Raw genomic sequence first — 115,343 nt, forward strand, 5'->3', positions numbered from 1 at the left:
TTATGACTAGTTAAGATAACCGCATTTTCCTGACGCTACCCCTGCAAGGAGTTAAATAAATTTCAAAAATCCCTTGAGTTGCTTTAATAAAATCATCATGATTGATTGCAATAGACCATTCGCCACCAGATGAAGCCCAGTCATTCCACATTTCAGAATTTATTTTTGTATAACTAATATTCTCTTTCATTTTGAATCTCTCCTTAATTAGAACCAAATTAATTAAAACGACTTCTAAACAGTATTTAATTCATTTTCCTTGTGCATATGCACGCTAGGATATTCTTTCACAATCTACGTTAATATTAACATATCTTTCTTGAAGTAATCCTCCATAATCTGGACCGATCGTTGAAAAAAAGCTAATGAAGGTTGTTCAACTAACCTACCCGTTAGTGAAAAAGCGACTGCTCCTCTTGAACAATCGCTACCATTAATGAAAAAATTATAAATGGAAGATACTAGCAATCATTACAAATGTAATAATGTAAAACACTCCTATAAAAGGTAAAGAAATATAAAACATCCCAGAAAAAAGTAGCATATTTTTTTACTAGGAGTTCATTCCCTCACTTACTGTTTCACTGATATCATCCCATTTATAGCCAACTGTTTCATATATCGTATCTTTTGATGTATAAGGTTCAAAAGAAAATGCTATATCCCATTCAAATGGGGTTATATCGGTTAAATTTACTGTTTCAATAGATTGTTCAATAGATAACACTTCTTCTTTCAGTAACTCTGCATTAACATCCCATAAATCCTAATTTAATAGATTAACTAAAACAAGAATAAACACAATACCAATCACCGCTATTACTAATGTTTTTTTATTTTTTATATCAACTTTCCTCTCACGTTCTTAAACTAATCTGTTTCTTTAACACAATGGGAGCTGCCACATTCGAAAGCCCCTTGTTCAGTTATTGCACCCTTTACTTTAAGTGTAACATTTCACAAAAATACAATTTGAAATTATTTTAAACACTAAAAAAGACTGCTTGACAGACCTCTTTTAAATAGTTATTTAAATAATTCACTTAGATTAACGTCACTTTAGTTTAAATAAAGATTCATTATTCAACATGTCTATACTTTTTTTCAGAATCATCATTTGATCCATATATTCCAATTTGTACAATTTGTCCATTCCTTTTATCGTACCAATAAAGTACATTTGTTTCATCATTAAATTCTACCAACGATGATAATGCTGGTCCTTTTACATTAATAATTTCAATCTTTTTGATTTCAGTATCCTCATAACCCTTATTATATAAGTGTTCATATGTTTCTTTTTTCAAAGCATATACATTGTATTTGTAGTAACCATAAATACATAAAGGTGTTAACACTATCAAAACGCAGAGTACAATCATTACAGTCGCTAATAATTTAGTTTTCTTATTAATAACCTTGTTACTTTCCAATTAATAAAATTCCTCCTTGTTTAATTATACTGCATCTTTAATGGAACATAGGTGCTTTTCCTTATTCAAGATAAGCTACCCGTTTCGTTTAGCGAAAAAAGACAGAATATATTATAAATCCTAATACTATTACAAGAAGAAGAATTCCAGTACCTTTCAATCCTAAACTACCTACCAAATCTACAAGATTTCCATTGTGGCTCTGTTTAAAGAATCATTTAAGTTAGCTGTTGGATTATTTCTAATTTTTTGTTGTCTTAATCTTTCTCTTAGATGCTCTGGAGTTTCTTTGTCTCTCATCAAATCCCTCCTTTAACACAGATTACCATATATAACCAATTGAATGTTGAACTATTCTTCAAATGTGGCATAATATTCAGATTGTTTTACTTTTTCTTTCACCACTTTTGGAAATAATTCCACTAAAATCATATAAATTGGAGGGATTGATTATGCTGTTATCTAAAGCGTGGGACTGTTACGAAGCAGATAAACGAATTGAAGGATTCTCACCACAAACTTTGAGAGCATACAAACTTCAGACCGATCTTTTAATTCGCCATTTTGGTGACGTGAAAATTGACTCACTTAGCACTGAACAAATAAAAGAATACTTGGCTATATTAAGCAAAAACATAAAGCCTTCAAGTCTTGCACATCGCATTCGATATACTATATTCATGATTACCGTGAAATTCCCAATGAACATTTTGCAAAGCTACCACACCTAACATATTTATATTCATTTTTGAAGTCTAAATAGTGAAGGAGCCTATCTACTTCTTCCAGATACGCCCCCATTTGTTGAATAAACTTGAAATAAAAAACGGCAAGTATAGAGGTCCCTCGTTAATACTTGCTGTTAGCTATTTGACTGTATTGTTAATTCATCTATATTTATAACTGCTTTCAATTGTTGTAACAAATCCAATCCAATGATACTATCCAAAGCAAAACCATAATTCATTGCACCAATTTCTAAAGAAAACTCTTCAGTTTGCATATCTCCAATTCTTACTGAATCGACCGTTTTTGAATACACAAACTCTGATCATCCTACGCCACTTATGCGAAATATCATGTCATTTTCTTCTGCTACAATCCCTATTGACTCTGCTAAGTCTGTTGATATAACTGTACTTCCTGAACCAGTATCAACTAAGACACGTTGTAAATGAAGCAATTGTCCGTTAAATGTTAGTTCCATATTCATAAGTAACAAATCATCTTCAATAATTAGTTTCTTCACTATCGCCTAACACCTACCCATTTTTTCTCAATGATATTAGGCTCCTTACGGCTAGTATGAAGAACATATAATTCCCGTGTAGGATCTTCTCGATGAATTTCTTGGTATGCTTTCATAGCATCTGGAGAATTAGAAAACTTTTCTAATTTTATGCTTTGCCCACGAAAAGTTACTGTAGACTCAGTAAATGGTAATTCTGACAATTCTTTTATTAAAATGCGTGAGGAAGGTTCTAGTGCCCAAGAAGCAAGAGAACCTTCCCTGTATTTCCTCAACTAATCACTCATTATTATTTTTATACTTAGGTAAGAAAATACTAGCCTTAAATAAATCTCCGTCAACGTGAATCTTAAATCTACCCTTTTGGATTTCAATTAGGTCTTTCGCAATGGATAGACCTAATCCACTCCCTTGGCTAGTTCTGGATTCATCTCCTCGTTTGAAACGCTCCATTAATTCATCTGCTGAGATATTTAACTCCGTTGCTGAAATGTTTTTGAAGGTGAGAAGTATTTCGTTACCTAAATCCTCGATATCTATATATACCCTGGATCCTTCCGCTGCATATTTAAATATATTGGATAATATGTTCTCTATGGACCTCCACAATAATTTTCCATCTGCTAAAATATAAACCTTATTCTTTGGATAATTCATCTTAAAATCTAGTTCCATCTTCTGAATATCATCATTAACTTCTCCAAGTCCTTGGGTCATTAAAGATGTAATATCAATCTTCTCATAGTTAACAGGAATATTTCCACTTGAAGCTTTTGTCGCTTCAAATAAATCATCTGTTAATATTTTTAGCCTTTTTGATTTTTGCTCAAGTACTTCAATAAATTCTTCAATCTTTGATGAGTCTTTTTCATTTTTTAATAGATCAACATAAGTGATAATAGAAGTTAAAGGAGTTCTAATATCATGTGATACATTGGTGATCAGTTCTGTTTTTAACCGCTCACTTTTGAGTTCACTAGCAACTGATTTTTTCAACCCATCAGTGATGCTGTTAATATTGGATGCAAGTTTTCCAAACTCTCCTTTTCCACTCACTTCGATGTGATGATGAAGATTTCCATCCTTTATTATTTCTACCCCTTCCTGTAATGCTTTAAAGGACTTGACCTTTTTAAAAGCAAACCAGGCTGCTACGCCAATGGTTATTGGGAACATGAAAAACGTTAAAGCAACCAAAATCGGATAGCCGATTACAATTAATACCGTCTTTACACCGACACTTCCACTTCTATAAACATCCCCTACAAATTTAACTAACATATAGATAAAACTGTAGATCAATGTATGCTTGAAAAACGTTTTATTTTTGATATGTTTCACGAGTGACAGTAATAGTACCCCTCCCACGATGGCAATTGGAAACGTTATTGGGACAATCAATTGACCAATATTTTCAAAAAGGACATCTACCAATCCAATCCAAAGCGATATAAGCAATACACATATTACTATATTTATATCATTAAATATTTTATCAACTGCATGTAAGTGTAACTCTTGATCCTTGAAAGACTTTCTTCCTATTACGAGTACGAGATAGAAAAATGAAAGCATCATTCCTGCCAATAATGCTGCTAATTTATAAACGTTTTTTGTAGCAATGGCTTTGTTCTCTTGCCATTCTTTTATGTTAGAATCTAAAAATTCTTCCGTAAAAGCAACATAAACAACCATGTTCCCTGGGTCCAATCTATCGAGGTGTTGTGTTATCCGATATAGATATTCGTTATCTTTCGTTTCTTTTGGAAAAAACTCTTGTTTATAATCATCAAATATCATATAAGAGGGGTAGGTTTCAAACCGCTTTTTGTCTGTCATCGTTGTGTTTGTAAACACATTTGTGCCATCACTGGCATAAAACAACGGCGTTTCATACTCCTCTAGATTTTGCATGAGCAAATGAAACTCTTTTAGCTCATCCTTAATCATCTTATCCTTTGCTTGAGAGATTTCGTTTGCATATTCTTGTTTAAACGTTTCATAATTTTCTACTTCACTTAACTTAGGATTGTAGTTTCTAGATTGGTATAGGTAATCTGAAAATAAGCTCTCTTCTACACTTCTCCATTCATCCTCATCAATGGTTCCGCCACTTAAAATATGTTCTTGATTCTTATATTCCCCTATTAGTCTTGTGAGGTTGCTTATTAGGTTTTCACTTTCCTGTACATATGCCCTGCTTTGATAATAATGGTCTTCAACTACGCTACTAAATTCCCCATCATTTACGATCTCTACCTTTACAAATGCTTGAATGACACCCGTAAAACAGATAATCATAATCAGAAACGCAATTATTTTCGTTATGATTGAATGGCTATATTTTTTCAACTTTATATCCAACTCCCCATACCACTTTCAAATATTTTGGTTCTTTCGGATTTATTTCAATTTTTTCTCTAATTTTCCTTATATGAACGGAAACGGTATTTTCTGGACTATGGGCCGTTTCGTTCCATACTTTCTCATAGATTTCCTCGATGGGGAATACTTTTCCAGCGTTTGCAGTTAGTAGCATTAGTATCTTATATTGCACTGGTGTAAGATGAACTTCTTCATCATCTACTGTGATTGTTTTACTATCATCTTCGATCATAAGTCCTCCTGTTCGATATACATTACTCTTAGTTTCAAGGCTTCCTAATGTTGTATATCTTCTCAGTTGTGACTTCACTCTTGCGATCAATTCCAGTGGATTATACGGCTTAGTTATATAATCATCTGCCCCAAAATTTAATCCTAATATTTTATCCGAATCCTCAGATTTTGCAGAAAGGAAGATCACTGGAATATTATTTTTTTCTCGAATTTTCATAGTTGCTTTGATACCATCCATTTTAGGCATCATAATATCCATGATAATAAGATGAATCTCATGATGATCTTCAATAATTTCAATCGCTTCTATTCCATTAAATGCTTTGGAAATTTTATAGCCTTCATTTTCTAAATAGATTCCTATTGCATCTACAATAGCTTTATCATCATCACATACTAATATGTTCATGGTATTCCCCCTAATTTATGATTTCAGCATGAGATATCACCTCTAAAAGTATGATATCAACAAAATCTTAATAAATACTCTATGCAAATCTTAAGATTTTCTTAGTATCTTAAAAGAATTAATAACAGTAGAACCAGAATGATGTTCTAAATAACAAGGCTTCTTTTACTTGTAGCATGTCACCAATTGAGCTATTAGATAAATAATTAAGATAATCTTAATAATTCTATTAGCTATTTATTAAGTATTTGTATGTATAGTATTTTACAGAAATATTTATTTGATTTGCTCAAGGAGGGGATAATGATGAGCCAAAAAAAGATATATTTACTATTAACAGATACAGGAACATTCTTTACAAGAATGATTAAATCATATACAAAAAAGCCATATAACCATGCGTCAATAGCTCTTGATCCCGAATTATTAGAGGTGTATAGCTTTGGTAGGAAAAAAGCTAGAAACCCATTTATTGGTGGATTTGTAAGAGAGGATATAAATTCAGCATTGTTTGAGCACGCAAAATGTGCAATCTATTCTTTATCGTTAACAGATAATCAAATACAAAAAATAATTCACTTTATACAAGATATTGAAGCACAAAAGGAACATTATCGATATAATCTATTAGGACTGTTTGGTGTTGTATTTAATAAGCCGATAAAAAGGAAGAACACTTTCTTCTGTTCTCAATTTGTGGCTGTTCTAAAGGAATGTAACATTATTCATTTTGAAAAGGACTTAGCCCTTATAGAACCAAGCGACTTATATACTTATGCAAATTTTCAATTCGTTTATGAAGGGAAATTAAAAGATTTTCCTAACAATGTAAGAAACGAGAGTCAAAATGTTCCTTGTCCATTAATTCATATGAAATGTGATTCTAGTTTTTCAAGCTCCCACCACTTAGTTTTTAGCAGTCATCCTAACTTACTCTATAAAGAAAAGTGTATCTGCTAATTAATAGATACGCTATCGGTCTTCAAGACAAATTTCCCTAATGAACAGTAATCTTTATAAGAGTTTTCTTCCACATTCCTTTCAAAGCAACAGTATAGCGATCAGTAAATGAAAACTGATCGCCAGCTCTTTAAATATTCGCCCCCGTTTGTTTAAGTACATGATTTAAAAATTTTCGATACTTAATAAGAATGAAATGTTATAATTTTGAATATAGATTTTGCTCATTCTACTCATCAATTTCTCTTATGAAAATTATTACTCCGCTACCTTCTTTACAAAATTTCCATCCCTGTTTTCCGAGGTCATTCCACTCTTTTTCAGCTTCTTCAACTTTTTTATTATTATCAAAACCTAATTTCATCCCTACCTTAACAAATTTGTATTCATATTTTTTCATTACAGCTACCACCCATTATATGTATATTTCTTAGTTAACATTAAATTATTGCGACTAACTATATTTTCAGTAAAATGCAAATGCCTCTATAACTTTTTATTGAAAAAACCTGCTTCGTTTGTACCACAACGATAGCAACGGCTTTCTATGCTATTGCTTACCGTTACTTGAAGATGATTATTCACCCAATACAAGCGTAGAAAATGCAAAAGTATTGTTATCAATTTCACATCTAATCAATAATCCATGTACCAATTTTCCTTCTATTGTAAAGTCTTGATACATCTCCAAATCTAAACTTTCTTCAAATGTAAATTCCGCTATACCTTCTTTTACCGAACTAATAGATAAGGGGCTTATGTTATATTCAGAAACAATATTCGCATTCTCATCCAAAACATAATCATAAATTTCGATTTCTTCTGTTTCAAAATTTAGAGCTTCGACTTGAATTTTGCCTCCGTAAGCCACAATTGGTAAATCACTAAATCTTTTGCCCACCATAAAATCTTTAAATCTCTTTTCAATATCTTCTTGCTCCTTATTGTATAAATCTCCGTAATATATTGGATTTAATACCTCTGAACCATAGTGGATTTTAATTTCAGGTTCTTCTGTTCCATTCCCACAACCAGATAGCAATGATGTAACTAGTAGAAAAATCATTATAAATAATAACTTATTTGTTTTCTTCAACATAAAACCCCCTTTAAAAATTTGCCGAGTATATACTTACGATTACTCTTAATAAAAGTTTCAGTTATTACATTAACCTGCTCCGTTAGCTTAATAAGAATTCTTTAATTGTTCATAATAAGAGCAACATTAAACGGAGGATTCTTATGAAAAATATCTTTATAATATTGATTGGCTTTGTAACTCTTTTCTCTTGTTCTCACGTTCAAGCCGAAACCGAAACTAAAAATGATGTACAGTTGCGTGATGATATAATCCTAAATTTGCTATTTCTCCCCATCGACAAAGCAATCGAAAAACATTTCGGCAAACCGAAACAGTTTTATTGTCAACGGATTCTCCAAATCAAAAAGATAGAACCGCATGAAACCTACCGTTACTTTAATGTCATTGTGCAGCTAACAACATTTGAAGGTGCTCACGATTTCCCATACGATTTAGTGACTATCACTTTTAGTAACAAATATAGTTTGGAGTGGCGGGCTATTGAAGTTAAAAGTAAAAGGTTAAAACCAAGCGAAGTAACTGAGTGCACACATCCTTTATAAAAGGGTGTGTTTTTGCTATTGAACCTGGGATTTTTGCAAAAAATTAACCAAAGCAACCCGTTAGCTTGCATTAACGGAAACAAACTATCCGCTTATTATACAAGTACTGGAGAAATAAAGTTTGCTACCTACAACTTTCGGAAACAGACTTATACTATCATTAATTACCTAATTTATTATCAATCTCATTTGTATCAACATTCTCACCAAATAAATCTTTAAGTTTATTTTTGGCTTGCATTTTAATTTCATCATCCACATATAAAGCTACTTGAACTAGCGCGAATATGACAACACTTAAGTCATCAGCATATCCTACGCCAACTGCTAAGTCGGGTATAATATCTAGAGGTAAAATAAAGTAACCTAAAGCCCCTAAAATGGTTGCTTTCACTTTTAATGGTACCTCTGGCTTTTGAAGTGTGTAATAAAGTAATAGAGCGGCGTAGACTACGGAAGTTCCAGCTTTTTTAGAAAATTTTTGAACCTTTGTCCAAAACTTTTCCTCTGAAAAATGTTCTTCGTGTTGCTTTATATCTTCAACATTCAGTTTTTCTGCTTCATCTTTTAAATCAGCAGCTAGTTGTTCTTCAATTTCAATTTCGTTGACTTCGTCAATATTGGATGAGGATAGTTCGTCTAAATCTGTTTTCTTCTTAAATAGATTTTTTAACATGAAATCACTCCAATGATTAGTAAATTACAAATACATTTTACACCATTATTATCCATTTATCACTAATGTGAAATGTTGGTATTTTGTATTACCTTTAATATACAACCGTTCTTCCATTTCTTGTTGTTTTAATCTTTCTCTATTTCTTGCTCTTAAGTTTCTTTGTCGTTTATCAAATCCATCCAATAATATACATTATTACATATCCAAAAACGGATTGTAGAGCATTCCGATAATATAGCTAACCATAAGATTATGATTCCTGATTGTGAATGCAGAAGTAAATATGTACTTTGTTAAAAAAACAATTGTTAGCTCATAATAATTTTGTATTTAAAATGAAATGGAGTGATTATATTTTGGAAACGAATTCTAGAAAATCTACTGAAGATTCACTAATAAAATATAAGGAAGGACTTGGTCTTTTTACACAAAAAATGCCTGAATTTGCTAGGCAATATAATGCATTTACGGAAGAGTGCTTTAAAGAAGGTGAATTAACTCAAAAACAAAAACAATTAATCGCATTAGGGATCAGTATCCATGCCCAGGATGAATATTGTATCATCTATCATACAAAGGGATGTCTTGATCAAGGATGCTCGGAACAAGAAATTCTTGAGGCTGTAGAAATCATTGTTTGTAACTGTTCATTCGTAAATAGCATGTTGTTCACCTCAAATCTATTGTTCTATAAAAATAGAATTAACTTAATGATCACGGCGTTACCAACAAAAAATGAGAGAAAAATTGTTCTCCCATAGTAGTTAAATATAAATTTAATTCGTTTGATAATCCATTTGGATTCGAATTTTTTCCTTTGCATCAAATCCTGCTAATTTTTCACAAAGATAAAGTCCTAAATCAATAGATGAACTTACACCTTTTGCGGTGATGACATCTCCTTCATCGACAATTCTGTCATCAACTACTGTACAATATTTTTTTAGATTATTGAAAGCTCTTGGGTGAGTGGTAGCCGATTTCCCTTGTAAGAAACCAGCTGAACCTAATAACAAAGAGCCAGTACAAACAGAAGCCTTTAATTTACAAGGTTTTGAAGTTCCTAACCATTCAATAAATGCATGGTCGTCTACTAATTTTCTTGTACCAAATCCACCAGGAACGATAACCAAGTCATATGTATCAAGTGGTTCGTTTACTTTTGTTGGAGTAAAAATTAGTCCAGTACCATCTACAACTCGTTCAGTAAATGAACAAATTTCCCAATCCAACTCCGGGATAAAATTCATTGTTTTTAATCTAGTAACAGCGTCATAAACTCCGATAAAATCTAATGCAGTTAAATCCTCAAAAACAACAAATGCGATTTTCAATCTGATTCCCCCGTATCTTCTAGTAGTCTCTTTTTTTCTTTGAATATTAGAGTATTCTAGTTATTTTAAATTAAAGTAAAAGTATAACCTATATATAAATGATGTGACAATAAGCAATTATTATTTTCCTTTTCGTTCTAAAAGTAGAGGTGTTATATTTAGGAAGATAGAAACAATTGTCAAAAACCATAAAGCCTTTTCCATAGTAGGTACAACATCCAATAAAGCTGACCAATCTTCACCTTTTACCCAATTAGATACAAGGCTATATTCTGCACAGAGCGTTAATGCTGTAAATGATAATCCCATTGCCATCGCATGTTTATAATCTTTTCCTGTTTTGTACATATAAAGATTAATTAAAGTTGCTACTATCGCAATAAGTCCTAATATTAACCACATAATTATGCCCCTCTTTAATAACTTGTTTGATTACAAGGATATCACAATGTCGTGACCATTCCTTTATATTGTTTTGAATTATAAAATTTTTTCTTCAATTAATCCCCTTTTAATCCCCTTTATGTGTAATCCTACACAGCACTTTATCTCTTTATATTTCTTACAACCTGCTTTTTACCTTGATCCTTCACACCCTTTATGTGTAATCCTACACAGCACTTTATCTCTTTATATTTCTTACAACCTGCTTTTTACCTTGATCCTTCACAACTACTCCCAGCTCATTTAAATCTATTTTTAAATTTTTCGCCTTTTATGGAATTCGCAGACCACTTAAAGCAGTTTTACTGCAAAGCTTACTTTTCTTTTGATACAGAAAAATCAGATCGTTTCATTAAATGGCTTTCCATACCTTACTAAAACATGCCATAATAGTTTTAATTCTTGAAGCACTTCCTTATAAGTCCCTCGATCGCTCCAAGATTTTTGATTTTGTGTAAGGTCCCATACTGCTGCGCCAATTTGGCTCGCATCGATAATATTGTTTTTTCCAATACGTTTTGCTAAGGATTGCATTGATGGCCCTCTAAAATCAGATGGAACTTTGTTTATCTCAAGTGCAAATCCACTGTGCCAATACAATTGAATGGAATATTTTAAGCATAGCTGTTCTAAAATTGTCCCTACTGTCGTGTTTTTGAAAGATGGGTCAGCAACAAGCAGCTCCACATCATCTTTCAGTGAAATATCACCATGGATTTGAGCTTTTATATAATGATTTAGATTACGACTCGGCTTTTTCGATGCTGGGTCTGAGAACGGTTGGTCAAGGTTATACAATAAATGATGGACTAATTTACTTGGAGTTAGATCCCTTTCACCAATAGCAAAATCTCTAAAAAATGCATCCTCTAACAGTGCGGCCAAAATCATCTCAAATACTTCATATGTTCCCTTTTCTTTTGGTTCCTGATGTGAATCTAAATACGTATAGGTGGAACGATAAGAAACGTTGGGAGATAGAAGAAAATAGCATGAACCATAACGTGGAGCAGGTCCATCTGGATGCAACATCACATTTAATGCACCATATTTAGGACGTTCGTTATTAGTCGTACCATCCATTTGGTATGCACCACCAAAAATTCTCTCCTCCCAAATGTCTCGTTCACCACCACGGTAAGCAGATACGCTTCCGTTAGACAAACCTGTTTCAAACTGACTCTTGTATATTCCAGACTCTAACAGTGATTCTGCAACGCTTTTCATAGTGGATACTGGCCTATCTGGATGAAAATGCAATCCTATCCTTGCATGAGCCTTTAATTTATCGACAGCATTTTCAAATGTTTTTTCCGAAATATTAGACATTTTCAATCATTTTCAATATATGATTTATTGTCAATTTAGCTTCTTGTGAATAATTTTTTGCATATTTTGTAATATTTTCCAAAGCTAATAATTGCGATTTTAATAAATCCATAATAAGGTCAACCTCTCTTTTCATTGGTTTAAATCAATAATTCATCAAAGATTCTAAATTTCCTTCTTTAACTAAACTACTTCAAAAGCACAAGAAGCGACTGCTCATGTTTAGCAATCGCCCCTTTAATTTAAATACAGTACAGTTGAAATAAAGAAATCTTTAATTGGTGGATAGTTTTTCCATTATTTCCTCGTAGGTTTCTAAAGTTTCGTATTTGTATATAGTAAAACCAAGCGTTGTAGTTATGCAATTTCCTCTGACATCGACTATTAACAAAGTGTTAATCAGTATTTTTTCTTTTGACTTTTTATCAGTCACTTCGATAAATGAATTCATATTTCTCACCCCTTTTGATTACATGATTGCAGGTAACGCCATTTAATTGTAATTTCTGTAAAATGACTAAAGTTTTTCATAGAACTTTTGACACTACAACAAACAAGTTTAACATTCAACTTCAGCAATACTTTATAAAAAAATTATATTGACTCTCACGTTACGGGATACTTTATAGTAACTAATGAAGGGAGCGAATCAAGATGAAAGTGAAAGAAGTTGCTGATTTAGTTGGTATTAGTGTGCGCACACTCCACCATTATGATGAAATTGGATTATTAATTCCCGAGGAAACCACTGAGGCTGGTTATCGAGTCTATTCTGACGAGAATCTCGAAACGCTGCAGCAAATCTTATTTTTTAAAGAGCTCGGCTTCCCTTTAATGAAAATCAAGGAAATCATTGAAAGTCCATCATTTGACCGACAGGAAGCGCTGATCATGCAGCATAATATGCTTCTAGAAAAAAAGAAACGGCTCGAAAAGATGATCGATACTATCGAAAAGACTATACAACATTCGAAAGGAGAAATACAAATGTCAAAACAAGAAAAATTCGAAGGTTTTGATTTTAGCCATAACCCATATGAACAAGAAGCAAGAGAAAAATGGGGTGACGAAGCAGTCGATGAAGCAAATAAAAAAGCAAAAAACATGACAGCATTCGATCAAGAAAAGTTTAACGAAATTTATCGTAACCTTGCCGCCATTCGCCATCTCTCCCCTGAATCGACAGAGGCTCAGGAAGGAATTAACGAGTGGTATCAATTCTTAAACAAAATGGGGAACTACACTCTTGAGGGATTCAAGGGATTAGGTCAAATGTACGTAGACGACGTGCGCTTTACCAAGAACATTGACAAATTTGGTGAAGGATTAGCTAAATTCATGTGTGATGCTATGGCCGTTTATGCAGACAAAAATAAATAATAATATATATCGATTAAAGGTTATGGCTTTTGGCCATAGCCTTTTAAACATTTTCAAGTTCTATTGATTCTATTTATCAGTTTTTATCAAATACAACCATGTTATGTGAAAATATCAAATAATGCATAACTCTCCTTACTCAAAGAATCTATTTAAGACGGTTCTCCAAGAATGAGATTGCAAGTTTTTGTGAAGTTGAGTAGCTTTAATTTTTTTTAGAACTACCTTCTAACAACTGGGGAATTAACAATAGACGTGATAAAAAAATATTTCGTAGAACAAGGGAAAGTGAAAATGAAAAACCGGATGATTCCCCCACCAACTAAAAAAATGGAAGCAAAATGAGCCACCTGATTTTTTGTTAAAGGCTATTTATCTTTGTATCATGCTTTCCTGTTTTTTACTTAAGAGATCAACTTTATAGGGAATAATGTCAATCTTTTTATTAATAAGATTAAGTGTTCCCTTTACATCCTCTTGCTGACTCTTTTCTATATTATCAAGTCTCTGAAGTACTTCATTAAACTGCTGATCAACTTTATCAAATCGTTCTAAGATGATTTTAAGTAATTGTTCATTTTCCATTTAAACACACCCTAATATAATTGGTAAATAAATTATATCATGTTTTGGTTTATCAAACATTAAAATTAAGTACGTCTAGAACTTTATGAATCTCGATTTTTTACACATTTGGAATGGATGCCTTCTATATACGTCTGGGTATTTAAAAAATATGAATTAAGATCGGAAGGTGCTCCTATCAAAGTGGTTCACCTTCCTTTTCATGTTGTTATTCAAAGAATATTGACTAATAACTGAGAAAGCTAGCTCAAATATTTTTATGATTTTTCTTGATATTTTTCACTGCATCTTTGTATCATACTTTAATTTGGCTCACAATGACCCCTTCGATTTTCATATTCTATATAATTGAGCAAATTCCCTCTAATCGTAGTTATTCAAAAGCCAAATATGGTCCCCCTTTCAGGATAAAACGCTTATTTGCCTCAGCTTGGTTTGTTTGTGTTTTGTAAAACTATCTATTATTATTTTCGTTATTTCATGTAAAATAATAGTGTTGGTTAGAAAAAGCTTAGAGGTGAATATGTTGAAAAAAATTATTAAGGTTGTAGCTGCAATTATGGAAAATGAACATAGTGAAATATTATGTGCTTTACGGTCTCCCAATATGTCAATACCTAATATGTGGGAATTCCCTGGTGGTAAGGTTGAGGCTAATGAAGATTTGTTTTCAGCTCTTGAAAGAGAAATTGAGGAAGAATTAAGTTGTAAAATTGAAGCTCACGAAATATTTAATGAAAATACTCACGAATATGATACGTTTATTATCGATTTAATTGCTATTAAATCAAAAATTATTGGCGGAACTCCTATAGCAAGCGAACATTCAAAACTTATTTGGCTTAAAAGAGAAAATCTTGATTCATTAAAATGGGCCCCGGCAGATATTCCAGCTGTTGAACAATTAATATATGAAAAATAGACTTCTCGTTGAGAAGTCTATACCTTTTTTATGAATTCTGTATAAAGATTTGCTGGTATTTCATTTTGTAACTTAATTTTTATTGTTATCGGTTTTTCCCCTTTATACCGTACACTATCACCTTTACCAATATAAATAAATGGTTCATTTTTTCCATCGATTTCTTTATATTTCCTAACAAATAAATGGAGATTAATACCACGTTTCCTATTAAAAATGATATTTTTCCCTCTTTCAGAGCTTGGTGCAGTTGAGTTAGGAGTTTGCCACTGGAAATACTGTTCATTTAAGAACTTATCCTTATAGTTTATACTTTCTTTTATGTTATCGTCTTTATGTAAGTCTATAAATAAGAAATAATCATTTCCATTTGTAAGCAAACCTGATCCTCTAAAGGAAGTATGAATCTTTCGATAGTTAGAAAGAAGTGCCGCATCAACCATCTTGTATTGTTCGTACATTTTAAAGTGTGGTACACCATAATACACAGATCTGAATTCCTTTTCATAACGGAAAATACCATAGTTAATGATATCAAGTATATACTTTTTGTATTCTTCATTTTTTAAGATTTCATTAAAAAAAGGGGTTTTCCTAAGTTTACCTGTCATATGTTCAAATAACTTTATACTATTCTTGATCTGAACATTGTCATAATAATCCTGATTCAAATATTCAAATGCATGCAAAACACTATCCCCATCAACGTCTCTTACCATTTTCAATATTTCATGTTTCGCTTTTTCTAAAGTAATCTCGTTGTGTTCTATTAAATATTTAATAATGACAAATTCATATATTCTTTTAAGTGGTAGCTTACTGGATAACTCTTTTAAGGTACGTTCAAAAGGATTATTTTGTAATAGATTTTCTAAATTTTTTTCCTTCTCGACTTTTGCAACAAATTGAATATAAGTTTTTTCACGATTTATAAATTTTATAGGATCAGGAGCACCATCATACTTTAAATAATCTAATAATAAATATGGAATGATACCTTGGTTCAACTTTTTAAATTCAAAATATTCCTCTTTTAAATACTTCAAAGAGTTGAAGTTTTCTTTATCAATTTGTGATAGAATTCTTTCTTGTGAGATTCTATCCATTTGTATATGAGTACATCCTGGAATATTAGAAAACCCTGTTGCAATAGCAACTTTTAGACTTTCCTTATCATAATAGCGGCTTCCATTTAAAGCAATGGCTATTAAAAAAGTCTTATTATGATTACCAATAAAATCAAGGACAGTTAAAAAGCTTTTGTCCTTAAATTTCCTTAACCCTCTTCCTAACTGTTGGATAAAAACTATAGGAGAATTTGTTGGCCGTAACATTAATACTGTATTTACTGAAGGAATGTCTACTCCTTCGTTAAAGATATCTACTGTAAAGATAAATTCCAACTCATCATGATCATTTTCTAAACGTTGTATATAATATTCTCGTTTTTCAGATGAATGATCACCAAATAAGCATACACTGGTATATCCTCTTAAATTAAATTCATTAGCCATGTATTGTGCATGTTCTATGCTTGCACAAAAACCTAAACACTTCCTTTTAATGCCGTCATGACCATAAAAACACATTTTTTCAATAATAAAATCTACACGTTCGTTAACTTTTAATCTCCTTGTAATTTCACTTATATCATCAATGTTAACATCACTTAGGTCTATACCTTCAAAATCAGTAATTCCAAAATAATGAAAAGGAATAACTAATTCGTCCTCTAATGCATCATGTAAACGAACTTCCAATGCAACATTATTATCAAATAAATCAAATACATTTCTACTATCACTTCTTTCTGGTGTTGCTGTCATTCCTAATGTGAATTTTGGTTCAAAGTAGTTAAGTACATCTTGATATGTAGAGCTTGTTGCATGGTGAGCTTCGTCAACTATTATATATTCAAAGTAATCTCTATCGAATTCACGGTAACATTTTGAGATCGTTAGATTTGTTGTGAAAACATAATCAGTATTCTTTTCCTTATAAGTCCCTGTCAATAAACCAAAGGTTAACTTTTCATTTGGTAGAAGTTTTTCGAAGGTTTCCTTGGCCTTTTTTAGTATTTCCTCCCTATGCACAATAAATAGTAGCCTTCGTGGTTTGAAATTTTTTACATCAAATGCTGACATAAAAGTTTTACCGGTTCCGGTTGCTGCAATGACAAGCGCTCTATTCTCTCCAAAACTTCTAAGTCTCTCTAAATTCTCGATAGCTCTCCTTTGCATTCTATTTGGAACAATATATTCGTGATTTTCATAAATCATTGAATGATTATATTGCATTCTTTTGACATTATTTAAGAAATCTTCATATCTTTTAATAAACTCTTCATTAGCATCTTCACTAGTATTCCAAAGTATGTCATATTCTTTTAGAACATCCTTTATAAAAGTTGCATTCTGTTTGGAAATTACTTCAACATTCCATTCAATATTACTTTTTAAAGCACTTTGGGTAATATTTGATGAACCAATGATAACTTTAAAAGTGTCAACGTACTCAAAAATATAAGCTTTAGTATGAAATCCTATCTCTTTGTCAGTTACAAAAACTTTTAAAGCAACATTTTTAAACTCACTAATTTTTTCCAAGGATTTTGCATCTGTAAAATTAAGATAAGTTGATGTTATTATTTTCCCATTTATCCCTTTCTTCTCTGCTTCTTTCAAAGGGTCTAACAATAGTTGAAGACCACTAAAATTAATAAATGCAACGCTAAAATTAAAAGACAAGCAGGAATCCATTGAATGTATTAATTCTTTTAGCAGATTACCTTTAGTCGAATTTACAATTAATTTTTTTCCAGCTTCCATTTAATTGCTCCTTTTTTGATTGCAATTGTATTTGATAATAAAATTAATTGAAAAAATGATAATTAGTAAATATTTGATGTCCAAGCAGGTCATTACCTTTGCTTTTTGTTTAAACTATATTCTATAATCGTTCTTTTCTCTCAAAATACTCATGCAATCTAAATTCACAGATTTCTTTTGTTAAACCATATAGGATCCTTTCATGTTCCTTATCAATTTCAAATGAAAGTTGAAATTTACCATTTGTAAATTTCATTAAACCTTTTGAACTGCCACTCCATTTTGTCATTGGCATTGTTTCGATTCGGTTTAAGATTTGTTTCTTATCGTTTAGCCAAGCACCTTTTGACTTTTCATTTGAAAACTCGATAATCATTCTGTATTTTTTTTGTTGATAATACTCTTTGAAAAATGGAGCCACTTGTTCAGCAGTAATCGGCAAGTGCCAGATAGTAATCTCCCTATTAAGCATTGCTAGTAATACAACCATTTTATAGCTTTTTGTCATGCTGGTTGATTCTACTTCCTCTAGCCAATTCTTGTATTTTTTATAGACTTGCTTTTCATCATTTGTCAGTTCATCTGCCCAATGTAAGAAACCGGCATATGATTTGAATTCTTGTTTGTATTCTTTTGATTCTGATTTACCATATAAGTGTAATTCCAAATAAGAAGGTCTTCTTCCCAACTCTTCTTTAAGCTCATGATATGTATTTAATAGTTTTTCTTTTCGCGGCTGGCGCTTATGTGCAAGCTCTTTTAATAAGTTAATTACACCTAGTTCTAAGTTGATCTCACACCATTCTGGTGCAATTGGATCGTCGAATTTAGGAGTTTTCTTTTGATTATTTCTTCCAGTATCGAACAATCGTAGCTTTAAGTCAGCGTTGCGATAGTTTCCAATTAGATCGATAATCGTACAATGTGTTTTTTTCTGATGCCGTCTAAGGCCTCTTCCTACCTGTTGTGTAAACACCGTTAAGGATTCAGTCGGGCGCACGAACAGTAATGTATCAACGGATGGGATGTCTACTCCTTCGTTAAAGAGATCTACAGTGAAAATTGCATCAATTTTGCCGTTTTCGAGCATTGTTATGGCTTCTTTTCTACCAATTTCAAGTTGTCCAGAGTGGAGTGCAACTGCTTGATACCCTTGATTATTAAAATAATTTGAAAGGTTTGTTGCCTGCTTTATACTTGAACAAAATACTAATGTTCTTGTTTGCTTGTGCTGCTTCCATGCATTTAAAATCTTTTCGGCCATGTCGTTTCTTAATTGAACAGCAAGAAGTTCTTCACGATCATATTTTGTGCCTAACCATTTTATTTTTGAATAATCGGTTTCATCATACACCCCATAATATTTAAAAGGAGTTAACCATTGTTTTTCTATCGCTTCAGTAAAATGCATTTGATAAGCAACATTGCCATCACAAAGTCCATAAATATCTTTGTTATCTAAACGATCAGGTGTTGCTGTTATTCCTAATAAAAATTTAGAATTGAAATATTCAAGGACCCCCTGATAGGTTGTTGCGGCTGCATGGTGGAATTCATCGATTATAATTAGATCAAAAGTATTGGACTGAAATGCTTTGAGATGCTTTTTCATACTTAACGTTACTACAGAAGCAAATACAATGTCTGCTTTTGGATTTTTCTCCGGACCATAAAATAATCCTGTTGATTTACTTGGAATGACTCTTTCAAAAGATCGTTTTGCTTGGTGTAGGATTTCTTCACGGTGGGCGACGAATAAAATTCTGTGAAATGATTGGGCAAAAAAAGCTGCAAGGTATGTTTTTCCTAAGCCAGTAGCTAGAACTACCATTGCTTTGTCATAGCCTTCTTCTCTTAGTTGATGAAGTGATATTAATGCTTCCTCTTGAACAGGAAGTGGTTTGATAGTAGTGTAATTTTCTATTGGATCTTTAATAAATTGAAGAGGTGTATCTTCTTGTTCCTCTTTTATAGGAAACATTAATTTTTTTTCCTCTTGATTAGACCACTTTTGGGCAAGTTTTGGATTTTCTCTTTGGAAGTTTTCATAGTTTTTCTCATAAATTTTAATCGTTTCATTATTTACCGGTATAGTCTGTTCGTTATGAAAAACATGTATAAATTGTTCCATCGCTTCCTGGAACGTCATTGGTTCAGCAGATTCTTTCATTGCTAGATTCCATTCAACACCTGTTGTTAGAGCTGAACGTGACAAGTTAGATGAACCGACAATAAATGTCCCATCTTGGTCATTTTGAAAAATATAGGCTTTAGGATGAAAAGACACTCCATTACTTTTCCACATTCGTACTTCAATCTCATCATGAATTTCTATCAACTCTTTTAATCCATCAGGTTGAGTGATATATAAATAGTCACCAGTACAAATTTTTATATCAGCTCCGCGCTTTGCTGCTTGTTCAAGATAAGGCTTTAGTAGTTCTACACCAGATTTCATTATAAAAGCTGTTAATATATAGATCGTGGACGCATGTTCGATGCCATCTACAATTTTTTCGATAATATTTTCCGTTACTAGTTCAATTTTTTTCATCTTTAACTCCAACTAGGAAGATTTTATTTTCGAATCCACCACGGTTTTCTGCTTTTTGTTCTCGGACTTGTTCTAGTTCGGCAATCGATGCACCATGAATTCTTGCTAATGAATATATAATTTCTAGTAAATCCGCTAATTCTTCAATACTTTCTTCGTCGGTTGTTGCTTGTAAATACTCGGTTAGCTCTTCATTTGCTTTTTTGCGAAGTTCAGTTTTATAGTCCTCATCTGATAGAATTTTTATTATTGCTTCTTTTCCGTCTTTTTGAATATTATCTGGAATTTTGTCGCGTACAAGTTTGTTATATTTGATCATTTTTGTTACCTCAATTCTCCGCTGGATATTTCACCAAATTCGGTATTGCCTTTCTAATTCCGCCTCGTGGGTCGTCGATGTCGCCTTTGTAGCGTGGGATTAAATGAAAGTGCAAATGATGGACAGTTTGTCCGCCGTAGTAGCCGACATTGATACCAATGTTGTAGCCATCTGGTGCATATTTTTGATCAAGCATTTCTTTTCCTTGTTTGATGAGTTGATGGATGGCGGCAACTTGCTGGTCATTGGCGTCAAAGTATGTTTCAACATGGTTTTTTGGGATGACTAATAGATGGCCTTTTTGGACTGGGTATTTATCATAGAAAGCTATGGCATACTCGTTTTCAAATAAAATTTGTTTTTTTTCTAAATGACAAAAAGGGCAAGTCATGATTTCACCTTCTTTTCTCTTATGTAAATTTTACCATTATTATGTCCCTCTATTAAAGTACAAAAAAGACAAAATCCACTTGTTTATGAATTTTGCCAATTCTACTATCGGTACAGTCCCGATTAGGGTCTTTTATCCTTTATCTATTTTATTTGCAATACCAAAAGGTACATGAACTGATGGTGCAATTTTTGATACTGTTTTGATATGACCTACCTGGTCGTCAAAGAAAATATGTGGTTTGAAAATTTCTAGTACTCTACTTTTATCTATTCCACCTAAGAAGAAAGCTTCGTCAACCATTATGTTTAATTCTCTTAGTGTGGATATGACTCTTTGATGGGCCGGTGCATTTCGGGCTGTAACAATGGCTATTCTGATTCTTGGTTTATACTCCTTCTTCTTCTTCTGCTTTTCAACTTCAATTTTTTGTAACTTTGAGATCTCCATGAAAAATTTTGACAACGGACCAGGTGGTAATGCTTCACCAGCTTTTTGTTTTTCATGTTTATGGTACATTTCGAGCTTTCCAAACTGATAAATCATTTCTGCTGAATCATCAGCAATTATTCCATCAAAATCAAATGCAATTCTTAATTCTTCATCTTCTACCTCATCAACTAATGAGCTTGGATAGACACAGCCTGCCGGAAGGCCTAATTCAACAGCTTGTTGAACATCTTTTATGTTTCCAGATAAAAATAGCGATGCGCCAAAAGCATCCATATAATTGTAAGGGCTTTTTCCTGTAACAAAGGCTGCTCTAGTTATAGGTAGCTTATAATGTTCAATCGATTGAAAAACGCGTGAACCTGTATCTGGATCGTTTCGAGATAACAATATAACTTCGATAGGTTGATCATCAGATGTATCTCCATTTATACTTAATAATCTTCTAATTAAAGGAAATGCTACTCCTTTTTCAAGTATTTTCTTTTCGTTTTCTCGTTGATATTTTCGATATTCATCCTCCCCTTTTTCTCTAAAAACTGAATCAGATTCCGACAAATCGAAAAGAGCACTTGAAGCAACAGCCACTACAAATTTATCTTCAATTTGATATGCCATATTTTACCTCCTTTTTTCACAAAAACTATTAAACGATTGAAATTGTATATTGTTTTAGACTGAATCCTCCTTAGGATGACGTTCTCAATTCAGCACAATTCAGCACAATTCAAAGCAATGTAAAATTTTGATAATGAAGATATTATTATTATAATACATTATTATCCATCCAAAACTCGTAATTGCGTTTGAGGCAGATAAAATAAAGCGAGACTAAGCAACTGCATTTCAGAAGAAATAATTCCGAGGAGTTTTAATGGTTATTTCTACAAAACAACGCTGACAACAAAAAAATAACCTACTGCTCAATGATTAAAATTAAGCGGTAGGTTTATTTGTTTTTCATCAGTGTGATATTTTGTTGTCTACTTTTCATTTTATACCTTCCTTCTAACAAGATTAATTGTACGAGTTTGCTAAGTCCGCAGGAGCAATGATTTCATATTCTTCTTCACATTCTTCGTCTGTCATGTCCTTGAGGAATTCTTCGGAATATCCCCAAATATTTGCCAACAAACAACGGTAATAATTGTCTTGCGTTATCATTGCCATCTTCCTTTCTTTTGTAATTAGATACACACTTTTTAGTAAGATTTTAAAAATGTGTATCAATTCATCTGCAATATTTTGTCCTCTACAAAAGTATACTCCTTTTTTTGTATTAGAAGTGGTCCATTCATTCGCTACATATAACAAATTCGTGACAATATTTGGATTGCCCTCTTTCGTTATAGTATGGTGGAATTTTATGAAATGTTAACTTCATTTGTAACTTGCGTTATTGTTGAGCTATTTCTCAACTTTTTATGACAACACACTTGCGATTTTGTTTATTTAAATTTCAGAACATATTAAGCTAGCTTGAACGATATATTGTATAGATAACTCAATCATTCAGGGGTGAGATGATATTATGTTTAAGAAGAAATTGGTTTTAAGTCTATCTGCAGCGGCATTAGCAGGAAGTTTAGTTTCGACAACTGTCTTAGCCAAAGATAATAATAGGAAAGGTGCTCTAGTGGCGCTATTATTAGATTAATAATCGTAACAAATATACGATATTTTACATGAAAGACTTGGAATTGTGCTGCACCCCAAAGGATAGAATTAGTTCATCTACTTTTGGGGTGCAATCACTTCTGAGTCTTATTTGTTTTTATTGCACGTATTTTGGCTTGTACTTGGATTGTATCTTTGTCCGTAGATAAGTATATTTCTGGCCATAGCAAAGCTTATCTATCACATTGCTAGCATCATTATATATATGAGCTAGCATATCTGATTGCGAGTTAATTTCCTTTTTTGCTTTCACAACTTAATCATTTGATTCATGTTAAAAATATCTATTATACAATATGAAATTGTTTTGTTTTTTTGCATTTGTCAAGGTTGGAAGAAAAGCGAAAAGGTTGTATACTTGTTTAATATAATAACTTCTTAGTGAGAGGGGTAAAAATTTTATGGGAAATCAGCCATCCCTCAATGTAAAGTCTAAAATATGGATTGAACTCGAAGATGAAGTGGTTTTTGGAATTGGACGGATCCGTCTGTTTGAAGCCATTGAAAAAACAGGATCAATGAGTCAAGCAGCTGCTTTATTAGGCATGTCCTATCGTGCTGCTTGGGGGAAAATTACAGCTACAGAAGAAAGATTACAACTTCAACTTGTTGAGAGGCAACCAGGAAATAGAAAAAGTGGAACTGTCCTGACCGCCGCTGGGAAGGATTTACTTCATCGTTATTCTCAGTTTCAGCATGAGGCCAAGGAACTCGTAGATCAATCATTTGAGAAACATCTTGGGGAGTTGCTCTCACATCTTAAACAGTACAGTCATAATGAAAATGAATGATATATTTGTAACTACTAGTGAATTAAGTAGTTCAGTTGTATAGTAGAAACCGAATTTATTGGGGTAATGGTTCCCAAGTAATAAAGCGACTGATCGTTAGATCAATCGCTTTATTCTGGGGGTATAATTTATTTATATGGATGAAAAATAAGCAGTTTTATATATGCCTTTTTAGACATAATCAAGATAAAAATAAAATATGTCAAATTCGACACATATGTATACTCTTAAGTATACATATTTTTTAAAAATAGTATACAAGTTTTTAAGAATTGAATGTGAATTTTTTTTGAAAAAGTAAAAAATGCAAGGTGACGTGTCTCACTTCCCTATTTTGGCAGGGGTCGTCACCTCTGAATGTGAAATTGTGTTTTAAAAATTTAATTGTTTCTTTCAATTAGTTGTTGATCTTCGATGACATAGATACGATCTGCAACTCTATCAATAAACGTACGATCATGTGATACAAGGATAATCGTCCCTTCATATCCTTTAATAAATGTTTCTAAAGATTCAATAGCGGTGATATCCAAAAAATTGGTTGTTGTTGTTCATTCTCTAGCTGTTTTTGGTCGTTGTAATCGTTATAGTTTCCAGAATATACTCGTACTTTTCCACTGCTTTTTGAATCTCTTCTTTTTTATTTTCTTCTTGCAATCAGAGATTTAGATTTTTTTCTATTCCTTTACATAATATACAATAGTATATGAACGAATGGTCAGGCGGGCTTTTAGCAACAATCTCTATATTTTCACCAGCATTTTTATTAATTTTTGGAACGTTACCTTTTTTGGATGCAAAAGCAAAGCTAATTTTATTGATAAATTAGCTTTGCTTTTTTTCTGATTCGAACCGGAATGATCCGATCAATGATTTTAGAAAGTCAGTTTTCATCCATCCGGGAAAACCCCCAGCCGTTCCATTTCCACAGCGTAACGTCTGTTTTGGTTAGATCCGTATAGCTCCCCTCCATCGCAATTAATTCATTAGAGCCGTCTTCATTTACGTCAACAATTGCTACACAGTAATTTGGTTGATCAAGATTAGAAGATTGCCAGACTGGTTTCATAATGCCATGTTCAAGTTTAAAGATAAACAGGTGATTTTTTACTTCGGTATTCTCCTCTTCTATCCAAAAAGGCTTGTTAGGACCGAAGCTCCCTTCTTTCCAGACGATCATGTTAAGCTCTATCGTGCCATCATTGTTCGTATCTCCGGCAAAGAAGTAGTCAATCCACCAGTTGGCATCTGATTGCCAAATAATTTGAGAGCTTGTCTTTACGGATAGTTCCCCGTTTTGCAATGCTAATTGTTCCTTTGTACCGTTTTGATCTAAATCAAAAATCTCAGTTTTTATTAGTCTATATTGGGGCAACGATTTTTGAAGCTGAAATCCTTTTGGGAGAAACATTCTTATTTCATCTTCACGAGCAGATTGTAACTTTTCATTTTTTTTAAAATCAGGATTTTGCCAATCCTCTACCAACTCGGTTTTTTCCTTTATATTCAGACTCGTCTTCCATGATAATCCGATTTCACCGAAGGCTGACAAATAAGTAATTTCATCCCCTTCTGGCAGCTTCATCCGATCCTCGCGAAAAGTAGTAAAGTCATGATATTTGTAGTAACTCTGATCATTTTGAATAGAGGCGAGATCAGCATATGTGGTGTTACTCGGATCATCTTGAACAGATGCAAAACCCTGAACGGAACTGTTACTCTCATTTTTTATTTTACTAGAATTATCACAGCCATATAGCGAGCCTGCCAATAGTAAAAACCCTATCAGAAATGGTGTGTATCTCATCGTGCAATATAGGGTGCAGTCCAATCAGCTAGAGCTGGCGCCTGTCCGGAATCAAGTATCTCATGCCATTGTTTATCTGTTAAGCGCTCAGGCAACGGTCTTGTAAATTCATAGTGTGAATAAACTCCGCCCTTTGTGATACGCAGGATACCATCAACAGGAACAACCGCATAAATTTCAAAAATATGTCCTGTCGCTTCCTGTAATACTTCTCCATTAGGATTTGTCGCAACATCCGTCACTAAGGCTGCAGGATTTTCACCTATCGCTGAAGGATGATCTACCCCAATGTCTCTCAATGCCTCTAACCAAAAATGCTCAAGCTGTCCCCCGTAAGAACGAATCAAATCATATTCCTCTTCCGTAAGTAGCTGATTAGAAAGCTCTTTTTCGGAAATCGTTTTTAAAGAAAGTGCAAGTTGTTCTAACCGATTTAGACTTTCAAGGTCCCTTTCATTTAAAAGATTTCTAGACGTTAGGCCATCTCGTGTCATTGCGATTAATGCCGCTAGACGAGCATAAAGTTTTGGATTCGGTTCTACATAACCACGATCATCCACATTATCCATGCCACCACCCATTTCCGCATACACTTGCTTCGCATATAGGATCGTATCGTGTTTAAGCTCTGTCCAACTTGATACAAATGTATTTAATTCTTTTCGCATCCAAGCTTTGTTATTCATAAACGACGGATAACCTTCCCCTTTTTCATCAAGGAGAGCGTCTAGAGTAAAAAGCCAACCCCAGTAAAGATTCTGTGTCCAAATGTCTTGATTTTGACGATTGATATAGTTTTGCAGTTTACTCATATTCGTTGAGTAATTCGCATACTCTGTTTCACCTGAACTTTCCAAGATGGAATATGCTTCACTAGACCCCATTGCAGCAGGAATATCAAGTGCTTTTGGAAGCATTCGCCTTTGTCCCTCATTATTTTCTTTTACGTCACGATAAATCAACCGTTGAAAAATAGCAGCATCTAGGGTGAATCGTTGACCCATAAAGCGAAATCCAGTAATTATTTTTTCGCGGTCAGGTTGAATATCCTCGTCAAAAATCGGAATAGAGTTTATTACCGGCGGTTCAAACTCCGCAGCCATTTCCATTAATGAGTGCCACTTCTGATCATCTGAGATCAATTTCTCAAGTACAATTGTTCCACCATAAATTATCTCTAAAATTTCCTTATATTGTTGAAATGACAAATCGTCTGCTTTCCCTACAAAAAAAGTGGTAGGATGGTAAATTTGATCCCACTTTTGCGCGTTATCTCCTTTACCGAGAGCCAACGTCATCAATACAGCCGATTTTGTTTCATCTTCACTTTGGAGTCTAAAAGTCATTCTTCCATACCACATCATTGCTTTAAAATACGACTGTAAAAGTTCGTCGTTATCATAATGGCCTCGTGGAATGTACTGGGAGTAATCCTCTTGTAGCAACTCTGTTCCTCTAAAATTCTGCCCCATATTCATTAAAGGCGATTCTTGAATCCCTGATCTACTCGAAATTAGTTGTAATTCTTCTTTAACTTCTGTTTGTATCAGTTCTGGAACTTGAATTTCTAAATTTAATAACTTTCCTGCTACAGTGAAAAAACCAAGATTCCGTTTAGCGGCATTCTCCCAGGAGGTTCCTTTAACAGCGTTATATTGCTCTAGCGACTCTGAAAGCATGTCTGTTGTGAGATCTTTTAATAAAGGTGCCAATTTTTCCTTTTCTAGCTCACGGAGTAAGTGATTAAAGAACAAATGATAGTTGTGAAGCATCGAGTCCGTTGTAATAAAGCTAGGTATTGGTTCATATCGATTCATTTCATAAAGCATAAAAAATTCTCTGTATTGACTAGGGACGATGACAAAACCATTCTCGATTAACTTACGTTCCGCATCGTCAGAAAACTGAAACTGTTCCTTATTCGTTACGTTACTGAGCCCCTCTGCTACCTTATACGGACTAAGGGACGCTGCAAACTCAACTGGTACATCTTCATATTTAGCAAAATTTGTGTTCAGTAAATTTGGCAATGAAATCGGTACTTTAGGTTCGTTATTTACAGGAAACTCTGCTCCCTGTTCCGATTGCACTTCATCCAAGCTACATCCAGTTGCAGAACTTATTATGAAAAATAAGCTAATCATACCCACAACTATTTTTTTCATCAATGGCATTCCTATTGCCCCCTTCATTCATCAATATGAAAGTTTTTAAACCTCTTGCGCAACTAGAATCATGAGTATCTTTAGGGAATAAAAATTATGAGTATATTGCGCGACTAAAATCATGTATATCTTTCGTGAATAAAATCATGAAGAATGATCGCGTTTGTGTAGTAAAATTTGAAACATATAGTATTAAAAGTCGAAATGGTAGGAATTATTACTACACTTATAGGTTACCATTATTTGGACATGTTAACATCTACAAAATTGTGAATGAAGTTTAAGGAGCTGTTCAAAGTTCAATACAAAATAAAAAGGAACGATAAAATCGTTATAGTAAACGATCCAATCGTTCGTGTTCAAATCTCTACAAAAACAGTTTCTTTACTTAATTTGGCGATAATATATGCTTTATTTACTGTGCGATCTGCAGTTATTACATTATACTAAAGCCGATTTTTCCTAACTGAGAAGCAGTCTCGATCCGCTCGAACGCCTTGTCAAATTGGTCAAGTGGATATATTTGATCCACAACTGGCTTGATTTTATGAACTTTAATAAATTCGAGCATCTCTTTATATTCTTCAGCGCTTCCCATTGTTGATCCGAGAAGATTTAATTGTCCATAGAAAAAGGTACGGAGATTGAGTTGAACTTCATCCCCAGCTGATGCGCCAAACGTAACAATGGTTCCACCCGGTCGAAGTTGATCTAGTGATTTGTTGAAAGTTGCTGCTCCAACACATTCAATGACAAGATCCATTTTTTCTCTTCCAAGTGCCTTACTCCAATCTTCATTACTATTAATTGCCTTATCAGCACCAAGCTCGAGAGCCATCTGACACTTTTCTGGTGAGCGTGATGTAACATAGACGGTTGCACCTACCGCTTTTGCAAATTGTAGTAAAAATGTAGCGACACCACTACCTATTCCTGGGATAAGAACTTTCATTTCTGATTGAATTCGTCCCCTTGTAAATAGTGCCCGATACGCTGTGAGAGCAGCTAGAGATAATACACCAGCTTCCTCCCAAGTTAAATACTCAGGTTTCGGTACTACATTTTCAGAAGGTATAACAACGTATTCCGCAAACGTTCCATGAAATGGATGGCCAAGAATTTCAAACCCTTGTGGGGGTGCATCTGTTTTTTCCTTCCACCCAATCCCAGGATTTATTAGGACCTCATCACCGACGTTTACATTTGCAACTCCTTTTCCAACAGCTTCAATGATCCCAGCTCCATCTGAGCCAATTATTAAAGGTGGATCGGACGGTTGATGGCGATTAAGGACAAAAAGGTCACGGTGATTCAGTCCTGCTATTTTTAATTTCACCTTAACCTCACCTGCCTGGGGTTGAACTTCCTCAAAATCACGATAAGAAAGTCCGGCAACCCCCAATTTCCCCTCATGAATAATTGCTTTCACATAAATCACTCCAAATATTTTAATTTTTATAAAGGTGTATTAAAGTCGTTGTTAAATTTACTCAAATACTAGACTATTTCATATTACTGGACCTCTTATGATCAAAGTCACGGGTGTTCTAGGCTAGGTCATAAATTTCACTATTTTCACTTTTTATTGTTTTTTATTATTAGGAACATTGTCCTCTTTACTAATATTCTGATCATCTCTATTAATTACTATGCTACCGCATTTTGTACATACTTTGGAAGAATTACTTAGGAGTCTCTTGCATTTTATACATCTTTTCATTTTAATTTTTTTCATGAGAATCTCCTCCCATTCCATTTTTCGTGTTTTTTTCTATTGTTCAAGCTATATTTCTTAAACTATACTGCATTCCTTTACAAAATATTCTAGGATATTATAGTTTGTTTTCGCTATTTTTTTCAGTAATCCTTTAATTAATCAACCGTTTACTTGTTTTATAAGTTTGAAATTTTTATATTTTTAATGTCAACCTAGTTGACGTTAATGGCTGTTTTTTGTATAGTAATTGGCGATAATAATGATTGGAGTGAATTGATTGAAACCTCAATTCGAAAATCTAGATTTAATTGATTTATTAGGTGAACGTCACCTATTGCTTCGTGAAATAACTGAAAAAATGTGGAATGGCAACAGTGATATATATATTTCGAATTCTGAATGGTTTATTATGGCAAGAATATATAAAAAACAACCAACGATTTCGTATATTTCTAAAAATGTAGATATCTCCCGACAAGCTACGCACAAGTTTATTAAAAATTTACATTCTAAAGGGCTAGTAGAAGTCATGAATGTAGAAAATAACAATAAGGAAAAATGCATAAGATTAACATCATTAGGTGAGCAATGTTTTGAGAAAAACGCAGCTCTTAAAGCTTCTCTCGAGAAAAAAATTATAGAAAAAATTGGTGATCAACAAATTGCCTTCCTCAAAGAAATTTTAAAATCAGATTGGGGGGTGTTGAATGACTAATTTTTTATCTTTAATGTAAAATTTTCGTTAAGGGGCATCCCCTGCTTGAAAATCTTACTTTATCTTATAATATTCAGTCTTGATCATATCTCTTTAGCGTTACACTTGTCCGAACTACGCTTCGGTTCGGACAGAAATGATTGCTTTTTCTCAAATGGTGTCCGAACTAGGCTTCGGTTCGGACAGAAATGATCGCTTTTTCTCAAATGGTGTCCGAACTAGGCTTAAGTTCGGACAGAAATGACCGCTTTACTTCAAATGGTGTCCGAACTAGGCTTAAGTTCGGACAGAAATGACCGCTTTACTTCAAATGGTGTCCGAACTAGGCTTAAGTTCGGACAGAAATGACCGCTTTTCTTCAAATGGTGTCCGAACTACGCTTCGGTTCGGACAGAAATGATTGCTTTTTCTCAAATGGTGTCCGAACTACGCTTCGGTTCGGACAGAAATGACCGCTTTTCTTCAAATGGTGTCCGAACTAGGCTTAAGTTCGGACAGAAATGACCGCTTTTCTTCAAATGGTGTCCGAACTAGGCTTCGGTTCGGACAGAAATGATCGCTTTTTCTCAAATGGTGTCCGAACTAGGCTTAAGTTCGGACAGAAATGATCGCTTTTTCTCAAATGGTGTCCGAACTAGGCTTAAGTTCGGACAGAAATGACCGCTTTTTCTCAAATGGTGTCCGAACTACGTTTACCTTCGGACAGAATTAACCCATTCCCCCTACCTCTTTCAAATAATGAACATCTAGAATTACATTTAAAAACCCAACTCCTACATAAGCTATATTATTAAAGCTTTCTTACAATTAATGTAAACTAAGTTGACAAAAACTGCGTAAAAGTCTTAAAATAGAGATAGTCAACCTGATTGACAATAAGAAGAACAGGAGTAACGATAATGTTTAGTGTAGGAGATTTAGTCATCTATGCAACACATGGAATATGCAGGATAGATGATATTTGTAAGAAAACATACGCTGGGATGACAAAAACATATTACGTTATGCATCCAATAGATAATGACCGATTAATTATTAATAATCCAACTGATAATGAAAATGTAGTGATGATGGGCATGATGAATGAGGATGAAGCAAAGGAAATCATCAAAACATTTAATGAACCCGGTGTACAATGGGTTGAAAAGAATCATGATCGTGCGAGAATGTATAACGATATTATAAATTCTGGGAATCGTAAAGATATTGCAAAAGTTGCTAATACGCTAATACGCAAAAAACACATGGCAGAAAGCATTAATAAGAAATTTGGGGATGCAGATCAAAAACTACTAACTTTCATTCAAAATATTTTGTACAAAGAATTAGCCTATTCATTAAAAACTACATTTGAAGCAATCGAACAAAAAGTTGAGAGCTTAGTAATGCAAAATATTATTGAACATTGAACAACCTAACGCGATAACTAGTTTTTAAATTTCAATAAGCCATTAAACGATCCAATCTACAATCTGATCTTATAATAGAACCAAGTTGAAATTGTAATAATTGTTTCATTAGAAATGGAGAATGCTTCATGTATGAAAAACTTTATCTTATCCACAATCCGTTAACTAGCGTCAAAGATTGGGTTTCTGAAAGAGACTTTAAAATTGGCTCTCAAAAGCTGCGACATGTTTTTGGGGTTCTTTATCTAGATGATGTAAGAATTATGTTACAGTATAACATCCCTTTCAAGGAAGCAATTATACAAGAATACAACTTAAATAATAATGTAAAACTTACGATCGGACATGTATGCCGACAAATAAAAAAAGATGAACTAATGGAATTAATAAATAAGGAAATTAACAACGATGGTCAAAGTATATCTACTTCCGAACAACCATATCCATATTGTATTGAATTGAAGGACGGTTGCTACATTTGGAATGAGGAAAATTGTTGTTATGAGGAAGTAACTTCACCTTCGAAGTAAAAGAACAAACGGCAAATGAATTGAATTAGTATATTCATCGCGATTTTATTTCATGGACATAAATTTTATAATTTACTAACATTAAAAAGCTAACCGTATATTTCGGTTAGCTTTTTAACTTAATAGGATATTTCGGTTAGCTTTTCAACATAATGGGATATTTCGGTTAGCTTTTCAACATAATGGGATATTTCGGTTAGCTTTTCAACATAATGGGATATTTCGGTTAGTTTACAAAACTTAACCGGATATATGGGTAAGCTTTAAAACTTACAATTGATTCTACATCCGTTTCATTTCGATCAATAAGATATGAGATGTGTTTTCTGCCAGAATAAAAATATCTTCCTCAACAATCTCCATTCCATCCCTATCAGTTAACTTGATATTGTTTATGACTGATGTTCCTTCGATTTGAACTAGGTAAGCCTGTCTGCCCTCTATTACAGGGAAACTAATTTCCTTACGTCCCTCTAATTCAAGTGAATAAATATTAGCATCTTGATTTATTTTAATAGGAGCTATTCCATTTTTGCCTGAAACCATGTGAAGCCACTTGTTCTTTCGATCATCCCAATTGAAGCGAACATCTCCATAGTTTGGCTGATGGCCATGTTTATCTGGCAAAATCCAAATTTGCAGAAAACGTAATGTTTCGTCAGCTAAATTATGCTCACTATGACGGACGCCAGATCCGGCACTCATGTATTGGACATGTCCACGTGTGAGTGTGGTTCGGTTTCCCATGCTATCACCATGCGTTAATTCGCCTGTTACGACATACGAAATGATTTCCATATCCCGATGAGGATGAGTGTCAAACCCTGTTTTTGGCTTCACCAAATCGTCGTTGATCACACGTAAAACACCAAATTGAATATTGTTTGGATTAAAATATTCCGCAAACGAAAAGTGAAATTTGCTTTTTAACCATCCTAAATCACTACTACCCATTTGGTTGCTGTCTATCTTAGTTAACATAGTCGTACTTCCTTTCATTTAAAAATACATATACAATCGTGAATAAAATTTGATTGAAATACTATTTTTCCGGCTTTTGACCGACAAATTGGATTACATGGGACAAGCCATTATGTAGCTCTCCTTCTTTACGTTCAACCTCACCCAAGAAAAAGTGAACGATGCGCCAGTTTGAAAAAGTATGATAAAATTCTTCAGGCTTATATAACATCTCTATATCTTGCGGTCCGCCACTTTTATATGGAATTTGATAGTGCGAGTATACTTCCGTTAGATAATAACCTCCAGGCTTAACAGCATCTTTAATATTTTGAAGTAGCTTCTTTCGCAGTTGTGACGGAAAGTGTCCATAAATACAAACGATTTCATCCCATTTTTCCTTTTCCCATTTTGCTTCATTTAAGTCGACAAGTTCAGTAGTTACAACCACTCCGCGGTCTTTTGCAAGCTTTTTTGTTTTTGACAATCCTGATTCCGCATAATCCCATGCTGTCACGGCCATACCCTGTTCCGCTAAATATACAGCATTGCGACCTTCGCCTTCTGCAACAGCTAAGGCATTCCCCAAAATTTTAAGTTTATTATGATGTTTCTTTAAAAACACATTTGCTTCCGTTCCATAAACATAGTTCTCTGCTAAGAACCGAGCATGCCAATGATTCATCGCTATCCATCCTTTCGTTCTATATTGATACATACATGATTTCCTTCTTACAAAATATAGTTCCGTAATAATTACAGACCTTTCAATTTTATATTTAATATTTCTAGAAATTAAATGTATGTTAACAGATAAAAAATTAAAAATAAAATATTTCAGTTTACTATATGGAATAAAATACCAAATAGACTTATGGTAAAATGGAAACACGATAAAAATGAATCGGGGGAAACTTTTCTTGAAAGAAAAACTATTTTGGTTAGGTATGGTGGTTGTTATCTTCAGTTGGTTCGCAAATTATTTGTATTACGAATCGAAGCAAATTGATCAGAATATTTTTTTAGAGCACTACTATGAAATTTATTTGCAAGATGAAACATTTGTTACGTTTTATTATTTGAGCAATAAAGCGGATCGGTCTCGTGTGAGCTATGCTGTTCTTGACGGAGTTGAAGTCTATCCAGTGTCAGATGAGGGTTTTTGGAACGACGACTCTCCTACACCGAAGTTTGAACAGGAATTTTCACATCAATATTTAAAATCAGTTCGACTACAGCTTCCACAGCATGTTCTACCACTTGAAGCAGGCACGGATAATAGTTGGTCGTTTGATGAAATCTCTTTTGTTTTTTCTGACGGTCAAACCGTTACAGCTAATATTGGCAAAGTAATTGTTTACGGGAAGCTACCTAATTTCGATATGTTAGAAATGCGCGTTAGCTCAAGCAGTAATCAGCATCGTGAAGAGGAATCTATGGTGGCGACTACACCCCTTACAGTTGAGGCGATCAAAGTTCCTTTTTCTGAATATATCGTTGAAGACGTTTTTGTAAAGGTAAACGTAAATCAGAAAACACTTAAAAAACTAGAAACATTAATGATTGGTGGCGATCGTCCGGCTTGGTTTGAGGATAGAATGAATGTAGAATGGAATGAGGTCGAAGGTATCGCGATTACTGATGATATTTTTCCGTTTAAATTAGAAAAAAATGATTGGCTCCAGCTTTCAATGTTATTTAATCCTGAGCGAAAAAGCTATTTTGATTTTGGGGTTGAAATCATCGGAAAAACAGCTGAAGGAGAGCCATTTATTAGAAAATCACATATCAATGATCATCCCTTCCTTACCCAACAAGGTGTGAATGAAATCATTTCTGAGAACAAAGGAGAGATGAAAAAATGAGTCAAGCATTTAGCAAACTCTTTTGGGGGTTTTTATTTGTCATAATTGAGATTCATATAATTGCAATTGATATTTTAGCAGATCCAATTGGATACTATTTCATTTTTTCTGGAATTACATTGATCGTCCATGACTTCCCTATTGGGTCTAAAGCAAAAAATCTATCATTTGTTCTCATTTTACTTTCAATCCCTACCATATTTATTCAGCAAAATACGGGAATGGACCAGCTCGGACAGTTACCGTTTGTAATCGGTTGGCCGCTTTATATGAGTGCTTTAGGAGTTATAAAATTAATACTAGTCTTTTACCTTTTTCAGCTTATTTTCGCGATTGTGCACCAACATGGTGATGAAGATTTAAAAAAACGTTCAGAGAGAACTTTTTATATCTATATGATTGTGACGTTTGTATCAATGATTGTAAGTTCCTTTGCGATCAACTTTTCTATGGAGCAGTTTATGGCAGTCGCCGTATTTGTCATCCTCAGCGGCTTTATTATTGAAATTGCATTTTTGGCCTTATTACACTCCTTGCGTAAGTTGAAGATTGATAGCTAAATAGGTAGAGCTGGTTCTAGTCATACCATACTAATTGTAAAGGTGGATCTATTCTAGTCATACCATACTAATTGTAAAGGTGGAACTATTCTAGTCATACCATACTAAATTGTAAAGGTGCACCACCATGGCGCACCTCTCACACATTATTAATCTTTGTTTTTACCATTTCCGTTATTTTGTTTCTTGTCTTTTTTATCTTCGTGTTTTTGACGCTTCTCTATTTCTTTTATAGCTTTATCCTGCTTTTTTTCTAGCTCCTTTTTTGCTGCTTCATATTTCTTTTCAACTTCTTTTTTAGCAAGTTCACGCTTCATTTCTAGTTCTTTTTTAATTTCTTCGCGCTTCTTTTCTACTTCTTTTTTTGCTAGTTCGCGTTGCTTGGCAACTTCTTCCTTAGCTGACTTGTTTTGCTTTTTTGTTTCTTTTCTTACAGCTTTTTGTTCTTCCTTTTGACGTTCTGTCATTGATTTATTAGTTTCCTTTACTATTTCCTCACCGCTTTTAACATCTTCCGCATTAATTTTTTGGAGTTTATAATTTAATTCAATCTGTAACTTTGTAACTTCACGATTTTCTTCCTCTTCCGTTATTTGTCCGGTTCCTGCTTTTTGTTCTATCTGGCTCAATTTTTCTGAATATTTTTCTTCTGCTTCAGAAATCTTCTCAAACTTCTTTTCTAATTTACTAAATGATTTTTCAATGTTCTTCATAATTGCTTGTTGAGCTCTTGGATTCTCAATCTTTTGTAAAACCATTAGTAAAGCATTAATATTATTGGCAAGCTTGTATTTTACTGTTTTTTCAGTATTTACTTTGTCTGAAGTATTCACATCATTTTGGTCCGTTTCAGTATTTTCTTCGTTTGCATTTTCAGCTTCTTTTTGATCTGTTTCATTATTCTCGATAGCTTCCTCTGTTCCATTTCCATCGGAATTTTCAGTAGAATTCTCGATATTTATACCTGTTTCTTCATTTCCTTCCTCTGTTCCATTTCCATCTGCATCTTCAGTTGAATTCTCCTCATTTATATCTGTTTCTTCATTTCCTTCCTCTGTTCCATTTTCTTCTGTCTTTTCCGTTTCGTTTTCGTTTGTTTCGCCCGTACCTTCTTCTGTTCCTTCTACTTTTGTTTCATCGGTAGTTTCGGTTTCTTTTGTATTTTCAGTATCAGATATTGTTTCTTCGGCTTTCTTTTGTGTCGTGATTGCTTCCTGTAATAATTTTTCAGCTTCCTCGCTTTTTCCTACCGCAAGTAGTGCATTGGCTTCGGCAATTCGTTCAGCTGCGAACTCTGCTAACAATTGGGCTTCTTTATAATCATTAAAAGTTACAGCAATACGAATGTTTTCGACCATCTTTTTTACAAAATAGAAGAAATCACCGGGAATTAAAGATGGCTTTTTTAACTCATCATCTGTTACGGTCTTTTTATTCATTTCTTCATTATCAAAGATTTCTTCGTCCTGTACTCCTGCTTCTTTTTCTGTTTCGGCTGATTGTTTAGTAGACTCATCGCTATTATCAATTTCTTCAGTGGTTGTTTGCTCCTTTTCTTCTTCATTCTCTTGATCAGTGGGAGCTTGTGTTTCTACATTCTCTTGTTGCTCTGTAGTCGCTTGCGTTGTTCCATTCTCTTGTATTTCGCCATTATTTTGCTGTTCGCTACTTGTAACAGTTTCTACTGTTTCTGGTACGGTAGCAACTGATTTTGGATTCTCTTGTTCATTCGCAAAGGTAATCGTTGCTCCGTTTGAAAAAATAAAAGCTGATGTTAAGACACTACTTGTTAATAAATGAACTATTTTTTTCTTTTTCATTATTTTTCTCTCCTTATGTCTTGTATGTATGTTCATTACACATTTCGTCGAAAGGAGTCGATTTGTGTCGGTCGATATAAAATATTTTTAGTTTACGTATAACATTATGAGAGTCCCCTAAGTTGGTTTTTCAATTAAAAGGAAAGCTGGGACTTCTTGTCTCCATTATTTAATCCATTATTTTGGCTCAAATATTTCATTTTATATGGTCTAAATTTCTTTGAAACTTATATTTTTATAGAAAGAGTCAAAAAAAAATCAATTGTAACTAGGTGGGATGAAAATGTTTACTGTCCATTTTTATGAAGACCAACAGCTATTACTAAGTCAGTTGAGTGAACGGGCTCCAGCGGTGGATGAAGATTTAAAAATTAAAGGTCGTAAAGGAAAAGTGGTAAAGGTTCAACAAATTACCGATAGAACGATTAACGTTGAAGTTGCTTTGGAAAAAGTAAAGAAAAAAAAGCTAACCGATGATCTTGCAAGTAAGAAAAAAAGATAAAAGTTTAACTTGTCTTACTTTCATATAATAAGAATAATTGTTCCTTCTTGCTTGGTATGAAATTCATTTTCATCCAAGCTTTTCTTTTTGGTATGAATTTATCGTAAATCAACCAAAATAGTAAAAATGGAGGTGATTAAAAATGAATAATTTAACAATTTTAGTGATTAAATTTGTCACTTGTTTGTTAGCTTTTGCAGTCGGACTTGATTTATTTTTTGAGGCAACATGGGTTGATATTGTTTCATTTAGTTTGTTATTGACGGCAATTTCTTATTTCGCTGGAGATATGATATTGTTGCCGTTAGTAGGAAATAGAAATGCCCTTATTGCAGATTTTCTTTTGACTTATTTGATTGTATGGATTTTTGGGAGCGTCATCTTAGGAAATTATTTGCAAATTGCTTGGGGAAGTATTATTGCAGCGACCATCATCACTGCTGGTGAGTTTATCGTTCATTTATTGGTTTTACGGTCGATGGGATTTAGTAATGAAAATGCCAGTAGACCTTCTCAAAAGCTTGTATATAGTATGGAGATGGCCGATGAAAATAAACCACCAAAAAAATGAAGCGGAAGGACTAAGCTCTCCGCTTCTGAACTTTTTATATAATAACTATTAGATGATTATCTCAAATAAAAATCAAATTAAGCTACTTCACATAAAATTACCACTTATCCTTATTGAACTAGATATTCTATTCGTTCTTTCTCTTCAAAATGTCTCTATGTTATACGATTAAAATGTCTCTGTTGCCAGTGTGAAGCCCTCAACCATAGTATCTTCATCAACTTCTATTAATATACATCGTTTGCCGTTGAAATTCACTTGCCTAATATATTTTAAATCTTGAGGACTAATTGAGATATTAGCCACTTTAGTGTTTATTTTAATTGATTTTGAATTGATTTTCGGAATAATGTTGCTTGCTTTAAACTCATATTTTTCGTCATCAATGACTTTTTGAAATGCTATTTCAACCTTTTCTTGTTCGATATTTTCAATTCCACTAACCTTTAATACGCGCTCCACATCCTTGTAATCTAATGTCGGGGCCTCTTCTTCCTCATTTTCATCGATAATTCGATTAATTTCCTCATAAACATTTGCTAGTGTGGATGCATCCATTTGTTCGCCAACGACTTCTTTTACAACATCCTCGAAGATCGCCTTATCCTCCTGAGCTGTTATGATAGTATCGGCATTTAATACCGTCTCAATAAAATAGGAATCTGGTTCATTTGCTTTTCCGGCAAAATAAAGAATGTGATTCATATCTGAATAATGATCCGTGAAGCACGGAAACAAAAATCCACCGATTGGAGCTGTTAAATTTATAACAGAATCAACGACAACATTGTATTTAAATTGTTTCTCAATATAATCAAATAGCAATACTTTTTGCGGTTGCTGGGTTTTGTTCATACTGCAAAGAATAAATGGATGTCTAGAAACTTCATCCAGTCCACTTTCTTCCGCTTCATCATTACTTTTTTTTGTCGGTTTAAAATACTCACCACGGATGAATGTTACAACGATGTCCATTGTATATTGAACGTCTTTTAGCATTTTTGCTACGATTGTGAGCATATGTTGTTTCCATTCTTCGATGCTAACTGCCTGTAGCCCATTTAGTAGTATTTGTTGGCTATGATCGTCTCCCTCTTGCTGGAATTTTAACTCAAATAGTTTCACATCTAATTGTCCAGTTAGTACCTTTTTAAAATTAGCGAGGAATAATTCTTGTTGATCCTGGTCAAGTATTGAAAACGGCCGACTTTCTTCATGGTAGATCTCGCTACTTTCCTTTCGGATGTAGACGTTATAAATGTCAGTGATTTTTAATAGTTCATTATTAAGTTTAAATTGTCTGCGAAGATTTGCGACGTCTTTTTTGTTCATAAAATACATTCTCTCCTAAGCTGTTAATCTAGTAATTCATTAGTTCATTATAATTCATTTAATTGTGTTGTGTAAGAACCGTCGCTTAATATTTTTAGAACAAAGTAATTATGTTTGATTTGTTCAAGAAGCACGAGAACACCTCAAACTTCCCGTGCCTCCGTTTTTACAGTATCAATAACAAACGTGACTTAAGTCATGAAAGGTTAGTTTTTCGGTTTAAATGTTTTGCAACATGTTTCTGCAGAATTAGTTGCTTCATCAATGTGGTTTGCTTCGCCTAATTCCATCGATAATTCTGTATCATATCCAGCATGACGATCCATTTCTACAGTTATTCGTTCAGCATTACATACGTTCCCTTCACCATAAAATGTACAGTTTGAAATTGTACAAGCAACTTCAACTTTTGGCATATCGAGCTTTCCTCCTCATTTGACATAATATGTTCTTATTTTTTTCTAAATTATTATTTTTAAGCATTATAAAAAAAGGCAAAATCCTCATTAAGAGGTTCTTGCCTTATTTCCCTTATTTTCAGATAATTCTTGAATCTTATTACACTAACGAGAACTATCAAGACTTTATTCGTGAGAAGTCAAAGTTTTCGTCGTGACTTCTTCGTCATGTTTTCTTCGTATTATCATCTACAGATATGAAAAAAATTTATTTTTATTTGTAATAAATATTTTTTTGTTTCTAATTTCCACTACATTGTCTTTTTGTAGCTCTGAAAAAACTCGACTAATACTTTCTCTCGAGGCACCTACTAAGCCAGCAAATTCCTGGATCGTGAGCGGAAGGTCAATATAAATTTCATCGACATGCCTCTTCCCAAATTTTTTTACTAATTTATTTATTGTTTTCACTGTTTTTGAAAAATTGTCAAGATGTGCCATTTCAAATAATCTTGATGCATAATCTTCAACCTGTTCAGATAAACACCTCATCATTCCCTCAGATAAATAAGGGCAAACTTTTAATTCCTTCTCAATATATTTAGAATGTATAAAAATAACTTCCCCGGATTGAAACATAGTAGCGGTAAAGGAGTAGGTATTTTCACCTTTATTAAAAAAACAAGAATCAGAAAAGATATCGCCTGTTTTCTTTATACCAACAGTTAATTCATTTCCATTCTCATCTTGCATAGCGAGTTTGACTAAACCTGAAATTACTATATATACACCATGTTTTTTTTCAAATTGTGACATAACTATTTGGCCTTTTGTAAATCTCATTCTTTTTTCCTTATTTTGAAAGCATTTAAAACAATCGTTTGAAATATATTTAGACAAAGTGTCAATATCTGTATTTTTTGTATCTTTTAAAAAGTCAGAAAACTGTTGGCGCTCTTTTTCAATCTGAAATGCTTTCATGTTTTCCCACCCCTAAAATATTATTTTGTATATTCTACCAAAATTTCGGTCGCTTCATTGTGACATATATCACGTTTTTTATACAATTTTTACATTTTATTATTTTTATGGGAATTTATAGGTAAACCAAGATAGTATTTGGAAACAAATATTGTGAAAATAAAAAAACCATTTTATGATTTCTCAAAAAATGATGATTTTCACATAATAATAAAATTATATTACTATAAAATCAAATGCCATTTACGACAATTATGAAAAAAAGAACTCAGTTTTGAGCTCTTTTACTTAAATGAATATGTCCAAAATCGTTCGGTCGTAAATGATTTAAGCACTTCCGGATCTTTATTTTTTAACTTATTTGGTAATTCTTTCATAAAGCCGGATGCTTGTGTTTCATGTGCTAAAATACAAGCAATTTTTTTATCGATAACCATTGAGACATCTATATATACATCCGGTTTCCCTAGTTTTTCAATGCAGTCATTTGAAAATGCTAGGCAGTATAATTTTGGACGTCTTGGTTCGGGGATTTGCTTCATCGCCTGAACAACAGCATAGCCTGTAGCATCATGGTCAGGATGGACACTATAGCCTGGATAAAACGTAATAACAAGTGACGGCTTTACTTCCTCAATGATCTTCAGAAAACGATCTGCTAAATCAGTTACGTCCTCAAATTCTAACGTTTTGTCACGCAAGCCAAGCATTCGTAAATCTTCAATTCCAATCGCGTTTGCAGCATTAATAAGCTCATTTTTACGAATTTGTGGCAACGTTTCACGATTTGCAATTGGCGGATTTCCCATATTCCGCCCCATTTCACCAAGCGTACAGCAAACATACGTTACTGGTATGCCTTTTTCAGTATGTAAAGCAATGGTTCCAGAAACACCAAATGCTTCATCATCTGGATGTGGAAATATAACTAAAACACGGCTCTCCATGTAAACACTCCAATCTATATCTCGTCGTTTCGTTTCGTTCGATCTAGTTGAACGGTTGTACGCCAATTTGACAGGCAACCGCAAGTTTACCGTCACGATCGTGACCGGCCAATAACAATCTGTCTTTTCCATCTACTTCATAGTGGGTTAAGCCTTCAGCATAAACCCAGCCTTGGTCCATTTTCATACCAACGCGGTACGGACCATTTCCAGTAATTTTCGCATGCTGATAACGGATTAATCCGTTGCGAATATAGGCACCAACAGTCATGGCAGCCTCATTTTTATGGGAAGCATATGCTCCGTTTGTTGTTTCTAAATGTAAAAATAGCTCCTTGCCATTGAATTCATTAAGCTTGTTTTGTACAACAGAAGGGTTAATTGGTTTCAATGCAAATCCTCCCTCAAAAATTAATCATGTCGACTATTTTATCTTATTAAAAATCGTTGGTAATCACAAATAGTATGTTTCATTATCGATTATGTGACTGCAATAGAAAGGAAGATAATTAATATTAAGGAAGATAACTAATATTATAGAAAGTAAGATAAAGTCTTTACGTTTCATTACATCATCCTTTAATCTTTTTTTGTAATGTCTAAAAATTGAGCACCTGTTGCAGCCGCCAGTTGGGTTGGTTCAATTTCAATTTGTGTTCCTATTTTGCCAGCACTAACAATAATTACATCATAATTTGTTGCACTACTGTCAACGTATGTAGGATAATTCTTTTTCATACCAATTGGAGAACATCCCCCACGAATATAGCCCGTCCATTTTTGCAAATCTTTGACTGGAAGCATTTCAAGCTTCTTTTCCCCTGCTGCTTTTGCAGCTTTTTTTAAATCTAGTTCACAAGCTACAGGAATAACGAAAACATAAAGGTTTTGGCCGTTATGGGATACTAAAGTTTTAAATACCATTTCCTTCGGTTTGTTTATTTTTTCAGCAACGTCTATTCCGCTGATCATCCCATCACCAGCGTCGTATGAGTACATATTATATTTTACTTTTTTCTTATCAAGAATTCTCATTGCATTAGTTTTGATGAGTTTACTCAATTCGTTCACCTTTTTCGTTGTTATATTTGGATATTATTTAGCTCTTTTTTTATTCATAGACTCATTCTTCATGAAAATTTTACTATAATCGTAATCCCAATTAAAAGGAAAAACAAAAAATTAGAAAGATTTCGATAAAGATAATTCTTACTTTAAACAATTGGAACTACTAACTTCACAAGATAATTGCATAATATTCAACCAAATAGTCCTTATATTGCCATAATTTTTTAATATAACGACATTTAATTCGTGTTAAAATTTGGTCAAACGATTGCTGTGTGTGATTACTTTTACTGTTAAATACATCGCTTTGTAATCAGTAGCGTTACAGCAAATACTTTACATTATGATGAAATTGACAGAAGAAGGGAATTCTTGATCAATGGAAGTGTATGTTGCCAAACAGCCGATTTTTGATAATAAGGAAAGTATTATCGCCTATGAATTACTGTACAGAAGTAGCAAAGATAATTTTTATAACGGTACTGATGGTGATAAAGCTACGTCAGAGGTCATTGTAAATAGTTTTTTAAATATAGGAATTAAAGATCTTTCTGATGGGAAACCATGCTTTGTCAATTTTACTGAAAATTTACTAAAGTTAAAACTTCCTACATATTTTAGTCCGCTAAATTTGGTAATTGAAATCTTAGAAAACGTTCCAATCACGAAGGAATTAATTGAAATTTGTAAGGAATTAAAGGCACTGGGCTATAAAATAGCTCTTGATGACTTTTTTTTAATGCATGGAAATGATTTAACGTTGGAGCTACTCAGAATCGTCGATATTGTTAAGATAGATTTTTTAGCAACATCAAGGGGAGCACGTCTGGACTTAAAAAAATACTTGCAAGCTTATGACTTGATCTTTTTAGGGGAAAAAATTGAAACAAGAGAAGACTATGAAAAAGCGATTGAAGATGACTATGCCTATTTTCAAGGTTATTTTTTTAGTAAACCGATAATCCTGCAAAGTCATGATATCCCCTTCTATTTTCAATCATATTTCGGTGTGCTTGAGGAGCTTGAATCACCTGAACCTGATTTAGACCATATTACAACTGTCATCGAAAGGGATATTTCGCTCTCATATAAGTTATTAAAACTTATAAATTCTCCAGCTATTCGACCAAAATATGAAATAAGTTCAATTAAACAAGCGATTGTACTGTTAGGTTTAATTGAAATAAAAAAATGGATCTATGTTCTTGCGATTAGAGGGTTGCAAAATGAAAAACCTGATCCGACTTTAAGTGAGCTTATTCAATTAAGTTTAAGCAGAGCGAAATTTGGTGAATTATTAGGAGAAATCGAGGACAATCACCAATATAAATCGAAATACTTTCTGCTTGGCTTGTTATCGTATATGGATTCATTTTTGCATTTACCAATGGCAACGATCCTTGAAGGTTTACCGATAACGCAAGATATAAGAGCGGCCTTATTAGGCGAAGAAAACCATTTGAAGCACGTATTAGATTTAATGGTAGTAGCCGAACGATTTAAAAAATATAGTAATGCGCTAGCGAGATATCCATATAAACTATCGGATGCAGAGCTTTTTGATCTTTATGTAAAAGCTAACTCTTGGGCAAGTGAATTTATTATGCAATTAAACGAGGGCATTCGAGAATGAATGCCCTTTTGTTTTATGTGTTATTTTATGAATTTTATAAAAGGCTCTTTTGCCTTATCATTCGTAGTTTAGTTTCCCTTTTAAAATAATTTTTGTATTAGCATAATGACTCCTGCCAGGAGCCAGACTAAAACTCTAGGTCATATCGGTGGCAAATATGATTTCCGCTCGGTTTTAGAATTTGGATTTAGACCTCAAGTGCTCTGATTTCCACAATTTTTCTGATTATTCAATTCTTTTTCCATTGGAAGCCCCCCTATCTTGCAATAACATTTACCAGGTAAATTAGCTAGTATATTGAATTATACGGACATACTTCTGTTATTTTGGATAATAAGCTATTACATTTGCTTTTACGGACATACGTTCCGTTATTTTGGATAATAAGCTATTACATTTCCTTTTACGGACATACGTTCCGCTAATTGATCGAATAGAAGCAACTTTTGACCAATTTTAATCAAATAAGGGATCTTGAGTCCGCAATAATAACAGAATTACTAGATTTAGAAAAAATAAGGGATCTGGTGTCCGCAAAATGTTCATTTAAAACAGATAGTAGGAAGTATTTACAATATATCAAACCAAATTTTAACAGCGGTTGCAAAAATTAACAATGCTAAAAGAACCTGCAAAATTTTTGTGTTAATTTTTTTACCTGACATTGCTCCTAGCGGTGCTGCGATTAAGCTAGCAACAATCATGATAAACGCTGGGAAATAATCGATTTGCCCTGTTGTTATTTTTCCAACAGTTGAGCCAATCGATGAAATAAATGTAATCGCTAATGAAGATGCGATCGTCATTCTTGTTGGTATTTTTAAAACAACAAGCATAATTGGTACAAGTAAGAATGCACCAGCAGCACCAACAATTCCTGCACCAATCCCTACAATAAAAGCAAGCGATGCAGCTAGCGCTTTATTAAATTTCACTTCATCAAGGGGAATATCGTCCAAGCCCTTTTTTGAAATAAACATCATCACCGCTGCAATCGTAGCTAAAATGGCATAAATAATGTTAATACCACCTTCTGACATAAGCTTTGAACCATAGCCACCAATGAAGCTACCCATTAAAATACTAATTCCCATGTAAGTAATCAATGGTTTATTTAAATAACCGTCTTTCCGATACGCCCAAACACCACTAATCGTTGCGAAAAATACTTGTATGGCACTTATTCCAGATACTTCATGAGCACTAAACGCAGCGATGCCAAATAGCGGTGGAATATATAATAACATCGGATATTTCACAATTGAGCCGCCTATTCCTACCATTCCTGAAATATATGAACCTATAAAACCTATTAAAAAAATTGTGAAAATAAAACCGAGGTCCATGAATTTACCTCCCTCTATAAAATAAATGTGGATATATCAACATTTTGAGCCATTGATGGAGTATCGATAAATTTTTTATTCGACATACTCTCTCGAAAAAAGGGGCCTAAAAACAGGTCCCTTTTGTTTTGTACATGTTAACTTTATACCTTTTTCTCATTTTTTAGCAATCCTTTAAATCTTTAATCGACTATTTAAAAAATTATCATTCATGAATGATTACTAAAATTAGTGATCACTAGTCAGCATGATGAACAGCACAACGATTTGGACCAATCTCTAACTCTTGCATTCTATCACTGTTTGCTACTTCAATGCCTTTGTTAATGGCGATAATATCCTCAAAATTTGGTGGTTTGACAGAGCTTGCAGATTTTTCAACTTGCTCCAAAAAGTCCTGTTCAGTTGTATTAAATATTTTTTCGTTTCGCAATCTAATACAACCGAGTGTAGCACCTATATAGCCTGTATCGTTAATTTCCTCATCAAGACTAGCATAGTGTGCTGGAAGCACAATGACATCATCGGCAATTTCGGCAACCTTTGAATAGACGGTATTATATAAATCCTTTGCCCACTCACGAACTTTGTTGCCTAAATCTGGACGACCTAATCCACTTACAAAAATCGTATCTCCAGAAAATAATATTTTTTTATTAACGAAGAACGAAACACTTCCAGGTGTGTGACCCGGTGTTTTTACTGCTAAAACTTCAACTGAAATGTTGTTAAATTCAATATTTTCGTGCTCTTCTAATGGTAAAAAATCAAAAGTTGCCCCTTCGCTCCTCATCAAATAATAAGCTGCTCCAACCTTTTTTGCTAACGCATTGCCGCCGGAAATATGATCAGCATGAAGATGTGAATCGACAATATGAGTAATTTTTGCCCCTTCTTCTTGTGCAGCAACCTCATATTCATCGATAAATCTCGATGGATCAACTATAAGTGCTTCCCCTTTAGAAACAACCATATAAGAAAGGCAACCTTTCCCTACTCGTACAAATTGAAAAACAGAAATATCCTGATCCTCATAAACCTTTGTTTTATGCAGAAATTCGCTCCAAGACTTCATTCCACCTTCAAGGTAGGATGAACTTATTCCTGCTTCATCTAGAAACTCTGCTACCATTTGCGACGAGCCTTCCTTTGCACAAACAACTAACACTTCCTTATCCACTGGAAGCTGATCTTTAATTGGAGCTATTCCATCAAGTAATTCAAAGTACGGCTTGTTAAAATACGTAAAATTTTCCCCTTCAATTTTCCAATCGTTAAAATCACTTTCATTTCGAACATCCAAAATAAACAAGTTTTCCTTATTTAAAGCCATATTGGTTATTTCTTTAGCCGTCATAACTGTTACAGCCATGTCTATATTACCCCCTTAGGTATATTTTTAGCTAAAAAAAATCGCAAAAATAGTTGGTTCCACTTGCAGACTTTTGGTAAATTAGTTGTTAAACGTCTCTATATATGAATTGGTTTAAAAAGTAAGCGTGATATCTGCATCCTTTGCAAACTCTAGAAATGTAACCGCTCCACCAACTTCAACCCCATCCACAAACGCATCATTTCCTAGTCCCATTACATCCATTGTCATTTGACAACCAATAAATTTTACATCCATCTCCTGTGCCATCCCTACTAATTCCGGAATTGATGGAATATTAGCATTTACGAACCCTGCTGCAATATGTTCCTTTCCTGCAGGCATTGATAGCTGCCCATTTGCTTCTTTATGAATTAAATTTAAACCTTCAAATGTAAAGAATATTGCAACTTCAAAATCTGTTGCTGCAGCAGCTGTAGCAATATTAAACACCTTGTAAGCATCAAATACCCCACCATTACTTGCAATAATTGCGACTTTTTTGCTCATTATTTGTTCCTCCTCATAATATTTATATGTTTTATTTATGAATCTGATCATTTTGCAGATTCATTGTTTAACGCTAGAAATTTAAACTAGTTGTTTTACCTGTCCATTCAGTCATTCCTGGAATCACATTATAGACGTTTTGAAAGCCGTTTTCTGCTAATTTTCGAGCTGCAAGATCACTGCGGTTACCAGTCCGACAAATCACATAGATTTCCTTATTTTTATCCAACTCAGACATGCGAATCTCTAATTCTCCTAAAGGAATTGATAATGAATTTGGTATGTGATTAAAACCATATTCAGCATATTCTCTAACATCGACTACCATAATATTTTCATCATTTAATTTTGCCTCTAGTTCTTGATTGTTCACGACATTAGGATGTGTTTTTTCAATATGATCATCATTTGCAGATTTTCTGATAAAGTGTTTCAACACATCACCATCTTCGAGCGTTCCTAAATATTGATGTCCCGTACTTTCTGCCCATGCTTTAATATCAGTTTTAGATCCTTTATCAGTTGCCTGTATTTCTAAAACGAGACCACCATCCAAATCGTTCATCGCTTTTCTTGTTTTGACAATTGGCATTGGGCAAGCTAGCCCCTTTGCATCAAGAATTACATTTGCTTTGATTGTACTCATTCCTAACCTCCATTTTTGAACTTATAATACAGTATATTACCCACGAGGGTATTTAGAACAAAAAAATTTTTTCTTTATTTCTACTGTTTTTTTCTTTAAAGTATCATAAAATTACTCTGTCCTTCCTTCCCAAATCTGCTAATTATTTGCTACACCACTAAACCTATCCATGCTGATGTAAATGAAATTATGGTAGTTGTGACTATGTAAAAAATTGCAGTTTTCACTTTGTTCCCAACTAAGAGTTGAACTGTTTCATTTCCAAAGGTTGAAAACGTTGTATAAGCACCGCAGAAGCCAATGCCAAAAATAAATATTGCCCAATCATTGATTAAACCTCTTAGTTGAAAATTCACAAGCAAGCCGAGCAGAAACGAGCCACTACTATTGATAAAAAACGTTCCAAACGGATAAATTACGCTTGACCTTTTAGATATAAATAACCCTAAATGATACCGACATAAAGCCCCTGCAGCTCCACCTAATCCTATTAGTATATAATTCATTAGGCTGCTCCTTTCGCTACATTGGTCTTGCCTAAACGGTAGCCCAAATAAGCAAAGCCAATTCCGACTGTTATCGATGTAAAGCTATATAGGAAAGCGATCAATAATTGCTTATTTATTACTAAACGAATAGCTTCTACTGAGAAGGTTGAAAATGTTGTAAAGGAACCGAGAAAACCAGTTCCGATAAAAAGAGTTGCAAAATTGTTCATATCTTCCCGTTTGGCAAATGCTAGAAACCACCCAAGAATAAAACATCCTATTATATTCACCACAAATGTTTCTAGCGGAAAGGCATCGTTCGTTTGGAGCCATTCTCCAACGGCAAATCTAGAAATTGCACCCAAAAAACCGCCAATTGCAATTAAAATTACATTCATTTTCGTTACACCTTCATTTAGCAAAGTAATTTCATCAATTATCTATAGGAAAATCTCCTGTTGTAAATTATAAATTCCACTTTATTGTTCTTTATTGCGTAATTCATTGTCCGACCGCCGTATTCTGGAAAATACTGTAATATGTTTTTCGTTAAATCATATTTATATATTGATTGATTGATGCGGCTAATTTCCTCTTAACCGATCACTGTACCCACTCACATCCTTGATTTTATTGTATAATTCCAATAAAGAAAAGACCCCTAGAACAACTAGAGGTCTAAAACATGCTTAATTTATAAGTTTTGGATAACAACTTGAGCAATTTAATCCTAGCTATACTATTTCCTTTCTCGTCTAGCGCAGGTCCGAAGATGCCAATTCCAAATCGTCCTGGAACGGCACCGAGGATTCCGCCTGATACACCACTCTTGGCCGGAATGCCAATTTTTATCGCAAATTCGCAGGATGCATTATACATCCCACACGTCACCATAAATGTTTTACAAATCCGCGCTATATCAACAGGAATAATTTGCTTGCCATTTGATGGTTCAACTCCATCCATTGCAAAGACCTGAACTTGTTATGATCCGCGCATCTTCAACTAACGCTTTCAGTTCTTCACTTGATTGACATGGCATCTTCATCACCAATACTAGTATGAACAACTATAAAGAGAAACAAACAGTAACCAAATTTTTTACATTGTTTAAAAAATGGAGAAAAAACTTTTGCGGGAAGTAGTAAAAACGAGAATAGAATTTGAATTGAATTGTTATAAATGTTCATGTGCTGGGATATCATCCGCTGCATTTTTACTATAATATTTACCTTTCGAAGCGATTGCAATAATGATAGTGAGGACAAATGCTATAATCGCGGCAAAGAAGGCAGCGACATTTTGTAAAAATACGCCTAAATGTCCGAAGGCTGCAAACGAACCGATCACGCTGGCAACAATTAATGAAACAACGCCTACAGGGTTCCAACCATACAAATATTCTTGTCGATGTTCAAAGTAATTTGGACCGATTTTAAGAACCTTTTTTACTATGACAGCATCACTAACTAAGACCGCCCCCCAAGCCAAAAGGAATACACCTTGGAACGTTAGTAAGCTACCTAAATGATCTAAAACCCCACCGAGCATTAACACAATGGCTGCAACAGATACAAATACGACCCAAAACGTTCTCCCTGGTTTAAATTTAAAGACATTTTCGAAAAAGCTAGCAAGTGATAGCGAACCGCTATATAAGTTGGTAATATTGATCCTTAATTGTGTTAAAATCGTAAATAACGCTCCACCAACACCGAGTATTTGCACAAAATAAATTCCAGGGTTTTCTTCGCCCATCCGTACTCCAAACCAAATGCCGATAACCCCCATGATGAAGAAACAAACGAGCTGTGGAATAAATCCAACTGCAAACACGCCAACTTTAAATTCCTCTTTTTTAATAAATCGAGCGTAATCCGATACTAATAAAGCCATGATTCCGACTAAACCATTCATAATTCCTATACAAGCCAGTAGCCCTACTCCACCAACAGCAGCCCCTTCAGGTAAATAAATCCAAGGATTTCCAGGAATTTTAGGCGCAATATTTAAGGCTAAAATAAATCCGAGTACTAACAATATAATAAAGATAGGAACAGACCACTTTTGTAGCTTATCTAACTGTTTAATACCAAACCAGTTTAATGGAATAACAGCTAACCCAAACACAATCATTAACACCCATACTGGAATCATCGGGAGATATTCATGGACTGCAAAGGCCATAATTGAGCCTTCAATAGCACAATACATTATAAAATTTAACGCATATATTAAAGATGTAATTGATGCCCCGATATACCCAAAACCACCACCTCGAGCTAATAGGTTTACATTTAAGCCCGACTTTGCAGCAAAATAACAGATCCCAATACCTAGTGCCCCTGCTACCACCGTTGCATAAATCTCTGCCAATAAGGCATTCACTGAACCGAAGCTAATAGCCATTAAGCTCCCCATTTGCATGAATAGCATCGCTGTGGCAACACCAAGAGTAACATTGGTAATACTCATCCAGCCAAGTGTACGCCCCTCTAAAGGAACTTTTTCTAACGAAAAATCGTCCTTCTTGACCTCTTTACTATCAATATCAGCCATTGGATTGCTAATCTCTGCCATACTCTCATCTCCTTTTCTTCTGTAAAATTTCATGCAGTTTATTTAAACAGAGTCTGACGGAGAAGCTCCCATACTAACGAAACCTTTTCAATAAAGTCAGACTCCGGTATTCCTATATGAAGCTCAGCAGTTATTATTTAATATTCTTTGAATTTCCATTGCTTTAGCTCCGATAAACTAAAGAGCGTTTCCTCACTTACTATTTCAAGTCTTATTCCAACTCACCAATATCTCTATTAGCTCCAGTACGATAGAGAATATTCTCCTCTTGAATCTTTATGAACTCCAGTACGCTAAAGAACGTTTTTGCATTGCTTCCCGATATTGTTCGGTAGATTTTAGTAACGCTTTATTTGTGCCATAATCCATAATGACACCATATCTACGGATGACATCTAACTTATCAATTTCCCCGTTTTCGTACTTTTCCGCAACAACTAATGGGTCTACTTCAATCCACTGCTTTCGCTCATTTCGAATCTTCTCTCTTTCAATTTTTGTTGCTTCATAATCAATCTCAAAAAGGTCGAGATCACGGTCAAGTTCGCGAATGACTACGCCATAATCCTTCCTTGCTCGCTCGATCGATACATACTCATCAATAACATCTTCAAGAACTGCTTCAAGGTCGCGCTCAAGTGGGTCACCTAAACCACCACCACCTGCAGATGGTCTAGTAAATGAATCACCGCTTTTAACCTTTACATTTGAAAAAATTGCTCCTAAATACCGCTCTTCATCCTTTCCGGGATTTAGCCATGCACCGTGAGGTGAAGACGGTAACCCACCGAAAATTCCCCATGTGACCGAACGGGAACGATCACAGCAATAGGACATAACCGAATTGTTAATTTGTGTCAAGTAGCCACCTTTTTGAACTCCGCAGCCACCACGATATTTCCCTGGACCACCTGAATCGGTAATGATCTCATGGTTTGTTGTAATAACTGGTGATAAACGTTCCTGTCCTTCACAAGGTTGAACACTTAAACCAACCCCAAACACTGGTGAAGTCGCATTAGCTCCATCCCGATCGGAACGTCCGCCATGTCCGCCCGCCATCCAGTCATACCACATGAAGTAACTGCTTTGTTCATTGCGCTGATCGTGCCCTCCAATTAACAAATACTCAAGGTTAAAGGAACAAGCAATTGCACGTTCTGGCATAATAGTAGACCAAAGCTCGAAGCAAGCATTCATAATTTTTTCATAAGCACCAGAGCAAAAACCGGTAACTGCAATTGGTGCTGGCGCATTTACAACAGAGTTCTCAGGTAGCTTTACTTTTACTACGCGGTAAAACCCTGAATTTAATGGTATTTCTGGGAAAAACGTTTTTGTACCTGCATAGGCAGCAGATAACGATGCCCCAAACCCCGCGTTCAAAAAGCAATTAATATATTCATGTGATCCGGTTAAATCATAAAGAATCTGATCGTCCGTAATCGTCATTTTTACACGAATAGGAATAAGGCCATCGCCAATCTCTGGGTCCATATCAATGTAATCGACAGTTTCCCATGTCCCTTTTGGTAACGATGCAATTTTTACCTTTGCCAAACGTTCTACATAGTTCTGTACTTCTTCAAACGCAATCATTGTCGTTTCGATCCCGTATTTATCAACGATATCAAGGAGCTGGGTTTGCCCTACTTTGGCAGCTTCTACTTGTGCACGTAAATCTCCTATCCGTTCTTCCGGCACGCGCATATTAGCAGCCAACACGTTGACAACGTCTTTCAAATAAGTGCCCTTACTATAAATCCGAACCGGTGGGATTCTGACACCCTCTCCATAGTGGTCTTTTGCGGTAATATCGAATGAACCCGGGGTGGATCCCCCCATATCGGCCCAATGACCATTCGTCTGCATTAGGGCAATTAACTTTCCTTCGTAAAATACTGGTAAAACTACGCGAGTATCATTAAAATGAGTTCCACCGCGGTACGGATCATTGACTAGAAACACATCGCCAGGTTGGATATCGTCTTTAAAATCCTCTAAAACTGCTTTTGCTGTTAAATGCAATGTTCCAACGTGAACGGATATGTCCTGAGTACCTTGCATAACCGTATTTCCTTCTGCATCACATAAAGCACAACTAAAATCACGACAGTATATGACAAATGAATAGCACGTTCGCAGTATTTGTTCAGCCATTTGATCAACAAGGTTGACGAAGCCATTTTTTAAAACTTCGAACGTAACTGGATCTAACCGATTAGTTAACTCCTGTTTTTCAGAGTTTGGGTTATTCATGTTTTTTCACCTCTCCTTATTTGTTTGAAGTAATAATTAAATTACGATATTCATCAACAACAGCCGTGAAACCTGGTGGAATAACTGTTGTTGCATCCAGCTGTTCAACAATTGCCGGACCGAGGACTCTTGATGTAACTGGAATTTTTTCGCGATCATATACATTCGTAGGAATGAAGCCTGTGTCAAAGTACACTTCTCTCACTTCTTTCAGCGCATCTTCTAGACTTCCTACTGCTTCATGCTTTTGAAATTCAGGTTTTGGAGCTGTTCCTATAGCTGTTAGCTGTAAGCCATATATTTCAACTGCTTGATTTCGATCAGAAAATGCAAACTCCCGTTCATGCTCTTGATGGAACGCTTCAATCGTGTCTTCCAGCGACTTACTCATTGGTATCGCTAATGAGCGCCATTGCCCGCTATATCTCATATCGATATAACGCATTAGCGTGGAATTATCTTTAGTGACACCTTCCTCGTCTAGAAGCTCCATTGCTTCTAATTCCATTGCGGAAAATTCATCATCTAATTGCTCAAGGGTTACATCGCTAAACTTTTTCACAAATGTTTTTGAGAGATCATGACGTACATCGACAAGCAGACATCCCATTGCTGCTGCTACACCTGGATGTGGTGGAACGATGACAGTTGGAATTTCCATTTCTTTGGCTAAGTAAGCACCGTGTAAAGGACCAGCTCCACCAAAGGCCACAAGAGCAAATTCGCGTGGATCATAACCACGTCTAACTGAAATAAGTCGTAATGCGTCACACATGTTGGCATTAGCAACCTCGATAATTGCATTTGCTGCCTCGACTGTTGAATAATTAAACTCTATGGCAATTTTATTAATTGCTTCTATGGCTTTCTCTTTATCTAAATGCATACTGCCATCTAATAAATTGACACCAAGACGACCAAGCACTAAATTAGCGTCTGAGTTGGTCGGCTCAACACCGCCCAGATTGTAACAAGCAGGGCCAGGCACTGCCCCGGCGCTTTGTGGTCCGTTTCGCAAGGAATCGCCTTCGTCCTTCCACGCAATACTTCCGCCACCAGCACCAATTGTTACTATTTCAATGCTTGGGAATCCGATTGGATAGCCATATTCGATATACCAATCCTTCGTAATTCGTATATCGCCTTCGTACATGAGAGAAATATCTGTACTCGTACCACCCATATCTAGACCAATCGCGTTATTATAGCCACAAAGCTTTGCGATATGCTTGCTCGCTATCGCACCTGCTGCAATACCGGAGCTTGCAACTCTCGCAGCATAACGAGGCACAGTACTAGATGTCATTACTCCGCCACCGGAATGAAGAACCAGAATTTCGTCATTATAGCCTTTTTGCTCCATTTCTCCTTCTAGCGTGCTAATATAGTTACTCATGATCGGACCGAGAACAGCATTTACAATCGTTGTACTCATCCTTTCATGTTCAAAAATTTCTGGTAGCACCTCGCTAGACGTACAAATATAAACGCCAGGCAGCTCTTCTTGTAAAATATCTTTTACAATTTTTTCATTGGTACCGTTCGCATAAGCGTTAATAAAACAAACGGCAATTGATTCAGTAGCACGTTTTTTTAATTTTTGCGCAAGCTCGCGGACTTCATTTTCATCAACCTCTGTTAAAACATTCCCGTTATAATCAACTCGTTCTGTAATTTCAAAACGGTCACGCCTTTTAATATACGGCTTGGCAGTATCCTTGTAGGCATCCCATAGATCTAATTTTGTTCCTCGACGAATTTCTGGAACATCACGAAATCCCTTCGTTGTAATTAATGCTGTTTTGGGTAGCTTCCTTTCAATAAGTGCATTTGTACCTACAGTAGTTCCATGCGAGAACACTTTAATATCCTCACCGTTTATTTGTGCTTTTTCAATTCCATCGAGTATTCCTTGTTCTGGGTTTGCAGGAGTAGAGGCAGTTTTCGTTACGAAAATTTTTTTTGTTTTTTCGTCAAATACAAATACATCAGTAAATGTTCCACCTACATCAATGGCAAGTCTAATTTGCTTCAATGTAAAGCCCTCCTCAGTTTCTTGAATTAAATGCCTTTTTCCTACAAAAAGGTCATTTGGATATTTAAGGCGATAAATATCAAAAACCAGCCCAAACACACAAACTGTGAGTTTGACTGGTTTCTCGATCCGTTTGATCCAGCCGGCTAAGGCTGAAAGTGGAAACTTATCAGTCTTGAGTTATCTGTTAAGCTTTCATTCTCCACTTCCTTCAGCTGCTTAAGCTAATAGGATGAAGTTTATTAATGTATATTATACGAATATTCTGAATAATACTGTTGTATTAAAAAAATATGAAAAAATGTCTTTTAAACTTTTATGTTTCAATGTCACAAGATGAAATTTTTGATAGGTTCAACTTGTATCTTGGCTGCTTCTAATGCTATTCGTATTTGTTTTATAAGCTCAGTTGCTCCTGGTGTATCTCCATGAACGCAAACCGTTTGTGCTTCGACTACCACTTCTTCTCCATCAGGAGTTAAAACTTTATTTTCTAGGGCCATTTTAACAACACGATTAGCCATCTGTTCATAGTTTTGAATCGAAGGGCCTGTTCTTGTAAGAATGATCGAACCATCTTTCGTATGTTCACGGTCAGCGTAAACCTCTTTAGCTATTGGAATTCCCATTTTTTCACCGACATGTGCTACTGCCGAATTATTGAAAGCAAATACAATTAATTTGTCGGAAAAGGCTGCGATTCCCTCTAATATAGATCTGGCCAGCTTTTCATCACCCATAGCCATCATGTATAGAGCACCATGGGGCTTACAATGTTGAAGTTGTAGTCCGTAAGTAGTTACAAACCCGTTTAAAGCGCCCATTTGATAGATTACATAATCCTTTACTTCTGCGGGTGTGCAGCTTAAATAGCGGCGCCCAAATCCGATTAAATCAGGAAACCCAGGATGTGCTCCAATTTGAACCTTGTATTTTTGCGCAAGGAGAACAGATTGTCTCATTATATGAGGATCTCCAGCATGGTACCCACAGGCAATATTTGCTGAAGTGATATACTTCATCATTTCTTCGTCTTCACCAATTTTATAAAGACCAAAGCTTTCACCCATATCACAATTTAAATCAACCTTTTTCATTGGTTTCAAACTTCCCCCCTTCTGAAGAGATTGTTAGGAAAAGCATTTAATACATTTATTTTGCAGCAGTCAAACTTTTACTATAAAATTTGTAAAAAGTTTTTATTATTTCGTTTTTCGGGCGTAATAACACTCAATAAAATTATAAAATTTGGTATCTATGAATATATCGCCTATTTCAAAGCTAAAAGCTGTTGGCCTGCCTCAACGGTATCCTCATTGTTTACTAAAAACTTGTCAACAACACCAGATTCTTCTGCTTTTACCTCATAAAAGGTTTTCATAATTTCTATTAAGCCGATGACATCACCTGGTTTCACCTCATCCCCTTCCAGAACATATTCAGGTTTATCAGGTGCCGGACGGCGATAAAAAATCCCAGGTAATGGAGCTACAATTTCATTAGCCATTTTGTTTCCTCCTTCTTGAATTTTGTGTGAATATATATTGACTGCGAGTTGCCTTCTCTTTTTATTAGAGACTTGCAAGTCTTTCATCGATTTGTTTTAAGATTAGTTGATTTTCTTTTCTTATTTTTAATGCTTCCTCTAAAGTTACGGAAACAAATTTTACTTTTTCGTTTGTTTTTACCTGTGCCATTCGATTTAAGTCTGTGCTAATGACCGTTGCCACCGTTGCATAACCGCCTCCAGTTACAGCATCATGAAGAAGGACGATTGGCTCAATCCCATCAGGTACTTGGATTGATCCAATTGGATAGCCTAAATCGGTAACATTGGAAGGGTTACTACCTGCCCCAAATGGCTGTTCTCGTTCAACAAACTGCAAACGCTTTCCTTTATGGCGATATCCAATTCGGTTTGCTTCCGGCGTAACGATCCACTCTGTATCGAGAAATGATTGTTTACTTTCTTCCGTTAACCGATAACTACATAATCCTACGATCACGCGAATTTCATGACTTTTCCCATAGGTTGGGATTAGGTTTTTTTCAATCGTTGTCCCAACCGTTATTTTCCGTTCGTGGAGATCACCTGTTATTAACGTATCGCCTTCTGCTAATGCTCTTCCTTCATAGCCACCTATGCCAATAAGTGTATATGTAGATCGGGAATTCATAACAAGTGGTACATCAATTCCGCCTTCTATGGCTAAATACGTTCTTGCGCCTGATTGGACAAAGTCGAAGGATAATACATCACCAGCTTTTACACTAAGCGTTTCCCACATTGCCACAGACTTCCCATTCAGCTTAGGCGGTATATTTCCACCAGTTAAGCTAATTTGGGTATCTTGCTCAAATAACAGCTCTGGGCCAAGATAAGTAATTTCTAAAACAGCTGCATTCGCTTGATTGCCAACTAACATATTAGCAACCCGAAAGGCAAATTTATCCATTGCTCCGGAAGGAGGCATACCAATTTCATACATCCCTAGCCTGCCTTCATCTTGCACAGTTGTTTGTAAGCCAGGTTTAAGTACTTTAATCATTGTATAACCTCCTTAACACCATTTCAGAAAACTTTTGAGGATTTTCCAATACGTGTTGTGGTGTAAAAGTAATTTCCTTTTTCCGATACGTAAACGTACCTGCTTCTACTTGGGCACGAACTTCATCATATTCCTCTTTTGTTATGCTGCGGTAGCGTAAAATATCACCTTGTTGTGGGAAAACGATTGAATCCTTAAAATCAGGAAGTGTTTGTTCCTTTTGATAAATCGGTGCCGGGGCAATACCGTACATTTGATAACCACCTGCTCCCTGGACAGGATAAATAACAGCAAATGCACCGCCAAAACCGAATGTTCGCTCAGGAGTAAACGTTCTTGGTCTTACATATTTTGGTACTTCAATTTGTTTTTCTTGGCTTACAATTTGGAAGCACCACGGTAATCCTGGAACAAAGCCGATCATTGACACAAGAAAAGGTGCTGCATCTATAGCTTGAATAAATTCTTCCTTACTTCTATAGCCATTTATTCGAGCACTATATTCTAGATCAGTTGAATTCGGATCTTGATGACGGTCGCGGAACTGCATGACAGCTTCGTGTGTCCAAGGGTCTTCAAAAAAGATTGGCACGTCAACAATTCTTGATGATATTTCAATATTTAAATCTTTAATACTTTCTTCAATTCCCTTTAATTCCTCGATTAATTGATCGGGATGAAGGACATCTGGGTTCACTCGAACCATATAAGATGCATTGGAAGGACAAATATCAATAATTCCTTCGTGATTTCGTTCCTTTAATTGTCTTGTAATTGCCATTCCTTTAAAATTCGCTTCCAAACTCATCGCTTCTGATAGCTGGACAAACACAAATTCGTCCCCACCGTATTCATAGCGTGTAGCTAGCTCTCTATTACTCATTATTTCACCTCTTTAATAGTAGTCATCTAGTTTCTTAGTAAAAAAGCGCTGTAATTTAACGGTTGATTCAAGTTAACTTCATATACCAGCTAGTAAAATCCAGCTTGTGAAATGCGTAGTGCTTCGTTGTAGTCTTGTGGTGTATCGATATCATATACGACACCTATATCGTCTGTATCAAGAATCACGCGGGTTTTCATTTGCTTTATGAGCGGTTTTAACCCGATATCACCGTGAAGGCTGTGAACATGTAAACTACGAACGCCTCCAATGAATACAGGATGCCCGGGCTTGTTTTTAAATTGAGGTTGGATCGCAAACGGTTCAGTATTAGTTATAAGGTGGGTTGCTCCTGTGTCGTATACAAGTTTAATAGTATTTGTTTGAATGAGGGGGATGTCAACGAGCATGACAAGAACACCATCATACTGTTGTTTACTTGCCTGTTGCAATCCGAATTTAATTGAAGCGCTTAAGCCCTCTTCGTAATTTGGACATTGCAAATAACTAATCCGTGGGTCGTTATTGGAAACAGTTTGTAAGATCGTTTTGGCCTGGCACCCGAGGACAACGAAAATATCTGGTAAGGATAGCTCGCTCAATAGCTCTATTTGGTGTTGTATCAATGATTTGCCGTTCCAGTTCATCAATTGTTTCGGTTCCTTCATTCGTGATGACTTGCCGGCAGCTAATAATATTGCGCATACATTCCCCATACTATTCCAACCTTTTATGTTAAATTATTTAAAGTAAAAGTGAGGAAACAATGGGATGAAGGACATAACTCCTGTTGCTCCCTGGGTTTTGCCCTTCATTACCGATAAATTAAACAAGTACTTGTTGCTTCCTATGGATGATTGACTTGTCTTTTAAAAATCCACCCTCGTGGCGATTACGAAAGGCAGTAATCTCTGCAATAATACTTACTGCAATTTCTTCGGGACTATCTGCCCCAATATCAAGACCTATTGGATTAAAGAGCTTGTTGAGATGTTCGGTTGTAAGAGTAAACCCATCTTCCTGTAAATACGCAAGTATTTTTTCCCGTCTTTTTATCGGTCCTAACAATCCAACATAAGGAGCATCTGACTGTAAAGAAAATGCTAGTGTTTCGATGTCCCGCTCAAAATGATGATTCATAATGACAATATACGTGCGTGAATCAATGAAATTTAAATTCCCATTATGCTCTGGGCTTAATAACAAGCGTGTAGCGGAAGGAAAGTGCTCGCTTGTATTATAAGCTGGTCTTGGATCGATCACTGTAATGTCAAAACCTAAATGGTTGCCATACTGTGCCACTGGAATTGCATCGTGACCGGCTCCAAAAATACAAAGCTTCGCAGGAGGAAAATGAACATCAAAGAATACATGAGCCTTTTCCCCATTATTGGTTTTAAAAATGATTGTTTCAGAGACTGCCCGTTGCTGTGACAATTTTCGCTTTGCAACAGCCATGACACTTTCTTGTAGAAAAGCATCTTCCCATGCACCATATACATTTGTATCTGTCAAAACTAGTAAACTGCCATTGAAGTTCCCTTCATCCTTGACAACTTTACAAACAATCATAGCGGTTTGATTTTCATACAATTCACCAATATCCTGCCATATGTGTGAGCAATCTATAGGCTCAAGAAAAATTTCAACAGTGCCAGGACAGCCTAAGCCTAGTCCCCAAACAACATCTTCATCTAAAACATACCTTTTTAATATGGGCTTACCGGAGTTCAGAACTTCCTTTGAAAGCTCGACAATTTCAGCTTCTAAACAACCGCCAGAAACCATTCCATAATATTGTCCATTTTCATCAATGATCATTTTTGCACCTTCGCGTTTGTATGCGGACCCTTGAACAGAAACGACGGAAGCTAATACGCCTTTTTGGCAAGTTTTAATCATGCAGGATAAAAGTTCGATTATTTGCTGATTCGCTACCATTCTTCGTACCTTCCTTGTTTAGGAATTTTATAAAATTTCAAAGGACATTCGTGTCACTTGCTAATGTATACAGTTTCATAAATTAAGATAATACTTGTTTTAAGGCGCGTTCAGTATATACCTTGCATAATGCTTCACGGTACTTCCTCGATGCAAATAGATCTTCTCCCATTTCTCCATCGCTTGCAGCAAGACTAGCAGCATTGCTTATATTTTCAAGGGTTGCTTCCTTACCGAGCAGGAATCGTTCAACACTTTCAGCTCGAAATGCACTTTCACCTGCACCGGTAATACCAATCCGAACGTTATCAACCGTTCCATCTTCCTTTTTACTTGCTACTGCACAAACGCCAACAACTGCATACCCTGAGGCAGGATGTGGAAATTTTATATATGTGCTTTTCCCCTCACCTTGTGGTATCACAAACGATATCGATGTGATAATGCTTGTAGCAGGTAAGTTTGTCATAAATGGACCGAGCAAAAATTCTTGAATCGCAACTTGTTCCTCACCATTTTCACCATTAAGGTGGACAATAGCATCTAATGCAAGAGCTATTGCAGGTAAATCCGCAGACGGATCAGCATGAGCAATATTTCCACCAATTGTGCCTTTATTGCGAATTTGCATATCTCCGATCTGCTTAATTGCATCTTTTAATACAGGTAAATGCTTCGCTATTGTTTCATCGTTTATAACATCTGCATAAGTTGTTGCAGCACCTATCACAATACGTTTGCCATCTTTTTTAACACCTTTAAGCTCATTTATTCTACTAATGTCGATTAAAGTGGTCGGTGTCGTAAGGTGAAATTTCATTAAAGGAACTAAACTATGACCTCCGGCAATTAATTTTCCTTCACCATCGTTATTTTTTAAAAGTTCAATAGCTTCTGTAATGGTGGCTGCACGTACATATTCAAAACTTGTTGCGATCATTTTATATTCCTCCCTTCTTGCATCGCTGTCCAAACCTTTTCCGGAGTTAACGGCATTTCTAGATCAACGACACCAAATGGCTTTAATGCATCTATAACAGCATTTACAATTGCAGATGGTGCAGCTGTTGTACCTGCTTCTCCGACCCCTTTAACACCAAGAGCATTCACTGGGCTTGGCGATTCGATAAAGCTCGACTCGATCATCGGGAAGAAGCTTGCTTTTGGCATCGCATAATCCATGAATGTACCAGATAATAGTTGCCCCTTCTCAGAATATACAGCTTGTTCCCACAACGCCTGACCAATTCCTTGGGCTATACCCCCATGAATTTGACCTTCTACAATCAATGGATTTATAATCCGCCCGACGTCATCAACGCAAACATATTTCTTAAGCTTCACCATTCCAGTGTCTTGGTCGACTTCAACAACACAAATGTGGGCTCCGAATGGATATACAAAATCAGGTGGGTCAAAGAATGATTGCCCTTCTAATGCTGGTTCGACACCTTCTGGTAAGTTCCATGCGTTATTCGCTGACCAGGCGATTTCTTGGAAGGTCCTAACTTTTTCAGGATGACCGTTAACTGAAAAAACCCCATTGTTAAAATCAACGTCACTAACGTCTACTTCCAATTCATGGGCTGCTATTGTTTTTGCTTTTTCAACAACACGTTCTGCTGCGAGTGCCAATGCACCACCTGCAACAGGGGTAGTTCTTGAACCGTATGTTCCCCATCCCATCGAATTGATTAACGTGTCACCGCTTACAAGTTCAATATCTTCTACCGGGATGCCAAATTTATCGGCAACAACTTGAGAAAATGTTGTTTTTTCTCCTTGGCCATGAGGAGAGGCGCCTGTAAAAATCGTCACTTTCCCACTTGGATGAACACGAATCGTGCTGTTTTCCCATAATCCTCCGCCAAACCCAATCGCACCAGCTACTTTCGATGGACCTAGCCCGCATAACTCTACATATGTTGAAATTCCAACGCCAACTAACCGACCATTCTTGCGAGCTTCCTCTTGTTCCTTCCGCAATTCATCGTAGTTAATCGTATCAAGTGCAGTTCTTAATACCTTTTGATAATCGCCGCTATCATAATTACAGCCCATCGCATTTGTATAAGGGAACGAGCCTTGTGGAACGAGATTTATGCGTCGTACCTCTACTTGATCCATACCAATTTTATCTGCATAAAGATTTACAATCCGTTCAATTTGATAGGATGCCTCAGGTTTACCTGCTCCTCGGTACGCATCAGTTGGGGTTGTATTCGTATAAACTCCAATCGTCTCACATTCTGCATATGGGATCGTGTAAGCGCCGGTAATCATTAATCCGAAATCAATAGTTGGAACACCGGCACCCATCGTTGATAAGTACGCACCTAGATTTGCGATATTTTTTGCACGGATAGCTAGAATTTTTCCGTCCTTTGTTCCTGCAAGTTCAGTCGTAATCACTTGATCTCGGGCGTGACTAGTTGCTAAGAAATGCTCTTGGCGATTTTCTATCCATTTAACTGGTTGCTTGAGATCCATCGCTGCAAAAGCGACCAAAGCTTCTTCAGTATAAACAGCAATTTTTGCTCCAAAACCGCCACCCATATCCGGAGCAATCACTCGTAATTTTGTTTCTGGTATTCCTAATATGTCTGAATAAGTCATCCGGTGGATATGTGGATTTTGCGTTGTACACCATAGTGTTAACTCGCCACTTCCAGGATTGAAATGAGCAACCGCTGCTCTAGTTTCCATTGGATTTGCAACAACACGCTGTTCATAAAAGCGCTGTTTCACTACAACATCTGCGTTCACAAAAATGTCTTCAGGTACTGCACCAGCTTTCCATGTAAAAGCAATATTGTTCGGAACATCATCATAAATAGTAGGTGCTGTAGCTTCTAAAGCTTCCTCTTGATGAACGACTGCTGGCAGTTCCTCATATTCAACCTCAATCAAATCTAAGGCATCATATGCCACGTAACGACTATCAGCAATTACCATCGCAACTGCTTCGCCAACATAGTTTACTTTATCTGTGGCAAGGGGAACTCGATCCTTTGGTATTAAATCACATCCAGGTACTAACCAAATTGAACGAATCGACTTTATTTTATCTTGAACATCGCTTCCGGTATAAATTGCAATAACACCTGGAAGTTTTAAAGCTTCGTCTACTTGAACACTTTTAATCTTGGCATGGGCATATTGACTTCGTTTCATTGCAGCATAAAGCATATCTGGTAGTTTAATATCATCAGTAAAATGTCCATGACCAGTAATGAGCTTTTGATCTTCCTTCCGTTTCAACGGTTTCCCAACAACGTATGGCATCTAGCGTTCCCCCTCTGTCAACGTAGCTTCGGCAATTGCTATCTCTTCATTTTCAGTTCGCATTAGTTTTGCAGCATGCTGCACTGCTTTTACGATAAATTGATAGCCCGTACAACGGCATATTACACCTTCTAAAGCATTTCTGATCTCATCTTCTGTAGGATTTAGATTTTCATGTAAAAGATTGCTAGCAGCCATCATCACTCCAGGGGTACAAAATCCGCATTGCAACCCATGTTCTTCCCAGAAACCTTGTTGAATGGGGTGCAGTTTTTCAACAGAACCCAATCCTTCAACTGTTGTAATCGCTGTTCCGTCTGCTTGAACTGCTAAAACAGTGCAAGATTTAATAGCTTTTCCATCCATTAACACTGTGCAAGCACCACATTGGCTTGTATCACAACCGATATGTGTTCCTGTTAGATTAAATTCATCCCGCAATAAGTGAACTAGTAAAGTTCGTGGTTCGACTTCGGCTGATCGTGTTTTACCATTTACATTTACCGTAACGTTTACCTTTTTCGTCATGTTAACGACCTCCTTTTTAAAATGTGGAATCCACACATTTTGCTTTAGATACAAAATTCATTCTTGAAAATTCGGAAATTACTTTTGCAATTTTTGATGATCTACACATTTTGCTTTAGATCAAACTTTATACATAAAAACTTAGGAAATGACTTTTACCATTTCTTTTTCTGCAGCTTTAAAAAATTGTCCTAAAATGACTTTCGCTACCCCGCCGAGGACACGCTGCCCAACAGCTGCCAAGAGACCAGTTACTTCTACCTCTGCTATACAGGCAACTTCGGTACTATCCCCTGTTTCTTCTAAAAACATCTCAGCGATTGCGTTAATTTCTCCTGGCTTCCCTTTTCCTTTTACATGTAGACGATAGGAGTTTGGAGGTATTTGATCCGTTTGTTGAACCTCTGCGGCGAAAAGACCTTTGACTGGTCCAGTGTTTAAGCCCAGTTCCGCAACGTAAACATCACTAGTGATTTCTTCAAATGATTTGCAGCCAGGCAGTGAGTTTCGCAGGACATCCTCATCTTGTATGTATGTCCAGACTGTACTTTTTGGCAAAGCGAATTTGTAGGTATACTCGATTTTCAACATACCCCTCCTTATTGGTTATCATCGCTAAAATTGAATGATGTAGACGAAATACGAGAGAAAGCGACATTCACCAAGAATTTCATGTAAATAGAAATAAATAAGACAAAATGTATACTTATCCTATTTTTACTAGCACTAGGAAACTATTATTACTAAACAATTACAAAAACAATAAAAAAAGGTAAGACCCCTAAATACGGGTCTTACCTTTTTCTGTTTTTTACCATATTGATCGCAATAATTACTAAGCAAAGTCGTTAAAATCGAAATAACGAGTAGTCGTTTTATTCTTCTTCCTTGTCAAAAATTTCATCAAAGATTGCGGAAACCTTTTCGAATTCATCATCATTTTCGATAAAAGACAAGTCTCCATCCTCTTCAACCTTTAAAAAGAAAATATCTAAGTCCTCGTCACTATCTTCTTCTATGTCGGCAACAAAGCTAACAGCAACATATTCTGTATTCTCAATTTCAGCAATAGCTAATACTTCAACCTCTTGTTCATCATCGTTTTCATCGCTAATAGTAAACACTTCACCTATTTCAAATTTTTCCATGTCTTTTCCACCTTTCCCACTTTTAATTATAATAGCAACGAGCAGCTTTACATACATTATTATTCCATAATTTGGGCGCTTTAGTAATGAAAGTCTGCCATCTTGTTCATTATCTCACTAACGAAAGCGACCTGCAATTAATGTTAGAGCTAGTTGATCCAATTCACTACATCCTCAATTTGTTTAGTTAAAAAATCTTACCACTTTAAACAACAACATGTGCTGGAATTTTTCCGGTTACACCGTTAATAAGGTTATCTGCGGCAAGATGAGCCATTTTTATTCTTGTACGGATACTAGCGCTACCAATATGAGGTAACGTCACGACATTCGGTAGTGTTAACAATGGATGATCGAATGGAACTGGCTCTGTTGCGAACACGTCTAAGCCCGCTGCCCAAATTCCGTTATTTTTCAACGCCTGATAAAGTGCATCCTCATCTACAATACCACCTCTTGCCGTGTTAATTAAAATCGCACTATTTTTCATTAATGACAGCTCACGGTGAGAGATTAAATTGTTTGTTTCAGGTGTGTAAGGCGCCATTATGACAACAAAGTCTGATTGCTGCAGAAGTGTATCCATATCTGTGTAGTGAACACCAAGCATTTCTTCGATATCATGCTTCCGATTGCGATTATAATATAACACCTTCATATCAAAACCTTTCGCCCGTCTTGCGACCGCTTCACCAATTCTGCCCATGCCGATAATGCCGATTGTTGTTCCAAACACGTCTTGTCCAGTTAACTGCATCGGTGCCCAAGCTTTCCAATTGCCATTCCTTATAAAATTTGAGGCTTCAATTATGCGTCGTGATGTTGCCATTAACAAAGCAAATGTTAAATCTGCCGTTGTTTCAGTAAGCACACCTGGTGTATTAGTCACCGTGATTCCTCGCTCTTTAGCCACGTTAATATCAATATTGTTGTGTCCGACAGCCATGTTGGAGATCACTTTTAGCTTAGGCGCATTATTTAGTAGCTTCTCATCAATTGTCTCAGTTATTAAACAAAATATACCTTCGATGTCCTCTACTTTTTTTTCTAAAATTTCTCGTGGTATTGGTCTTTCTTCATCCGGCCACATATCGACTTCACATACTTCAGAAATTTTTGAAACCACCTCATCGGCAATTTTACGGGTTATCAAAATTTTTGGTTTCATCGTGCATCCCTTTCCTAAGTAAAATCTTTGAACATAAAATATCGATTGTTAAAACAACCCATTTTAAAAAAAATGAAAGGGAATTCCATTAACGGAAATCCCATTTTTTTACATAATCAAATTATACAATTATCTAGTAGCATTGATTAGTTTCCCATATTTTAGTGTAGTATAAATTGAACACGAGCTTTATTGATTTATGAATTGACATTGCAAATAAAGTTTAAAATTCCCTTGAATTGCGATGTCTAGCTAGGTGTCACTTGATCAGTTAACCTCGTTACTTCGGTAAAATTCCCATTTTCCAAGTCCTTATTGGATGCACTTTCCGCAAGCTCCTCTTGGTCGTCAATTCCTGGAGCTACAGTTGCTTTAACTTCGTTTTCCTGTCTTTTTTCCAAAATGGAATCACTCCTTAAACAAGTTTTACTGTTTAAGTTTCCCCGAAAAAATAGTTTATATGCGTCAACGATCTTAAAATAACTTGTTATAAAACAAACACCCCAAAACTGGACTTTTTAAAGTAGGTCCATATTGTAGAATATTCACTTATCATTATTTATTTCTATTTATAATCACGAGCTTCATTTCGGTCATTTCTTCTATCGCATATTTCAAGCCTTCACGACCAAACCCGCTATTTTTGACACCACCGTAAGGCATATGATCGACACGATAAGTTGGAATGTCATTAATGAGAACACCACCAACCTCAAGATCTTCAGCTGCATCCATGGCGACATGAATATTGTTTGTAAAAATACCTGCCTGTAACCCATAGGCTGAATCATTCACTAATGCTACAGCCTCTTCAACAGAAGAAATTTTGTTTATGATGACTACAGGAGCAAAGACTTCCTGGCAAGAAATTTTCACATCATTTTTAACATTTAATAAAACCGTTGGTTGCAGCATATTGCCTATTATTTCACCACCAACAGCCACCAATGCTCCACTTGTTACGGCATCATCAATCCACCGTTTCGCCCGATCTACATCGTTTGCAGAAATTAACGCAGATACATCTGTGTTAGGATCTAACGGATCACCAAGTGTTAATTGTTTCGTTTGTTCAACAAATTTAGAGACAAACTCGTCATATTGACTCACATGTACATAAACCCGTTGGACAGAAATACAAACCTGACCTTGGTTAGAGAATGCCCCTGTGATGCAACGAGAAATCAGAGTTGGAGTCAACGTAACACCTTCATCTATGATGACAGCAGAGTTTGACCCTAGCTCTAACGTTACGCGTTTTAAACCTGCTTTATTACGAAGACCAATTCCGACAGCCGGACTACCAGTAAATGTAACCATTTTCACACGATCGTCAGTCACTAACGCATCACCGATTACACTACCTCGTCCAGTGACGACGTTTAACGCTCCTTTTGGCATACCCGCTTCCTCTGCAACTTTTGCTAAAAAGATAGCAGATAACGGAGTTTGGGAAGCAGGCTTTAAAACAACAGGATTCCCAGCAGCAATTGCGGGTCCCACTTTATGGGCAACTAGATTCATAGGGAAATTGAACGGTGTGATCGCAGCAATAACACCTATAGGTTCACGAATCGTATAGGCAAAACGATTTTCTCCACCAGGTGCCGCATCCATCGGAAGTGTTTCACCATAGATCCGTTTCGCTTCTTCGGCTGCAAATTTATACGTTAGGATCGTTCTTGCCACTTCTCCCTTTGCCGTAGTGATTGGTTTTGCTGATTCTTTTGCAATGATTTCAGCTGCCTCATCAGCTCGCTCTGCAAAAATCGCAGAAATCCTCTCGAGTATTGCAGCCCGTTCATGTGCCGCCATATTGCGGAGCTTCTTCCGAGCTGCTTCAGCGGCAGCGATTGCGTTTTTAACATCTTTAACAGTAGCTACTGGAATTTCTGCTAATAATTCACCGCTATATGGTGATTGGAGCGGCGATACTTGTTCTGCTTCGATCCACTCTCCATTTATAAAAAGCTTTTCGATATTGCTGTGCTGAATTGCCATTATGATCACCTCAACAATTTTAATAAAAGTCGTTTAAAGATCTCCTTTGAAATATTTAGCACAATTTATTGTTTGTGCATTGACTTCATTTTTATATACGTCGTAATGAATGCTACTAAAAAAGTTAGCGCCAATTAGTGTTTGTAAACATAGTTGCAAATATATTACCATACAGATTGCTTTATAAACTAATATACTGCTTAGATGTTTATTTTTATCACAAATATTTGTTTAGCTGAATTATTTTGCTGTTAAATCGTCAAATACCTCATCAATAATGGTTAATGCTTCTTTGAGCTGATCTTGAGTAATAACTAATGGACATAAAATTCTTATAACATTACTATATATTCCTGCCGATAAAACGACAACTCCTCGGCGGTTCACTTCTGCAATTACTTGACTTGCAAACTGTTTATCTGGTATTTTGGACTCTCGGTCTTTCACAATCTCAATTGCACACATCGCACCAAGACCACGAACATCCCCAATTTTTGAATATTTTTCCTGCATGCTTCTAAAAGATGCCAAAATCGTTTCACCAATTTCATTGGCACGGTCGACTAAGCCGTCTGTCTCGATCATTTTTATCACTTCAAGTCCAGCAACACAGCCTAAAGGACTTCCACTAAACGTACCGCCAATTTCCCCAACATTTGGAGCATCCATAATTTCTGATCTACCTGTTACTGCACTTATTGGTATACCTGCTCCTAGAGATTTCGATAATGTGATTAAATCTGGTTCAATTCCAAAGTGCTCACACGCAAACATTTTTCCAGTTCGGCCAAAACCTGTTTGGATTTCGTCAGCTATGAATAAAATACCATGCTGTTCACAGATCGATTTTAATTGTCTCATAAAGTTAGTTGATGGCACAATAAAGCCGCCTTCACCTTGAACGGGCTCTATTATAATTGCTGCAATATCTTCAGGTGGTACCTCGCTAATAAAGAAGTCATCAATTTGGTTGAATAAAAACTGGTCAAGTTCTTCGTTTGTCATTCCCTTTGGCTTCCTGTAGTAATACGGATAACGAAGCTTATACGTATCGGTCGCAAATGGACCAAATCCATTTTTATAAGGCTTTACTTTACTAGTAAGACTCATTGTTAAAAGTGTTCGCCCGTGATACCCACGATCAAAGGAAACAACCGCTCTTCTACCCGTAAATTTTCTTGCAAATTTGACGGCATTTTCAACAGCTTCAGCACCAGAATTAAAGAATACTGTTTTTTTCTTAAAGCTTCCTGGTGTGATTTCATTTAATTTTTTCGCTAAATTTATATACGATTCATACATAAGAACGTTAAAACTAGGATGTATAAAACGGTCTAATTGGTTTTTTAGAGCTTCAATTACCTTAGGTGGACAATGTCCTACATTTAATGTTCCAATTGCACCGCCGAGATCAATTAGTTGATTTCCATCCACATCTGTTACAATCGCCCCTTCTGCTTTATCAATAAAAGCAGGCGATGTATGAAATGGCCCCCGTGGAACATTTTCCTCACGGATGCGATATAACTCCTTAGATTTTTCCCCTGGAATACTAGTTTTGACCTGGACATACTTTTTGTTTGTTGTCGTCATCTTTTCCACCCTTTCATTCGATAAAAATCATTTTGCAATGAGTTTCCTCTACTACCATAAATTATTTTTGCAATGTGTTTCCTCTACTACCATAATTAATTTTGCAATGTGTTTCCTTTTCTACCTTGCTAAAACTATGCAAGCAAACCGTTACGAAAAAGGGAAGGATTCCCCCTTTCCTTCTAGCTTATTAAACTCAAAACAACTTAATACTAATTTAAATAATTACAATTTAACTCTTGGTGAGGCGTGAATATTTATCGCGTGAATTTTTATCGCGTGAATTTTTATCGCGTGAATTTTTATCGCGTGAATTTTTACATAGTACGAATATAAAGTATATTAAGGTCCATACAGTTGACCCTGATTGCTAAATTGAATTTATTTAAACATACTGTAAGTGGCTTAAAACTTTTGTTTAAATTAAATTCATATATACTGGATTAACTCTGAATATCTATTTTGAATTCATTTCATCTATACTGTAAGTGACTCTAATACAATCTTAAATTTATTAATTACTTCATCAACTTCGTCATAGCTAATTGTTAATGGAGGTTCAATTCTAAATGTTTTAGAGTTTACTAACGTACCTGCAACAAGTACTCCATTATCAAATAAACCCTTTGAAACCTCATAACCAATCTCATCAGAATGGAATTCTACCCCAATCAAGAGTCCTTTTCCTCTTATTTCTAAAACTTTATCCTGATGTGCAAGGGCGACATCCTGTAATTTTTTCAGTAAATATTCGCCTACTTCTTCGGCACGCTCTGGAAGTTTTTCTTCAATTAAAACGTTAATAGTTGCAATCGCTGCAGCACATGCTAAAGGATTGCCTCCGAACGTTGTTGTATGCATGAACGGATTTGGGAACAACCCTTTGAAAACTTCTTCAGTGGCAACTACGGCACCAGCCGGTATAATCCCACCACCGAATGCCTTCGCCAAACAAAGAATATCCGGCTCAACGTCATAAAGCTCTGCAGCGAACATTTTTCCTGTTCGTCCCATACCGGTTTGGACTTCATCAAAAATTAATAGGGCTCCAAATTCATTGCATAATTCGCGAACTTGTTTTAAGTACCCGTCTGGTGGTAAGATAACTCCGCCTTCACCTTGAATGGGTTCCAATATAATAGCATTAACCGGCTCGCCGATTAACTCACAAGATTCCATTGTTTTTCTCATCATTTCAATATCACCAAATGGAACATGACGAAAGCCGCTAATCATTGGAAGAAACGGTTTTCGAAAAACCCCTTTAGCTGTCGCAGTTAAGGATCCTAAGCTTTTTCCATGAAATGCTCTAGTGGTGGCAATGAATGTTTTACGTTCGCTATGCATTTTCGCGAGTTTGATGGCTGCTTCAACGCTTTCTGTCCCACTGTTAACAAAAAATGAGTATTTCAATTTACCAGGTGTAAGCTTTGCTAAAATTTTGGCTAGCATCGCCCGCAACGGGTCCAGTAAATCTTGGCTATGCAGTGCCTGGCGATTTAATTGATCCTTGACCGCCTTCATTACTTTTGGATTCCGGTGGCCAACATTGTAAATTCCAAATCCACCTAGACAATCAATATATTCCTTGCCGCTAACGTCCTTAAAACGAGAACCTGAATCGGACCATTCTACTGCAGCAAACTGAGTATCTTTCGTTACTGTTTTCCGATATTCAAGAAATCCAGGATTCACGTGTTCCCGAAAGCCATTTACAGTTTCTTTAATAATCCAATCGCCTTCCTCGGTTGTGATCTCTTGTTTTTCGATAATAGCTAGTACCTTTTTAATATAATCATTAATTTCATCATAGTTTTTCTTGTCACTGTTGCTCGTTTGAACCGTTGACATTTATAAGAACCTCCTACTTATTTTGGTCGTGCAAATTTATTTTGGTAATTTGACCTACTTTCGTAATATAAGTTTACTTTTGTAATTCTAATTTACTTTCTCAATACAAATTTACTTCAAATTGCTGTTATCAATGTTTACGCGTTAAAAACGACCTTTTATCGTCAGCAAATCGCTGAAAAATCCTTTTTGCTGATAATAAAAGTGATTTATCGTCAGCAAATCGCTGGAAAATCCTTTTTGCTGATAATAAAACCGATTTACCATCAGCAAATCGCTGAAAAATCCTTTTTGCTGATAATAAAACCGATTTACCATCAGCAAATCGCTGAAAAATCCTTTTTGCTGATAATAAAACCGATTTACCATCAGCAAATCGCTGAAAAATCCTTTTTGCTGATAATAAAACCGATTTACCATCAGCAAATCGCTGAAAAATCCTTTTTGCTGATAATAAAACCGATTTACCATCAGCAAATCGCTGAAAAATCCTTTTTGCTGATAATAAAACCGATTTACCATCAGCAAATCGCTGAAAAATCCTTTTTGCTGATAATAAAAGTGATTTACCATCAGCAAATCGCTGAAAAATCCTTTTTGCTGATAATAAAAGTGATTTATCGTCAGCAAATCGCTGGAAAATCCTTTTTGCTGATAATAAAACCGATTTACCATCACTAATCGCAAATAAATCATTATTGATGATGATAACACGATTTAATTAGCATAAATCCCGATGAAAGTCGGATCGTTTAAGAATCTTTTCTATCATTAATCTTTAGTTTTCAAACCAGCCAACAGGCTCAACTTGTAGATTAATATTAATTTGCTTTACCTCTGTAAATTCTTCAAATCCATATGTTCCAAGGCCCCTGCCAATTCCGCTTTGCTTATAACCGCCCCATGGTGCTTCGTTGTATGTTGGATGATACGTATTAATCCACGTAATTCCTGCTCTAATTTTCTTAATGACTCGTAAAGCTTTAGCGCCATCATTTGAAAAGACTCCTGCTCCAAGCCCGTAAACTGTATTGTTCGCTAATTTTATGGCTTCTTGTTCATCTTTAAACTTTTGAACAACAAGGACTGGACCAAAAATTTCCTCTTGAACGATTCTCATATTTGGTGTTGTATCAACGAAAATCGTCGGTTCAACAAAATATCCTTTTTCAAGACCAGCTTCTGTAATACGTTTTCCACCGCATACTAAAGTTGCGCCTTCCTGCTTACCGATTTCGATATAGTTCAGTACTTTATTCATGTGTGCCTCACTAACAAGCGGTCCCATTTCTGTTGCCGGATTATCACCAGCCCCTACGCGGATCATCCTTGCACGCTCTACTAATCTTTCAATAAAATGATCATGAATACTTTCTTCCAGTAGTAAGCGTGATCCAGCTGTACAAACTTGCCCAGAATTAGCAAAAATTCCAAATAGAGCATAATCGACAGCTGTCTCTAAATCTGCATCAGCAAACACAATATTTGGAGACTTTCCGCCTAATTCTAATGAAATTTTCTTAATGTTGCCTGCTGCAGCCTGCATGATTTTCCGACCTGTTACCGTTCCACCTGTAAACGATACTTTATCAACATCATGGCTTTCAGCAATTTCTTGGCCTGCTGTATTTCCAGGTCCCAACACTAAATTAGCAACTCCTTTAGGTATACCGACCTCCTCGATAATTTCAAATAGCTTAACCGAGGTAACTGGTGTAATTTCTGACGGTTTATAAACAATTGTATTTCCAGCTGCAAGGGCAGGAGCAATTTTCCAAACGCCCATCAACAATGGATAATTCCAAGGGGTAATCAGTCCACAAACTCCGATTGGTTCACGCACAGTCATAGCCTGGGCACCATCTGGAACATCATACGTGTAGCCATGAGGCTTTGAAACAAGACCTGCATAATAGCGGAAGCAGTTGGCGGCATCACCAATATCAAATTCTGCTTCTCGATGTGGTTTTCCATTATCTAATGTTTCAAGCACCTTTAATTCATCCATTCGTTCTTCTAATTTATCTGCAATTTTAAATAGAAAAGCTGCTCGTTCTATCGCTGGAAGATTTGACCACACGCCGGAGTCAAAAGCTTCACGCGCTGCTTTAATCGCAAGGCATGCATCGCTTGCATCACTTTCACAAGCTATAGCAATGACCTCACCATTCGCAGGGTTAATTATCTCTCGGGTTAGACCTGATTCTGCCTCAACCCATTTTCCATTGATAAAGTTTTTTAAATTCATAAACTACCAACTCTCCTTTTTCAATTACTTTTTTTAATTAATGACGATGCTACTAAACTGAATTTTTCACATCGTCTTATATAAAAATACGGTGACTCAATCATTGAGTCAGCCATATTTTAAACGTGTTATCTAATTGATAATTTGTGTGATTACAGAAATACCGCTTGTTCATTTCTGAGATATTGAATCACAGATGTAATTTATTTCTGATTATCATTACTGTTTTTCGTTCTGTTATTTACACTGTTTTTCGTTCTCCTATTTACACTGTTTTTCGTTCTGTTATTTACACTGTTTTTCGTTTTGCTATTTACACTGTTTTTCGTTCTGTTATTTACACTGTTTTTTTGCTACTACTTTCGCCCCAAAGGTACTTACTGACCATTTAGCTATGTTATTTACCACTGATATTTATCTGTTTTTCATTACTGTTTAATTTGTGACCATGCCTCATCATATAAAAGAGTTGCTTCGCCAACGTCTTTTAAAAACCAGCCATTATCAAGGGCACCTTGCGGTACTTCAATTGATTCTTTAATGTCCTCAGGTAATAGCTCTAACGCTTTAACATTCGGATTGCCGTATGGGTATTCCTTAGAAATTTCAACACTGATTTCAGGTCTTAAAATAAAGTCGATGAACTTCAGCGCATTTTCTTTATGTGGCGCTCCTTTTACGAGCAAGAAGTTATCTTGCCATATATTCATGCCGTTTTCGGGATAGACGATTTCAATTGCTGGATTTTCCTTTTGTGCTAAAATTGCCTCAGCGCTCCATACGATTCCGGCTTTAACCTCTCCGCTAATTAACAACGTTTTTGGACTGTCACTATCAAAGGCTTTTATATTAGGATATAATTCAAGCATTTTTTCCTTCGCTTCATTAATTTCAGCTTCGTCTGTTGTATTTGGCGAATAACCTAGCATCGCTAAAATACTTCCTAAAATCGTGCGCTGATCGTCAAGTAATACAAGGCTGTTTTCAAACTCAGGTTTAAATAAATCCTCAAAGCCCGTAACATCCTCTTTGACTAAATCTTTGTTGTAGGCAATAATTGCACTTCCCCACATGTAAGGAACGGAATATTCATTTGTAGGGTCCTCATCGATTCCCATAAAACTCTCACCAATATTGCTAAGATTTGAAAGTGTGCTTGTATCAAATTTTTCAATTAAGTCTCTCTTAATCATGATATCTACGAAGTTAGTAGAAGCAACGGAAAGATCATACCCCGTATTCCCTGCTGAAAGTTTCGCTAGCATTTCTTCATTTGACGAATAAGCATCATAATTAACTTTAATACCAGTTTCATCCTCAAATGCTTTGATCACACTCTCAGGTAAATATTCAGACCAGTTAAAAATATTGACAACATTTTCGGATGAACTAGAATTGTTCCCTTCTGCTTTTTCAGAACCACCACCATTACAGCCTGATAAAAATGCTGCGAACACAACAAACATAGCCAACAAAAGTAAGCAGCGGCTTTTTGTCATCTTGTTCATACATTTCCCTCCAAATTCACTTATTAATAAGTTAGTACTAGCCTCTTCATTCATACTTATGTCCATACAAGCGGCAATATTTCCGTTTTCAAAGGAATCGAACGGAATTTTTTTGCAGCTGTGAAATAACTAGTTTTATTGCTTCATTACAATTGAGCTAGTTATCGACCATGATAAAAATACTTCATCCCCATGGTTTTTCAGGAATGATTCATCATCACTACTTTCATTCACAACAATTTCCTGACCGTTATCTAACACAATAACAAGCTTTGTAAGCGAGCCTACATATATTCTTTCTTTTAACCGACCCCTTAGCTTAACATGATGTTGAACGATTGAGTCAACTGTTGGTACGACTTTGATTTTTTCCGGTCTAACCGTTAAATAAATTGTTTCTCCTACTGTTAATGCGTCATTTTTTACAATAACGCTACTAATGCCAAGATTCACAATTGCTTCATCACCGACAATTGTTGTAACCTTACCGGCAAATAAATTGGACTCCCCGATAAAATCAGCAACGAATTTCGTTCGCGGCCTATCATATATGTCCCGCGGAGTTCCAACCTGCTCGATGCTGCCTTGATTTAGTACGACAATTCGGTCAGACATTGTTAATGCTTCCTCTTGATCATGGGTGACATATACAAACGTAATGCCTAGCTGCTGTTGAAGGTGTTTTAATTCAATCTGCATTTGTTTTCGTAGTTTTAAATCTAATGCACCAAGGGGCTCGTCAAGTAATATTACCTTCGGTTTATTCACTAACGCTCTCGCGATAGCAATGCGTTGTTTTTGCCCGCCACTTAATTGATCCGGTTTGCGGTTGCCGAAGTCAGGCAATTGTACTAGCTTGAGCATTTCGTTTACTCTTCCTTCAATTTCACGCTTCGCTATCTTTTTCATTTTTAAACCAAAGGCAATATTGTCAAAAATATTTAAGTGAGGAAAAAGAGCATAGCTTTGGAATACAGTATTAACCTCTCTTTCATGTGGTTGTTTATTTTCAACAGGCTGACCATCAAGCAGTATCGTTCCATTTGTTGGCATTTCAAAACCGGCAATCATTCGCAGCGTAGTCGTTTTTCCACATCCACTTGGACCTAATAATGTTAAAAATTCTCCTCGATTTATATTAAGCGAGATGTCATGAACGACTTTTGTTTCTCCATATTTTTTTCCGACATTTAGTAGTTGTACCATGTAATTGGACATAAAAAACCTCCTTCAAATGAGTTGTTGAATTTCAAGTTATCGTCCTTTTCTCAGTGATGAACGTTCATCTCATTTTTTTATAAAATTTAGACCCATCAATCGTTAAAACGGTAATGTCATTATATTTTTTGCTTGAACCGAATTCCTTCAGCTGTTAAAACGATGACAAGTGTCACAACTAGCATGATCGTCGATAAAGCATTAATTTCCGGAGTAACACCAAACCGTACCATTGAGAAAATTTGAAGTGGCAGCGTTGTACTTCCTGGACCAGCGACGAAAAAACTAATAATGACATCATCGAGCGACATTGTGAATGCTAGTAAAGCGCTTGCAATAATCGCTGGACTAATAATTGGTAAGGTAATCATCCTGAAGGTTTGCCATTCATTCGCTCCAAGATCCATTGCTGCTTCTTCAACAGACTTATCAAAGCCTTGTAATCTAGCACGGACAACTACTACCACATAGGGGATACAGAATGTGATGTGGGCTATGATGAGTGTCCAAATTCCTAATGGAATTTTTGCAATTGAAAAAAAAGCTAATAAAGCAATACCCATTACAACTTCAGACATAACTAACGGAATATATAGTGCTCCATCAAGCGCTGTTTTCCCTCTGAAGTGGTAACGATACATCCCAATTGACACTAATGTCCCAATCATTGTTGCAATAATCGTAGAGACGATCGCCACAATAATCGTAATTTTTGCTGCTTCGATCACATTGCTGTTAGACCATAATGTCGCATACCATTTTAAGGTAAACCCTTTCCATACGGCATTTATCTTTGAGTCATTGAATGAAAATGCGATCAAAATAAAAATTGGCACGTATAGAAATGAATAAATAAGAACGCCATAAAGAATGGCAGGCCATCGTGAAAGCTTAGAAAGCATTTTAGATCACCCCAGTATCATCTTTTTTACCACCAGAAATTCGCATATATATAGCAATCATAATAAGTGTAATAAGCATTAATATGATGGAAACAGCAGAACCGAACGGCCAATTTCGAGCCGTTAAAAATTGATTTTTGATTAAATTACCGATCATCATCGTTTTAGCCCCACCCATTAAATCAGGTATAAAAAATAAACCCAATGTTGGAATGAAGACTAACAATGATCCAGCAACAATCCCTGGCATTGTAAGTGGAAGAGTAATTCTGAAAAACGATTGCCATGGTTTTGCTCCAAGATCACTAGCCGCTTCCAGTAAGGCCTTATCCAATTTTTCAATTGATGCATATAAAGGTAAAATCATAAATGGAAATAACGTATATATTAAACCAACCAGCACTGCACCCTGATTGTAAAGGAGCTGTAGTGGCTCACTAATCAATCCAATATGCATCAGGACGGTATTAATAACACCTTCCGTTCTTAATAAAATGATCCAAGCATATGTCCGAATCAATGAGTTTGTCCAGAATGGAACGATAACAAGGAATAGTAAAAATGTCCGATACTTAAGAGGTGAACGGGCAATGATATAGGCAAATGGATATCCAAAAATTACACAAGCGAGGGTTGTAATGGTTGCTACTAAGATCGAGGTGAAAAATACTTTCAAATATAAAGTGTCAAAAAATTGCAGATAATTTCCGAACGTAAACGTATAGTCAATTCCGCCATATACCCCCCTTTTCATAAAACTTACAAGTAACACTAATACAAGCGGTATAAATAAAAAAGCAAGTAGCCAAATGACCGTTGGGGTAATTGTCCAAACAGGACCGGATTTCAATTTGAATCTTCGCTCGCGCTGAAGATGTGGAGCTGGTGAAGTCGGTGAGACTGTCGTCTCATTTTTCATTGCTTATTCCCCCCTTATATTTGGAATTGCATCTAATAACATAGAATTCGCCAATTTATAAATTTACTAATTCAGTTCACTTATTACATAGATATTTTTACAGAACAATTATACTGCGACGACTATTTTAGAACTCGTTTCAAAAGTTCGCCGTAGCTATCAGGGCGGCGGTCACGATGAAATTGGAAAATATGTCGGGAAGATTTTATTTCTGCAAAATTTACGTCAGCCAAAATAATTTCATCGTCCTTTGTTTCAGCTTCCATTATGACAGTTCCCCATGGGTTGCTTACAAAACTTCTTCCAAAGAAATCCATATATCCTTCTGAGCTGTATTCTCGACCAACACGATTTACGGCAGCTACAAACATATTATTATGAATTCCGTGAGCACGAATCGCATCAATCCAAGTTTGAGATGTATCTAAATCTGGATTATCAGGTTCAGAGCCAATTGCTGATGGATAAAATACAATGTTGGCACCTTTTAATGCAAGAATTCTTGATGGCTCTGGAAACCACTCATCCCAACAAATTAACACGCCAATCGTTCCAAACTTTGTTTCAAAGACAGGATAGCCTGTATCTCCTTCAGTAAAATAATATTTTTCAATATAGCTAGGACCTTCAGGAATATGGTGCTTACGATATTTACCAAGGTTCTTTCCGTCTGCGTCTAAAACGACGACAGTATTAAAATACAAACCGTCCAAAACGTATTCGTAAACTGATGTAAGAATGACAACGCCCAATTCCTTAGCTAATTCTTGCATTCTATTCGTTAGTGGTCCTGGGATCGGCTCAGCTAACTCATATTTACTAACGTCAATTGTTTGCGGAAAATAAGTGGTGGCAAACAACTCCTGCGTACAAATAATATTCGCTCCTTTTTCAGCCGCGGCTATGATCATTCCTTCAACTTTTCGAATATTTTCAATCGCATTTGCAGAGCATTTATGTTGTAGCAACGCAATTTTTACAGATGAATTCATCTTCAGAGAACACCTTCCTTTTTTAATAAAAAGTCGTAGAGACTAGGAATATAATTAATGACCTTAGAACTGGTTTTCAATTCGGAGTTTTATGCTTTTGGGAGCTGTTGTGTAATACAGTGAATATTCCCCCCACCTAAAGCAATTTCTCTAGTGTTAATTTGGATTATTTTCCGATCTGGAAACAGCTCTTGAATTTTTGCAGCTGCTTCTTCGTCACGTGGGTCTCCAAAAGCTGGTACAATTACTGCTCCGTTGCAGATATAACAATTCACATATGTCGTCGCTAACTGCTTACCAGCGGAACGATCATAGCTATTTCTGATTCTATCAATCACATAAGCTTCTTCTTCGGATATCGTAACTTGTTTAGGAATGTGAATTTTATGAATTTCTAGCTTTCTTCCTCTCGCATCATGCGCTTCCTTTAACACCTTATATGCATCATTTAGCACTTTATATTGAGGATCGTTTTCATCATCCGTCCAGCTCATCCCAACAACACCAGGCTTTACAAAAAAGACAACCTCATCTACATGACCATCGGTTTCGTCATTTACCATTCCATGTTCCAGCCAGATGATTTTCTCGACATTTAAATAATTGGATAAGATTGTTTCAATCTCTTGTTTACTTAGAGATGGATTACGATTCTTATTTAACAGACATTGTTCTGTTGTAATTAATGTACCTTCTCCATCAACGGTGATGGATCCACCTTCTAAAATAAAACCGCGCAAATCATAGCGGTCAATCCATTCCATTTCAAGAATCTTTTGTTTTACATGAATATCCATATCCCAAGGAAAATACAATCCCCCATCCAAGCCACCCCAAGCATTAAAACCCCAGTCAATACCACGAACACATCCTTGATCATTCTTGACAATTGTCGGCCCAATATCCCTCATCCAAGCGTCATCCGTTGACAACTCTACAACTCTTATATGTGCCGGTAATACTTCTCTAACATGCTCATATTGACTAGAATTAACACACATCGTAACAGGCTCAAAGTCAGCAATCGCTTTCGCAACTTTCGCAAACACTTCTTGTGCCGGTTTTGCCCCTAATCTCCATGTATCTGTTCTCATTGGCCAAATCATCCAAGTTCCGGCATGCTCCTCAAATTCTCCTGGCATGCGGTAACCGTCTAGCTTTGGTGTGCTATGAATTGTATTTGCCATAAAAATACCTCCAGCATTTAATACATTTTGCAACGTTCCGATGATTGATCAAACTTAACATTTATCAAACTAAAAACATACCACTTGTCCCCTTTATTTTTTTATATTAGTATATTGTGGTTTTTATGCTTAAAAGGAGAGCAGTAGCAAAAAAAAATAGAGCGCTTAAACGCTCTACTCTGATTTTGTTTTATTATAAAGTCAATTCTAAATACTTATTATTAATTCCATACTTAATCAGTTCATGTTTGTTCGATAAGTTTAATTTTTGCATAATTCTAGCTTTGTGATTTTCAACTGTTTTCGGACTAATATGTAATTTTATACTCATTTCTTTATTAGAAAAACCAAGCATCGTTAACCGTACAATTTCTTTTTCACGGTCTGTTAAAATCGAATTATGAACTTTAGACGTAAGATCCTTTTGTGTCCACCATTTTTTAATTTGCTCAGCAGGAATTGAAGTTTTATAATAAGGTTTTCCATTGTGCACGGTCGTTATTGCTTCTGATAGATCCCTACCTTGGCTTTTCTTTAATAAATAACCATGTGCTTGAACTTCGATCGCTTTTTTCACATAAGCTTCTTCATCATACATAGTTAAAATAATGATCTTCGTAGATTGTAGCTGCTCACGAATTTCTTTTGTTGCTGAAAAACCATCCAAGCCATTCGGCATCGATAAATCCATTAAAATAACGTCGGGTTTCAGGCGATGTGCAAGGCTTATTGCTTCCTCGCCTTCATCCGCCTCACCTTGAAAGGAGATATTAGGAAACGTTTCAATAAGCATGCGAATTCCTTTACGTATTAGAGCATGATCATCTACTAACAGAACTTTGATCATCTTCCTCAACCTCCTCGCTATGATCTAATGGGAAAACAGTTTTAATTTCGGTTCCTTTTCCGATTATCGATGAAACTGTTAATGAACCAAGTAATTGGTGGATCCGTTCCTCCATATGTTTTAGACCAAGTCCATCACCGACTTGTTTAACCTCAAACCCTATACCATCGTCTTTTATAGTCAAGTTTATCTTTTCTTCCTTTTGCAATAAATGAATGAAGACATTCGATGCTTTTGCATATTTTACAATATTATGAAGTGCCTCTTGAATAACTCGGTACACATTTATTTCGATATTCGATGCTAAACGAAAGTCAATATTCGTCTCCAATTGAAACTGAATTGTTGGAACCGTTTTTTTCCACGACATTAATAGACCTTCTATTGCAGGGATTAGGCCGAGTTGATCAAGAATTTGCGGACGGAGTTGGTATGAATATTGTTTAATATCAGTGGTTACTCGATCTAACTCTTGTTTAATTTCGTTAAAATAATCGACTAGCCTTTGATCAGATAAGTGAGCTTCAATGGCATCTAAAGCTAAAGAAATTGAAAATAACGATTGCCCAACTCCATCATGAAGCTCCTGAGCTAAACGCTGATGTTCTTTTTCCTGTGCTTCAATTAGTTTTTTAATCATTAATTTTGATAATCGTGCTTCTTCATCCTTTCGCTTTGATTCTTGATCACGCAAGACGAGTAAAATTTCTGGGTTTTCTGGATCATTATCGTCAAAAATTAAGGCTGTACTCATTTCAACTTCAATATTTCGGCCATGATAGGTTGGCATTTTTGATAAAAAATAAGGAACCTCTTGTTTTGATACTAACAAGCATCGTTCTTCATCCGGCTTTACTTTTCGGGATTGGCAATATGTACAATAGGGAACAAAACCGCCAACCATCCATCCGGTTAGAAGTTTCGCTGAAGGATTCATATGAAGGATTTCACGTTGTTTATTCATGATGATAATACCGTCTTGAAGATGATTAAAAAACCGTTTAAAATAAATTACCTCTGGTTTTTGATCATATATCAATATACTCCCCACCCTATATTTTCAAGTTATTACCATTATATAAAAAATGCTGTTAAAATAACAGCATTTTTTGAATATTCCGACTTTTATTATAATTCGAGTTATCGCATCCGAGTCCTTCATTTATCATGAACTAAATTTAATAAACGTTCATTTTGCCTCAACAATACAAATACATTTCCTTCGATTTAACCTGCATGGACATGATGCACTGCGCAACGATTCGGTCCTATCTCATACTCTGCAATTTCTTCTTGAGACACATGCTTGATACCTTTATTAACAGCTAAAATATTTTCAAAGTTCGGCGGTGTGCTCGTAGCTGCTGATTTCGCAACATGTTCGACAAACTCATCCTCTGTTTGTCCTTGCATAATCTCATTTTGCTTGCGGATGTTTCCAAGAGTATTCCCAATAAAACCGTCCTCATTTACTTCACTTGAGAAATCGGCGTAATGAGCTGGTAACACAATGACATCATCAGCGATTTTTGATACTTTTTCATAAACAGTATTGTAAAGGTCTTTCGCCCATTCTCTCGCTTTACCACCGAGGTCTGGACGACCTAAGCCACTGACAAAGATCGTGTCTCCTGAAAATAGAATTTTGTCATTCACAAAAAACGATACACTCCCTGGAGTATGTCCCGGAGTTTTTACAGCTAAAACTTCAATACTAACGTTTTCAACGTCAATTTTTTCATAGTTTTCTAATGGTTCGAATTCAAATATTGCACCTTCACTCTTCATTAAATAAAATTTCGCATTACATCGCTTTGCAAGCTCGTAACCACCTGAAATATGGTCTGCATGTAAATGTGAATCAAAAATATGGGTGATTTTTACCCGTTCTTTTTCAGCTAACTCACTATACATATCAACAAACCGCAGCGGCTCAATAATAATTGCCTGTTCGCCTGAAACGATCATATAAGACAAGCAGCCTTTGCCAACCCGAATGAATTGATAGATTTTCATATTCGCATCTTGATAGACAGTTGTTTTATATATGTATTCACTCCAAGATTTCATGCCGCCTTCCAAATATGCTGTATCAAAACCTTGTTCATTTAAAAGCTCAGCCACATATTTAGAAGAGCCTTCTTGAGCACAAACAACTGCTATTTGTTGATTTTTTGGCAGCTTGTCATTAATCAGCGTTACATCCTCGATTAATACAAAATAAGGTACATTTAAATGTTGCACAGTACTACCTTCTATTTTCCAATCCTTAAAATCGTCTTCATTACGAACATCAAGAATGAATAAATTCTTCTTTTCAACAATATTGTCATTAATTTCTTTTGCAGTAATAGCTACAACTGACATAGCTCATCATCCTTTCATTTATATTTTGCTACACGATAGTTAATCAGAGAGTTCTCCATCCCATTCGGACATTCCGGGAAGGACGTTATAAACATGTTGAAATCCAGACTCAGCCAATAGCTGACATGCAAAATCACTGCGATTTCCTGTACGACAAATTACAGCATATGTCATCTCTTTATCAAGTTTACAAAGATGATCCTTTACTTCTCCTAACGGAATATTAAGAGCGCCCGGAATATGACTAATAAAAAACTCAATTTCTTCACGAACATCAATCAGAATAAATGATTTACCATCTATAACATTTTCTTTTAGATCGTGATTGAGAACTACTTTCGGATGTTTTTTTGCTTCTTGCCTTACCGTTTGAGGAGCCTTTTGAATATAATGTGCAACATAATCCTCCTTTTGATTAGATGATAAATACGTATCACCTGTTTGGCTTGTCCACTTCTTTAATTCCTTTTCGGCATCCTCATCTGTTGTCAAAATTTCAAGAATTTCCAATTCGCCAATTTGTTCAAGAGCTTCCTTAGCCTGAACTTGTGGAAGCGGACATTTATAGTCTTTACAATTTAACGTTTTAACTGGTTGTACTATGTTCATTTTTCCCCCACCCTAAAAATAAAAAATCTAAGAGAATAGAATTTCTGTCCAAATTTTTACTACAGTTCCAAGTATCAGTAACAATAAGATGCTTTGAAGAACCTTTGTATTCATTTTTTTGCTCACCGTTGCTCCAAGTGGAGCAGCAATTAAACTAGCAATAACCATAACTACAGATGGAATTAAAAGCATGTGTCCACCGAGAAACTTTCCAACTGTCGAACCGATGGAAGAAAAGAAAGTAATCGCCAACGATGAGCCTATTGCTACTCTTGTCGGTATTTTTAATAGCACTAACATAACTGGAACAGTGATAAAAGCACCAGCAGCACCAACAATCCCGGCAACGATTCCTATTACTCCTGATGATAAAATGGCAAGTCCTTTGTTAAAAGTAAGCTCTGTTCGATCATTAAGCTCATCCCCTTTTTTCGGAAATAGCATCATGATGGCTGCTGTTAACGCAAGAATGGCATAAACAAGATTAATCACATTGTTCGGTAAAAACTTCGATCCATAACCACCAATAAAACTACCGATTATAATTGAAGCCCCCATATAAATGACTAACTGTTTATGAATATAACCACCTTTTTTAAATACAAACATTGCCGCTAGCGTTGCAAAAAATACTTGTACTGCACTGATTGCCGATACTTCCTGGGCGGTATAGGCAGCAAAGCCAAAAAAGGGCGGAAGGTAAAGGAGCATTGGATATTTAATAATTGATCCGCCGATCCCTACCATCCCTGATATAACTGATCCAATAAATCCGATGAAAAATAGTACTGTGATTAAATTAATATCCATTTCCATTAAAACCAATCCACCTAACTTTTTGTACGTCCGGAAAATATTGTGTCGTTTACGTTTATAGGAAATACTATCAACTCACGATATTTGTACTGACCCTAGATTTTGGATTATTTTGTAACGTTTAAGTTTTTGAGGAATGCTAGCCCAAAATGAAGAGCTTGCTGGACCTCTTTTTGCTTTATTACTTTTAGCAATCCAAGAGCTGATATTGCTGGTGGATTCACTGTTTTCAAATCCTCAACCGTTCTATCTATCGCTTCAAGCATTGTCGGCGTATGTTTAACAATTGGTGAAGCGGTAATTTTATCACCTAGTTCAAGCAATGGAACAGTACTTTGAACAAGATGTTGAATCGTTGACTCTGTTAACGCATCTGTAAAGACGCCGAGGGCTTCTGCCAATTCAAACAGTCGATCAAGAGTTCCATTTTTTTGCAACACTGCAAGTCGGTCAAGAACAGCTAACAGCTCGATTAACTGGTCAGATTTTTCAACTACAATTGAAAGGAGATTAGTGACACGTTCGTCACCGAGGTAGTTTAATAAGTCAGATGATTTTTCTGCCTTTTCAGTTAAAGAAACAATTGTTTCTTCCGTCATTGTATCGCCGACCATTTTTACTAAATTCATAGTACGCACGAATACGGGTAACATCTCGACAAGTTCATTTTGAACATCTTCAGTTATACGTTCACTTAATGGAGTCTTTGTTGCATCCACCATTATTTTCACCTCACTATTTTCATTACTTCTTACATGATTCCTTTCAAATTAACCCAATGCCCACTGTTGTAAGCTGCTTTTGCATAATGAACCATTTTTGAAGGTGTAACTGGCTTTGGTGGATTATCATAGTCAAACGTAATATATGTTGCTTTATTTAAGCCTGTTTCAATAAAACAAAACACTTTTCCATTGTAATGCTTATTTCCAGGCAAGCCCTTCACTTTCGCTATTAAGTTTTCGGCAAGAATTTCAGATTCAAAGTGTGCGGTTGAACCAGCTTTACTAATTGGCAAATTAGTAGCATCCCCAACAACAAACACATCATCCTTATTTTCAAGATTTAATTTATTACGGTTAACTGGTAACCACCCGCCGTTATCGCCTAGCCCTGCTTCACGAATGACATCCGCTCCTTTATGTGGCGGTATCACAACTAACAAATCAAACGGCAACCTATTCCCGTCCATACTGACGATTTCTTTCGTCTTTGCATCAACGTGATCAATCATAAAAAATGTTTCAATAGAAATATCTCTTTCCCCAAATTCCTTCACAGCAAGTTCCGCAACAGACGCAGTTCCATATGGACCAGCAAGAGGATAGGCATATGTAATTTCAGTTTTTTCCCTGATTCCACGTTGTCTAGCCCAATCTTCGAACATCATTGTAAATTCAAGCGGGGCTACGGGACATTTGTGAGGCAAGCCAACAGCAACAACAACTTTACCACCCTCAAATTTGTCCATTGCATCGCGAAGCTTTAAGGCACGATCCATTTCATAGAAAATATGTCCTGCTTCATCTAAACCAGGAATGTCGACGCTTTGTGGATGTGAACCTGTCGCAATAATTAAATAATCATAGGTTAGTGTTTTCCCATTTTTTAAAGTTACAGACTTAGCAGTCGTATTAATTCCTGTTGCCTTATCAATGATTAGTTCAATCTTTGAATCTAACACCTGTTCAATCGGACGGATTAAATCCTCAGGCTGTTTTAAATGAAAAGGAATATATAGATAGCCCGGCTGATACACATGGTAGTCTTTCTCACTAATTACCGTAATTTTTACTTCTTTTTCAGAAATTTCATTAGCTAAACCCTTAGCTAATTTGTTTCCAAGCATTGTGCCTGCTGTACCGCCGCCAATTATTAAAAATTTTTTCATTATCCATCCTCCAATTAAGAGATTTTAAGTATTACTTTTGATGTAAATCCCTACATATCTAGATGTTATTTAAGTTATCGTTTACTCATTATTGCAAAGCAGTGATGGTTATTTAATTTTTACGATTAGCTTATATGCATCTTCTGCCGGTTCTTCCCCTAAAAATTCATGTCCCATTTTATTTGCCCATGCTGGAACATCTTTTCGTGAGCCGGGTTCATTTGTTAACAATTCTAAGATTGTTCCACTCTCTGCTTCTTTCGCTGCTTTCATTAACTCTAACAATGGGCCTGGACAAAACGCGCCTTTTGCATTTACTAATACTCTCTTTTCTGTTGCCATATAAAAAATCCTCCCTTTGTTACAAATTTGTGAACTTCTTGAGTTCCATTTTATTTGTATGCGCTTTCAAAAAGAATAGGGGTTTACCCCTAATTTCCACTATAATCATTGTGGCAATTTGTCTAATTGTGTTGAAATAATGATAGTTGGCCAAATTTTTTTGCAATAAAAAACTCGACTGTTGTCGAGTAAAATTTTCCGTTAACAATTAATTTATTATAAGCAATCATACTATTAAATCCGCGCTTACGATTTGTTATGATGATTCTTTAAGATAAAATTCGCTTTTCACCTTCAATAGCCTTGATCGGATCAATATTTTGGGTAAATTCTAGCGTACCGATATAGTCGCCATTTTCATCGCGGACTGCAAAGTAACGAATATACACATACTTATCTCGAAACTTGATCCAGAAATCCTCGCAGTCCTTCTCCCCTGATTTAAAGTCTCGAAGCAATTCCTCAACTACATGGACACTTCTTGGTGGATGGCAGTTTTGCACTGTACGACCAATAACGGCTTTTGTACGTGCGAAAATTCTTTCCGTTCCATGGGAAAAGTAACGGACAACATCATCCTTATCAATGAAAGTAATATCTACTGGCAAATGATTTAAAAGTAACTCTAACTGCTTTAATGATAAAACTCCCGTTTCGAACTTAATATAACCATCTGAAATGATTTTTTCATCCAGCTCTTTTCTTTCCGGTTTCCACTTAGCCGCAGATTCGATTAAACAAAAGCCGATTTCATCACTCTCAGATGCAATTTTACCCCATTCATCCTCTGTAAAATTCATCAACGCCATTTGAAATAATATCGTCTCTTCACGATAAATCATATCAACGATTTCTTTCATGAAATAAAGGATATTATCAACAACTGCTAATTTCTCACCATTATAATTCTGCAACTTTTTCTTAGCATCCTTGATAGAATCACGAATGAAATCATCAATTCTCCACATATTGGTTGTAGGCCCAAAAATACCGTACTTCTCCAAATATGGAAAAATTAAATTTTCCTTCCGACTGTAATGCTTATCGATATCTAGTAATAAATTCAAATCTTCGAGGAGCTTGTATATGTTTTCCGGACTATCTTCCTTTTCAAATTGCTCCAAATGCAATCTTACTTTATCATCAAGAAGATTTGCAATTTCCCTGTTTTCAAGTTTAAATGTATGAACAGGATGGCCTCGTAGTTCTTCAGGTTTATTTGGTAGCTCTGGTTCAGCTATTGCTCCCTTTAAAATTTCAGTATGCTGTGAATAAATGCGCTTCACTTCTGAAAGATCCATTCCACTTTCCTCGGAAAAATCATGCTGTAGCTGAGACATCTCCTCGATTGTGACTTTGCCAATTTTTTTTGCAAAATCAGCTTTTACTTCATCTACATCTTTTCCATTTTGAAGATCACTAAATATTTGTTTTAATAACGCTAAACGTTCCGGCTGTACTTTTCCATAAATGTCTTGCTCTCGATTATTTATCATTTCACTCATTGTGTTGGTCCCCTTTATTATATTGTTAGTTCTATGAGTAGCGTATTAGTGAGAATTTTTCTCTCCATCCCTCATAAATAGTAGCATTGAATAAAAGGACACAAAGTGATTGCCATCACATGTCATACTCATCCTTCATTGTTCTGGGGTAGAAAGGCTTTTTTAGGCTATTAGCAAATAAGAAATTAACGTTTTAATTACAAACTCAATCAGATAGCTACATGCTAGCATGAAGTATCAAGTGCTATTTTTAACTTGAACAGGAACAATAGCTATAAGCTCCCTGATTAGCGAGTATAAACTAAGAGCGCATCGACTGAGATAAAGAAACACGTCGAGGGACGAGTCGATGTTGCCTTATCGCAAAAGAGATGAGGGAAGTTTACTAGTCGCTGGGCGCTGGAGCTGGACGACTACTCTCTGTGCTATAGTATTTATCCACAGGATCAAATTTTAATTTCCTTAACAGCAAAAAAGCACTCTATTTCGAGTGCTTTTAAGTAGTACCCCTACTACCGTGATTCTCTCTAATGCTTTTTCTCTTAATCTATTACTTTTTAAGTTTAACCGACATTACTTTTCCCTGCGATCATTTGTTCTTGGTCGAAGGTTCTAATAACTGCTTGTAGATTCGATATAATTTCCTTATGTTTTTCCAACGGAAGACCATCCACTGATAGCTCTCGCCTGCTTGTTTTTCCATCTACTGCCCCTGCTTGAACAATGACACGAAGGAGATGTTTTTCATCAATGGGTTCATGGAGAAGCACTTGTCTGTTAAGACAAGACATGCAAGCAACTAGTCCGTATGCTCCCCAATTTGACACACCTGCAGTGATAATATAATTGACGTGAGTTATATTGGCAATCCAGCCATTTTTGAGACTCTGAAAAAGAAATGGATAAAGGTTTCCCATACCGATCTCATTCCCACCATCTCCTATTCCAATTGTAGTAATTCCTTTTTCACGAGCTAATACAAACAAAGAATCAAAGCGAGCCATCGGTTCATTTATAGGATTTCCAGCCATATTATAATAGTTCCCGTCAATTGCTATACCCATTTGTTCGATGGCAACCAAATGGGTAAGCGATTGATTATGTAGGATTTTTGGAAAACATTCTACTTCTTCCCCAGGCTCGACTACTATTAATTCAGTATTTAGGTTTAATGCTGCTATTGCCTTTTGTAAAATATTCTCATTAAACGGACTTGTCATTACTGTTACTTTTGCATTTAATCTCTCAAGAGCTTGGGCTAAAATTACAGTACCTAATGGTCCATCTGTTTCACCTGTTTTCATTTTTTCAATATAAAAACCGCTCACAATTACAACATGTTTCGCCGTTTGAAGAGATTGGGCAGCAAGCAGTAGTTCATTCTTTTTAGCAAACGAAGTAATATTACGACCCCCAGCATCGTCCCAAATTATTTTTTCAATCTTTTCAATCGTACTAAAAAAATTCATCATCTTTTGTTCTCCTGACTTCCTTTTGTCTATTGTTTTTGAAATAATATATAGTAATTACGAAATTAATAGATTCTAGTAAAAAAAACTATAGGCGCCCTGATTAGCGACGTATAAACTAAGAGCGCATCGACTGAGATAAACAAAACACGTCGAGGGACGAGTCGATGTTGACTTATCGCAAAAGAGATGAGCGAAGTTTACTAGTCGCTGGGCGCTGGAGCTGGATTCCAAAGCGCAAAATTATAGGCTTTCTTCTCTTTCGAGAAAAAACATCACTCCCTATTTCGATCTTTAAATAAAAAATGGAGGAACCCGTCTTGAACATCGATCACATTGAAGCATTTGTATATGTATTTTTGTTAGGAAGTATTAATCGTGCAGCTGAAGCCCTCTACCTTACGCAGCCGACGGTATCCGCTAGAATTCAAACACTTGAACGAGAATTGAATACAAAGTTGTTTAACCGAGATGGAAAACAGCTTACTTTATCCGATAAAGGTAAGCAATTTCTTCCATATGCCCAAAGCATCATTCAAACGTATCAAGAAGCAAAAATTCATTTGCAAACAAGTACTTTAACCCATAATGAAATGACGATTGCATGTTCACTATCTGTTTCAACGCATTTAGTTCCTGAGATTATGGTTCAGTTTCGCAAGCAATTTCCTAATGTTTCCGTTCGCATATTAACCGGTCATTCCAACGATGTGCTAGAAAAAGTTGTCAATAAAGAGGTCGAGTTTGGCATTGCGCGAACCGTTACACACCCAAATATCGATACCGTTTTGTTTCATGCCGATCCAATTGAATTATTCGTTAATCCCGATCATCCTCTTTTGCTAAAGGACCAAGTTTCTCTCGAAGATATCCATAATGAGCAGCTAATTTTTTTCGAGCATGGTTCAATCGATTGGCTGATGATTTATGGCTTATTTGAAAGTAAACGATTGAATCCAAATGTAATCTTAGAAGTTGATAGTATGGAAACTGCAAAGAAAATGGTAATGGCCGGGATTGGCATCAGCTTTTTGCCAGAATCTTGTGCGCGCGAAGAATTAAAGCAAAATCAGCTTTGCAAAATTTCTATTGCTGATAAGCCACCAATAGCGCGCAATATTGATTTTATCTTTTTAAAGGGGGAATACCGCTCCCCATTCCTTGATTTCTTTATGCAACATAGTCTATTGCAAAAATTGAAATAGAGTATTGTAGCAAGAATAGTGTTTACCTAGAATCACTAAACACGAAATGCATGTCCATTTCTTTAATATATTGCATGAAGATAGATTCCAATTACCTAGATGTCTTTATTCAAAGCTAATATTTTGAAAGCCAAAAAAATAATATGAACATAATGTAGCATCTTTTTTCTATTTAAACTAATTGAGATTTTCAATATCCATATAAAAATTTTTTATAAGTAAAAAAATATAATGATCTATATAATAAAGCCAGATCCCTCATTAAAAAGGATCTGGCTTCTAACATTTATTAACCTAAATCTCTCCAAATTGCCAGACGCTATGGCTAAGGCTTCCGTATTGGTAGCTACGGTGAATTAAATTTGCACTTTTTTCATGATCAGCCGAACCCATAGCATAAAATAATGGGACAAAATGCTCGTTTCCAGCTGGTGGCACTGCTATATGCGCGTTAGGGGCAATAGAATCGTACCGAAACAAAGATTGTGTGTCCCAAGTATGCAAATGGTTTTTCAACCAATCATCGAAATCAACGGCCCACTGATTAGCATCCCCCTGCTGGTTTCCCCAACGTAACGCTCTTAAGTTATGAACTGTCCCCCCGCTCGCGATTATCAAAACATTATCAGCTCTTAATTCAGCTAACGCCTTACCAATTTTATACTGTTCCTCAGGTGAAAGCTTTGGATTAACAGACATAGATATTACCGGCACATCGGCACTTGGAAATAGAAGTCGTAGAACAACCCACGCTCCATGATCTAAGCCGCGCTTTGTCTCTATATCAAAGTGAATTCCTTGATTTAAAAACAATTGTTTGATTTGTTCGGTTAGGTTCCGATCTCCTTTCGCTGGATATTTAATTTGATACATTTCATCCGGAAACCCATAAAAGTCATAAATCGTATCATAGTCATCAACTTGGCTCACCTTTTGAACATCAGATAGCCAGTGAGCTGAAAAGAGAATAACCGCTTTAGGTTTAGGTAATTCCTTTCCAAGAGACGTTAAAAACTGTGTGTACTCATTGCTCTCGATTGCTAACGTTGGTGATCCGTGAGCAATAAAATAAGCTGGTAGCATTCAATCCTCTCCTTCTGACCATCTCATGACTAAAGTCACGAGTGTTCTGGGGTAGTTACGAAAATCATTACAGATGACACTACACTTGCAACCTTTTTATCATTTTGAACTAAATCAGCCGTAACATACGCAACTTTTTTCCCTAATCTTTCCACTCTTGCTTCAACATCAACCGTACCTATAAATGTTGGGCGATGAAAGGTAGTATGAAGATCTATCGAGGAGAATGTATAATCATCTGCTAATTTCGAAGCAACTGCATACGCCATCATAATGTCTGCAGCTGATGTTAAATAACCACCCATCACTACACCGATCCCATTTAAAAACCGTTCATCCACTTTCCAAACACCTCGTGCTACTCCGTCTTGTGCATAGGTTGCTTTAATTTGTAATGTTACGTCGCAGTTTGGTGGGACTTTCCCCTTCGTAGCTACTTCAACTAAGTCTGATGGTTGATATGTTTTTTTCATATAAAATCTCCTCTCAATTTCAAAAATCGGTACTTCAAAAATATGATAATTATCGTAGGTACTCCTGTTGGAAGATGTCCGTTTGTTTTCCTAATTATTTGATAATTCTATTTTTTTTAATACTTTTAGTCAAGTTCATTCAATGGTCGTTTAACTAATAAGGTTCATTTTACGTTTAAGTAGTACATAATTTGTCCAATAAGAATAATGAAGAATTTCATTTTGATTTTAAATGATTAGGAGGATGTTTGATGGTGTATCACACAATTGAAGAGTTCATTAATGATTGGAATAACGAAGCAATTCTAACGCAAAACTTACTTGATGTTTTAACTGACGAATCGTTGAAGCAACAGGTTATCGAGGAAAATCGTACTCTTGGGAGACTAGCATGGCATATCGTTACCTCGTTACATGAAATGATGTCTCGAACCGGTCTTACATTTGAAGGAGTTGAGCACGATCATCCTGTACCGGTGTCTGCTAAAGAAATTGCGGATAGCTATCGGATTACAAGTGACAATATGTTGAAAGCCATTCGGGAACAATGGACAGATGACTCGTTACAAGAATTGGATGATATGTACGGTGAGAAATGGCCAAAAGCGGTTACGTTAACAGTTATAATTAAGCACCAAATTCACCATCGGGGACAAATGACAGTGTTAATGCGTCAAGCTGGGCTTATGGTTCCTGGCGTCTATGGTCCTTCCCGTGAGGAATGGGAAGCAATAGGCATGACTGCACCAGAAATTTAAATTTTTTTGGGAATCAATATTGTTTGATTCCTATTTTCGTGAAAAAATTTGTTCACGGGAATCATTCTGCCCTTTTGATTCCCGATATTGTGAAAAATCAACTCGGCAAGAATCATTCGACCGTTTGGATTCCCGATAATATTTCCCTCTATATCATAGCAAATGTACCGGTGGCCATCGCAATTAAATTTCCTTCAGAGTCCCACATGCGAGATTCAAGAAATGAAATTCTTCTGCCTTTTTTTAAAAACTTTGCTTCACATATCAGCTTACCTGATTTAACTGCTTTAAAATATTGTACTTTCATTTCGGCAGTTAAAGCTGCTCCTACAATTTTTTTACAGAGATGCCCCATCGAAACATCAAGAACAAAAGAAATGACTCCACCATGTAAAATTTGATGTGGATTGTGCATAAAGTCTTCAACCTCAAATTCAACGGTACATGTTTCATCCGTATATGTAAAATTTAAATCAAAGAACCTCGCCAAAAAGTATTTCTCATAATCATTATCACAATTTTCCTTTGCTTTCGTGTACTTTTCGTCTGCTACTAATTTGTTCACCCTATTAACCCCTTTACCTTCTTGTTCTGTATCTTTTTTTTGTAATATACTTAGTATAGTACCATGATATCGTATTTTATGTAATAACTAGAGAAAGTCGGTCGAAATAGTTGTGTTTTCCCTAAGTAAAAATAAAATCTAAAATGAAGGTAAAAGTTTTTGTAAAAGACCTTTTAATATTAGTAAACTATACAAAATGAAATGTTTGGATTGGTGATAATCATGTGTGGTCGTTTTACGCTTAGTGCTCCAATAAAAGAAATACTAGATCGTTTTGAAATTGAGCAATTTTTTGACGAGGAATTATACACCGCAAGCTACAATATTGCTCCTTCGCAAATGGTTTTATCGGTCATAAATGATGGCACAAAGAACCGATTAGGGTTTCTCCGTTGGGGCTTAATTCCACCCTGGGCGAAGGATGAGAAAATTGGCTATAAAATGATTAATGCTAGAGCTGAGACTATCACAGATAAGCCAAGCTTTCATCAAGCTTTGAAAAAGAAACGCTGTCTTATTATTGCTGATTCATTTTATGAATGGAAACGTCATGAGGATAAATCGAAAACTCCGATGCGGATAAAACTAAAAACTGATGAACTTTTTGCTATGGCCGGTTTATGGGAAGGATGGACATCCCCAAATGGTGAAAAAATATACTCATGTACGGTGATTACAACGAAAGCTAATCATTTTATGTCCGAAATTCATGAACGTATGCCTGTCATCTTAAAGCCGAATGATGAAAAGAATTGGCTAAATCCTTCATTGAATAATGCAGAACAGCTAACGCAATTTTTAAAACCATTAGAAGACAACTGGCTTGAAGCTTATGAAGTGTCACCTTTAGTAAATTCACCAAAAAATAATTCAATTGAACTCATTCAAAGGATATGTTAAAAATTATAGTTGCTTAGGATTACAAAAAAATACCGAAGACAAGCACTTGAATTCGCTTGCGCTTCGGTTTTTTTATTCTGTAGGAAATTATAAAATTTGATCCTGTGGATAAATACTATAGCAAAGAGTGTAGTCGTCCAGCTCCAGCGTCCAGCGACTAGTAAACTTCGTTCATCTCTTTTGCGATAAGTCAACATCGACTCATCCCTCGTCGTGTTTCCTTTATCTCAGTCGATGCGCTCTTATTTTTACGTCGCTAAGCAGGTCGCTTGCGCATTTGTTCTTTTATAAAAACCGCCTATCATTAATGCCCAAATTATTGCCTTACCAACTTCACTTTATATTTACTTTCTACCTGCAGCTGAGACATTTCGAAACACATTGATTACAAATAATATAATCCCGATTGTTGTAATATTCGCTCCAATTCCAATAATGGGCTCCGCCGTCACCATTCCACCTTCAAGCAACAATAGCCCAATCATCATGATGGGCAAGCCGATATTATGGAACCAAAAATGTGCTTTGCCGAGCTTACTAGCTTCTGCTTTTGGATAGAGGATATAAATAAGACCTGCAATTCCTAAACTAGCCCATCCTAATAAAGCAATATGTGCATGTGCTGGTGTAAAATTAAAATTATGTGTCATTGACATAAACATTCCTAACAAAACAGCTATTAAAAAATAAATTACAGCGATCTTCAACAGCTTCTCTCCCATTATGATTCCTCCAATCTTGATGTTTTTTATTACATAACATCCTATTACAGTCCTTATCATTTCATGAATAATTTCAAAAAAATATGACTCGATTAAAATAATGATTATATCAATATTGCGATGGATTTCATGTTCAATAAAATATAAGTCACAATAAAAACATATAAAAGAGCCCAAAACATAAAATTTAGGGCTCTTTTCACTATTTCGTATTAATATCGTCATTTAAGTAGTAGTCATAATGATGTCTAATTAATAAGATATCGTTTTTGTAGATTTCTTTAGAAAATATTTTCTTCTCTTTATTATTTGATAAAGCAATAATAAACCACCAGTTCCAATAAAAGCACTTCCTATTAACAAGTAGTTAAAAATGTTTGTGGCCGTGTTCGGCAACTTATTTACCATTTTAGGTGTAACAGTTATTACATTGTCAGAAGGTGGATTTTCAAGCGGCGGCTCTATTGTTGGTGGATTTGCATCTTCAATTTGTTTCTCCTCTGGTGTACTTCCATCCTCTTGTTCTCCTTCAGAATTATCACCGTTGTTAGGTGTATTATCGCCATTTGGAGTATCTCCATTTTTAGGTGTTTCTCCGTCATCTTCTGGAATATCTCCATCATCTCCTGGTGTGTTTCCGCCACCGCCTGGGGTATCATCGTCATCCTCAGGAGTGTCTCCACCACCACCAGGATTATTAATTCCTTCTGCTAAGAAAATAAGTTTAACCTCTGCTGCTGAACCTTGAAAATTATTATCCAACTCATAGGGTATTGATACCTGAAAAAATAATGTTTCCGAATGACCCCTCGATAAGCTACGTGGTGTTAATCCTTCAAATTTAGGTAATTTATCATCAAAAAGAACCGTTTCCCCGTTTTTTACCAACAAATCAAGTTGCTCATAAAGTCCCTTTACTGATGAAACTTTTTCAGCCGCCACAGTATATTTAAAATCCCGTTTGCCATCGTTTCTGATCTCGATATTTCTTGGCATCCAGTCTCCAGGTTTTATGTTACGAACATTAAAGAAATAATTGTTAGGGGCTGGCTCTACATTTGTGCCAATATCAATTTCTTTTTGTTCTTCAGCTAAAACTGTAAGACTGCCTATTGGAAATAGAAGGAACAACAATGTAGTAAAAGTGTACGATACAGTTTTTGTTATTTTCATTGATAAACTCATTACATCCACCACCTTTCATCTTTTTTGCTAATAATAATCGATCGCCCCATGATCAAAGTTTAAATTCAAATTTCTCACGGTTATGTTCTTTATAACGAACCCACAATTAGAGTATATTCTAAAAATATGTTTTTGAAAAAATTCAAAATCAGCCAAAAATTCTTATTAACGAACGATAAGTGGGTTTTTTCTAAATATATCTTCGTTTTACTTAGATTTTCACCGTTTTAGCATTAATTTATGTTCTTTATAATGAACGTTATTGGTGTTATATTTATCGTATGAATCTATGGAGTTAAGGGAGGCTTTGTTTTGATAAAGAAGTTATCTTTCCTATTCTTTATAACGGGTATTCTATTTATAGGTATAGGTGGTTATAAATTTTTAAAAGCTTCTAACTCTCAAGAAAACAGTCTTTCTGAGGCATATACGCTTTTAGAAAATTATTCAAAAGATCATGCAAATTTAGATGAAACCATACAATTTCAACCAAATATAGGGGAAACTGTTGGGATTCTTTCGATTCCGAAAATTAGGGCAGAACTCCCCATAGTGGAAGGTACATCAGAGGATGAACTAGAAAAAGGTGTTGGTCATTATAAAGGAACAGCCTATCCAACTCAAAAAGATCAAATAGTTTTATCTGGACACAGGGATACGGTCTTCCGTAAAATGGGTGAATTAAAAATTGGCGATAAGATGACTGTGAAACTACCATACGGAAGTTTCATTTACGAAATTGAAGCTACTAGAATTGTAGATGCGGATGATCAATCCATTATTAAGTCTACAGCTCCTGTTGAAGAACTCGTCGTTACAACATGTTATCCATTCACTTATATTGGAGACGCACCAGACCGTTATATTATTTATGCAAAACCAGTAATCAATGAAAATAATGTAGTTTTAAGCCACTAAAGAAAAGTCCATAATTTGAAAACCTTAAATTTTGTTAAAAAAGTTTTACATTTTTTCTAATTGATTAGTCTTATTTCGTTTAAACATGTCGTTATTTATATAACTTTTTGGATTGAAAATTTACAAAACTTTCAGATATTTAATGTAAAATTAATCTAGACTAAAATGGTTATAGCTTTTCTCCAGAAAAAAACTTACTAAGTAAAATTCATTTTAGGAGGTTGACACTAATAAAAGAATCGACATTTTTTCTATTTTATTCAACTTTCATCAATGATGAATAACAAAACTTTCGGCTCGATTTTGTGCAAATTGTTATTTTAACAAATGAATCTTCAAAAATTCAAAACTTTGAAAAGGCAAACCTGCTTGAAAGACAGGGACGCAAAGCCACAGGTCTAAGGAAATACTATGATAGCTGGGCTACCAAAAGTAAGAAAACCAGGGGGAGTTATGGAAATTCAAAGCGGAAAGTCTTCTAAGACTAACAACATTAATTTGCCCGTAAATGTTGATACTGAATGGTTACAATTACTTTTAGAAGCAAAAGCGATAGGACTTTCATTAGAGGATGTAAGAGAGTTTTTAAAAAGTTCACCTAAAATATCATCTGGCTCTTCTAATTGACTTATTGTGATCGCCCTTCTGTCATATGTACATTATTAGTATACATAAGTTTTTTCTAATTTTATAAAGCACATTTATGTTTCTAATAATGAACATTCATGATATTATTATGTATAAATATAAACATTTAGGGAGATTTCAATGATAGGAAAACGTATCCAAGCCATTAGAAAAGAAAAAGGACTCTCACTATCTGACCTAGCTTCAAAAGCAGGGGTTGCAAAATCCTATTTAAGCTCGATTGAAAGGGATATCCAATCGAATCCATCCCTACAGTTTTTGGAAAAAATAGCTTCTGTCTTAAATATTAATGTGCAAACGTTAATAAATCCTGAATTCCAAGAAGATTCTATTGATCCTGACTGGATTAAACTCGCTCAAGAAGCAATGGAATCTGGAGTTAGTAAGCAACAATTTCGGGAATTTTTAGAGTTTAGCAAATGGCAACGTGAACAACAAAAGAAAAGTGATGAGTAGAAGTTTTGAAAATTAACTGTTTTACAAATACTTAATGAAAAAAGAGTTGCTCGTGTGGGCAGCTCTTTTTTATGTTTACTATTTTTGCTTCATACATAAAAATTGAGATGGGGAAAAATCCCCACCTCAATTTTTATGATTAATCTAATAGTGGTTCACCGTTATTAGCCATTCTGTTTGTTCTTACATCTGTACCGTCCATATCTTCGTCTGTTACTTCTTGACCACCCCATTGACGGGCTTCGAATGTGAATGTTACGTCGGCAGTGTCACCTTGGAATCTATTTTGGTCTTCCACTCCGCGATCATCTCTCTGGCTATATTCATCAAATTCAATTGTAAGTTCAAGATTATCAGGATCTCTTGGAATTAATGGTAATCCACTCCACTCGTCCGGATTAACAGTTGAAACATTAATTCGTCCTTCTTCGTAATAATCAGGATTTACATTGGCAGCTATAGTGCTTCTTGCGGTAGCTTGTGCGGCAGGATCTACCCCACTTAGTGCTGATGCTAAGTATAGGTCTGCTAACGTAATATCATCAACGATGATATCTTTAGGGAAACCACCATCAGGTCCTGAACCAGTTTCAGCTCCGACTTTTGCCACTGTTACTTTAAACTGGCTTAAGTATTCAATCTCGTCATTTACACCCCAAATATCGGCATCAACGATATCACCAGGATTGTAATCAGTGAAATCAACGTTGTCAATTGAGAGCATCACATCTTTGATCGCTAATGTACCTGTATTTTGTAATTTAATGCTTCGTGTCATAGTGTCACCAGGCTTTAAATTTGAAACATTAAAGTTGATTGGTCCATTGTTTAATGATTTTAAATCAAAGTGTAGTTCCCCTGCAGCAACGGTTGCATTTGCTTCTTCAATATCATTAAATGCTGCCCATGTTCCGCCACCGATCATTGAAATTCCCATTGTTGCTGCCATTGCACCCATTGCTAATTTCTTTTTAATATTCATTTATTAGTTCCTCCTTAATTCAATCAGTTTATTAAGTAATTAAACTTGTTAATTATTAGTTTTCTTTATGTCAAATTATAAAGTTGGTGTTGGTGCTTCTTCGTCATTGCCGCGGTCTTCACCAGGCATTTGTGTTGCTTCAAATACGAATTGAACGCTTGCTTCTTCACCTTGGTATTTGTTTTGTACCATTAAACGACTTCCAGCAAATAGTGTATCATCTTCTTCAAATGTAATCTTTACATCATATTCGATCGGATCTGCACCTGCTGCTAAACCGACTGTTGCATCGTCAGTACCAGTTAACTCAAATGTACCTGCAGCGGCAACCAAATCAGCTAAAGTACTTGTTGCCAAAGCTGTTGCTCCACCTGCTGCAAAGACTTCTACTTTAAATTGTGAAAGGAACTCAGCTTCTGAATTATCGCCGGAACCGGCACCGATTTGTGAATTTAAATTAAGTATATCTTTGTTTTCCCATCCTTCTAGTGAATTAGCAGTAACTAAAATTTGATTTATATCTAATGAACCATTATTGCCAAGCACTAGTCGTTTTGTAAAGTGATCACCAGGCTTAAGATTTCTAATTTCAAAGTCTACTGTTGAAGCTTCACCAACAGTTAAATCCAATGTCCCCGCTGCAAATGTATTATTTGTTGTTTCTACATCGTTAAATGCTGCCCATGATCCACCACCAATTAATGATAATCCTAAGGCTCCTGCTGCAATCCCCATTCCCAACTTCTTTTTTAATGTCATTTGTTTTTCCTCCTTTAATTTCCTTTAAATATATTATTGAACCCTTTTTGGGAGATCAATCGAAAAGATTAAACACTTTTGGTTGTAGATTCGTCTGGTTTTCTTTCAAGGTAACGAATTGCTTGCCAAATTGATACGGCGGCATATCCAAGTAATAGTAAGCCAGGGACGATTAAGAGAAAGACTGCCCCCATTTTTGAGATTGCAAAATTGATAAAGTACCCTGCATATGGAATCGTAAAGTCTGTATATTTTCCAACAACGTTTTGTGGAAGCACTAGATCAGAATCAGGTGCATCATTGTTATCACCTTTTGTTCGAAACATGATAGCCTCTCCCTGTTTAATGACCTCAATAATTCTATGCGTGACAAGATTTTGTTCATCGATTCTAAAAGTAATGACATCATTTTCCTGAAGTGCTTCAAGTTTAATGTCAGGATTAATTGCGATAATAGACCCCGTCTTAAAAGTAGGCTCCATCGAACCAGATAATACGGTCTTTATTTGGTATCCAAACACATTTGGTTCCCCGCCCGACGCTTTTGAAAGGACAAATGCAAGGGCCATGATAAGTAAAACGGCAAACAGGATAATATTTACAATGCCGCTTATCCATACTTTAAAATTCACGAAAAACCACTCCTAAATATTAGATTGATTATTCTAATTTTCATTTACTAGAGCTGTAACAAGAGTTGAAATTCCACTTTGATCTGACTCTTTATTGACTGAATTTACATTGATACCTATAGTAGAGGAATTAGATGTACGTGTTAACTGGCTTGATCCCGCTGCAAGGACACTATTTCTTTCTATACTGACTGACGCAGTTGAATTGGATGTATCAGAATCATTGTTTGTTGTTGATGATGTTGAAGTTTCTCTTGGCGCACTAGATTGTTGGTTCGTCTCGGTTTGATTTCCATCTGGTTTTGTAGACTCTCCACTAGGTCCGCTGTTTTCAGTTTCAGTATTTTCTTGATCATGACTGTTGTTATCGTTGATACTCTCATCATTCACACTCGCTGGAGGATTCGTTTCAGATGGAGATTCTGTATCGTCTTGAGAGTTTTCCCTTTCCTGATCACCTTCAGGTGTTTCAGTTCTGTCATCTTCATCATTTTGTAAACTGTCGTCTACGCTATCTTCAGTACTGCCGCTTTCTTCTTCTGAACCGTTTCCTTCTCCATCTTCAGTACTGCCGCTTTCTTCTGATCCCGCATCTTCTCCATCTTGTGAACTGTCATCTTCCTCTTGAGGACTGTCTTCATCGTCTTCATTTTTCGCTGGAGTTTCGATTGGTGTGCCAATAACAGGATCATCGGTTGAATCTCTATTGTCTTCCTCGTTAGACTGCTCCTCGTCTTCACTTGGAATTTCTTCTTCTAAATCATCACCTGACTCAGAATCAGCAGGATCTAGGTCGTTACCTTCACCTTCTCCTTGGTCGTTACCTGAGTCAGAACCTGGTTCCTCACCATCGTATTCCGGATTTTCTTCTTCATTAGCAGGTGGTAAGTCTGTTTCTCCTCCACCATCCTGTGGATCTTTAGGATCTACCACTTGATCTTTAGGTTCAGCTCCTGGTGTTGGTAACTCCTCTGGATTTTCTGAAGGTGGTAGTTCAGTTTCATTAGAATCTTTAGGTGCAGAAGCACCACCGCCACCACCATTTGAAGAGCCTTCAGGTGTTGAACTGTTTGATCCGGTTTGAGTTTCTTCATGGATAGGTCCATTTTTTATTGCTTCATATTGATCACGAGTAATTTTTCCTGCTAATAAATCTTTAAAACTATCTTGATCGACTTTACCTTCCTCTAAATCTTGAAGGTCACTTTGAGTAATTTTCCCTTCCTTCAAAGCATCAAAGTTTTCACGACTTAAACTATTTTCTTTCAGTCTATTTAAATCATTTTCGGTGATTGTTCCATCTTTGAGTGCTTTTAAATCATCTAGCGTAATTATTCCTTGTTTTATTGCATCAAAGTCTTCTCGGTTCACTTCACCTGTTTTCAAGGAATCTAATTGTTCCTGGGTAATTTTTCCATCTTTTAATGCCTGTAAATCTTCTTCGGTAATCTTTCCTTCTTTTAATGAATCAAAATCATCTCGATTCATGTCACCATTTATCAAGGAATCTAATTGTTTCCGGGTAATTTTTCCATCTTTTAATGCTTGTAAATCTTCTTTTGTTATCTTTCCTTCCTTTATAGAATCGAAATCTACTCGGTTTAGCGATCCACTAATAAGTGCTTCTAAATCAGCTCTTGTAATCTTATTTTTATCAAGTGCGGCTAAATCTTCTGAGGTAAGAATGCCACCTTTTAAAGCATCAAACTCATTTCGGTTTAGATCTCCGTTTTTAAAGCTAACAAAGTCTTTCATGTCTACAGTTCCATCAAGAACAGCATTTAAATCATCTTCTGTTAGCTTCCCTGATTTTAATAATTCAAGATCTTCGAGTGTAATTGCACCGGTTTCGTAGCCAATTAATAGATTTACATTTAATGTCATCATTAAATTATTAAGTTCTAAATTGACAGTTACGTCCTCGCTCCATAGTTCTCCCTTACCAGGGTGACCTGTGCGCTGATAGATTTTAACTTTATATATTCCAGATTCTGAAGGTTGGAAAATTATCTGACCAATTTCTCCGCTTTTTAAAGCCTCGAGTTTTCCGTTTGCAGCTAAAGTACCGTTTTTAGGATTTCCTTTTTTAGTAAAATACACTTCGTAATCAGTAGGCCCAGCCATGTCACGAGATCCTTGACCATTTTGAACTAAAAAATAGATCTTTAATGGGACTTCATTTATAACGCCTTGCCCTACTGCTTTTAAGGAACTTTTATCCCATACATCCGCTGCATCCCATTTAACATGAAGAGCTGACTTCACTGATTCAATATCATTGAACGAAGCGTTACTTGGCGCTGAAAGAAATGCACCAGATGAAAATATTCCATAATTTATAACAACTACTTGAAGAACTATGAAAAACTCTTTTGATTTTTTTCTTTTAAACTTCCGAATTCGTTTACTTCTGATATGAATCACCTTCTTTCTACATCAAGAGGATTGATTTCCACACCTCTTTCGTTCTTTATATCGAACCCGATGTTTTGAGTATATATTCTAATCTAGAAAAAACAAAACCTTAAAAACAGCCGAAATTCGTTATTAAGAACACCAATGCTTAAAAATACGTTTATTTCCTTTCAATATCTAACAATTTCGTTTTTTATAAAGAACTTTTTGTTTAAAATAACGAACGTTTCCATACATAATTTCAAGCTCTAGATAGTATCATCCCTACCTTGTATAAGAAAAAAACAAAAGCTACAAAACAATAACTTTCATTATTGTTTTGTAGCCTTTACTTTAATAGCTCAATTAGTCGTTTTAATTTTTCTTTATCAATATTGGACTTACTCATTTCAATTGCCAGCTGGATGACATCGGTATCTAAATCAATAGGCGCTCCTTTAGTTTGTTTTTTTGGTAGTGCTACATTTAGGATTGATTGCATATCTGTTTGTAATGCTGCTGCAATTTTTTCGACTACTTCAATGCTAGGATTTGTTTGTTTTCCACGTTCGATAAAGCTTAAATATGATTTAGATACTCCTGAAAGCTTTGCTAATTCTGATAAAGAAAGACCTCTTTTTATTCGAAGATCTCTGATTTTTTTTCCATCCATTTTCTTTTGTCCCTTCTCTAAAAATTAAATGAATCCCCCCTTCCACTTCCTTTCGCGTCTGTTCTAACGTCGACTTTCCCGTTCTAAATAATAACCCATTGTTGTTCTTTATAAAGAACATTTGTAATATTGAGTATACTCTATTACAAATATAAATGTAAAGTCATTCACATGAAAAAGGGAGATTAGTCCCAATCTACTGGCGATTAGTCCTAGTCTCCCTGTTGTAAAAGGCATAAACAAGCTTATTTATGTTTTTATGAAATAGTTTTTATTTAAAGAGGTATTCATTTATCCACTTTCTGACCTTGAAAGCATTTTTTATGATAGGTACCAATGTGCTTAAATAATTCTACACCATTTGCAGGAATCGTGGAATAGTCAGAAAGTCTTTGATACATGGCCATATAAGGCTCTGGTACCCATATATATTTATGTATGTAATTAGTTTGTTGAAATCCGCATTTTTCCCAAAAATTGATTCTTTTCTTATTGATTTCCGTATTATCTGCCTCTACTTCAACAATCATTCCATCATACTTAATTGTTGTGATCGCCCAATTTTTAATATAGTTAACAAGCATGGATCCATATCCATTATTTCGATGTTTTTTAGAAATTGCAATGTAATCAATTAAGCATGAATGAAGTAATGGTAGTTTTCCTGATATTGCCATGCCGATAACTGGTGCAGTGTGCTCTCTCTCATTTATGACCACGTGAAGATAACAAAGGTTGTGAACAAACATATTTCGGATAATTGCATCACTTTTTGGACTGTGATCTCGAAACGCTTCTTCGTATATAATACTTGCCTGCTCCCATAATTGTTCATCCCAAGAACTGATGGTTTTATATTTTAGCATTTAGATCTCATCCTTTTGTTTAGTAATAGTACTATTAGTTATCTCCAAAATTGTAGGGACAAAGCAATTGAAACACACCCCAATTGTCCGAAAGCCAATTGGAGTGTACTTTCTTATTCTGTCCCCTTTATTATAACAATTTGACATCTTCAATTTTTAAACCAAATATTTTAGGTGGTTGAATGTTGTTTAGTTGAAGATAAGTGGAAAGCTGTCCACGATGATGAATTTCATGCTCCACACACGCCATCATAATTCTCCATGAACTAACCTCATGCCCGTGCAAGGTAGGAATTTTTTTAATTAATAGATCATTTCCTAATGTAGATAACCCATCAATTAGTTTTTCATGACATTCATTTAAATAGTTTATTATTTCTTCAATTGTTTCCCCTTTTGTACGATCATGGCCGCCATAAACCCATTCTTGCGTCTCGAATGCATGTAAATACATAAGCTGTGAAGATCCTAAATGACGAAGTAAATCACCTGTTGAAAACTTATTTTCAGCTGGTCTCCATTCTAGCATTGAGTTAGGTACAGCTTTAGCAAAATCCATTGTTCGCTTTCTAACCCCATCTAAAAATGATATATATTCCCCTATATCATGAATCATGAAAATACCTCCCTCTATAAATGATAATAGTAAATATTCAATATTCTTACTAAAAAACCTTTATTTCATAAACTTTCTCCAATAGAATTTTACATTTTTTGCCGGGGTCAGGAACCTCTATGGACACTACTATGGACACCACCCTGGCACCTTACGTGAAATATTTATTTTGATAATGAGCTAGCGTTAATAGCGGGAAAATATAGCGGTAGCTATGATAATGAATGTAGAAGTCACCAGCCATTCCTTGACCTTTTGGATAGGTTGTTGTCCAATCGGTTCGATCCAGATTTTCTAATATAAAATTTATGCCGGATTTTATGGAGCTTGTAGGTTTATCATGTGCGGCTATCAGCGCATCTATTGCCCATGCAGTATGCGTTAGCGTACTTTTCTCTAGCGGTATATACGTATTTTTCTTATCGCTATGACACGATTCCCCGAAGCCGCCGTCATTATTTTGAATTGCAGTCAACCATGCAACAGCCTTTGAAATTGCCGGATCTGTTGCTACAATTCCAACGGAACATAATCCGGTTACAGCTGCCCATGTTCCATAGATGTAGCAAATTCCCCAGCGTCCGTACCATGAACCATCTCTTCTTTGATCAGCTCTTAACCATTTAACGGCCGTAGAAATAGAGGGATGAGCTCTCGGCATATTTGTATACGAACCTAGAAATTCAAGCGTTCTCCCCGTTAAATCAGCTGACGAAGGATCTGTAAGAATAAACTCTGCTTTTTCAATAGGGAAAAGCTTAAGCAACTTACTATCTGTATTTTTTTCAAATGCTGGCCAGCCTCCATCATCGTTTTGCATGGATAATACCCAACGAAGACCTCTGTCCCATGCTCCTTGAAATGACACATTGTCTCTTACTTCTCTTGCAATCGACCTTAATGAAGCTGTTGTATCATCTACATCGGGATGAATCGTGTTTAAATCAGCAAAACCCCAACCGCCAGGAAGCCCGGTTGGATTGTGAACTGCCCAGTCCCCATATTTATAGTGCTGCCGCTTACGCAAATACTGATTCGCTTTTTTTACCATTGGATCTGTAGGTGAAAGTCCGGCCTCCTGTAAAACATAATTTATTAATGATGTATTCCACACGGTTGCTGTCGTATATTGCATATGGGGGTGTCCATTAATTTCAGATTTCATCAACTTTAAACCATTAACTGCATTCACAATAATAGGGTCTCTCTTTGAATATCCCAATGCTAATAAAGCAAAAATCATTAAGAACGTTGAGCTAAAGTAGCCTAAAAACGAACCATCCCTTTCAATCCTCCGCAGCATATACAGTTTGGAGTGTTCAACTGCTAGCTTATGTAACTCAGAGGGGATTCCGATCAAACTAGCAATGCTCTTGTTCAACATCGATTGTATCGATCGCCACTCTGGACTGATATCATCATCGTCCTTCACTTGATATTCTACTCTAGTCCCAAATAACTTCTGCAAATCCGGGCTCTGATCGGTTTTTAGCTGAAATTTCTTATCCGCTAATATCATGACAGGTGTTAAATTTGCTCTGCCGTATTCGGAAAAACTATAAAAATTTATCGGTAACGATAATGGAAGTAAAATGACTTCAATTGGAATTGGAAATAGGAACGGCCACTTATGTTGGCCCGTAATCGCGAGCATTATTTTTGTAAACATGTGTGTTTTCTCAATTCCCCCGTTTTTCTCTACAAAGGTCCGGGCCTCTTCTAGCCGCGGATCGTGAAGGTCAATGTAGCCCGAATATAAAAGAGCGTAATAAGCTTCTAATGTTGCAGAATTATTCCCCTCTCCTTCATCATAAAATAGCTTCCATGCTCCATTTTTTTCTTGCTTATTCAAAATTCGATCCACTAGTCTTTTAATTAAGTTTTCCTCATGAATTTCAAGAGTCCTTAATAAAATGATCATATAGCAATCTGTTGCTATTCCAGTTTCAAATGGATAATTCCATGAACCATTCGCACTTTGGTCCTTTCTTAAAATTTCAATTATCGAATTCATACCAGCTTGTATTCTATTATTCATTATTTCTGTTATTCTTTTATTCATTGCTTCATGGTAGCTTCTATTCTTAACTTTTTCGCCGTTTATGTCGTTTTTATTCATGGTAGTCGTTCCCTCCCAACATGAAAGCCTCTACAACTATACATATTCAGTGAAAGCAACTAGAATTCACGTTAGGAGGTTGCGTTTTCTTGAAAAGATTTCACATCAAGAAAAAAAAAGCTACGTTTTCAAAGATTTACAATCATATTAAGGAAAAACGGTCACTCCTTCGCAAAAATAACAACATATCACTACCTAAATCGATTTCCAGCATAAAGAAAAATTTGAAGCGAAATAGCAAGGTAGCTCTTCAAAATCGCCCACCACTTTTATTAGATGAACAGATGCTTTTATATAAAATAAAAGAACGAACAAGCAAATTAAATCAAAATAATGTAACGAGAACACAAGCTTATTTAAATTTCTATTGTCGTTTTCCAGAAATCCACTGGGCCTTTCTTGGTCATATGGTATCACGGAACGGTGGCTGGAACATGACAGATTTAAAAGGCGGGCAACTTTCAAGGCTATTGGCTAAAAAAGAAGCTGAAGCATACTTTACTTTTTTAGAACGTGGAAATTGGCTTATTTTTCAGGATGCCTTTCCACAATTTTTAGTTTATGAGGAAGGACACAAGCGTAATCAAAACCTTAGCTACCTCTTACCTCATCTTAATGTATCAACTTTTATGGAAACAATTTGGAATCATTTTTGGAAGGACCATGATTCTTATATTCTGGCGATTTCATTGATTATTAATGAACAAAATTATTTAGAAAACAGAGTGATCAATAATCCAATTTTCCAAAAATCAGTTTTCGATACGATTGAATTCAAGCTACAGGATTTTTTATCAATGAATCACATTCTCTTCCCTTATAAGGAAAATGGAAAAGTTAGGCTTACTGGACAAACGCTCCATCATTTTGAAAGCTTACATGAACGAATTCTTTTAGGAAAACGTCTGTATGAACTATTATTTACCGACTCAAAACGATTAGATTTAATTGAGCAGTGGGCCAAAGCAAATCCTCACAGCGGTTCTAGAAAGGATTACTGGCCACATATATTTAATGATGTTGATGAAGGAGTACCAAGTATGATCTTAAAGCCCCGTTTGAAGGAATGTCAGATCATAAGAGATTCGCCGAAAATTTATAGTCCTAAACTCGAAAATGCTTGGAAAAATCGCATACAGCCAAGTGCAGAGGTAATGGAATGGTACAAGGACTGGCGCATCATTCGGTACTTACTTCATTCTGGAGAAAACGTAGATGGAGAGGTTGAAGATGAATATTGCAAAACACTCGAACAGTTGGAGCTCGCAGCGATTACAAAAAAAGCAATATCGCTATTCGATTAAACGTAAACCGAATTTAATAACACCACTGTTGGTAGGTACGCTTTTTGGAACGTATGTAGATCTTTATTTTGTCGGGAAGGGATTGTATTCTTTCCCAGTGCGGCCCATGCCAACAATTTTTTCAATAAATATTTTGTTTACATTGGTTATTTTGCCACTTTTTTCAGCTTTTTTTCTACTTATTTGTAATAAAATAAACGGTATTCGTAAAATGACTTTTTTTATTTTGGTAAGTCTTTGCATTTCATTTTGTGAAAAGCTTGCAGCTGGTATAGGTTTTTTTGTCCCATCCCCTTTATGGAACCATAGCTATTCTTTTATTGGATATTTCCTATATTTGTTGCTCATTTATTATGTATATAAAAAAACATATCAATACTAAAATTTATCTTTATATAGATAGATTTCCTAGAGCGAATTAATTTGTTTATTCGCTTTTTTTTTTTCATTTCCATTCAACCTATTGATCATTTTATTTATAGATTCACATTATTAACGTAATAATAATGGTAATTATATGATTTATATCACGGAATTTAATTTTGACAATTTGTATAATATTTTATGAACTATTTGTGAACATTTGGAGAAGGAGTGATCTAGTGGATTACGAATTGGAAAGACTTCTTGTAAATGTTTTATTTATTTTACTGCCTATTTTTGTTTTCCAAATGTTTTGGGTTGATAAGGATAAGGTAAATACCGAATTAAATAAACCTGCATTTGCAATTATGTTGTCGATCTCAATCATTTTATGTATGAGTTTCCCGATAGAATTTTTTCCCGGTTTTATGTTTGATTTAAGACAAGTTCCCTTCATTATTGGGGCATTATATGGTGGATATTATTTTAGCAGCTGGCTGTTTATTACGATTATAGCCTACCGTTTTTTCCTCGGAGGAGAAGGGGTATACGTAAACTTTTTTGTGGTTTCGATAATTTCTATTTGCGTACCATTATTATTTGAGTGGTATAAAAAAATAAAACTTGATAAGAAAATCCTATTATCAATTACGATTGCAGTTCTTTCATCGATTTTTACAATTTTCTTATCCCATTTCGTCTCACAAAATCCAATTGAATACAAAACGATTTCGTTTAATTATTTCATCATACAAGGACTATCGATGGGACTAGTTGTTTATTTAGTTGAAACAATGAAATATAACAATCTTGTACGAAAAGAGCTTATTAAAGCTGAAAAAATGAGTATTTTAACGCAAATTTCTGCAAGTATTTCTCATGAAGTAAAAAATCCGATTACAATCTCGCAAGGATTCATAGAAGCGCTTGAGGATGAGGATAATAAGGAAAAAAGACGTGAGTACATTGGTTACGCTCTAGAGGAGCTTAAGCGAGCACAAAATATAATATATGAATTTTTGGCATTAACAAAACCAGAGCTTGATAGTATGAAGAGCATCAATATATCACAGGAACTTTTCTACTCGGTTAATGTCATGAAGCCGTTTGCGAAATCCCGTTCAGTCCAAATTGAAGTAGAAGAGATTGAAGACAACTGCATGATATTAGGCGACCGCCAAAAAATTAGACAATGCTTTATTAACCTTATAAAAAACTCAATTGAAGCTATGGAAACTGGTGGTGTTTTACGGATAAAAGCACTAAAAAACAGCAATAAAATTCATATAGATATTGTTGACAATGGAGTTGGTATGACACCTAATGAAATTAAAAGGCTTGGTACACCTTATTTTACTACTAAAGAAAAAGGCACCGGGCTAGGGATGATGATTGTCTTTAATTTTATTAAAAAAATGGACGGAGATATCGAAATTGAAAGCCAAAAAGGAAAAGGGACACATTTTAAAATTAGCTTCCCACTGTTAAAATTTCAACCACAGTAACCTATAATGCAGAAAAAACGTGAACAGAGCAGCTACTAGTACTGCTCTGTTTTTTCACTGTTTATGAAATTATAAAATTTGATCCTGTGAATAAATACTATAGCACAGAGAGTAGTCGTCCAGCTCCAGCGCCCAGCGATTAGTAAACTTCGCTCATCTCTTTTGCGATAAGTCAACATCGACTCGTCCCTCGACGTGTTTTGTTTATCTCAGTCGATGCGCTCTTAGTTTATACGTCGCTAATCAGGGCGCTTATAGCTTTTGTTCTTAGCTGACACTATTGTAATAAGGTTAAAAGACGCAACTAGTAGCTTTTACGCCTAACAAGTTCTACCACCACGGAGAACGTCTTTTTCTTCTCTCGTCATCTTCACCCATTACATCACGATCATGATGATCTCTTTGGTCCTGAACCCCTGCAACATCGTTAAAATCCTTACGGCGATGACGTCTTCTATCATTCGCTTCTATTACAATCACTTCATCTGCATTGATGATCACACGATCGGCATTAATAACCGGTCTCATTCGATTTTCTGACAATTGCTTTCACTCCCTTCATCACTTTTGTTTTAGATTATGTTTACTTATTTTTTTTGCATGGACGAATATGATAAGAAATCTCACTATTTTCTTACGACTTCCGTTTCATCATCTACGGCATGAATAAATGAAATCGTCTAGAAAATACTATTGAGTAATAGATGGAGGGATTTTCATGAAAAAATTGTTTGGCTTCCTATTGATAATGACTGTTATAGCTGTGTTTATTCCTAAAAGGCTGTCCAAAATTGAGATATATGCAACCTCGTTATTTGCGATGACTCTTGGAAAAACAGTGGATGAAATATTAGATATTAAATTGAATTTATATGGATTTTTTCACAAGGGTGTTGATTATTTAGGGATACTCGTTCAAATCATTAGTTACCCAGTAGTGAGCTTATTGTTTCTCAACTATTTTCCATATCACATGAAAACACGTTATAAGGTTTTTTATATACTCATTTGGTCTGTATTGACTATGGTTTTGGAAAAAATATCCTACCATACAAAGTTTTTTTATTATAACAGATGGAAATGGTGGTATTCTGTGCTTATTTATCCTGTTGTTTATACAATATTAGCCTTAAATTTTTCATTTATCAGGAAACTGACAACAAGATAAATTGATGTATATTTAGTAGAATTTTAATAAATAATAATTGTAAATATATGGTAATCGAAGGACGTAATTTTGTGAGAATAATGGCAGCTTTATTTTCTATGCTAATGCCCGGTTTTGGGCAAATCTATAATCATCAATTTTTTAAAGGTATAATCTTTGTTGTTTTAGAGCATTATGACAATGTTACTGGAAACATAAATGACGCCATCCATTTAGACTTTAACGGAATGCATCAACAAGCAATTGAAGCTGCGAATTACGGCTCTTTGCTTTTTTATCCAGGTTTTTATGCGTATACGGTTTGGGATGCATGGTACCATGCTAAAACAGGTGCGAATAAAACAACTAGTGCAATACCTTTTATTATTGGTGGCTTCGTAGGAGAATTTGGAGCAATTTTCTCCTCTAAATTGCCTATTCCAACATTAACTGTAGGTTTATTAATGATAATCCCTATGATCATTGGAATGATTATTTTTCGGCACCAATAAAAAAGTAGATATCGTTAGTTCGATACCTACTTTTCAAATTGAAATATAAAACTTTCCAAACTGACAATTAGAAGATGTATTTCCCTACTTTACAACAAAATCAAATTTCTCCATTAAATGAATCCCCATTGCATCAACATGATAATAAATATAATAAGTACCTGGCATATCAAAGCTTTTTTCAAGAGTATAATGCCCGTCCCCAGCATGTTCGATTAAAATATCTTCATGATCGCCATCCTCTTGACTTTCATGCCATACTTCAAATTCCACGCGGTCAGCATCTTCAATTGGAGTTGCTTCACCTTCTATCGATACGTAGCAATCAAAAAGGATCGGTTCCCCAACATTTACTTCAGTACTTGATAGTGAGAAGCTCACTTGTGGAAACGCAAAATCATCGAGACTTTGACTTTGCTTTGGCATACAACCTGCTACTAATATGATTGATAAAGATAAGATCATTAATAAAAACTTTCTCATTTAGTTCACCTTTGATAGTTTATTTTTGCATTGCTTTTTGTAATGCTTTAATGTCATTTACAAATTCATCTAATGGCGGTAAGTTTACACCATCG

Annotated in this window: 118 protein-coding genes, 5 pseudogenes and 1 riboswitch (1 of these 124 running past the window's edge); of the genes and pseudogenes, 28 read left to right on the top strand and 95 right to left on the bottom strand. The window is 35.6% G+C overall.

The features are described 5' to 3' along the window. Nucleotides 1-10: 10 nt before the first annotated feature. The 3 genes and pseudogenes from D612_RS0108440 to D612_RS18105 all read right to left on the bottom strand — a co-directional run bounded on the left by D612_RS0108440 (nt 11) and on the right by D612_RS18105 (nt 1,733). Nucleotides 11-190 (bottom strand): hypothetical protein, encoded by a 180-nt coding sequence (locus D612_RS0108440; protein WP_017755019.1) that lies wholly within the window; start codon nt 188-190, stop codon nt 11-13. An 889-nt stretch (nt 191-1,079) separates the two neighbouring features. Beyond that, complete coding sequence (locus D612_RS0108450) at nt 1,080-1,433, bottom strand: alpha-amylase family protein (RefSeq protein WP_017755021.1); 354 nt, start codon at nt 1,431-1,433, stop codon at nt 1,080-1,082. A gap of 88 nt (nt 1,434-1,521) precedes the next feature. After that, nucleotides 1,522-1,733 (bottom strand): annotated as a pseudogene (locus D612_RS18105) (DUF6366 family protein). Nucleotides 1,734-1,885: 152 nt separating this feature from the next. Here D612_RS18105 and D612_RS0108460 point away from each other — a divergent pair. Further along, on the top strand, nt 1,886-2,164 hold the full coding sequence (locus D612_RS0108460) for a site-specific integrase (RefSeq protein WP_017755023.1): 279 nt from the start codon (nt 1,886-1,888) through the stop codon (nt 2,162-2,164). A gap of 131 nt (nt 2,165-2,295) precedes the next feature. Here the strand turns inward: D612_RS0108460 and D612_RS19250 are convergent, their stop codons facing one another. Genes D612_RS19250 through D612_RS0108480 form a run of 5 tightly spaced genes read right to left on the bottom strand, consistent with a single transcriptional unit; the run spans nt 2,296 to nt 5,710 of the window. Next, nucleotides 2,296-2,475, bottom strand: coding sequence for a hypothetical protein (locus D612_RS19250; protein WP_017755024.1), 180 nt, complete (start codon nt 2,473-2,475; stop codon nt 2,296-2,298). Nucleotides 2,476-2,484: 9 nt separating this feature from the next. Then, nucleotides 2,485-2,682: an aspartyl protease family protein gene (locus D612_RS19255; protein ID WP_017755025.1), complete on the bottom strand. Its 198-nt coding sequence runs from the start codon at nt 2,680-2,682 to the stop codon at nt 2,485-2,487. Further along, the gene (locus tag D612_RS18115; RefSeq protein ID WP_017755026.1) at nt 2,682-2,957 is read right to left on the bottom strand and encodes a hypothetical protein; all 276 of its coding nucleotides are present in this window, start codon (nt 2,955-2,957) and stop codon (nt 2,682-2,684) included. The genes D612_RS19255 and D612_RS18115 overlap by 1 nt, the downstream gene beginning before the upstream one ends. Nucleotides 2,958-2,961: 4 nt before the next feature. Continuing rightward, entirely contained in the window at nt 2,962-5,034 is a 2,073-nt protein-coding gene (locus D612_RS0108475; RefSeq protein ID WP_017755027.1) for a HAMP domain-containing sensor histidine kinase, read from the bottom strand. Beyond that, complete coding sequence (locus D612_RS0108480; protein ID WP_017755028.1) at nt 5,021-5,710, bottom strand: response regulator transcription factor; 690 nt, start codon at nt 5,708-5,710, stop codon at nt 5,021-5,023. The genes D612_RS0108475 and D612_RS0108480 overlap by 14 nt, the downstream gene beginning before the upstream one ends. A gap of 306 nt (nt 5,711-6,016) precedes the next feature. On the opposite strand from D612_RS0108480, the gene D612_RS0108485 reads away from it, so the two are divergent. Next, nucleotides 6,017-6,670, top strand: a complete 654-nt coding sequence (locus D612_RS0108485; protein ID WP_017755029.1) for a hypothetical protein — start codon at nt 6,017-6,019, stop codon at nt 6,668-6,670. 229 nt (nt 6,671-6,899) lie between these two features. Here the strand turns inward: D612_RS0108485 and D612_RS19415 are convergent, their stop codons facing one another. Both D612_RS19415 and D612_RS0108495 read right to left on the bottom strand, forming a co-directional pair. After that, a complete protein-coding gene (locus D612_RS19415) occupies nt 6,900-7,070 on the bottom strand; it encodes a DUF4177 domain-containing protein (RefSeq protein WP_017755030.1) in 171 nt (56 codons plus the stop codon). A 177-nt stretch (nt 7,071-7,247) separates the two neighbouring features. Then, nucleotides 7,248-7,766, bottom strand: a complete 519-nt coding sequence (locus D612_RS0108495) for a hypothetical protein (protein ID WP_017755031.1) — start codon at nt 7,764-7,766, stop codon at nt 7,248-7,250. Between the two features lie 146 nt (nt 7,767-7,912). Between D612_RS0108495 and D612_RS0108500 the strand changes: the two genes are divergently transcribed. Further along, a complete protein-coding gene (locus tag D612_RS0108500) occupies nt 7,913-8,314 on the top strand; it encodes a DUF3888 domain-containing protein (protein WP_017755032.1) in 402 nt (133 codons plus the stop codon). A 160-nt stretch (nt 8,315-8,474) separates the two neighbouring features. On the opposite strand, the gene D612_RS18120 is transcribed toward D612_RS0108500, so the two are convergent. Beyond that, on the bottom strand, nt 8,475-8,990 hold the full coding sequence (locus D612_RS18120) for a YkvA family protein (protein WP_017755033.1): 516 nt from the start codon (nt 8,988-8,990) through the stop codon (nt 8,475-8,477). Between the two features lie 359 nt (nt 8,991-9,349). Between D612_RS18120 and D612_RS19950 the strand changes: the two genes are divergently transcribed. Further along, nucleotides 9,350-9,754, top strand: coding sequence for a carboxymuconolactone decarboxylase family protein (locus tag D612_RS19950; RefSeq protein WP_083888536.1), 405 nt, complete (start codon nt 9,350-9,352; stop codon nt 9,752-9,754). Between the two features lie 15 nt (nt 9,755-9,769). On the opposite strand, the gene D612_RS0108515 is transcribed toward D612_RS19950, so the two are convergent. The 5 genes and pseudogenes from D612_RS0108515 to D612_RS19420 all read right to left on the bottom strand — a co-directional run bounded on the left by D612_RS0108515 (nt 9,770) and on the right by D612_RS19420 (nt 12,551). Continuing rightward, nucleotides 9,770-10,327, bottom strand: a complete 558-nt coding sequence (locus D612_RS0108515; RefSeq protein ID WP_017755035.1) for a DJ-1/PfpI family protein — start codon at nt 10,325-10,327, stop codon at nt 9,770-9,772. 120 nt (nt 10,328-10,447) lie between these two features. After that, complete coding sequence (locus D612_RS0108520; RefSeq protein ID WP_017755036.1) at nt 10,448-10,729, bottom strand: hypothetical protein; 282 nt, start codon at nt 10,727-10,729, stop codon at nt 10,448-10,450. 220 nt (nt 10,730-10,949) lie between these two features. Next, nucleotides 10,950-11,030 (bottom strand): annotated as a pseudogene (locus tag D612_RS20150) (CysS/YqeB C-terminal domain-containing protein); the annotation flags it as partial. An 80-nt stretch (nt 11,031-11,110) separates the two neighbouring features. After that, nucleotides 11,111-12,212, bottom strand: a pseudogene (locus D612_RS18130) (DUF3626 domain-containing protein). Nucleotides 12,213-12,374: 162 nt separating this feature from the next. Then, a complete protein-coding gene (locus D612_RS19420) occupies nt 12,375-12,551 on the bottom strand; it encodes a hypothetical protein (protein ID WP_017755037.1) in 177 nt (58 codons plus the stop codon). A gap of 197 nt (nt 12,552-12,748) precedes the next feature. Here D612_RS19420 and D612_RS0108535 point away from each other — a divergent pair, with 197 nt between their 5' ends. Further along, nucleotides 12,749-13,480 carry a MerR family transcriptional regulator gene (locus tag D612_RS0108535; RefSeq protein WP_026092446.1) on the top strand — a complete coding sequence of 244 codons (732 nt, stop codon included), beginning with the start codon at nt 12,749-12,751 and terminating at the stop codon, nt 13,478-13,480. Nucleotides 13,481-13,852: 372 nt separating this feature from the next. On the opposite strand, the gene D612_RS0108540 is transcribed toward D612_RS0108535, so the two are convergent. Continuing rightward, a complete protein-coding gene (locus tag D612_RS0108540; protein WP_017755039.1) occupies nt 13,853-14,065 on the bottom strand; it encodes a hypothetical protein in 213 nt (70 codons plus the stop codon). A gap of 526 nt (nt 14,066-14,591) precedes the next feature. Here D612_RS0108540 and D612_RS0108545 point away from each other — a divergent pair. After that, the gene (locus D612_RS0108545; RefSeq protein ID WP_026092447.1) at nt 14,592-14,987 is read left to right on the top strand and encodes a (deoxy)nucleoside triphosphate pyrophosphohydrolase; all 396 of its coding nucleotides are present in this window, start codon (nt 14,592-14,594) and stop codon (nt 14,985-14,987) included. Nucleotides 14,988-15,004: 17 nt separating this feature from the next. On the opposite strand, the gene D612_RS0108550 is transcribed toward D612_RS0108545, so the two are convergent. The 6 genes from D612_RS0108550 to D612_RS19425 all read right to left on the bottom strand — a co-directional run bounded on the left by D612_RS0108550 (nt 15,005) and on the right by D612_RS19425 (nt 22,693). Beyond that, nucleotides 15,005-17,815, bottom strand: a complete 2,811-nt coding sequence (locus tag D612_RS0108550; protein WP_017755041.1) for a DEAD/DEAH box helicase — start codon at nt 17,813-17,815, stop codon at nt 15,005-15,007. Between the two features lie 121 nt (nt 17,816-17,936). Beyond that, on the bottom strand, nt 17,937-20,369 hold the full coding sequence (locus D612_RS0108555) for a DEAD/DEAH box helicase family protein (protein WP_017755042.1): 2,433 nt from the start codon (nt 20,367-20,369) through the stop codon (nt 17,937-17,939). Next, entirely contained in the window at nt 20,356-20,688 is a 333-nt protein-coding gene (locus D612_RS0108560; protein WP_017755043.1) for a nucleoside triphosphate pyrophosphohydrolase, read from the bottom strand. Before D612_RS0108560 ends, D612_RS0108555 begins: the two co-directional genes overlap by 14 nt. A gap of 10 nt (nt 20,689-20,698) precedes the next feature. Continuing rightward, complete coding sequence (locus tag D612_RS0108565; RefSeq protein WP_017755044.1) at nt 20,699-21,079, bottom strand: HIT family protein; 381 nt, start codon at nt 21,077-21,079, stop codon at nt 20,699-20,701. A gap of 132 nt (nt 21,080-21,211) precedes the next feature. Next, complete coding sequence (locus tag D612_RS0108570; protein ID WP_017755045.1) at nt 21,212-22,147, bottom strand: 5'-nucleotidase; 936 nt, start codon at nt 22,145-22,147, stop codon at nt 21,212-21,214. Between the two features lie 399 nt (nt 22,148-22,546). Then, a complete protein-coding gene (locus D612_RS19425; RefSeq protein ID WP_154649472.1) occupies nt 22,547-22,693 on the bottom strand; it encodes a hypothetical protein in 147 nt (48 codons plus the stop codon). Nucleotides 22,694-23,060: 367 nt separating this feature from the next. On the opposite strand from D612_RS19425, the gene D612_RS20035 reads away from it, so the two are divergent. Next, the gene (locus D612_RS20035; protein WP_017755047.1) at nt 23,061-23,186 is read left to right on the top strand and encodes a hypothetical protein; all 126 of its coding nucleotides are present in this window, start codon (nt 23,061-23,063) and stop codon (nt 23,184-23,186) included. Between the two features lie 421 nt (nt 23,187-23,607). Then, entirely contained in the window at nt 23,608-23,997 is a 390-nt protein-coding gene (locus tag D612_RS18135; RefSeq protein WP_017755048.1) for a winged helix-turn-helix domain-containing protein, read from the top strand. Between the two features lie 380 nt (nt 23,998-24,377). Here the strand turns inward: D612_RS18135 and D612_RS19845 are convergent. The 4 genes and pseudogenes from D612_RS19845 to D612_RS0108605 all read right to left on the bottom strand — a co-directional run. Further along, nucleotides 24,378-24,539, bottom strand: a pseudogene (locus D612_RS19845) (ABC-F type ribosomal protection protein); the annotation flags it as partial. 341 nt (nt 24,540-24,880) lie between these two features. Then, on the bottom strand, nt 24,881-25,768 hold the full coding sequence (locus tag D612_RS18710; RefSeq protein WP_017755050.1) for a hypothetical protein: 888 nt from the start codon (nt 25,766-25,768) through the stop codon (nt 24,881-24,883). Nucleotides 25,769-25,800: 32 nt separating this feature from the next. Beyond that, nucleotides 25,801-27,978, bottom strand: coding sequence for a DUF3160 domain-containing protein (locus D612_RS0108600; RefSeq protein ID WP_017755051.1), 2,178 nt, complete (start codon nt 27,976-27,978; stop codon nt 25,801-25,803). Nucleotides 27,979-28,405: 427 nt separating this feature from the next. Continuing rightward, nucleotides 28,406-29,398 carry a zinc-binding dehydrogenase gene (locus D612_RS0108605; RefSeq protein ID WP_017755052.1) on the bottom strand — a complete coding sequence of 331 codons (993 nt, stop codon included), beginning with the start codon at nt 29,396-29,398 and terminating at the stop codon, nt 28,406-28,408. A gap of 565 nt (nt 29,399-29,963) precedes the next feature. Between D612_RS0108605 and D612_RS0108615 the strand changes: the two genes are divergently transcribed. The 3 genes from D612_RS0108615 (at nt 29,964) to D612_RS0108625 (ending at nt 32,340) form a co-directional block, all read left to right on the top strand. Further along, nucleotides 29,964-30,401 carry a MarR family winged helix-turn-helix transcriptional regulator gene (locus D612_RS0108615; protein ID WP_017755054.1) on the top strand — a complete coding sequence of 146 codons (438 nt, stop codon included), beginning with the start codon at nt 29,964-29,966 and terminating at the stop codon, nt 30,399-30,401. 899 nt (nt 30,402-31,300) lie between these two features. Next, nucleotides 31,301-31,810 (top strand): CarD family transcriptional regulator, encoded by a 510-nt coding sequence (locus D612_RS0108620; protein WP_017755055.1) that lies wholly within the window; start codon nt 31,301-31,303, stop codon nt 31,808-31,810. A 128-nt stretch (nt 31,811-31,938) separates the two neighbouring features. After that, nucleotides 31,939-32,340, top strand: a complete 402-nt coding sequence (locus D612_RS0108625; protein WP_017755056.1) for a hypothetical protein — start codon at nt 31,939-31,941, stop codon at nt 32,338-32,340. 282 nt (nt 32,341-32,622) lie between these two features. Here the strand turns inward: D612_RS0108625 and D612_RS0108630 are convergent, their stop codons facing one another. Beyond that, nucleotides 32,623-33,321, bottom strand: a complete 699-nt coding sequence (locus D612_RS0108630) for a pirin family protein (RefSeq protein WP_017755057.1) — start codon at nt 33,319-33,321, stop codon at nt 32,623-32,625. A gap of 61 nt (nt 33,322-33,382) precedes the next feature. Beyond that, a complete protein-coding gene (locus tag D612_RS0108635) occupies nt 33,383-33,985 on the bottom strand; it encodes a class I SAM-dependent methyltransferase (RefSeq protein ID WP_026092448.1) in 603 nt (200 codons plus the stop codon). 235 nt (nt 33,986-34,220) lie between these two features. Between D612_RS0108635 and D612_RS0108640 the strand changes: the two genes are divergently transcribed. Then, nucleotides 34,221-35,165 carry a hypothetical protein gene (locus D612_RS0108640; protein WP_017755059.1) on the top strand — a complete coding sequence of 315 codons (945 nt, stop codon included), beginning with the start codon at nt 34,221-34,223 and terminating at the stop codon, nt 35,163-35,165. Then, on the top strand, nt 35,162-35,725 hold the full coding sequence (locus D612_RS0108645) for a hypothetical protein (protein WP_017755060.1): 564 nt from the start codon (nt 35,162-35,164) through the stop codon (nt 35,723-35,725). The genes D612_RS0108640 and D612_RS0108645 overlap by 4 nt, the downstream gene beginning before the upstream one ends. A gap of 149 nt (nt 35,726-35,874) precedes the next feature. Here the strand turns inward: D612_RS0108645 and D612_RS18715 are convergent, their stop codons facing one another. Continuing rightward, entirely contained in the window at nt 35,875-37,545 is a 1,671-nt protein-coding gene (locus tag D612_RS18715) for a DUF5667 domain-containing protein (protein ID WP_017755061.1), read from the bottom strand. A 283-nt stretch (nt 37,546-37,828) separates the two neighbouring features. Between D612_RS18715 and D612_RS0108655 the strand changes: the two genes are divergently transcribed. Both D612_RS0108655 and D612_RS0108660 read left to right on the top strand, forming a co-directional pair. Then, nucleotides 37,829-38,047, top strand: coding sequence for a hypothetical protein (locus tag D612_RS0108655; RefSeq protein WP_017755062.1), 219 nt, complete (start codon nt 37,829-37,831; stop codon nt 38,045-38,047). A 142-nt stretch (nt 38,048-38,189) separates the two neighbouring features. Further along, entirely contained in the window at nt 38,190-38,618 is a 429-nt protein-coding gene (locus tag D612_RS0108660) for a YndM family protein (RefSeq protein ID WP_017755063.1), read from the top strand. A 168-nt stretch (nt 38,619-38,786) separates the two neighbouring features. On the opposite strand, the gene D612_RS0108665 is transcribed toward D612_RS0108660, so the two are convergent. From D612_RS0108665 to ybaK, 6 genes are all read right to left on the bottom strand, one after another. Then, on the bottom strand, nt 38,787-39,950 hold the full coding sequence (locus tag D612_RS0108665) for a DUF4317 domain-containing protein (protein WP_017755064.1): 1,164 nt from the start codon (nt 39,948-39,950) through the stop codon (nt 38,787-38,789). A 206-nt stretch (nt 39,951-40,156) separates the two neighbouring features. Next, nucleotides 40,157-40,366 carry a DUF1540 domain-containing protein gene (locus tag D612_RS0108670; RefSeq protein WP_017755065.1) on the bottom strand — a complete coding sequence of 70 codons (210 nt, stop codon included), beginning with the start codon at nt 40,364-40,366 and terminating at the stop codon, nt 40,157-40,159. Nucleotides 40,367-40,597: 231 nt separating this feature from the next. Next, the gene (locus D612_RS18150) at nt 40,598-41,329 is read right to left on the bottom strand and encodes a Crp/Fnr family transcriptional regulator (RefSeq protein ID WP_017755066.1); all 732 of its coding nucleotides are present in this window, start codon (nt 41,327-41,329) and stop codon (nt 40,598-40,600) included. A gap of 284 nt (nt 41,330-41,613) precedes the next feature. Continuing rightward, on the bottom strand, nt 41,614-42,276 hold the full coding sequence (gene bshB2, locus D612_RS0108680) for a bacillithiol biosynthesis deacetylase BshB2 (protein ID WP_017755067.1): 663 nt from the start codon (nt 42,274-42,276) through the stop codon (nt 41,614-41,616). A 43-nt stretch (nt 42,277-42,319) separates the two neighbouring features. Then, nucleotides 42,320-42,667 carry a YojF family protein gene (locus tag D612_RS0108685; protein WP_017755068.1) on the bottom strand — a complete coding sequence of 116 codons (348 nt, stop codon included), beginning with the start codon at nt 42,665-42,667 and terminating at the stop codon, nt 42,320-42,322. Nucleotides 42,668-42,855: 188 nt separating this feature from the next. After that, nucleotides 42,856-43,311, bottom strand: a complete 456-nt coding sequence (gene ybaK, locus D612_RS0108690) for a Cys-tRNA(Pro) deacylase (protein ID WP_034726505.1) — start codon at nt 43,309-43,311, stop codon at nt 42,856-42,858. A gap of 412 nt (nt 43,312-43,723) precedes the next feature. On the opposite strand from ybaK, the gene D612_RS0108695 reads away from it, so the two are divergent. Further along, on the top strand, nt 43,724-44,977 hold the full coding sequence (locus D612_RS0108695) for an EAL and HDOD domain-containing protein (RefSeq protein ID WP_017755070.1): 1,254 nt from the start codon (nt 43,724-43,726) through the stop codon (nt 44,975-44,977). Nucleotides 44,978-45,546: 569 nt separating this feature from the next. Here the strand turns inward: D612_RS0108695 and D612_RS0108700 are convergent. The 26 genes and pseudogenes from D612_RS0108700 to D612_RS0108825 form a co-directional block, all read right to left on the bottom strand. Continuing rightward, nucleotides 45,547-46,323 carry a sulfite exporter TauE/SafE family protein gene (locus D612_RS0108700; protein ID WP_017755071.1) on the bottom strand — a complete coding sequence of 259 codons (777 nt, stop codon included), beginning with the start codon at nt 46,321-46,323 and terminating at the stop codon, nt 45,547-45,549. A 238-nt stretch (nt 46,324-46,561) separates the two neighbouring features. Further along, complete coding sequence (locus D612_RS0108705) at nt 46,562-47,695, bottom strand: MBL fold metallo-hydrolase (RefSeq protein WP_017755072.1); 1,134 nt, start codon at nt 47,693-47,695, stop codon at nt 46,562-46,564. A 114-nt stretch (nt 47,696-47,809) separates the two neighbouring features. Beyond that, complete coding sequence (locus D612_RS0108710) at nt 47,810-48,205, bottom strand: DsrE/DsrF/DrsH-like family protein (RefSeq protein WP_017755073.1); 396 nt, start codon at nt 48,203-48,205, stop codon at nt 47,810-47,812. Nucleotides 48,206-48,278: 73 nt separating this feature from the next. After that, nucleotides 48,279-48,851, bottom strand: coding sequence for a sulfurtransferase TusA family protein (locus tag D612_RS0108715; RefSeq protein ID WP_017755074.1), 573 nt, complete (start codon nt 48,849-48,851; stop codon nt 48,279-48,281). A 149-nt stretch (nt 48,852-49,000) separates the two neighbouring features. Then, nucleotides 49,001-49,357, bottom strand: coding sequence for a fluoride efflux transporter CrcB (gene crcB / locus D612_RS0108720; RefSeq protein WP_017755075.1), 357 nt, complete (start codon nt 49,355-49,357; stop codon nt 49,001-49,003). Further along, the gene (gene crcB / locus D612_RS0108725) at nt 49,357-49,737 is read right to left on the bottom strand and encodes a fluoride efflux transporter CrcB (protein ID WP_017755076.1); all 381 of its coding nucleotides are present in this window, start codon (nt 49,735-49,737) and stop codon (nt 49,357-49,359) included. The genes crcB (D612_RS0108720) and crcB (D612_RS0108725) overlap by 1 nt, the downstream gene beginning before the upstream one ends. 280 nt (nt 49,738-50,017) lie before the next feature. Next, nucleotides 50,018-50,314, bottom strand: a pseudogene (locus D612_RS0108730) (glutaminase); the annotation flags it as partial. Nucleotides 50,315-50,515: 201 nt separating this feature from the next. Next, nucleotides 50,516-51,919 (bottom strand): purine-cytosine permease family protein, encoded by a 1,404-nt coding sequence (locus D612_RS0108735; protein WP_017755078.1) that lies wholly within the window; start codon nt 51,917-51,919, stop codon nt 50,516-50,518. A 276-nt stretch (nt 51,920-52,195) separates the two neighbouring features. Further along, entirely contained in the window at nt 52,196-54,178 is a 1,983-nt protein-coding gene (locus tag D612_RS0108740) for a hydantoinase B/oxoprolinase family protein (protein WP_017755079.1), read from the bottom strand. A 16-nt stretch (nt 54,179-54,194) separates the two neighbouring features. Next, nucleotides 54,195-56,213: a hydantoinase/oxoprolinase family protein gene (locus tag D612_RS0108745; RefSeq protein WP_017755080.1), complete on the bottom strand. Its 2,019-nt coding sequence runs from the start codon at nt 56,211-56,213 to the stop codon at nt 54,195-54,197. Nucleotides 56,214-56,542: 329 nt separating this feature from the next. Beyond that, on the bottom strand, nt 56,543-57,310 hold the full coding sequence (locus D612_RS0108750) for a LamB/YcsF family protein (RefSeq protein WP_026092449.1): 768 nt from the start codon (nt 57,308-57,310) through the stop codon (nt 56,543-56,545). Nucleotides 57,311-57,483: 173 nt separating this feature from the next. After that, complete coding sequence (locus tag D612_RS0108755; RefSeq protein WP_017755082.1) at nt 57,484-57,720, bottom strand: acetyl-CoA carboxylase; 237 nt, start codon at nt 57,718-57,720, stop codon at nt 57,484-57,486. A 64-nt stretch (nt 57,721-57,784) separates the two neighbouring features. After that, nucleotides 57,785-58,762 carry a 5-oxoprolinase subunit C family protein gene (locus D612_RS0108760; protein ID WP_017755083.1) on the bottom strand — a complete coding sequence of 326 codons (978 nt, stop codon included), beginning with the start codon at nt 58,760-58,762 and terminating at the stop codon, nt 57,785-57,787. Then, nucleotides 58,755-59,645 (bottom strand): 5-oxoprolinase subunit B family protein, encoded by an 891-nt coding sequence (locus D612_RS0108765; protein WP_017755084.1) that lies wholly within the window; start codon nt 59,643-59,645, stop codon nt 58,755-58,757. The genes D612_RS0108760 and D612_RS0108765 overlap by 8 nt, the downstream gene beginning before the upstream one ends. A gap of 89 nt (nt 59,646-59,734) precedes the next feature. Beyond that, entirely contained in the window at nt 59,735-60,361 is a 627-nt protein-coding gene (locus tag D612_RS0108770) for a nucleotidyltransferase family protein (RefSeq protein WP_017755085.1), read from the bottom strand. A 109-nt stretch (nt 60,362-60,470) separates the two neighbouring features. Beyond that, nucleotides 60,471-61,586: an XdhC family protein gene (locus D612_RS0108775; protein ID WP_017755086.1), complete on the bottom strand. Its 1,116-nt coding sequence runs from the start codon at nt 61,584-61,586 to the stop codon at nt 60,471-60,473. A gap of 82 nt (nt 61,587-61,668) precedes the next feature. Then, on the bottom strand, nt 61,669-62,526 hold the full coding sequence (locus D612_RS0108780; RefSeq protein ID WP_017755087.1) for an FAD binding domain-containing protein: 858 nt from the start codon (nt 62,524-62,526) through the stop codon (nt 61,669-61,671). Then, nucleotides 62,523-64,871 carry a xanthine dehydrogenase family protein molybdopterin-binding subunit gene (locus D612_RS0108785; RefSeq protein WP_017755088.1) on the bottom strand — a complete coding sequence of 783 codons (2,349 nt, stop codon included), beginning with the start codon at nt 64,869-64,871 and terminating at the stop codon, nt 62,523-62,525. The genes D612_RS0108780 and D612_RS0108785 overlap by 4 nt, the downstream gene beginning before the upstream one ends. Beyond that, nucleotides 64,872-65,399, bottom strand: coding sequence for a (2Fe-2S)-binding protein (locus D612_RS0108790; RefSeq protein WP_017755089.1), 528 nt, complete (start codon nt 65,397-65,399; stop codon nt 64,872-64,874). Between the two features lie 141 nt (nt 65,400-65,540). Further along, on the bottom strand, nt 65,541-65,990 hold the full coding sequence (locus D612_RS0108795; RefSeq protein WP_233274989.1) for a CoxG family protein: 450 nt from the start codon (nt 65,988-65,990) through the stop codon (nt 65,541-65,543). 284 nt (nt 65,991-66,274) lie between these two features. Next, a complete protein-coding gene (locus D612_RS0108800; RefSeq protein ID WP_017755091.1) occupies nt 66,275-66,547 on the bottom strand; it encodes a DUF1292 domain-containing protein in 273 nt (90 codons plus the stop codon). Between the two features lie 205 nt (nt 66,548-66,752). Then, on the bottom strand, nt 66,753-67,715 hold the full coding sequence (locus D612_RS0108805) for a 2-hydroxyacid dehydrogenase (RefSeq protein WP_017755092.1): 963 nt from the start codon (nt 67,713-67,715) through the stop codon (nt 66,753-66,755). 248 nt (nt 67,716-67,963) lie between these two features. Next, nucleotides 67,964-68,116: a hypothetical protein gene (locus D612_RS19745; protein ID WP_017755093.1), complete on the bottom strand. Its 153-nt coding sequence runs from the start codon at nt 68,114-68,116 to the stop codon at nt 67,964-67,966. Nucleotides 68,117-68,270: 154 nt separating this feature from the next. Then, nucleotides 68,271-69,716 (bottom strand): aldehyde dehydrogenase family protein, encoded by a 1,446-nt coding sequence (locus D612_RS0108815; protein WP_017755094.1) that lies wholly within the window; start codon nt 69,714-69,716, stop codon nt 68,271-68,273. Nucleotides 69,717-69,956: 240 nt separating this feature from the next. Then, entirely contained in the window at nt 69,957-71,309 is a 1,353-nt protein-coding gene (gabT, locus tag D612_RS0108820) for a 4-aminobutyrate--2-oxoglutarate transaminase (RefSeq protein ID WP_017755095.1), read from the bottom strand. A 477-nt stretch (nt 71,310-71,786) separates the two neighbouring features. Further along, nucleotides 71,787-73,160 (bottom strand): putrescine aminotransferase, encoded by a 1,374-nt coding sequence (locus D612_RS0108825; RefSeq protein WP_017755096.1) that lies wholly within the window; start codon nt 73,158-73,160, stop codon nt 71,787-71,789. Between the two features lie 189 nt (nt 73,161-73,349). Here D612_RS0108825 and D612_RS19430 point away from each other — a divergent pair, with 189 nt between their 5' ends. Further along, nucleotides 73,350-73,841 carry a hypothetical protein gene (locus D612_RS19430; RefSeq protein WP_154649473.1) on the top strand — a complete coding sequence of 164 codons (492 nt, stop codon included), beginning with the start codon at nt 73,350-73,352 and terminating at the stop codon, nt 73,839-73,841. Nucleotides 73,842-73,938: 97 nt separating this feature from the next. Here the strand turns inward: D612_RS19430 and D612_RS0108835 are convergent, their stop codons facing one another. The 17 genes from D612_RS0108835 to D612_RS18155 form a co-directional block, all read right to left on the bottom strand. Continuing rightward, complete coding sequence (locus D612_RS0108835; protein ID WP_017755098.1) at nt 73,939-75,408, bottom strand: aldehyde dehydrogenase family protein; 1,470 nt, start codon at nt 75,406-75,408, stop codon at nt 73,939-73,941. 428 nt (nt 75,409-75,836) lie between these two features. Then, nucleotides 75,837-76,916, bottom strand: a complete 1,080-nt coding sequence (locus D612_RS0108840; RefSeq protein ID WP_017755099.1) for an ABC transporter substrate-binding protein — start codon at nt 76,914-76,916, stop codon at nt 75,837-75,839. Between the two features lie 135 nt (nt 76,917-77,051). Then, the gene (locus tag D612_RS0108845) at nt 77,052-78,134 is read right to left on the bottom strand and encodes an ABC transporter ATP-binding protein (protein ID WP_017755100.1); all 1,083 of its coding nucleotides are present in this window, start codon (nt 78,132-78,134) and stop codon (nt 77,052-77,054) included. A 119-nt stretch (nt 78,135-78,253) separates the two neighbouring features. Further along, on the bottom strand, nt 78,254-79,036 hold the full coding sequence (locus D612_RS0108850; RefSeq protein ID WP_017755101.1) for an ABC transporter permease: 783 nt from the start codon (nt 79,034-79,036) through the stop codon (nt 78,254-78,256). Between the two features lies 1 nt (nt 79,037). Then, on the bottom strand, nt 79,038-79,886 hold the full coding sequence (locus D612_RS0108855; protein WP_034726509.1) for an ABC transporter permease: 849 nt from the start codon (nt 79,884-79,886) through the stop codon (nt 79,038-79,040). Between the two features lie 191 nt (nt 79,887-80,077). Beyond that, a complete protein-coding gene (locus tag D612_RS0108860; RefSeq protein WP_017755103.1) occupies nt 80,078-80,947 on the bottom strand; it encodes a carbon-nitrogen hydrolase in 870 nt (289 codons plus the stop codon). An 89-nt stretch (nt 80,948-81,036) separates the two neighbouring features. Next, nucleotides 81,037-82,134 (bottom strand): agmatine deiminase, encoded by a 1,098-nt coding sequence (aguA, locus tag D612_RS0108865; RefSeq protein WP_017755104.1) that lies wholly within the window; start codon nt 82,132-82,134, stop codon nt 81,037-81,039. Nucleotides 82,135-82,327: 193 nt separating this feature from the next. Continuing rightward, nucleotides 82,328-82,981 carry a response regulator transcription factor gene (locus D612_RS0108870; protein ID WP_017755105.1) on the bottom strand — a complete coding sequence of 218 codons (654 nt, stop codon included), beginning with the start codon at nt 82,979-82,981 and terminating at the stop codon, nt 82,328-82,330. Next, complete coding sequence (locus D612_RS0108875; RefSeq protein WP_017755106.1) at nt 82,956-84,020, bottom strand: histidine kinase; 1,065 nt, start codon at nt 84,018-84,020, stop codon at nt 82,956-82,958. Before D612_RS0108875 ends, D612_RS0108870 begins: the two co-directional genes overlap by 26 nt. 188 nt (nt 84,021-84,208) lie before the next feature. Next, complete coding sequence (locus tag D612_RS0108880) at nt 84,209-85,348, bottom strand: MBL fold metallo-hydrolase (RefSeq protein WP_017755107.1); 1,140 nt, start codon at nt 85,346-85,348, stop codon at nt 84,209-84,211. 39 nt (nt 85,349-85,387) lie between these two features. Further along, entirely contained in the window at nt 85,388-85,957 is a 570-nt protein-coding gene (locus D612_RS0108885) for a sulfurtransferase TusA family protein (protein WP_017755108.1), read from the bottom strand. Between the two features lie 27 nt (nt 85,958-85,984). Beyond that, nucleotides 85,985-86,773 (bottom strand): sulfite exporter TauE/SafE family protein, encoded by a 789-nt coding sequence (locus tag D612_RS0108890; RefSeq protein WP_017755109.1) that lies wholly within the window; start codon nt 86,771-86,773, stop codon nt 85,985-85,987. Between the two features lie 107 nt (nt 86,774-86,880). Further along, nucleotides 86,881-87,495, bottom strand: coding sequence for a DUF1641 domain-containing protein (locus tag D612_RS0108895; RefSeq protein ID WP_017755110.1), 615 nt, complete (start codon nt 87,493-87,495; stop codon nt 86,881-86,883). A gap of 29 nt (nt 87,496-87,524) precedes the next feature. Further along, entirely contained in the window at nt 87,525-88,664 is a 1,140-nt protein-coding gene (locus D612_RS0108900; protein ID WP_017755111.1) for an NAD(P)/FAD-dependent oxidoreductase, read from the bottom strand. A 108-nt stretch (nt 88,665-88,772) separates the two neighbouring features. After that, on the bottom strand, nt 88,773-89,006 hold the full coding sequence (locus D612_RS0108905) for a sulfurtransferase TusA family protein (RefSeq protein WP_017755112.1): 234 nt from the start codon (nt 89,004-89,006) through the stop codon (nt 88,773-88,775). A gap of 269 nt (nt 89,007-89,275) precedes the next feature. Beyond that, nucleotides 89,276-90,511 (bottom strand): DUF438 domain-containing protein, encoded by a 1,236-nt coding sequence (locus D612_RS0108910; RefSeq protein ID WP_017755113.1) that lies wholly within the window; start codon nt 90,509-90,511, stop codon nt 89,276-89,278. Nucleotides 90,512-91,074: 563 nt separating this feature from the next. After that, entirely contained in the window at nt 91,075-91,983 is a 909-nt protein-coding gene (locus tag D612_RS18155; RefSeq protein WP_017755114.1) for a DUF4392 domain-containing protein, read from the bottom strand. Nucleotides 91,984-92,300: 317 nt separating this feature from the next. Here D612_RS18155 and D612_RS0108920 point away from each other — a divergent pair, with 317 nt between their 5' ends. Then, nucleotides 92,301-93,185, top strand: coding sequence for a LysR family transcriptional regulator (locus D612_RS0108920; RefSeq protein WP_017755115.1), 885 nt, complete (start codon nt 92,301-92,303; stop codon nt 93,183-93,185). Nucleotides 93,186-93,479: 294 nt separating this feature from the next. Here D612_RS0108920 and D612_RS0108925 read toward each other — a convergent pair whose 3' ends face one another. Together D612_RS0108925 and D612_RS0108930 are read right to left on the bottom strand one after the other, a co-directional pair. After that, nucleotides 93,480-94,268: a DODA-type extradiol aromatic ring-opening family dioxygenase gene (locus tag D612_RS0108925; RefSeq protein ID WP_017755116.1), complete on the bottom strand. Its 789-nt coding sequence runs from the start codon at nt 94,266-94,268 to the stop codon at nt 93,480-93,482. A gap of 35 nt (nt 94,269-94,303) precedes the next feature. After that, complete coding sequence (locus D612_RS0108930; protein ID WP_017755117.1) at nt 94,304-94,741, bottom strand: PaaI family thioesterase; 438 nt, start codon at nt 94,739-94,741, stop codon at nt 94,304-94,306. A 254-nt stretch (nt 94,742-94,995) separates the two neighbouring features. On the opposite strand from D612_RS0108930, the gene D612_RS0108935 reads away from it, so the two are divergent. Further along, on the top strand, nt 94,996-95,499 hold the full coding sequence (locus D612_RS0108935) for a DinB family protein (protein WP_026092451.1): 504 nt from the start codon (nt 94,996-94,998) through the stop codon (nt 95,497-95,499). A gap of 148 nt (nt 95,500-95,647) precedes the next feature. On the opposite strand, the gene D612_RS0108940 is transcribed toward D612_RS0108935, so the two are convergent. After that, nucleotides 95,648-96,064 (bottom strand): PaaI family thioesterase, encoded by a 417-nt coding sequence (locus D612_RS0108940; RefSeq protein WP_017755119.1) that lies wholly within the window; start codon nt 96,062-96,064, stop codon nt 95,648-95,650. Between the two features lie 222 nt (nt 96,065-96,286). Between D612_RS0108940 and D612_RS0108945 the strand changes: the two genes are divergently transcribed. Then, nucleotides 96,287-96,964, top strand: a complete 678-nt coding sequence (locus tag D612_RS0108945; RefSeq protein ID WP_017755120.1) for an SOS response-associated peptidase — start codon at nt 96,287-96,289, stop codon at nt 96,962-96,964. 344 nt (nt 96,965-97,308) lie between these two features. Here D612_RS0108945 and D612_RS0108955 read toward each other — a convergent pair whose 3' ends face one another. Next, on the bottom strand, nt 97,309-97,686 hold the full coding sequence (locus D612_RS0108955) for a cbb3-type cytochrome c oxidase subunit I (protein ID WP_017755121.1): 378 nt from the start codon (nt 97,684-97,686) through the stop codon (nt 97,309-97,311). Nucleotides 97,687-97,938: 252 nt separating this feature from the next. Then, nucleotides 97,939-98,871, bottom strand: coding sequence for a hypothetical protein (locus D612_RS18160; protein WP_017755122.1), 933 nt, complete (start codon nt 98,869-98,871; stop codon nt 97,939-97,941). 312 nt (nt 98,872-99,183) lie between these two features. Here D612_RS18160 and D612_RS0108965 point away from each other — a divergent pair, with 312 nt between their 5' ends. The 3 genes from D612_RS0108965 (at nt 99,184) to D612_RS0108975 (ending at nt 100,893) form a co-directional block, all read left to right on the top strand. Beyond that, nucleotides 99,184-99,789: a class D sortase gene (locus D612_RS0108965; protein WP_017755123.1), complete on the top strand. Its 606-nt coding sequence runs from the start codon at nt 99,184-99,186 to the stop codon at nt 99,787-99,789. A gap of 348 nt (nt 99,790-100,137) precedes the next feature. Then, a riboswitch (cyclic di-GMP riboswitch) is annotated at nt 100,138-100,220 on the top strand. A 22-nt stretch (nt 100,221-100,242) separates the two neighbouring features. Continuing rightward, nucleotides 100,243-100,416 (top strand): anti-repressor SinI family protein, encoded by a 174-nt coding sequence (locus tag D612_RS19265; protein ID WP_083888499.1) that lies wholly within the window; start codon nt 100,243-100,245, stop codon nt 100,414-100,416. A gap of 141 nt (nt 100,417-100,557) precedes the next feature. After that, nucleotides 100,558-100,893 (top strand): helix-turn-helix domain-containing protein, encoded by a 336-nt coding sequence (locus tag D612_RS0108975; RefSeq protein ID WP_017755125.1) that lies wholly within the window; start codon nt 100,558-100,560, stop codon nt 100,891-100,893. 139 nt (nt 100,894-101,032) lie between these two features. Here D612_RS0108975 and D612_RS18170 read toward each other — a convergent pair whose 3' ends face one another. From D612_RS18170 to shc, 8 genes are all read right to left on the bottom strand, one after another. Beyond that, complete coding sequence (locus D612_RS18170; RefSeq protein ID WP_017755126.1) at nt 101,033-101,875, bottom strand: TasA family protein; 843 nt, start codon at nt 101,873-101,875, stop codon at nt 101,033-101,035. Between the two features lie 75 nt (nt 101,876-101,950). Then, on the bottom strand, nt 101,951-102,634 hold the full coding sequence (locus tag D612_RS0108985; RefSeq protein ID WP_017755127.1) for a TasA family protein: 684 nt from the start codon (nt 102,632-102,634) through the stop codon (nt 101,951-101,953). Nucleotides 102,635-102,702: 68 nt separating this feature from the next. Next, on the bottom strand, nt 102,703-103,266 hold the full coding sequence (gene sipW / locus D612_RS0108990) for a signal peptidase I SipW (RefSeq protein ID WP_017755128.1): 564 nt from the start codon (nt 103,264-103,266) through the stop codon (nt 102,703-102,705). A gap of 33 nt (nt 103,267-103,299) precedes the next feature. Then, nucleotides 103,300-105,690, bottom strand: a complete 2,391-nt coding sequence (gene tapA, locus D612_RS0108995; RefSeq protein WP_017755129.1) for an amyloid fiber anchoring/assembly protein TapA — start codon at nt 105,688-105,690, stop codon at nt 103,300-103,302. Nucleotides 105,691-106,009: 319 nt separating this feature from the next. Continuing rightward, on the bottom strand, nt 106,010-106,333 hold the full coding sequence (locus D612_RS0109000) for a helix-turn-helix domain-containing protein (protein WP_017755130.1): 324 nt from the start codon (nt 106,331-106,333) through the stop codon (nt 106,010-106,012). A gap of 287 nt (nt 106,334-106,620) precedes the next feature. Continuing rightward, on the bottom strand, nt 106,621-107,199 hold the full coding sequence (locus tag D612_RS0109005; protein ID WP_017755131.1) for a GNAT family N-acetyltransferase: 579 nt from the start codon (nt 107,197-107,199) through the stop codon (nt 106,621-106,623). Between the two features lie 130 nt (nt 107,200-107,329). Further along, nucleotides 107,330-107,815, bottom strand: coding sequence for a DinB family protein (locus tag D612_RS0109010; protein ID WP_017755132.1), 486 nt, complete (start codon nt 107,813-107,815; stop codon nt 107,330-107,332). 151 nt (nt 107,816-107,966) lie between these two features. Continuing rightward, entirely contained in the window at nt 107,967-109,934 is a 1,968-nt protein-coding gene (shc, locus tag D612_RS0109015) for a squalene--hopene cyclase (protein ID WP_017755133.1), read from the bottom strand. Nucleotides 109,935-110,023: 89 nt separating this feature from the next. Between shc and D612_RS0109020 the strand changes: the two genes are divergently transcribed. The 3 genes from D612_RS0109020 (at nt 110,024) to D612_RS0109030 (ending at nt 113,106) form a co-directional block, all read left to right on the top strand. Continuing rightward, on the top strand, nt 110,024-111,238 hold the full coding sequence (locus D612_RS0109020) for a DUF2515 family protein (RefSeq protein ID WP_017755134.1): 1,215 nt from the start codon (nt 110,024-110,026) through the stop codon (nt 111,236-111,238). Next, nucleotides 111,165-111,620: a CBO0543 family protein gene (locus D612_RS20110; protein WP_017755135.1), complete on the top strand. Its 456-nt coding sequence runs from the start codon at nt 111,165-111,167 to the stop codon at nt 111,618-111,620. The genes D612_RS0109020 and D612_RS20110 overlap by 74 nt, the downstream gene beginning before the upstream one ends. Nucleotides 111,621-111,840: 220 nt before the next feature. Next, entirely contained in the window at nt 111,841-113,106 is a 1,266-nt protein-coding gene (locus D612_RS0109030) for an ATP-binding protein (RefSeq protein ID WP_017755136.1), read from the top strand. A 330-nt stretch (nt 113,107-113,436) separates the two neighbouring features. On the opposite strand, the gene D612_RS0109035 is transcribed toward D612_RS0109030, so the two are convergent. After that, on the bottom strand, nt 113,437-113,649 hold the full coding sequence (locus D612_RS0109035) for a hypothetical protein (protein ID WP_017755137.1): 213 nt from the start codon (nt 113,647-113,649) through the stop codon (nt 113,437-113,439). 175 nt (nt 113,650-113,824) lie between these two features. Between D612_RS0109035 and D612_RS18175 the strand changes: the two genes are divergently transcribed. Beyond that, nucleotides 113,825-114,274, top strand: coding sequence for a CBO0543 family protein (locus D612_RS18175; protein WP_017755138.1), 450 nt, complete (start codon nt 113,825-113,827; stop codon nt 114,272-114,274). A gap of 80 nt (nt 114,275-114,354) precedes the next feature. After that, the gene (locus D612_RS0109045) at nt 114,355-114,765 is read left to right on the top strand and encodes a hypothetical protein (RefSeq protein WP_233275011.1); all 411 of its coding nucleotides are present in this window, start codon (nt 114,355-114,357) and stop codon (nt 114,763-114,765) included. An 84-nt stretch (nt 114,766-114,849) separates the two neighbouring features. Here the strand turns inward: D612_RS0109045 and D612_RS0109050 are convergent, their stop codons facing one another. Together D612_RS0109050 and D612_RS0109055 are read right to left on the bottom strand one after the other, a co-directional pair. Next, nucleotides 114,850-115,248, bottom strand: coding sequence for a FixH family protein (locus D612_RS0109050; RefSeq protein WP_017755140.1), 399 nt, complete (start codon nt 115,246-115,248; stop codon nt 114,850-114,852). Nucleotides 115,249-115,267: 19 nt separating this feature from the next. Next, on the bottom strand, nt 115,268-115,343 hold the 3' end of the coding sequence (locus D612_RS0109055) for an SCO family protein (RefSeq protein WP_017755141.1). It continues 521 nt past the right edge of the window; only the last 76 of its 597 coding nucleotides appear in the window; the start codon falls outside the window, past its right edge; its stop codon occupies nt 115,268-115,270.

This window comes from Calidifontibacillus oryziterrae (genome assembly GCF_000331575.1).
Classification (GTDB): Bacteria; Bacillota; Bacilli; order Bacillales; family Bacillaceae_J; genus Calidifontibacillus_A; species Calidifontibacillus_A oryziterrae.

Coding starts and splice junctions, on each gene's coding strand:
- D612_RS0108625 (WP_017755056.1), top strand. CDS start 31,939: ATGTATGAAAAACTTTATCTTATCCACAATCCGTTAACTAGCGTCAAA.
- D612_RS0108560 (WP_017755043.1), bottom strand. CDS start 20,688: ATGATCAAATATAACAAACTTGTACGCGACAAAATTCCAGATAATATT.
- D612_RS0108485 (WP_017755029.1), top strand. CDS start 6,017: ATGAGCCAAAAAAAGATATATTTACTATTAACAGATACAGGAACATTC.
- ybaK (WP_034726505.1), bottom strand. CDS start 43,311: ATGAGAATTCTTGATAAGAAAAAAGTAAAATATAATATGTACTCATAC.
- D612_RS0108620 (WP_017755055.1), top strand. CDS start 31,301: ATGTTTAGTGTAGGAGATTTAGTCATCTATGCAACACATGGAATATGC.
- D612_RS18170 (WP_017755126.1), bottom strand. CDS start 101,875: ATGAATATTAAAAAGAAATTAGCAATGGGTGCAATGGCAGCAACAATG.
- D612_RS0108925 (WP_017755116.1), bottom strand. CDS start 94,268: ATGCTACCAGCTTATTTTATTGCTCACGGATCACCAACGTTAGCAATC.
- crcB (WP_017755075.1), bottom strand. CDS start 49,357: ATGAATTATATACTAATAGGATTAGGTGGAGCTGCAGGGGCTTTATGT.
- D612_RS18175 (WP_017755138.1), top strand. CDS start 113,825: ATGAAAAAATTGTTTGGCTTCCTATTGATAATGACTGTTATAGCTGTG.
- D612_RS0109045 (WP_233275011.1), top strand. CDS start 114,355: ATGGCAGCTTTATTTTCTATGCTAATGCCCGGTTTTGGGCAAATCTAT.
- D612_RS0108985 (WP_017755127.1), bottom strand. CDS start 102,634: ATGACATTAAAAAAGAAGTTGGGAATGGGGATTGCAGCAGGAGCCTTA.
- D612_RS0108480 (WP_017755028.1), bottom strand. CDS start 5,710: ATGAACATATTAGTATGTGATGATGATAAAGCTATTGTAGATGCAATA.
- D612_RS0108655 (WP_017755062.1), top strand. CDS start 37,829: ATGTTTACTGTCCATTTTTATGAAGACCAACAGCTATTACTAAGTCAG.
- D612_RS0108930 (WP_017755117.1), bottom strand. CDS start 94,741: ATGAAAAAAACATATCAACCATCAGACTTAGTTGAAGTAGCTACGAAG.
- D612_RS0108790 (WP_017755089.1), bottom strand. CDS start 65,399: ATGACGAAAAAGGTAAACGTTACGGTAAATGTAAATGGTAAAACACGA.
- D612_RS0108570 (WP_017755045.1), bottom strand. CDS start 22,147: ATGGCATATCAAATTGAAGATAAATTTGTAGTGGCTGTTGCTTCAAGT.
- D612_RS0108945 (WP_017755120.1), top strand. CDS start 96,287: ATGTGTGGTCGTTTTACGCTTAGTGCTCCAATAAAAGAAATACTAGAT.
- D612_RS0108825 (WP_017755096.1), bottom strand. CDS start 73,160: ATGTCAACGGTTCAAACGAGCAACAGTGACAAGAAAAACTATGATGAA.
- D612_RS0108765 (WP_017755084.1), bottom strand. CDS start 59,645: ATGAGTAATAGAGAGCTAGCTACACGCTATGAATACGGTGGGGACGAA.
- D612_RS0108800 (WP_017755091.1), bottom strand. CDS start 66,547: ATGGAAAAATTTGAAATAGGTGAAGTGTTTACTATTAGCGATGAAAAC.
- D612_RS0108850 (WP_017755101.1), bottom strand. CDS start 79,036: ATGCTTTCTAAGCTTTCACGATGGCCTGCCATTCTTTATGGCGTTCTT.
- D612_RS0108860 (WP_017755103.1), bottom strand. CDS start 80,947: ATGAATTCATCTGTAAAAATTGCGTTGCTACAACATAAATGCTCTGCA.
- crcB (WP_017755076.1), bottom strand. CDS start 49,737: ATGAATGTAATTTTAATTGCAATTGGCGGTTTTTTGGGTGCAATTTCT.
- gabT (WP_017755095.1), bottom strand. CDS start 71,309: ATGACGACAACAAACAAAAAGTATGTCCAGGTCAAAACTAGTATTCCA.
- D612_RS0108665 (WP_017755064.1), bottom strand. CDS start 39,950: ATGAACAAAAAAGACGTCGCAAATCTTCGCAGACAATTTAAACTTAAT.
- D612_RS0108955 (WP_017755121.1), bottom strand. CDS start 97,686: ATGGGAGAGAAGCTGTTGAAGATCGCTGTAATTTATTTTTTAATAGCT.
- D612_RS0108975 (WP_017755125.1), top strand. CDS start 100,558: ATGATAGGAAAACGTATCCAAGCCATTAGAAAAGAAAAAGGACTCTCA.
- D612_RS0108670 (WP_017755065.1), bottom strand. CDS start 40,366: ATGCCAAAAGTTGAAGTTGCTTGTACAATTTCAAACTGTACATTTTAT.
- D612_RS20035 (WP_017755047.1), top strand. CDS start 23,061: ATGTTTAAGAAGAAATTGGTTTTAAGTCTATCTGCAGCGGCATTAGCA.
- aguA (WP_017755104.1), bottom strand. CDS start 82,134: ATGGCAAATACAATTCATAGCACACCAAAGCTAGACGGTTACCGCATG.
- D612_RS0108520 (WP_017755036.1), bottom strand. CDS start 10,729: ATGTGGTTAATATTAGGACTTATTGCGATAGTAGCAACTTTAATTAAT.
- D612_RS0108700 (WP_017755071.1), bottom strand. CDS start 46,323: ATGGACCTCGGTTTTATTTTCACAATTTTTTTAATAGGTTTTATAGGT.
- D612_RS19425 (WP_154649472.1), bottom strand. CDS start 22,693: ATGATAACGCAAGACAATTATTACCGTTGTTTGTTGGCAAATATTTGG.
- bshB2 (WP_017755067.1), bottom strand. CDS start 42,276: ATGGAGAGCCGTGTTTTAGTTATATTTCCACATCCAGATGATGAAGCA.
- D612_RS0108900 (WP_017755111.1), bottom strand. CDS start 88,664: ATGAAAAAATTTTTAATAATTGGCGGCGGTACAGCAGGCACAATGCTT.
- D612_RS18160 (WP_017755122.1), bottom strand. CDS start 98,871: ATGAGTTTATCAATGAAAATAACAAAAACTGTATCGTACACTTTTACT.
- D612_RS19265 (WP_083888499.1), top strand. CDS start 100,243: ATGGAAATTCAAAGCGGAAAGTCTTCTAAGACTAACAACATTAATTTG.
- D612_RS18120 (WP_017755033.1), bottom strand. CDS start 8,990: ATGTTAAAAAATCTATTTAAGAAGAAAACAGATTTAGACGAACTATCC.
- D612_RS0108705 (WP_017755072.1), bottom strand. CDS start 47,695: ATGGCTGTAACAGTTATGACGGCTAAAGAAATAACCAATATGGCTTTA.
- D612_RS0108500 (WP_017755032.1), top strand. CDS start 7,913: ATGAAAAATATCTTTATAATATTGATTGGCTTTGTAACTCTTTTCTCT.
- D612_RS0108755 (WP_017755082.1), bottom strand. CDS start 57,720: ATGGCTAATGAAATTGTAGCTCCATTACCTGGGATTTTTTATCGCCGT.
- D612_RS0108835 (WP_017755098.1), bottom strand. CDS start 75,408: ATGAATTTAAAAAACTTTATCAATGGAAAATGGGTTGAGGCAGAATCA.
- D612_RS0108845 (WP_017755100.1), bottom strand. CDS start 78,134: ATGTCCAATTACATGGTACAACTACTAAATGTCGGAAAAAAATATGGA.
- D612_RS0108890 (WP_017755109.1), bottom strand. CDS start 86,773: ATGGAAATGGATATTAATTTAATCACAGTACTATTTTTCATCGGATTT.
- D612_RS0108550 (WP_017755041.1), bottom strand. CDS start 17,815: ATGGAAGCTGGAAAAAAATTAATTGTAAATTCGACTAAAGGTAATCTG.
- D612_RS0108840 (WP_017755099.1), bottom strand. CDS start 76,916: ATGAACAAGATGACAAAAAGCCGCTGCTTACTTTTGTTGGCTATGTTT.
- D612_RS0108460 (WP_017755023.1), top strand. CDS start 1,886: ATGCTGTTATCTAAAGCGTGGGACTGTTACGAAGCAGATAAACGAATT.
- D612_RS0108880 (WP_017755107.1), bottom strand. CDS start 85,348: ATGTCAGTTGTAGCTATTACTGCAAAAGAAATTAATGACAATATTGTT.
- D612_RS18715 (WP_017755061.1), bottom strand. CDS start 37,545: ATGAAAAAGAAAAAAATAGTTCATTTATTAACAAGTAGTGTCTTAACA.
- D612_RS0108635 (WP_026092448.1), bottom strand. CDS start 33,985: ATGAATCATTGGCATGCTCGGTTCTTAGCAGAGAACTATGTTTATGGA.
- D612_RS0108780 (WP_017755087.1), bottom strand. CDS start 62,526: ATGATCGCAACAAGTTTTGAATATGTACGTGCAGCCACCATTACAGAA.
- D612_RS19420 (WP_017755037.1), bottom strand. CDS start 12,551: ATGAATTCATTTATCGAAGTGACTGATAAAAAGTCAAAAGAAAAAATA.
- D612_RS0108645 (WP_017755060.1), top strand. CDS start 35,162: ATGAGTCAAGCATTTAGCAAACTCTTTTGGGGGTTTTTATTTGTCATA.
- D612_RS0108600 (WP_017755051.1), bottom strand. CDS start 27,978: ATGCCATTGATGAAAAAAATAGTTGTGGGTATGATTAGCTTATTTTTC.
- D612_RS0108695 (WP_017755070.1), top strand. CDS start 43,724: ATGGAAGTGTATGTTGCCAAACAGCCGATTTTTGATAATAAGGAAAGT.
- D612_RS19415 (WP_017755030.1), bottom strand. CDS start 7,070: ATGAAAAAATATGAATACAAATTTGTTAAGGTAGGGATGAAATTAGGT.
- D612_RS0108715 (WP_017755074.1), bottom strand. CDS start 48,851: ATGAGTACAATCAAAGCAAATGTAATTCTTGATGCAAAGGGGCTAGCT.
- D612_RS0109000 (WP_017755130.1), bottom strand. CDS start 106,333: ATGGATGGAAAAAAAATCAGAGATCTTCGAATAAAAAGAGGTCTTTCT.
- D612_RS0109010 (WP_017755132.1), bottom strand. CDS start 107,815: ATGATTCATGATATAGGGGAATATATATCATTTTTAGATGGGGTTAGA.
- D612_RS0108770 (WP_017755085.1), bottom strand. CDS start 60,361: ATGGGGAATGTATGCGCAATATTATTAGCTGCCGGCAAGTCATCACGA.
- D612_RS0108805 (WP_017755092.1), bottom strand. CDS start 67,715: ATGAAACCAAAAATTTTGATAACCCGTAAAATTGCCGATGAGGTGGTT.
- D612_RS0108710 (WP_017755073.1), bottom strand. CDS start 48,205: ATGAGCAAAAAAGTCGCAATTATTGCAAGTAATGGTGGGGTATTTGAT.
- D612_RS0108775 (WP_017755086.1), bottom strand. CDS start 61,586: ATGGTAGCGAATCAGCAAATAATCGAACTTTTATCCTGCATGATTAAA.
- D612_RS0108440 (WP_017755019.1), bottom strand. CDS start 190: ATGAAAGAGAATATTAGTTATACAAAAATAAATTCTGAAATGTGGAAT.
- D612_RS0108660 (WP_017755063.1), top strand. CDS start 38,190: ATGAATAATTTAACAATTTTAGTGATTAAATTTGTCACTTGTTTGTTA.
- D612_RS18135 (WP_017755048.1), top strand. CDS start 23,608: ATGGGAAATCAGCCATCCCTCAATGTAAAGTCTAAAATATGGATTGAA.
- D612_RS18155 (WP_017755114.1), bottom strand. CDS start 91,983: ATGATGAATTTTTTTAGTACGATTGAAAAGATTGAAAAAATAATTTGG.
- D612_RS0108910 (WP_017755113.1), bottom strand. CDS start 90,511: ATGAGTGAAATGATAAATAATCGAGAGCAAGACATTTATGGAAAAGTA.
- D612_RS0108895 (WP_017755110.1), bottom strand. CDS start 87,495: ATGGTGGATGCAACAAAGACTCCATTAAGTGAACGTATAACTGAAGAT.
- D612_RS0108565 (WP_017755044.1), bottom strand. CDS start 21,079: ATGACTTGCCCTTTTTGTCATTTAGAAAAAAAACAAATTTTATTTGAA.
- D612_RS0108905 (WP_017755112.1), bottom strand. CDS start 89,006: ATGGCAACAGAAAAGAGAGTATTAGTAAATGCAAAAGGCGCGTTTTGT.
- D612_RS0109050 (WP_017755140.1), bottom strand. CDS start 115,248: ATGAGAAAGTTTTTATTAATGATCTTATCTTTATCAATCATATTAGTA.
- shc (WP_017755133.1), bottom strand. CDS start 109,934: ATGAATAAAAACGACATAAACGGCGAAAAAGTTAAGAATAGAAGCTAC.
- D612_RS0108795 (WP_233274989.1), bottom strand. CDS start 65,990: ATGTTGAAAATCGAGTATACCTACAAATTCGCTTTGCCAAAAAGTACA.
- D612_RS0108630 (WP_017755057.1), bottom strand. CDS start 33,321: ATGTTAACTAAGATAGACAGCAACCAAATGGGTAGTAGTGATTTAGGA.
- D612_RS0108785 (WP_017755088.1), bottom strand. CDS start 64,871: ATGCCATACGTTGTTGGGAAACCGTTGAAACGGAAGGAAGATCAAAAG.
- D612_RS0108540 (WP_017755039.1), bottom strand. CDS start 14,065: ATGGAAAATGAACAATTACTTAAAATCATCTTAGAACGATTTGATAAA.
- D612_RS0108750 (WP_026092449.1), bottom strand. CDS start 57,310: ATGAAAAAGGTTGATTTAAATTGTGATATGGGTGAAAGCTTTGGTCTT.
- D612_RS20110 (WP_017755135.1), top strand. CDS start 111,165: ATGAATATTGCAAAACACTCGAACAGTTGGAGCTCGCAGCGATTACAA.
- D612_RS0108815 (WP_017755094.1), bottom strand. CDS start 69,716: ATGGCAATTCAGCACAGCAATATCGAAAAGCTTTTTATAAATGGAGAG.
- D612_RS0108555 (WP_017755042.1), bottom strand. CDS start 20,369: ATGAAAAAAATTGAACTAGTAACGGAAAATATTATCGAAAAAATTGTA.
- D612_RS0108740 (WP_017755079.1), bottom strand. CDS start 54,178: ATGAATAACCCAAACTCTGAAAAACAGGAGTTAACTAATCGGTTAGAT.
- D612_RS0108870 (WP_017755105.1), bottom strand. CDS start 82,981: ATGATCAAAGTTCTGTTAGTAGATGATCATGCTCTAATACGTAAAGGA.
- D612_RS18150 (WP_017755066.1), bottom strand. CDS start 41,329: ATGAAAGCATTTCAGATTGAAAAAGAGCGCCAACAGTTTTCTGACTTT.
- D612_RS0108885 (WP_017755108.1), bottom strand. CDS start 85,957: ATGAACATAGTACAACCAGTTAAAACGTTAAATTGTAAAGACTATAAA.
- D612_RS0108760 (WP_017755083.1), bottom strand. CDS start 58,762: ATGATTAAAGTACTTAAACCTGGCTTACAAACAACTGTGCAAGATGAA.
- D612_RS0109005 (WP_017755131.1), bottom strand. CDS start 107,199: ATGCTAAAATATAAAACCATCAGTTCTTGGGATGAACAATTATGGGAG.
- D612_RS0108735 (WP_017755078.1), bottom strand. CDS start 51,919: ATGGCAGAGATTAGCAATCCAATGGCTGATATTGATAGTAAAGAGGTC.